Annotated in this window: 89 protein-coding genes and 1 tRNA gene; 30 read left to right on the plus strand and 60 right to left on the minus strand. The window is 56.9% G+C overall.

The features are described from left to right. The first annotated feature begins 21 nt into the window (after nt 1–21). Nucleotides 22–873: an arabinose operon transcriptional regulator AraC gene (araC, locus tag ABJT94_RS14990; protein WP_348477036.1), complete on the plus strand. Its 852-nt coding sequence runs from the start codon at nt 22–24 to the stop codon at nt 871–873. Nucleotides 874–925: 52 nt separating this feature from the next. On the opposite strand, the gene yjfF is transcribed toward araC, so the two are convergent. From yjfF to ABJT94_RS15010, 4 genes are all read right to left on the minus strand, one after another. Beyond that, entirely contained in the window at nt 926–1,960 is a 1,035-nt protein-coding gene (gene yjfF / locus ABJT94_RS14995; protein WP_348477037.1) for a galactofuranose ABC transporter, permease protein YjfF, read from the minus strand. Next, on the minus strand, nt 1,953–2,969 hold the full coding sequence (locus ABJT94_RS15000) for an ABC transporter permease (RefSeq protein ID WP_348477038.1): 1,017 nt from the start codon (nt 2,967–2,969) through the stop codon (nt 1,953–1,955). The genes yjfF and ABJT94_RS15000 overlap by 8 nt, the downstream gene beginning before the upstream one ends. 18 nt (nt 2,970–2,987) lie before the next feature. Further along, on the minus strand, nt 2,988–4,493 hold the full coding sequence (locus ABJT94_RS15005) for a sugar ABC transporter ATP-binding protein (protein WP_348477039.1): 1,506 nt from the start codon (nt 4,491–4,493) through the stop codon (nt 2,988–2,990). A 68-nt stretch (nt 4,494–4,561) separates the two neighbouring features. Next, nucleotides 4,562–5,512, minus strand: coding sequence for an ABC transporter substrate-binding protein (locus ABJT94_RS15010; protein ID WP_348477040.1), 951 nt, complete (start codon nt 5,510–5,512; stop codon nt 4,562–4,564). 301 nt (nt 5,513–5,813) lie between these two features. Between ABJT94_RS15010 and ABJT94_RS15015 the strand changes: the two genes are divergently transcribed. Next, the gene (locus tag ABJT94_RS15015) at nt 5,814–7,424 is read left to right on the plus strand and encodes a hypothetical protein (protein WP_348477041.1); all 1,611 of its coding nucleotides are present in this window, start codon (nt 5,814–5,816) and stop codon (nt 7,422–7,424) included. After that, the gene (locus ABJT94_RS15020) at nt 7,424–8,179 is read left to right on the plus strand and encodes an FkbM family methyltransferase (protein WP_348477042.1); all 756 of its coding nucleotides are present in this window, start codon (nt 7,424–7,426) and stop codon (nt 8,177–8,179) included. Before ABJT94_RS15015 ends, ABJT94_RS15020 begins: the two co-directional genes overlap by 1 nt. 231 nt (nt 8,180–8,410) lie before the next feature. On the opposite strand, the gene ABJT94_RS15025 is transcribed toward ABJT94_RS15020, so the two are convergent. Then, nucleotides 8,411–9,223 (minus strand): class I SAM-dependent methyltransferase, encoded by an 813-nt coding sequence (locus ABJT94_RS15025; RefSeq protein ID WP_348477044.1) that lies wholly within the window; start codon nt 9,221–9,223, stop codon nt 8,411–8,413. 15 nt (nt 9,224–9,238) lie between these two features. Next, nucleotides 9,239–10,288, minus strand: a complete 1,050-nt coding sequence (locus tag ABJT94_RS15030; RefSeq protein ID WP_348477046.1) for a glycosyltransferase family 4 protein — start codon at nt 10,286–10,288, stop codon at nt 9,239–9,241. Between the two features lie 139 nt (nt 10,289–10,427). Between ABJT94_RS15030 and ribA the strand changes: the two genes are divergently transcribed. From ribA to ABJT94_RS15050, 4 genes are read left to right on the plus strand one after another with little or no spacing between them, the layout of a single operon-like run. Next, a complete protein-coding gene (gene ribA, locus ABJT94_RS15035; protein ID WP_348477047.1) occupies nt 10,428–11,030 on the plus strand; it encodes a GTP cyclohydrolase II in 603 nt (200 codons plus the stop codon). Further along, nucleotides 11,027–11,770 (plus strand): RibD family protein, encoded by a 744-nt coding sequence (locus ABJT94_RS15040; RefSeq protein WP_348477048.1) that lies wholly within the window; start codon nt 11,027–11,029, stop codon nt 11,768–11,770. The genes ribA and ABJT94_RS15040 overlap by 4 nt, the downstream gene beginning before the upstream one ends. Next, entirely contained in the window at nt 11,767–12,813 is a 1,047-nt protein-coding gene (locus ABJT94_RS15045; RefSeq protein WP_348477050.1) for a zinc-binding alcohol dehydrogenase, read from the plus strand. The genes ABJT94_RS15040 and ABJT94_RS15045 overlap by 4 nt, the downstream gene beginning before the upstream one ends. Before the next feature lie 15 nt (nt 12,814–12,828). Then, the gene (locus ABJT94_RS15050; RefSeq protein WP_348477052.1) at nt 12,829–13,209 is read left to right on the plus strand and encodes a 6-carboxytetrahydropterin synthase; all 381 of its coding nucleotides are present in this window, start codon (nt 12,829–12,831) and stop codon (nt 13,207–13,209) included. Here ABJT94_RS15050 and ABJT94_RS15055 read toward each other — a convergent pair. Further along, a complete protein-coding gene (locus ABJT94_RS15055; protein WP_348477053.1) occupies nt 13,198–14,226 on the minus strand; it encodes a lysylphosphatidylglycerol synthase transmembrane domain-containing protein in 1,029 nt (342 codons plus the stop codon). The two genes, ABJT94_RS15050 and ABJT94_RS15055, sit on opposite strands and share 12 nt — an antisense overlap. Next, nucleotides 14,223–15,041, minus strand: coding sequence for a CDP-alcohol phosphatidyltransferase family protein (locus ABJT94_RS15060; protein ID WP_348477054.1), 819 nt, complete (start codon nt 15,039–15,041; stop codon nt 14,223–14,225). Before ABJT94_RS15060 ends, ABJT94_RS15055 begins: the two co-directional genes overlap by 4 nt. A gap of 201 nt (nt 15,042–15,242) precedes the next feature. Between ABJT94_RS15060 and ABJT94_RS15065 the strand changes: the two genes are divergently transcribed. Beyond that, nucleotides 15,243–16,793 (plus strand): glucan biosynthesis protein G, encoded by a 1,551-nt coding sequence (locus tag ABJT94_RS15065; RefSeq protein WP_348477055.1) that lies wholly within the window; start codon nt 15,243–15,245, stop codon nt 16,791–16,793. Then, nucleotides 16,790–18,676 carry a glucans biosynthesis glucosyltransferase MdoH gene (mdoH, locus tag ABJT94_RS15070; protein WP_348477056.1) on the plus strand — a complete coding sequence of 629 codons (1,887 nt, stop codon included), beginning with the start codon at nt 16,790–16,792 and terminating at the stop codon, nt 18,674–18,676. The genes ABJT94_RS15065 and mdoH overlap by 4 nt, the downstream gene beginning before the upstream one ends. 15 nt (nt 18,677–18,691) lie before the next feature. On the opposite strand, the gene ABJT94_RS15075 is transcribed toward mdoH, so the two are convergent. Next, complete coding sequence (locus ABJT94_RS15075) at nt 18,692–19,231, minus strand: cytochrome b/b6 domain-containing protein (RefSeq protein WP_348477058.1); 540 nt, start codon at nt 19,229–19,231, stop codon at nt 18,692–18,694. Between the two features lie 73 nt (nt 19,232–19,304). Between ABJT94_RS15075 and ABJT94_RS15080 the strand changes: the two genes are divergently transcribed. Together ABJT94_RS15080 and ABJT94_RS15085 are read left to right on the plus strand one after the other, a co-directional pair. Then, on the plus strand, nt 19,305–20,381 hold the full coding sequence (locus ABJT94_RS15080) for a metal-dependent hydrolase (protein WP_348477059.1): 1,077 nt from the start codon (nt 19,305–19,307) through the stop codon (nt 20,379–20,381). 397 nt (nt 20,382–20,778) lie between these two features. Further along, the gene (locus tag ABJT94_RS15085; protein WP_348477060.1) at nt 20,779–21,594 is read left to right on the plus strand and encodes a hypothetical protein; all 816 of its coding nucleotides are present in this window, start codon (nt 20,779–20,781) and stop codon (nt 21,592–21,594) included. Between the two features lie 290 nt (nt 21,595–21,884). On the opposite strand, the gene ABJT94_RS15090 is transcribed toward ABJT94_RS15085, so the two are convergent. The 10 genes from ABJT94_RS15090 to ABJT94_RS15135 form a co-directional block, all read right to left on the minus strand. Continuing rightward, the gene (locus ABJT94_RS15090) at nt 21,885–22,829 is read right to left on the minus strand and encodes a retron St85 family RNA-directed DNA polymerase (protein WP_348483109.1); all 945 of its coding nucleotides are present in this window, start codon (nt 22,827–22,829) and stop codon (nt 21,885–21,887) included. Then, nucleotides 22,819–23,739, minus strand: coding sequence for a retron St85 family effector protein (locus ABJT94_RS15095; protein WP_348483108.1), 921 nt, complete (start codon nt 23,737–23,739; stop codon nt 22,819–22,821). Before ABJT94_RS15095 ends, ABJT94_RS15090 begins: the two co-directional genes overlap by 11 nt. Nucleotides 23,740–24,429: 690 nt before the next feature. After that, nucleotides 24,430–24,506 (minus strand) — tRNA-Ile (locus tag ABJT94_RS15100). A gap of 121 nt (nt 24,507–24,627) precedes the next feature. Then, a complete protein-coding gene (locus ABJT94_RS15105) occupies nt 24,628–25,224 on the minus strand; it encodes a hypothetical protein (RefSeq protein WP_348477745.1) in 597 nt (198 codons plus the stop codon). Further along, entirely contained in the window at nt 25,221–27,755 is a 2,535-nt protein-coding gene (locus tag ABJT94_RS15110; protein ID WP_348477744.1) for a lamin tail domain-containing protein, read from the minus strand. Before ABJT94_RS15110 ends, ABJT94_RS15105 begins: the two co-directional genes overlap by 4 nt. A gap of 213 nt (nt 27,756–27,968) precedes the next feature. Next, nucleotides 27,969–28,370 (minus strand): OsmC family protein, encoded by a 402-nt coding sequence (locus tag ABJT94_RS15115; protein ID WP_348477743.1) that lies wholly within the window; start codon nt 28,368–28,370, stop codon nt 27,969–27,971. An 81-nt stretch (nt 28,371–28,451) separates the two neighbouring features. Then, nucleotides 28,452–29,069, minus strand: coding sequence for a TetR/AcrR family transcriptional regulator (locus ABJT94_RS15120; RefSeq protein ID WP_348477742.1), 618 nt, complete (start codon nt 29,067–29,069; stop codon nt 28,452–28,454). Between the two features lie 301 nt (nt 29,070–29,370). After that, complete coding sequence (locus ABJT94_RS15125; RefSeq protein ID WP_348477741.1) at nt 29,371–30,735, minus strand: hypothetical protein; 1,365 nt, start codon at nt 30,733–30,735, stop codon at nt 29,371–29,373. Continuing rightward, nucleotides 30,732–31,553: an outer membrane lipoprotein-sorting protein gene (locus tag ABJT94_RS15130; RefSeq protein ID WP_348477740.1), complete on the minus strand. Its 822-nt coding sequence runs from the start codon at nt 31,551–31,553 to the stop codon at nt 30,732–30,734. The genes ABJT94_RS15125 and ABJT94_RS15130 overlap by 4 nt, the downstream gene beginning before the upstream one ends. Beyond that, nucleotides 31,553–34,006, minus strand: a complete 2,454-nt coding sequence (locus ABJT94_RS15135) for an MMPL family transporter (RefSeq protein WP_348477739.1) — start codon at nt 34,004–34,006, stop codon at nt 31,553–31,555. The genes ABJT94_RS15130 and ABJT94_RS15135 overlap by 1 nt, the downstream gene beginning before the upstream one ends. A 400-nt stretch (nt 34,007–34,406) precedes the next feature. Here ABJT94_RS15135 and ptsP point away from each other — a divergent pair, with 400 nt between their 5' ends. Next, nucleotides 34,407–36,665 carry a phosphoenolpyruvate--protein phosphotransferase gene (gene ptsP, locus ABJT94_RS15140; RefSeq protein ID WP_348477738.1) on the plus strand — a complete coding sequence of 753 codons (2,259 nt, stop codon included), beginning with the start codon at nt 34,407–34,409 and terminating at the stop codon, nt 36,663–36,665. 204 nt (nt 36,666–36,869) lie between these two features. Here the strand turns inward: ptsP and ABJT94_RS15145 are convergent, their stop codons facing one another. Then, the gene (locus ABJT94_RS15145; protein ID WP_348477737.1) at nt 36,870–37,349 is read right to left on the minus strand and encodes a phosphatidylglycerophosphatase A; all 480 of its coding nucleotides are present in this window, start codon (nt 37,347–37,349) and stop codon (nt 36,870–36,872) included. A 29-nt stretch (nt 37,350–37,378) separates the two neighbouring features. Beyond that, nucleotides 37,379–38,323 (minus strand): thiamine-phosphate kinase, encoded by a 945-nt coding sequence (gene thiL / locus ABJT94_RS15150; RefSeq protein ID WP_348477736.1) that lies wholly within the window; start codon nt 38,321–38,323, stop codon nt 37,379–37,381. A gap of 285 nt (nt 38,324–38,608) precedes the next feature. Between thiL and chvE the strand changes: the two genes are divergently transcribed. The 7 genes from chvE (at nt 38,609) to ABJT94_RS15185 (ending at nt 47,745) form a co-directional block, all read left to right on the plus strand. Further along, nucleotides 38,609–39,667 (plus strand): multiple monosaccharide ABC transporter substrate-binding protein, encoded by a 1,059-nt coding sequence (gene chvE, locus ABJT94_RS15155; protein ID WP_348477735.1) that lies wholly within the window; start codon nt 38,609–38,611, stop codon nt 39,665–39,667. 127 nt (nt 39,668–39,794) lie between these two features. Then, nucleotides 39,795–41,324, plus strand: coding sequence for a multiple monosaccharide ABC transporter ATP-binding protein (gene mmsA, locus ABJT94_RS15160; protein ID WP_348477734.1), 1,530 nt, complete (start codon nt 39,795–39,797; stop codon nt 41,322–41,324). A gap of 2 nt (nt 41,325–41,326) precedes the next feature. Continuing rightward, nucleotides 41,327–42,532 (plus strand): multiple monosaccharide ABC transporter permease, encoded by a 1,206-nt coding sequence (mmsB, locus tag ABJT94_RS15165; RefSeq protein ID WP_348477733.1) that lies wholly within the window; start codon nt 41,327–41,329, stop codon nt 42,530–42,532. A gap of 94 nt (nt 42,533–42,626) precedes the next feature. Next, a complete protein-coding gene (locus ABJT94_RS15170; protein WP_348477732.1) occupies nt 42,627–44,390 on the plus strand; it encodes an IlvD/Edd family dehydratase in 1,764 nt (587 codons plus the stop codon). A gap of 21 nt (nt 44,391–44,411) precedes the next feature. Next, nucleotides 44,412–45,182: an SDR family oxidoreductase gene (locus ABJT94_RS15175; RefSeq protein ID WP_348477731.1), complete on the plus strand. Its 771-nt coding sequence runs from the start codon at nt 44,412–44,414 to the stop codon at nt 45,180–45,182. Between the two features lie 61 nt (nt 45,183–45,243). Beyond that, nucleotides 45,244–46,836: an aldehyde dehydrogenase (NADP(+)) gene (locus tag ABJT94_RS15180; protein WP_348477730.1), complete on the plus strand. Its 1,593-nt coding sequence runs from the start codon at nt 45,244–45,246 to the stop codon at nt 46,834–46,836. Nucleotides 46,837–46,848: 12 nt separating this feature from the next. Further along, nucleotides 46,849–47,745: an SMP-30/gluconolactonase/LRE family protein gene (locus ABJT94_RS15185; RefSeq protein ID WP_348477729.1), complete on the plus strand. Its 897-nt coding sequence runs from the start codon at nt 46,849–46,851 to the stop codon at nt 47,743–47,745. A gap of 142 nt (nt 47,746–47,887) precedes the next feature. On the opposite strand, the gene araD1 is transcribed toward ABJT94_RS15185, so the two are convergent. The 12 genes from araD1 to ABJT94_RS15245 form a co-directional block, all read right to left on the minus strand. Next, complete coding sequence (gene araD1, locus ABJT94_RS15190; RefSeq protein WP_348477728.1) at nt 47,888–48,883, minus strand: AraD1 family protein; 996 nt, start codon at nt 48,881–48,883, stop codon at nt 47,888–47,890. A gap of 248 nt (nt 48,884–49,131) precedes the next feature. Continuing rightward, on the minus strand, nt 49,132–50,088 hold the full coding sequence (locus ABJT94_RS15195; RefSeq protein WP_348477727.1) for a family 43 glycosylhydrolase: 957 nt from the start codon (nt 50,086–50,088) through the stop codon (nt 49,132–49,134). Between the two features lie 20 nt (nt 50,089–50,108). After that, nucleotides 50,109–51,617, minus strand: coding sequence for an alpha-N-arabinofuranosidase (locus tag ABJT94_RS15200; protein ID WP_348477726.1), 1,509 nt, complete (start codon nt 51,615–51,617; stop codon nt 50,109–50,111). Between the two features lie 106 nt (nt 51,618–51,723). Then, complete coding sequence (locus ABJT94_RS15205) at nt 51,724–52,347, minus strand: DUF624 domain-containing protein (protein ID WP_348477725.1); 624 nt, start codon at nt 52,345–52,347, stop codon at nt 51,724–51,726. Between the two features lie 23 nt (nt 52,348–52,370). Further along, entirely contained in the window at nt 52,371–53,219 is an 849-nt protein-coding gene (locus tag ABJT94_RS15210; RefSeq protein WP_348477724.1) for a carbohydrate ABC transporter permease, read from the minus strand. 1 nt (nt 53,220) lies between these two features. Next, nucleotides 53,221–54,156 (minus strand): sugar ABC transporter permease, encoded by a 936-nt coding sequence (locus tag ABJT94_RS15215; RefSeq protein ID WP_348477723.1) that lies wholly within the window; start codon nt 54,154–54,156, stop codon nt 53,221–53,223. Nucleotides 54,157–54,248: 92 nt separating this feature from the next. Next, nucleotides 54,249–55,532, minus strand: a complete 1,284-nt coding sequence (locus tag ABJT94_RS15220; protein WP_348477722.1) for an ABC transporter substrate-binding protein — start codon at nt 55,530–55,532, stop codon at nt 54,249–54,251. A gap of 318 nt (nt 55,533–55,850) precedes the next feature. After that, complete coding sequence (locus ABJT94_RS15225) at nt 55,851–56,570, minus strand: FadR/GntR family transcriptional regulator (RefSeq protein ID WP_348477721.1); 720 nt, start codon at nt 56,568–56,570, stop codon at nt 55,851–55,853. 295 nt (nt 56,571–56,865) lie between these two features. Continuing rightward, nucleotides 56,866–58,407, minus strand: coding sequence for a phosphoenolpyruvate carboxykinase (locus ABJT94_RS15230; RefSeq protein WP_348477720.1), 1,542 nt, complete (start codon nt 58,405–58,407; stop codon nt 56,866–56,868). Nucleotides 58,408–59,031: 624 nt separating this feature from the next. Continuing rightward, complete coding sequence (locus ABJT94_RS15235) at nt 59,032–59,241, minus strand: hypothetical protein (protein ID WP_348477719.1); 210 nt, start codon at nt 59,239–59,241, stop codon at nt 59,032–59,034. Nucleotides 59,242–59,412: 171 nt separating this feature from the next. Further along, complete coding sequence (locus ABJT94_RS15240) at nt 59,413–60,144, minus strand: LytTR family DNA-binding domain-containing protein (RefSeq protein WP_348477749.1); 732 nt, start codon at nt 60,142–60,144, stop codon at nt 59,413–59,415. 5 nt (nt 60,145–60,149) lie between these two features. Further along, complete coding sequence (locus tag ABJT94_RS15245) at nt 60,150–61,253, minus strand: histidine kinase (RefSeq protein WP_348477718.1); 1,104 nt, start codon at nt 61,251–61,253, stop codon at nt 60,150–60,152. 207 nt (nt 61,254–61,460) lie between these two features. Between ABJT94_RS15245 and argH the strand changes: the two genes are divergently transcribed. Then, entirely contained in the window at nt 61,461–62,864 is a 1,404-nt protein-coding gene (argH, locus tag ABJT94_RS15250; protein ID WP_348477717.1) for an argininosuccinate lyase, read from the plus strand. Between the two features lie 16 nt (nt 62,865–62,880). Here argH and ABJT94_RS15255 read toward each other — a convergent pair whose 3' ends face one another. The 10 genes from ABJT94_RS15255 to hemC form a co-directional block, all read right to left on the minus strand. After that, nucleotides 62,881–65,856 (minus strand): EAL domain-containing protein, encoded by a 2,976-nt coding sequence (locus tag ABJT94_RS15255; RefSeq protein ID WP_348477716.1) that lies wholly within the window; start codon nt 65,854–65,856, stop codon nt 62,881–62,883. 281 nt (nt 65,857–66,137) lie between these two features. Then, nucleotides 66,138–67,247 (minus strand): sn-glycerol-3-phosphate ABC transporter ATP-binding protein UgpC, encoded by a 1,110-nt coding sequence (gene ugpC / locus ABJT94_RS15260; protein ID WP_348477715.1) that lies wholly within the window; start codon nt 67,245–67,247, stop codon nt 66,138–66,140. Between the two features lie 14 nt (nt 67,248–67,261). Then, nucleotides 67,262–68,140 (minus strand): carbohydrate ABC transporter permease, encoded by an 879-nt coding sequence (locus ABJT94_RS15265; RefSeq protein ID WP_348477714.1) that lies wholly within the window; start codon nt 68,138–68,140, stop codon nt 67,262–67,264. Further along, entirely contained in the window at nt 68,133–69,020 is an 888-nt protein-coding gene (locus ABJT94_RS15270; RefSeq protein ID WP_348477713.1) for a sugar ABC transporter permease, read from the minus strand. Before ABJT94_RS15270 ends, ABJT94_RS15265 begins: the two co-directional genes overlap by 8 nt. 294 nt (nt 69,021–69,314) lie before the next feature. Then, entirely contained in the window at nt 69,315–70,562 is a 1,248-nt protein-coding gene (locus ABJT94_RS15275) for an ABC transporter substrate-binding protein (RefSeq protein WP_348477748.1), read from the minus strand. 450 nt (nt 70,563–71,012) lie between these two features. Continuing rightward, on the minus strand, nt 71,013–71,507 hold the full coding sequence (locus ABJT94_RS15280) for a GAF domain-containing protein (protein WP_348477712.1): 495 nt from the start codon (nt 71,505–71,507) through the stop codon (nt 71,013–71,015). Between the two features lie 3 nt (nt 71,508–71,510). Then, nucleotides 71,511–72,668: a heme biosynthesis HemY N-terminal domain-containing protein gene (locus ABJT94_RS15285; protein ID WP_348477711.1), complete on the minus strand. Its 1,158-nt coding sequence runs from the start codon at nt 72,666–72,668 to the stop codon at nt 71,511–71,513. Further along, entirely contained in the window at nt 72,665–73,954 is a 1,290-nt protein-coding gene (locus ABJT94_RS15290; RefSeq protein ID WP_348477710.1) for a uroporphyrinogen-III C-methyltransferase, read from the minus strand. Before ABJT94_RS15290 ends, ABJT94_RS15285 begins: the two co-directional genes overlap by 4 nt. Nucleotides 73,955–74,012: 58 nt before the next feature. After that, complete coding sequence (locus ABJT94_RS15295) at nt 74,013–74,780, minus strand: uroporphyrinogen-III synthase (RefSeq protein ID WP_348477709.1); 768 nt, start codon at nt 74,778–74,780, stop codon at nt 74,013–74,015. Continuing rightward, entirely contained in the window at nt 74,780–75,727 is a 948-nt protein-coding gene (gene hemC, locus ABJT94_RS15300) for a hydroxymethylbilane synthase (protein WP_348477708.1), read from the minus strand. Before hemC ends, ABJT94_RS15295 begins: the two co-directional genes overlap by 1 nt. Before the next feature lie 195 nt (nt 75,728–75,922). Here hemC and ABJT94_RS15305 point away from each other — a divergent pair, with 195 nt between their 5' ends. Beyond that, complete coding sequence (locus ABJT94_RS15305) at nt 75,923–77,191, plus strand: ABC transporter substrate-binding protein (RefSeq protein WP_348477707.1); 1,269 nt, start codon at nt 75,923–75,925, stop codon at nt 77,189–77,191. Between the two features lie 12 nt (nt 77,192–77,203). Here the strand turns inward: ABJT94_RS15305 and ABJT94_RS15310 are convergent, their stop codons facing one another. From ABJT94_RS15310 to parC, 3 genes are all read right to left on the minus strand, one after another. Further along, on the minus strand, nt 77,204–79,678 hold the full coding sequence (locus ABJT94_RS15310; RefSeq protein ID WP_348477706.1) for a glycogen/starch/alpha-glucan phosphorylase: 2,475 nt from the start codon (nt 79,676–79,678) through the stop codon (nt 77,204–77,206). After that, nucleotides 79,668–79,940, minus strand: coding sequence for a late competence development ComFB family protein (locus tag ABJT94_RS15315; RefSeq protein ID WP_348477705.1), 273 nt, complete (start codon nt 79,938–79,940; stop codon nt 79,668–79,670). Before ABJT94_RS15315 ends, ABJT94_RS15310 begins: the two co-directional genes overlap by 11 nt. A 68-nt stretch (nt 79,941–80,008) precedes the next feature. Next, complete coding sequence (gene parC / locus ABJT94_RS15320; protein ID WP_348477704.1) at nt 80,009–82,249, minus strand: DNA topoisomerase IV subunit A; 2,241 nt, start codon at nt 82,247–82,249, stop codon at nt 80,009–80,011. A 361-nt stretch (nt 82,250–82,610) separates the two neighbouring features. Between parC and ABJT94_RS15325 the strand changes: the two genes are divergently transcribed. Next, nucleotides 82,611–85,016: a penicillin acylase family protein gene (locus ABJT94_RS15325; RefSeq protein ID WP_348477703.1), complete on the plus strand. Its 2,406-nt coding sequence runs from the start codon at nt 82,611–82,613 to the stop codon at nt 85,014–85,016. Between the two features lie 214 nt (nt 85,017–85,230). On the opposite strand, the gene hemE is transcribed toward ABJT94_RS15325, so the two are convergent. Continuing rightward, the gene (hemE, locus tag ABJT94_RS15330; protein ID WP_348477702.1) at nt 85,231–86,295 is read right to left on the minus strand and encodes a uroporphyrinogen decarboxylase; all 1,065 of its coding nucleotides are present in this window, start codon (nt 86,293–86,295) and stop codon (nt 85,231–85,233) included. Nucleotides 86,296–86,421: 126 nt separating this feature from the next. Between hemE and ABJT94_RS15335 the strand changes: the two genes are divergently transcribed. Beyond that, nucleotides 86,422–86,994 (plus strand): ACP phosphodiesterase, encoded by a 573-nt coding sequence (locus ABJT94_RS15335; RefSeq protein WP_348477701.1) that lies wholly within the window; start codon nt 86,422–86,424, stop codon nt 86,992–86,994. Between the two features lie 76 nt (nt 86,995–87,070). Here ABJT94_RS15335 and ABJT94_RS15340 read toward each other — a convergent pair whose 3' ends face one another. From ABJT94_RS15340 to ABJT94_RS15390, 11 genes are all read right to left on the minus strand, one after another. Beyond that, on the minus strand, nt 87,071–88,765 hold the full coding sequence (locus tag ABJT94_RS15340) for a hypothetical protein (protein WP_348477700.1): 1,695 nt from the start codon (nt 88,763–88,765) through the stop codon (nt 87,071–87,073). Nucleotides 88,766–88,884: 119 nt separating this feature from the next. Further along, on the minus strand, nt 88,885–90,303 hold the full coding sequence (locus ABJT94_RS15345; protein WP_348477699.1) for an FAD-dependent oxidoreductase: 1,419 nt from the start codon (nt 90,301–90,303) through the stop codon (nt 88,885–88,887). Between the two features lie 17 nt (nt 90,304–90,320). Next, complete coding sequence (gene gltB / locus ABJT94_RS15350; RefSeq protein WP_348477698.1) at nt 90,321–94,820, minus strand: glutamate synthase large subunit; 4,500 nt, start codon at nt 94,818–94,820, stop codon at nt 90,321–90,323. 291 nt (nt 94,821–95,111) lie between these two features. Continuing rightward, entirely contained in the window at nt 95,112–96,620 is a 1,509-nt protein-coding gene (locus tag ABJT94_RS15355) for a hypothetical protein (RefSeq protein WP_348477697.1), read from the minus strand. A gap of 82 nt (nt 96,621–96,702) precedes the next feature. Further along, nucleotides 96,703–97,794 carry a 3-dehydroquinate synthase gene (gene aroB, locus ABJT94_RS15360; protein WP_348477696.1) on the minus strand — a complete coding sequence of 364 codons (1,092 nt, stop codon included), beginning with the start codon at nt 97,792–97,794 and terminating at the stop codon, nt 96,703–96,705. After that, complete coding sequence (gene aroK / locus ABJT94_RS15365) at nt 97,778–98,317, minus strand: shikimate kinase AroK (RefSeq protein ID WP_348477695.1); 540 nt, start codon at nt 98,315–98,317, stop codon at nt 97,778–97,780. Before aroK ends, aroB begins: the two co-directional genes overlap by 17 nt. A gap of 9 nt (nt 98,318–98,326) precedes the next feature. Further along, nucleotides 98,327–100,531 (minus strand): type IV pilus secretin PilQ, encoded by a 2,205-nt coding sequence (gene pilQ, locus ABJT94_RS15370; RefSeq protein ID WP_348477694.1) that lies wholly within the window; start codon nt 100,529–100,531, stop codon nt 98,327–98,329. Nucleotides 100,532–100,558: 27 nt separating this feature from the next. After that, the gene (locus ABJT94_RS15375) at nt 100,559–101,101 is read right to left on the minus strand and encodes a pilus assembly protein PilP (protein ID WP_348477693.1); all 543 of its coding nucleotides are present in this window, start codon (nt 101,099–101,101) and stop codon (nt 100,559–100,561) included. Continuing rightward, nucleotides 101,098–101,742: a type 4a pilus biogenesis protein PilO gene (locus ABJT94_RS15380; protein WP_348477692.1), complete on the minus strand. Its 645-nt coding sequence runs from the start codon at nt 101,740–101,742 to the stop codon at nt 101,098–101,100. The genes ABJT94_RS15375 and ABJT94_RS15380 overlap by 4 nt, the downstream gene beginning before the upstream one ends. Continuing rightward, on the minus strand, nt 101,739–102,302 hold the full coding sequence (locus ABJT94_RS15385) for a PilN domain-containing protein (protein WP_348477691.1): 564 nt from the start codon (nt 102,300–102,302) through the stop codon (nt 101,739–101,741). Before ABJT94_RS15385 ends, ABJT94_RS15380 begins: the two co-directional genes overlap by 4 nt. Further along, a complete protein-coding gene (locus ABJT94_RS15390; RefSeq protein ID WP_348477690.1) occupies nt 102,289–103,365 on the minus strand; it encodes a pilus assembly protein PilM in 1,077 nt (358 codons plus the stop codon). Before ABJT94_RS15390 ends, ABJT94_RS15385 begins: the two co-directional genes overlap by 14 nt. 168 nt (nt 103,366–103,533) lie before the next feature. On the opposite strand from ABJT94_RS15390, the gene ABJT94_RS15395 reads away from it, so the two are divergent. Further along, entirely contained in the window at nt 103,534–106,074 is a 2,541-nt protein-coding gene (locus ABJT94_RS15395; protein WP_348477689.1) for a penicillin-binding protein 1A, read from the plus strand. A gap of 81 nt (nt 106,075–106,155) precedes the next feature. Here ABJT94_RS15395 and ABJT94_RS15400 read toward each other — a convergent pair whose 3' ends face one another. Both ABJT94_RS15400 and rpmE read right to left on the minus strand, forming a co-directional pair. Then, the gene (locus ABJT94_RS15400) at nt 106,156–107,403 is read right to left on the minus strand and encodes a malic enzyme-like NAD(P)-binding protein (RefSeq protein ID WP_348477688.1); all 1,248 of its coding nucleotides are present in this window, start codon (nt 107,401–107,403) and stop codon (nt 106,156–106,158) included. Between the two features lie 219 nt (nt 107,404–107,622). Then, complete coding sequence (gene rpmE / locus ABJT94_RS15405; protein WP_028671161.1) at nt 107,623–107,838, minus strand: 50S ribosomal protein L31; 216 nt, start codon at nt 107,836–107,838, stop codon at nt 107,623–107,625. Nucleotides 107,839–108,016: 178 nt separating this feature from the next. On the opposite strand from rpmE, the gene ABJT94_RS15410 reads away from it, so the two are divergent. The 6 genes from ABJT94_RS15410 to ABJT94_RS15435 all read left to right on the plus strand — a co-directional run bounded on the left by ABJT94_RS15410 (nt 108,017) and on the right by ABJT94_RS15435 (nt 115,337). Then, nucleotides 108,017–110,221 carry a primosomal protein N' gene (locus ABJT94_RS15410; RefSeq protein ID WP_348477687.1) on the plus strand — a complete coding sequence of 735 codons (2,205 nt, stop codon included), beginning with the start codon at nt 108,017–108,019 and terminating at the stop codon, nt 110,219–110,221. Between the two features lie 337 nt (nt 110,222–110,558). Next, nucleotides 110,559–112,244, plus strand: a complete 1,686-nt coding sequence (gene argS, locus ABJT94_RS15415) for an arginine--tRNA ligase (RefSeq protein ID WP_348477686.1) — start codon at nt 110,559–110,561, stop codon at nt 112,242–112,244. Nucleotides 112,245–112,246: 2 nt separating this feature from the next. Continuing rightward, nucleotides 112,247–112,888, plus strand: coding sequence for an SPOR domain-containing protein (locus ABJT94_RS15420; RefSeq protein ID WP_348477685.1), 642 nt, complete (start codon nt 112,247–112,249; stop codon nt 112,886–112,888). A 149-nt stretch (nt 112,889–113,037) separates the two neighbouring features. After that, entirely contained in the window at nt 113,038–113,556 is a 519-nt protein-coding gene (gene hslV / locus ABJT94_RS15425) for an ATP-dependent protease subunit HslV (protein ID WP_348477684.1), read from the plus strand. Between the two features lie 11 nt (nt 113,557–113,567). Beyond that, nucleotides 113,568–114,911: an ATP-dependent protease ATPase subunit HslU gene (gene hslU, locus ABJT94_RS15430; protein WP_348477683.1), complete on the plus strand. Its 1,344-nt coding sequence runs from the start codon at nt 113,568–113,570 to the stop codon at nt 114,909–114,911. 45 nt (nt 114,912–114,956) lie between these two features. Then, nucleotides 114,957–115,337, plus strand: a complete 381-nt coding sequence (locus ABJT94_RS15435; RefSeq protein ID WP_348477682.1) for a DUF971 domain-containing protein — start codon at nt 114,957–114,959, stop codon at nt 115,335–115,337. Nucleotides 115,338–115,343 lie beyond the last annotated feature (6 nt).

Below are 115,343 nucleotides of genomic sequence, written 5' to 3' on the forward strand. Positions count from 1 at the left end.
AATAAAAATCAGAGCACTGCCATGACTGAAGCCATAAACCTCGATCCGCTGATGCCCGGCTACCCCTTCAACGCCCACCTGGTAGCAGGAATAACCCCTATCGACCAGGGGGGAGAACTCGATTTCTGGATTGAACGTCCCTCCGGATTGAAGGGCTACATTCTGAATCTCACCACCTCGGGTTCCGGGCTCGTCTTCCCGGGGTCAAAGCACGAAACCCGGGTGAACACCGGCGATATGATGCTGATTCCAGCGGGCGCCTGCCATGACTACGGCCGCCACCCCGATGCGTCTAACTGGCACCACCGCTGGGTCTATTTCCGCCCGAGAGCAACCTGGAGCGAATGGCTGAACTGGGCCCAGGTGACTCGCAATGTCGGATTCATGACCATCGAGTCGCGAGAACGTGTGCAACTGATCAGCCAGTTATTCAAAGACATCGACAGCAGCCGGAAAAACGGGAACATGTTGTCGGAAGAACTGGGGCTGAACTTACTGGAACAAATTCTCATTCGGTGCCGGGAATTCGACCAGCAACGGCCTCAGGCCCCGCTGGACAATCGCATTCACCGTGTGTGCCAGTTCATCAACGACAACCTGAGCAAGGAGCTTTCCATTGCCGAGCTATCCAGTGTTGCCTGCATGTCCAGCTCCCGGTTTTCCCATCTGTTCCGCAAGCAACTGGGCATCCCGATCCGCCAGTGGATCGAAGACCAGCGCATCAGCCTGGCCCGGCAACTGTTGCTGACCACCGACCTGGCGGTGAGCCAGGTGGCGCAGTATCTCGGTTATCAGGATGCGCTGTATTTCTCCCGGGTCTTTCGCAAAAACCTCGGTCTTAGCCCTCGTGAATTCAGAAAGAGCCACCAGTAAGGTGGCTCTTTTGTTCCGACTCTAACAACCTTTCTGCACCCGAGCGTTCTGCCTAGGTGGTTTCCACTTTTTGCATGGCAGGCTGTTCTTTCATGGCATGCTGGTCTGTGGGCGCCGGATCCTTCCCGGAGTATCGTCGGGTAAAATGAACAATCGCTTTCTGCATTAGAATAAACATCAGCAGCAACGCGCCAATGGCCACTTTTGTCCACCAGCTGTTCAAACTTCCATCGAAAATGATCAGCGTCTGAATAATGCCCTGAATCAGAGCTCCCAGGAACGCGCCAAAAACAAAGCCGACACCGCCAGTGAGCAAGGTCCCCCCGATCACCACGGCGGCAATAGCATCCAGCTCCACTCCCACAGCGGCTAGTGGATAAGCCGAGCCGGTGTAAATGGCAAAGATAACGCCAGCCGCGCCGCTGTATAACCCGCTTAACGCGTAAATCCTTACCAGCGTCGATTTGACCGGCACGCCCATTAACGCCGCCGATTGAGCATCACCACCCACGGCATAAACGTTAAGACCGAATCGTGTCCGCTTGGCAACCACAACCCCTATCGCCAGCAATGCCAGCATGGCCATGGCGATAAACGTCAGCCCGCCGCGACCAGGCAAAGGCACATAAATCTCCGACAAGGTCACCAGCAATTCATGGTCGATGGGGACCGAGTTAAGGTTGATCATGTAAGCCAGGCCCCTGAACAGAAACAACCCTGCCAGCGTGACGATAAACGGCTGAATCTCAAAGTAGGCAATGATCACCCCCATCACCATGCCAAAAAAGGTAGCCGTGCACAGCGCAATAATGGCTGCATACACCGGGTGAATCCCCAGACCGGTAATCAGATAGGCGAGCAGGACGCCCACAAAGGCGATCATCGACCCCACGGAAAGATCGATCCCGCCGGAGATAATCACAAAACTCATCCCGACGGCGGTCACAATCAGAAAGGCGTTGTCAGTCAGCAGGTTGGTAAACACCAGCGTATCCCGAAACCCCTTGTACTCAACCATGCCGTACCCGTAGAGGAGAATAAAAACCAGCAATGTCGCGATGACAGGCAAATACCGTTCATTAAGCATCGGACGCCCTCCTGAACGATTGCACCCGGGCTTTTATAAAGTCCTGGGTCACCTTCGATTGCAACAGCAGCACCAGCAAGATAATACTGGCCTTAACAATGAGGTTGTATTGGGCTGGCAAGCCACTGGTCAGTATCGCTGTGGTCAGGGTTTGAATGATCAGTGCACCGACGATGGTCAGCCCCAGGTAGATGCGGCCGCCACTGAGTGATGCACCGGCAATGACCACCGCCAGAATGGCATCCAGTTCAAGCCAGAGCCCTGCGTTATTGGCGTCGGCACCGCGAATATCGGCAGCGATTATCACACCTGCCAGGGCCGCGCAGAAACCAGAAAACACATAGACCATCAGTATCAGCAACTTCGAATCGATACCGACCAGGCGGCTGGCTTCTGAATTGCCGCCGACCGCCTCCAGGAACATGCCCAGCGCCGTCTTGCGCAACACCAGCACCGTAATCGCAATGATCACCGCCGCCAATACAACGCGGGCCGGCAGCCCCAAGAAAAACCCGTTGCCAATGCCGTTAATAAAGTCCGAATGGAAGGTCACAATCTGGCCGCCGGTGATCATCTGAGCGATGCCCCGGCCGGCGACCATCAGAATGAGCGTGGCGACAATCGGTTGAATCCCAAACACAGCCACTAAGGTTCCGTTCCACAACCCACACACCATGCCTGCCAACAGCGCGCACCCAAGAACAATTAACGGGTGCAGTTCGGTCGAGGCAGTCAGCACCGCCGTTACCGCGCCGCAGATGGCAATGATGGCCCCAACCGACAAATCGATGCCCTTGGTGCCGATAACGACAGCCATACCCAGCGCGATCAACGCCGTGGGTGTTGATCGATGCAGTATATCGATCAGACTGCCATAAATATGGCCGTCAACGATCGAGAGTTTCAGAAAGCCGGGAACCACCAGGGCTGTTCCGACAATCAACAAAAACAACGAGATAATTGGGGCCAGGGTTCTGGCTTCCCACCTCATACTACGCTTAAGACGCATGAAACCCACCTATTCCAGTCATTGCGCTATCGCCTGAATAATTGATTTCTGGCTGATCTGAGTACCAACAATTTCCGACACCTTCTCACGATCCCGCAAGACCACCACCCGGTGCGCAAAGGCGACAATTTCCTCCACTTCGGACGATGCCACCAGCAAAGACATGCCCTCTTCGCACAGCTCCCGGATAATGTTCAGGATGTCGTGGTGCGCCCCCACATCAATACCGCGGGTCGGCTCATCCAGTATCAGTAGTGTTGGGTTGGTTACCAGCCAGCGTGCCAGTATCACCTTCTGCTGGTTGCCGCCACTCAGTTCACCGATGGGTTTTTCCATATCAGAGGTTTTGATACTCAGGCGTTCAATGAATTCGCTAACCACCGCTTGTTGTTCGGCCATGGGAATGCGAGACCACCAGCCCCGGGTCGATTGCAGTGCAAGAATCAGGTTCTCGCGAACACTCAACTCGGCAATGATGCCACGGTGCTTTCGATCTTCAGGGCAATAGGCCATGCCTTGCACAATGGCCTGCTTCGGCGTATTGATCGGCAACGACTGGCCAAGCCAGGTTTTACTGCCCTGATCTGAACGCGCGGCGCCATAGGCAAGCTCACACAATTCGGTTCGGCCCGACCCCAGCAAACCTGCCAGACCAACGATTTCGCCTCGTCGCAGCTTCAGGTCAACCGGCTTCAGCATGTTGGTTTTACCCACCTGACTCAACGACAACACCACCGGCTTTTCTTCCGCTTCGGTAATGTCACGCTGTTCATGCTGCAGCATATCCAGATCTTTACCCAGCATGTGGCCAACCAGCTCGGTTTGGGTCAGAGCACTGGTTTTGAAGGTGCCAACGTGGCTGCCATTGCGCAGCACGCTGATGGTGTCTGAAATGGCGTATACCTGGTCCAGAAAATGGGTGACAAAAATAATGGCCATGCCCTGAGCTTTCAGCTGACGCATCAGACCGAACAGCCGGGCAATTTCATCGCTGTCGAGACTCGCAGTAGGCTCATCCAGAATCAGCAGCCGGGCTTTGGAGCCCAGAGCGCGGGCAATGGCGACCATTTGTTGTACCGCAATGGAATGCGACACCAGCAAACTGTTCGGGTCGATATCGAGCCCGACTCGGGCCAGCATCTCTCTGGCCTGGCTTTGTGCACTTCGCCAGCGAATCATTCCGAAACGCCGGGGTTGGTCGAGCAGAGTCAGGTTTTCAGCAACCGTCATGGTTGGAATCAGGTTAATCTCCTGATAGACGGTGCGAATACCGCTGTTCTGCGCATCCTGAGAGTTTTTGATGTGAACCTTGCGACAATCCAGTAACAGATCTCCGCTGTCTTTAGCGTAGATACCGGTCAACACTTTAATCAGGGTAGATTTTCCGGCGCCGTTTTCACCCAGCAACGCATGCACCTCACCCGCGTGAAAGGTCAGCGACACATCGTTCAGGGCTCGTACTCCGGGAAATCGTTTATTGATATGTGCGATGGACAACAAGGGCGGCTGATTGACGTCCGTCATAATAGTCTTCCGCTGATAACATGACGCCCCACCCCCGGAAGGGGGCGGGGCCAGGTAGTGAACAAGCCTTAGCGGCGTGCCTGGTACTCTTCTTCTGCGGTGTCTGGCAGATACAGCGGACCGTTCGCCTTGATCCACTTATCGACTTCTTCGCCCTGCTCATGCGCAGCGATGGCATCGAAAGCCGGACCACCCAGGTGCGGGTTCAGTTCGATAGTGGCGTTAGCTTCGCCGTCGGCCATCGCCCGGAAAATATCGGGAACCGCGTCGATCGACAACACCAGAATGTCTTCAGCCGGTTGCAGTTGCGCTTCCTTGATCGCCTGAATAGCGCCCAGGGCCATGTCATCATTGTGAGCAAACAGCGCACAGATGTTGTCGCCGCCGCCTTCCGCTTTCAGAAAGCTTTCCATCACTTCCTTGCCGCCCGCCCGGGTAAAGTCACCCGACTGCGAGCGAATAATGTTCATGTTCGGGAAGTTGGAAATCACCGAGTCGAAACCGGTTTTACGGTCAATGGCAGCGGAAGAACCGACGGTGCCCTGAAGCTCAACAATATCACAGACGCCATTGGTTTCAGCGGCCAGCCAGGAAGCCGCCAGAGCGCCTTCTTCGGTAAAGTCAGAGGCGACTTTGGTCAGATAGAGGCTGGGGTCGGCATCGACACCGCGGTCGATCAGGACCACCGGAATTTCCGCACGCTGGGCTTCGCGCAATACCTGATCCCAGCCGGTTTCAACCACCGGTGCGAGCAGAATGCCATCAACACCCTGAGCGATGAATGAACGAACTGCCTTAATCTGGTTTTCCTGTCGTTGCTGAGCATCGGAGAATTTCAGATCGATGCCACGCGCTTCGGCTTCGGCTTTAATGGAGTTGGTTTCGGAGGTCCGCCAGCCGCTTTCAGAGCCGATTTGTGAGAAGCCATAGGTTTCGGCGAACGCCGGGCTGCTGAGTAGAACCGCAGTGCTGGCAGCCAGTGCTGGCAGCATCGATGTAAACGTCTTGCTAAGTTTCATAATTCACCCCTTGTGAGATTGTTGTTAGCATGGGTACACGGTGATCGTGAGTCAGCGCCACTAAAACTTACGGCCATGGGGTGAACAAGTAAATCCGGTCACCCGGACTCTAGTCCTTTTGTCCATATTCACAGCCTAATTAGCGTAAGGTGTTCTCAAACTGCAATCCAGGGGGTCAACATTGCCCCTGTTACGGGCCGTCAGCCCGGTGTCGCTTTCGGGCGTTTAATAGACTGGGTTAGTCTGAGCGGTACGTCAGTGCGTACCCTTAAACCACCTGATAATCACATGAGACTTGTTCATGCCCCATCGCCCGGTCATCCGGCACCTTATCACTGTTGTGGCCTTTGTAGCGCTCTTTGTCGCACTCTCGCTGCCCAACCGGCTGGTCTGGATCGCGCCACCCGCTTTTGTCTTTTTCCCGCTGGAAATGCTGGTCATCGGTTTCCTATTACTGATTCCGGGCGTTGTCGGTAAAGGCGTGCATGGTTTGCTGGCAGCGATGCTGGGCCTGGGCATGCTGCTGCGCGGCGCTGATCTGGTCACCCACGAAATCTTTGCGCGACGCTTTAATCCGGTTTTCGACAGCCACCTGCTGGCGGATGCCAGCCGCCTGCTGAGCGGGGTACTGGGCAGCCTGGCGTCGGTATTGGTTGCGCTCGGGCTGGTGTTGATCGTCGCCCTGGTGTGCTGGCTGGCTTATGTCATGCTCGGGCGTATTCAACGCACCTTGCAAGCCGCGCCGCGTCTGGCCGGTGTAGCATTGCTGGCGCTGTTGCTGGCCTGGGGCGGGCTAAAAGCCACGGGCTGGTCACGCGCCGATACCTTCGCCTGGGATCAACTGGTCGCCCACGGGCGGGATACCGTTCACAGCCTTCAGGATATACAGGACTTTGCAGCAACGGTAGGTGATGATGCCGCCGCCGAGCTTCCTGCCGACTCGTTGTTTTCACGCCTGGAAGGAAAAGATGTCTACATCGTGTTTGCCGAATCTTACGGCCGGGTGCTGCTGGAGCGAGACCCCTTCAAGGAACCCATAGCCGACAAACTGGCCTGGGCGGAAGCCGCGCTCGATGCCGAAGGCCTGCAGATGCGCAGCGCCTTTCTGACGGCCCCCACCGTGGGCGGACTGAGCTGGCTGGCCCATGCCTCGGTGCTGTCCGGCGCCTGGATCGACAGCGAAACCCGCTACAAGAGCCTCATTCTCAGTGAACGGGTCACCCTGAACCGGCTGTTTCAGCAGGCTGGCTGGCGTACCGTAGCGGCAATGCCGGCGATCAGCCTGGCCTGGCCCGAAGGCGACTATTACGGGTACGACCAAATCTACCATGCCCATAATTTCGGCTACGAGGGCCTGCCCTTCAACTGGGTAACCATGCCCGACCAGTACGTCTGGTCGGCTCTGCAGGCGCGCGAGCGCAGCGGGCAAAACCGGCCGCCGATCATGGCGGAACTGGCCCTGATTTCCTCGCACGCCCCCTGGACACCCAACACCCGGCTGGTGCCATGGGATCAGGTCGGCGACGGCCAAATCTTTAACGACCAGGCCCAGGCCGGGCCCAGCCCGGAAGAAGTCTGGAGCGATGTGAATTCCATTCGCCAGTATTACCGCCAATCGATCGAATACATGCTGGAAACGCTGGTCTCCTATCTGCAGGAGTACGGCGACGACGATCTGGTGCTGCTGGTGCTGGGCGACCACCAGGCTGCACCCATGATTACCGGCGATGCCGACAACCGAGACGTACCCGTACATCTGATTGCCAGTGACCCGGCGGTCATCGACGCCATCGAAGACTGGCAATGGCAACCCGGTCTGCTACCGGATGCCGACGCTCCGGTCTGGCGCATGGACCTTGTACGCGACCGCTTTATAGAGGCGTTTTCCGAACCAAGCGAGGAAGCTAACTGATGGCACACACCGGATGGCGCGAACGCCTGGGGCTTTGGCGCTCACTGCTGATGTATTACGGCATTCCCGGGCGACAGTCGCGCATGCGCCGTTGTTACGGGCAATTTATCCGCCCCGGCGACCTGTGTTTCGAGATCGGTGCCCATGTTGGCAACCGGCTGATGGCCTGGCGCGATCTGGACGCCACCGTCGTGGCCGTGGAACCACAACCCTTATTAATGGACACCTTGCGCCGCCGTTATGGCAAAGACCCGAAAATTACCCTGGTCGAGGAAGCCATAGGTGCCAAACCGGGCGAAGCCACCCTGTTTATTAGCACGCGTACGCCCACGGTCACGACGATGTCGCGGGAGTGGATAACCAAGGTGCAACAGGATGCGTCATTTCAGTCGGTACGTTGGGACCGCGAAGTGACCGTCCCCGTCACCACGCTCGATGCCCTGATCGAACTACACGGCGAGCCCCGGTTTTGTAAAATCGATGTTGAAGGGTTTGAACTGGCGGTATTACAGGGGTTATCCCAACCGCTGGCAGCCCTGTCGTTCGAGTACATTCCGGCCAGCATCGACATCGCGCTGGCTTGCATCAACCGCCTTGAAGATCTGGGCAACTACGAATACAACCTCGCCCCCGGCGAAACTCACCGCCTGCAATTCGACCGCTGGCTCACCCCGGGTGAAATGACACGCAAGCTGGAAGTGACCCGCGAAGGCAGCGGCGATGTGTATGCCAGACGCCTTGGGTCTTTCTCTTAACCCTATATCGGTGGCATTGGTCCGCATCGGCGACCTGGGACGCTCCCATGGGGTCGGCGGTCAAATTGACTGCATTGCCATTAGGCCGCGACGGGTGACAGGGTTGCTCCTGCGGGGGCGCTGTAAATACATCCATGTAAGCTTAACTTCGGCATCCATGCCTCAGATACCCCCGCAGGAGCAACCCTGCCACCCGCCGCTAGCGCATCGCAAACACCTACCTGGCATTTTTTAGAATGGCAACGCCAGAACATCGGTATGTCCAACGGTACAGGTACCAGTGCTTACCTTGGATAGCCGAAACTGAACCCAGTCTTCCAGCGAACTGGGCTCGATATCCGGGTTATCGGCAACTGCCCCTGCAATGCCAGTGATCAGCTCCGTCACCATCGCCTGATCGGCGCCGTCCAATACCCAGGGGCTGCTGGCGGAATACACCCTGAAGCCGGCTTGAGTGAACAGACGCTGCAAAACGGCACCGGAGTCAGGCCCCAGCGCCGGGCCAAGGCCCTTGTCTGTGCGCTGATCCTGATTAAACGCCGCCAGTACGGCGTCATCCAGCGGGTGACGCGGTGTCCAGTGCGTGGTGCCATCGTAATTCAGGGCGGCATAAAGACCGACCGGGTGTTGCTGGTTTTGCGCCTTCAGCGCCGTTGCCAGCGCACCTATAAAATGCTCGGACACCAGATCGAACAGCGCCGAGGCGGTAATGAGGCGAGCGCCATCCAATGGCAAGGCACTCAACGATGCCAGGTCCGCTATGCACGGCTCTATGTGATGCGTTGCGCCATGCCTACGCTCAGCTTCGGCAAGCAAAGCCGCATCGTTATCGACCAGACGCCAGGTCGGCAAGTGCTGCGTCGGCGAAGTTAGCGCTCGCAAGGTGGAACCGGTACCCGCCCCCAGATCAACCACCACTGGGTTCTGGTGTGAGGAACCACTCACTTCAAGCCACCGCATTGCCTGATCCCGCAGGGCGTTATCGCGAGCACGCCCGTCTGCGGCCTCGCGCAGATCAAGCCAATCGATACTGAATCCACTCATCGTTGCTGAGATTCCTTAGGGGTGTATTGCTTCGGCAAGCCGCGCCACCCGAAGGGCAGTATCGGCCCAGGTGGGTAGGTTGGCGGCTGCGTTGCGGGCACCGGCCTGCAATTGGCGGCGCAGGTCATCCCGGGTAATTAAACTGCGCAGGGCTTCTGTTAACGCAACGGTGTCGTCGGGCGGCACCAGCACGCCGGCCGACTCGGGTACCACATCCGGAACAGCACCGGCCCGGGCGGCGATCACCGGCAAGCCTGCGGCCAGCGCTTCGGCGAAGACCATGCCATAGCCTTCGTACCGGGAAGGCAGAACGAACAGGTCCGCATTCTGAAACTCGGGCGCCAGGTCATCGACCGCGCCCACCAGTTCAATACGGTCTTGCAACTGCCGTCGGTTCACCTGTTGCTGCAGGGCGTCGCTCCAGGCGGGGTCGAACCCTTTGCCGCCAACAAAGCGAGCCTGCCAGGGCAAGTCGGCCAGGGGTGCCAGCGCATCGATGAGTACATCATGGGCCTTGCGTCGGGTCAGGGAGGCAACCGTCAGCAACCGCAGCGGCGACCCAATGCAAGGAGCGAAAGGGGCCGGGTCGGTACCGGGCTGCGCTACCGTTACCTTGGTTGGCGGCATAGCGAACTGATCGATCAGACTCTGCCGGGTGTGCTCGCTGGTCACCAGCACAGCGCAGGCGGCGTGCAAGGCCCGCTGTTCCGACGCCTGAAACCGCTGCTGCTGAACCGGGTCGAGGCCCGATTCCAGCGCCAGTGGGTGATGGCATAGGGCAATGATGCGCAGCCGTTCTGATTCGGCTTCAGCGAGTTGATCCAGCGTGCCAAAGGCGAGCCCATCGATGATCACCACGGCACCATCCGGCACCGCCGCCAACGCTTGGCGGGCGTCTTCCAGCGCCTGTTCATCGGGGAACGGAAACTGGCTGGAAAGCGCGATGGTTTCAACGCCCTGGCCCAGTTGCCGCAGCTCGTGAATCAACCGGGAATCGTAGTGATAGCCGCCCGTGGGCGTCGCCAGGTTACCGGGATAAACGAAGTACACAGTGGTGATGTTCAACAGGGTTCTGATCCGTTCCCAACAGGGGGTCGTAGCTTATTGAGTAGCGTCCGGGCATGAGACGGCAAGCCGCCCAGACATCCGTGAACCGTCATAACAGCATTCTGAGTACCTAATGTCCATGCCTGAAGTGACCCGTATGACCAGCACACGCATCCCCACCGAATACGGTGATTTCCAGTTGTGTTTCTACACCAATACGCTCGACAATAAAGAACACCTGGCGTTTTTTATGGGCGACATTGCCCACGCCGGGTCGGTTCTGGTTCGGGTTCATTCCGAATGCTTCACCGGCGATGTACTCGGCTCCCGGCGGTGTGATTGCGGTGAACAACTCGACCGTTCTATGGCCATGGTTGCGAACGCCGGGGTCGGCGTTGTGTTATACATGCGCCAGGAAGGCCGCGGCATCGGACTGCTCGATAAGTTGCGAGCCTATAATTTGCAAGACCAGGGGTACGACACCGTGGACGCCAACTTAATGCTGGGGCACGAAGCCGACGAACGCGACTATTCGCTCGCCGCGCTGATACTGGAAGACTTGGGGGTGGATTCAGTGCGACTGATCACCAACAACCCGGCCAAGATCAGTGCGCTGGAAGCCGAGGGCATTACCGTGTCGGAACGGGTATCACTGGCCGTTGCGGCCAACACCGATAACGCCGGATACTTGCTCACCAAGGCGCAGCGTATGGATCATTTTCTGCCGATCAAACCGGTCATCAAATCTGTGAGCTCATGACGCTTAATCAGGACATCGAACACTGGCTGCTGGCTGAACAGCAAGCCGTACAGAATTCACCCCAGGGTGCCGGCCGCAGGCGCCCTCACGTGACGCTCAGCTACGCCCAGAGCTGGGATGGCAGCATCACCACCGCACCCGGCGAAACCATGGCACTGAGCAGCGATGCCAGCATGCAGATGACGCACCAGTTGCGCAGCCTGCACGATGGCATTCTGGTCGGCATAGGCACCGTGCTGGCAGACAACCCTCGTCTCAACGTGCGCAAATGGACCGGTAAAGACCCGCAACCCATCGTACTCGACAGCCAACTGCGCATGCCGCCCAGCTGCAAACTGTGCCAGAGCGCCGAGCACGGCTGCTGGGTGCTGACCACCCCTGAGGCGGCGGCCGATCGTGATGACTGCGAACTGATTGTGGTGCCCGGCGATGCCGACGGGCACGTTAACCTGCATGAGGCCATGGCCGTCTTACACGAACGCGGCATTCGCAGCTTAATGGTCGAGGGCGGCGCCTCGGTGATTACCGCCTTCCTGCGGACCGGCCTGGCTGACGCCGTAATACTGACCGTCGCACCGGTGTTTGTGGGCGGGTACAACGCCGTAGGCCAGCTGGGCGATGCCGACCGCATGCCGTTCCCACAAATCGACTCCTTACACAGCCGGCAACTGGGCAACGAACTGATTGTCTGGGGTCGGCTACGCTACCAGGGTGAAGCCGAACCCGGACCCGACTCATGACAGACACCGCAAACCATACTCGCCACGGAGCCTTAACGGCCTCCCAACTCTGGTTTACCGCGCCGTTTCAGGTAGAAGTGCGCAACGTATCTCTCGCGCCACCGGCAGCCGACGAAGTTCAGGTGTGCAGCCTCTACTCGGCCGTCAGCCCCGGCTCTGAATTATTGCTCTACCGCGGGCAACTGCCAAATTCGATGGCACTCGACAGCTCGCTCGAAGCTCTGCAGGGCGCTTCACAGTACCCGGTGCAATACGGCTATGCCTGTGTCGGCGAGGTGGTAGAAACCGGCGCTGATGTTGACCCGGCCTGGCGGGGCAAAAAGGTATTTTCCTTCCAGCCGCACGCCAGCCATTTCAATGCCCGGCCAGACCAGCTCATGCCCGTACCGGACGACATTGCCGCCGAAGCCGCCGTGTTTCTGCCCAACATGGAAACCGCCGTGAACCTGGTGCAGGATGGCCAGCCAATGCTGGGAGAACGGGTCGTGGTGCTCGGTCAGGGCGTGGTGGGTTTGCTGTTATCGGGCGTGCTTGCCCACTACCCATTGGCCACCCTGAAAGCCGTTGAAGGCCAACCCAACCGCCAGGCCCTGGCCCGCGAACTGGGCGTGCAGGCCGTCTTCAATCCGGAAGAGGCCACTCCAAACCAACAACCCGACCTGGCCGATGCCGATTTGATCTACGAGATCAGCGGGCACCCCGACGCCCTGAACCTGGCCATTGGCCTGAGTGGCTATGCCAGCCGCATCGTCATCGGCAGCTGGTATGGCAACAAGCCGGTGTCGGTTGACCTGGGCGGCGAAGCGCACCGCAACCGCCTGCAACTGATTACCAGCCAGGTCAGTACCCTGGCCCCGGCCCTCGGTGGCCGCTGGAGCAAGCAACGCCGCTTTGATGTGGCGTGGGAGATGATTCGCCGCATCGACCCAACCCAATTGATCACCCACCGGGTGCCCTTGCGCGAAGCCGGCACCCTTTACCAGCAACTGCACGACGCCCAGTCCGGTATAGTGCAGCCGCTGTTTGATTACTCCGCTCACTAACCGAACAGGAAGCCTATGTATACCGTCGCCGTTACCCAGGATTTTATCGCCAACCATTATCTGATCGGAGGGGACTGGGGCGCCGAGAACAGCCCCCATGCCCACCACTACGTACTCGAAGTGCGGATCGAGAGTGACACACTCAACGAGCATGGTTACCTGGTCGACATCGTCGAAATCGAAGCCGCCCTGAACAAGGTGGTGGAGTATTACCGCGACAGCATGCTGAACGACAAACCGGAATTCGCCGGGCTGAACCCAAGCATTGAGCATTTCAGCCGCATTCTCAGTGAGCATTTGCTGGCCGACATCACGCCCCCCGGCACCGGCGCGCTCACGGTTAAGCTTTGGGAAAACGACAGCTGCTGGGCCGCCTATCGCCAATCATTCAGCTGACACCGCGTTGCCGGGCAGCCGGGGGCGGTGAAAGCTCCACAGACACCCCAACCCGACCAATAACACAACGGCATCGCGCAGGCGGGTCAGTGCAATCAGCCCCAGGGCCGCGCTGACCGGCAGCCCCAATAACTGAAACGACCACAGCAGTGACGCTTCTATGGTGCCGATGCCCCCCGGTACCGGCAGCAACATGGCCAGCCGCATGCCCACCATCATGGTCAGCAGATCGGTCGGCGATGGCGAGAGGCCGAGAAACCTCAACAGCAGCCACAACTCCAGCACCAACGCCACCCAACCCAGCAGCGACAACAGCAACGCCGCCCAGAGTCGCGCCCGGTGCAAGGTCAATGCGTTCTGCATCAACCGCACCAGTGCTTGCCAGCCGCCCTCCGGGTTTGAATCGTTTTCCGCACCACGCCAGCGTTGCGTCAACGGCCGAAACCGATTGGCCAGCCACACCGGGTGGCGCACCACCAGCGCTGCCGCCACGACTAACGCCGCCAACACCCCGCCCAGTATGGCCGAGACCTGAAGCCCGTCATCCAGCGGCACCATGGCCGTGCCCAGCAACATCAGCACACCCGCGAGCAAAACGGCAATATTGGTGCTGGTTTCCACAAAGCGGTCCAGCCCCAGCATGGCCACGGCGCGGTGCAGAGGCTGAGCAAAAACGCGGTGCAACCAGAACACTTGCAGAGGCTCTCCCCCAAAATGCGGCCCGGGGGTCAGAAAACTGACCGCACTGCCCGCCTGGCGCATCCGAAACAGACTGCCCAGCGACAACGGCGCCTGCAATGCCTGCCCAAGCAGTTGCCAGCGTTTTACCGCCATAAACAGTATGGCCCCGTTAACCAGCGTCCACAGCAGCCAGTTGTGCCAGGCAAGTTGCCCCAGTTGGGCGACAATGCTGCTCAGCGGCAATTGCCTGAGCGTCCAGCCTGCCAGCGCAAGCGCCAGTAGCCATAGCACCAGGGTGGTGAGGTTCCATCGGTTTAGGCTTCGGCGTTGCGTCATGCAGTTGGCTCCCGCCGAGCGCCAAGCTGGCCGCTGACGTGCAGCCAGTCGCGGCAGAAGCCCAGCAGCAGCGGGATCATCAGGGCAATGCCAAACCATTGGGTAACCACCCCCGGCAGGGGTGGCCACAAGGCAAGCGCGACCAGCACCATTTGCGCCCCGGCCAGATAACGCCGCATTTCGCTCGGGGGCAGCCCGTACACCGGCAAACCGCGCTGCTGGCGCCAGCGAATGCCCCACTGAAACAAGTAATAAGCGACACTGACCAGCAAATAAACCGCCGGGAGCTTGCCGGTAAACACCGCAAACAGAGGCGCGATGAGCAAGCCAAAGGCATCCAGTGCGGTATCGAGCTCGGTGCCCAGCCGCGTAGTCTGCTGCTGACGCCGGGCCACAAAGCCATCGAGCCCATCAAGCGCCGCCGCCACGGTGTAAAGCACGGCTGGGATGTAAAGCAACCCGGCGTTAGCCTGAAGGGGGAGCATTGCCGGAAACCCGGCCGTCGCGCTTATCAAAAAACCACGCAGCAGCGTAATGCGGTTGGCTGCACCCAGGCGGGTAAACGACCGGTTATCGACTGTACTGACATTCAAGTGCAGCCGCCCGTGGCACTGCCACAGCACAAACGCCCAGCCAGCCAGACCACCCACTAACCAGCGCCCCCCGGTGACCGGCCCTTCTACAACCCACAAAGCCAGCGCGCCGGCCAACAACGCACCGGCACCGAGCAGCGCGATTTGCACCAAATCACGATGCAATTGAGATGGCACACTGGCACCCGGTAACCCGGTAAATGGCTCAGTCGAATCTGGCATAAGCCTTCCGGGTAATGCGAAGCGGGCGGTTAATGATCATAATACCGAAACCTGAATGAGGTGTGCCCGGAGTATACGACCCAAGGCCGCGATGGGACCAGTGGCGGTGGCCGCGCTGATCCAGGCCCCGGCTGGCCCCGTACCCTTTTGGCATGCACACTCATCGCGCCCGATCCGCCCTTAACGGACAGGAAAGACACCATGGTTTTTAGAAGAGCCTGGCCCGGTTACTGGCCTTTGGCAGCCTTAGTGTTAGTGGCTTGCCTGCCGTTCAGCCAGCCGCTCATCGCACAGCCGGCGTTCGAGTCTGACCCGTTGCCGTTTAGCCACCGCTGGTTGCAAGGGTATGCCCGCGAGCTATCCACCCAGCCTTTTTCACCGGACACGATGGCCGACGACAACACGCTGCGCGCGCTGAACTACGACGATTACCGGCGCATCGTGTTTGATCCGAACGCCGCCGTTTGGGGCAACGAACCCCGGCCGTTTCAGCTGCAGCTGTTTCACCCCGGCTTCCTGCACACCACGCCGGTGGGCATTCATCTGGTGAAAAACGGCGTGGCCCGTCGCCTGGCTTTCGATACCGACCTGTTCAACTACCACGACAGCCCGGTTGATGTAAATGCCCTAACCGCCGGCGGCTATGCCGGCTTTCGGGTTCACCATCCCATCAACACCACTGAACGTTATGAAGAATTTCTGGTGTTCCTGGGCGCCAGCTACTTTCGGGCTGTGGGTAAAAACCAGTTCTACGGGCTTTCAGCACGCGGCCTGGCGGTGAACACCGTGGGCGAGGGCGACGAGGAATTCCCGCATTTTTCCGATTTCTGGATTGAACGGCCCGCCACGGGCGACGGCGAGATCATCATTCACGCCCTTCTCGACAGTCCCTCGGTCACCGGTGCCTACCGCTTTGCCGTAACGCCCGGCGACCAGACGATAATCGACGTCGACGCCAGCCTCTACCCGCGCCGGGACAGACCGCGCGTTGGCATTGCCCCACTGACCTCCATGTTTATGTTCAACAGCACCAACCGCGCCCGCTTCGACGACTTCCGCAACGCCGTGCACGATTCCGACGGTCTGCAGATTCGGCAGGCCAATGGCGAGCAGATCTGGCGACCGCTGGCCAACCCCGCACACTGGCAAGTCTCTTCCTTTGAAACCCCAAACTCGGCCACGCCCGCCGGTTTTGGCCTGATGCAGCGTCGACAAGCCTTCGAGCAATTCAACGACAACGAAGCCCGCTACGACAAACGGCCGTCACTCTGGGTGGAGCCGCTGGGCGATTGGGGCGAAGGCCACGTCGAACTGCTGGAAATTCCGACCGACGGCGAATACCACGACAACATCGTCGCCTACTGGCAACCGGCCGGCGGCCTGAAAACCGGCCAGACCTACCGTTACCAGTACCGCCTGCACTGGGGCACCGGCTCGCCGTTCGCGCCGGAACAGGGGCGCGTTATGAACACCGCCTCTGGCACAGCACTCGGCAGCGATGACCGCGTTTTCGTGATTGATTACAGCGGCGGGCAGTCACTGCCGAACAACCCCGGTGCCGTGCGCATCAATGCCATTACCAGTGCCGGCGAAATCACCGATGTGAGCGGCACCCTGGTGGAAGCCACCGGCCACTACCAGGCCTACATAAAACTCAACCCCAGCGAAGCCGACCTGGCCGAGTTGCGCGTAGCGCTTGAAGTAGACGGCCAACCCTGGGGTGAAACCTGGCTTTACCGGTGGACGCGATGAAAGCCACGCTCTCGCTAACGCCACCGGCATCGCCGCTGGCCATGCCTACTCAGTTACTAACACAGCGCCCGGCTGTACACAGGGTCAGTCAATCCACCACTCCCTGGTTGGCGCGTTACTTTACCTTCGGCGGCAGCCTGGCACTCACCGTGGCAGCCAGTAGCCAGATGTACCTGACACTGCCGCTCAGCGATGCAGTGACGGCCGCCGGGTCCGGTGACCTTTGGGTAATGGCATTGCTGTGGATGCTGCTCGGCCTGTTCACCCTGACCTTCGGGTGGGTTTCGCTTTCGGCCACCGCCGCCCTGGCCGGGCTGGTGTTCAACCGCACCCGGTCTGGCTCACTGCAAAGCCAGGCCAAGCCCAATGCCGCGCTGCGGGGCAAAACCGTACTGCTGATGCCTGTTTACAATGAAGACGCGGCCAGTGCCTGCGCTGCGCTAGCAGCGATGGCAGAAGACCTGAGCCGCCTGAACCTGAACCGGCATTTCGAGCTGTTCATTCTCTCAGACAGCACCGACCCCGACATCATTGCCGCCGAAACCGCCGCCGTGCAGTGCCTGCGCGACCGCCTGGGCACAACCATGCCGGTATGGTACCGGCGCCGGGCAAACAACACCGAACGCAAGGCCGGCAACATTCGCGACTTCATCAATGGCTGGGGCAGCGGTTACGACTACATGGTGGTGCTCGATGCCGACAGCCTGATCGCCGGTGACACCCTGGCCACCCTGGTGCGGGAAATGGATGCCAACCCCAAAACCGGCATTCTGCAAACCCTGCCCCGCCAATACGGCGGCGAAACCCTCTTTGCCCGGTTGCAACAGTTCGCGGGCATAGCCTACGGTCCGGTATTCGCACGGGGCCTGAGCGCCTGGCAAGGCGACTGCGGCAACTACTGGGGGCACAACGCCATTATTCGCATTCGCGCATTCGCAGCCGCCGCCGGTTTACCAGAACTGACCGGCCGGCGCCCCTTCGGTGGCGAAATTCGCTCACACGATTTTGTAGAAGCCGCGCTTATTCGGCGCGCTGGCTGGTCAGTACGCATGCTGCCCGACCTGGCGGGCTCCTGGGAGGAATGCCCACCCACCCTACTCGACGCCGCCATTCGCGACCGGCGCTGGGCGCAGGGCAACGTGCAACACCTGGCCGTGCTGCCCACCCGCGGCCTGCGCTGGCCAAGCCGGGCGCACATGATCATGGGCGTCATGAATTACCTGACATCCCTGCTGTGGCTGGCCATGGTGACGGTTGGTTTGGTACTGAGCACTCGCTTTGCGCTGCAAGAAAGCCAGGGCTTAGCAGGTAGCCTGCTGCCCCTGTTCGATTCAGACCGCATGGTCGGGCTGTTCGTGCTCACCATGGCCCTGCTCTTGCTGCCCAAAGGGCTTGGGCTGCTGGGCGGTTTACTAAGCAAAGCACGGCGCGGAGGGACCAGCCGACTGAGGTTTTTCGTGAGTGCCCTGCTGGAACTGCTGTTCTCGGTACTGCACGCCCCCATTTTCATGCTGGTGCACAGCCGCCACCTCTGGGAAATTGCCCGGGGGCAAGATTCAGGCTGGTCTGCCCAGCGGCGGCAAGGGAGTGGTGTAATCTGGCGGCCCCTGCTGGCCAGCCATGGCGTACAGACCGCGCTTGGCTTACTGGTGCTGGGGTTACTACTGTGGCTATCGTCGTCACTGCTGTACTGGATGCTGCCCACCGTCATCGGGCTGATACTGGCCATACCGCTTTCCGCCCTGAGTGGCAGCAAAACAGCGGGCCGCTGGCTGGCAAAATGGGGCCTGCTGGGCATACCCGAAGAGGCAACCCCACCCGGCATCATGCAACGCCGGCAGGGTTTTCTGGCCACCTATTCAGCAACCATACAGGCCCGGTAACTAGGGAGCCGGGCCTTACAGCATGCGCCGAAAGATTCCGTCTTTCTGAACCATATGCTTCACCGCCGCGCCAATGTGGCCGACGATCAAAACACCCAACGTCATCGCCAGGGCGCCGTGTATCGCAAACAACCGACCGGCCAATGCTTCATCCACCGGCACAAAGGGCATAGCCGGCAAGTGATAACCACCCACCGTAATCAACGCTGGAAACGCCGTAACTCCGGCCCAGCCAAACAACGGCGTCAGCACCAGCAAAACATAGAGCAAGTGATGCAAACTCTTGGCCGCCAATTGAAATTTACGGGGCAATTCATCCGGATACGGCGGGCCCTTAAGCCAAACCTTCATTACGATCCGCAACACCATCAGCAACAGAACACTAAAGCCGATCGCCTTGTGCCAGTTGTACAAAGTGTTCGTCAAAGCCCCCCATATCTCGGCTGCCGCACGCTCGGCCATGACAATGCCGATGGGAATCAATGCGAAGACCATCAGGGCCATTAGCCAGTGCAATACGCGCCAGGCTATTGGGTATTTTTGGATTTGGGGCATGGGTTTGTTCCCTTATCTGGATTCAAAGAGGCGTTTCGCTTCCTGAAAAATATCATAGAGGTTATCGTTACGGGTGACTATTTTAAGGCTCCCCAGCTATAACCCGCTGCGCAAGGCATTCTCACCTTTGGACATTCTGACACACGGCCTGCTAGGCGCCAGCCTGGCACAGACACTTGCCCGAAAAGACCACCTTCGCCTCGCCAGCCTGGCCGGTTTTGTGGGCGGCATACTGGCGGATGTGGACATTCTGGTGCGCTCCAGCAACGACCCGCTGCTGAACCTGGAAGTGCACCGGTCACTCACGCACTGGCTATTGTTCATACCCGTAGGCGGGCTGATGGCGGCCCTCTTGCTATGGCCGGTTTTACGCCGCCAGTGCGGTTTTCGGGAACTGCTTCTATTTGCCACAGCCGGTTATGCAACCCATGCGCTGCTGGACGCCTGCACCAGCTACGGCACACACCTATTCGGGCCCTTCTCCGACAACTCAGTCGCCTGGAACCTGATCTCGGTCGTGGACCCCATTGCGACGCTTATTCTATTGGTCGGCTTCGTTTTCGCCTTCACTCGCAAGCGGGCATTGGTTGCGGGGGTGAGCATTGCCCTACTGCTTGGCTACCTCGCCTTCGGCGGGTTTCAGCAAGACCGCGTTCGTACTCAGGTTCTGGAAATAGCCGCCGAGCAAGGGCATCAGCCAGAGCGACTGGTGATTAAACCAACATTAGGCAACATGCTGCTCTGGCGTACCCTTTACGAACACGAGGGCTACTATTACGTCAACGCCACAAGGGTTGGCCTGGAAACAGACATCATACCCGGCAACCGTATTCCCGCCCTGCGCTACCAGCAAGCCTTCGCGCAGCTGGACACCAACAGCCGCCTCTACCGGGATATTGAACGCTTCCACCGCTTTGCCAACGGCTACCTGGTCTGGCACCCCGAACAAACCGATGTTATTGGCGACATACGTTACGCCATGCTTCCAAATGAAACCGCACCACTCTGGGGGATACGCCTTCCGCAAAACTGGGGTGGCGGTGAAGAGCACATTAGCTTCGAGCATTTCCGACGCACCGATTTTGAAACACGCCAGAGGTTTATTGATATGGTGTTAGGGAAAGGGCTAAAAGGCGATTCGACAGAATAGAAAACGTAGTGGGTGCTAATGGATGGGCTTCAATGGATACTACACCTGAACTCTTGAGGCACGAAAGCGGGAAACCAATATCCGCTATAGATAAGACCAACTAACATTTCGATAGTAATAGTAGCTACTTGTGGATGTCCCGACTGCCTCCATCAAGTAAGCTAGAACAATCACTCAGAAATACACCAACCTCAAACGAGGCTTAGATCTGACAATGTCGTTCCAATATGTTTGGTTAAATACAGATCGTCCGATAGTATACGCTGATCTCTGCATATACAGGTATGTTGGAAATGGTGATCTCGAGATAATCAATCCAGAAGCTGTTTACTGGGCATTTTCTTCGAACCATTTTGATGAGATACGCAGAGGAGATAATCGGGACGCCTTAGCTGGCATGGAAAAGCTGAATGCTCGAGAAATATCTCCGATCGTAGACACATCCTTGCCTGAATGGCGCATCACCGGGAACTATCAATTTAAGGAGTATAGAAACATCAACGACTGTTTTTTTGAACACTGCTCTAACAGCAATTCACAACAGCACGAGAGTCTTTTAATATCCTTGTTGACCAATTTGTTTGATGCTGACAATCTTCATACACTTCAAGAAGCTATAATTGAAATGCCACAATCAATAGAGCGCCTGACAAATGGTATCAACAACGAAAAGGCTAATGAATTAGTGGCGAAATCCCAAGAAATTGCAGAGTCTCTTCTTGAACTGTCTAATACAGAGCTTGCCAACCTTCCAGCGCTTAAAGCACGCAGGAAAGCCATGGGAGTACCTTCAAATATCACCCAGCTTGCTGAGAATAAAAATGATCCAATTGAATTTATCTGGCAATTCATATCGAGTAATTACCCAAATCTCGAAAAAGATGCCTTTTTTGGATTTTCTCAGCCCACAGAGATGAAAGGAAGCCCTCACGCTTATGGACAGGACAACCGAATTTCTACTCCACACCTACTACTAAGCATGGTTGGGTTTAGACCTGACAAAAGAATGAATGATCCAGATAAATTCTTGAACGCGTTCTTCGATGCACAACATGCAGGACTTGCTTCGCTATGTCAATTTCTTATTAGTGCGGACAATAAGTTCATAAAGAAAGCCTCAGCCATTTATAGTCATAAACAACTTTCGACTATAGCCCTATACGCTCCTTATAAGCCAAAGAGTTACAAAATACAATTCAAACTGAATGACTAGTAAGCCCCTGAAAAGCTACTGACAAAGCTGGCTATGCCGTCTTTATGAGAGTTACCGGTGGCGCGTTCGTAAAACTCAGAATTTAATAGTCAGAGCTCTTCACATCATGAAGAAACAACTTTTGTTTTTTGGTGAAAAGCTAAAAAATCACTTTAAATACTAGCGGCCAAGCATTTTATCACCATTCAAATATGGTCCCAAGAGTGGCGATTAATATCTACCGTACTGTTTGCAAGTGAATAGCCCGCGAAACGGCTTCCATTGAAGTACTGTCAACAAGTGTAAAACATTCAATATTGATGATTTTCCTTTAAACTCCTGATATCAAGAAAAAACTTTGCTGAGACCTTCGAATAAAACTGAGGTGCAACGTGACGACAATAACTCAGGTGCCCAAGTAATGATCTTTGTTCATCTTCACTTAGCCGACCTTTGCTATTTAATGATAGCAGTAACCTAATGTGATCTTTTTGTTTCTTGGAAATAGTGATATGTCCATTTTCGCATACCTTGAGGCCAGTAACTCTCGCTGAACCTCCTAAACTACTCCCGTAGTGAGTTTTATCAAAATTTATCTTTAGTTCCGGACTCGAGAACTTCATAACTAAGTCTTTTATCATTTCTTCAACTTCGGCACACCTTCCAGTCACAGAAGTTGAAAACACTAAGTCATCTGCATAACGAGTGTATAGAGGGCATTCAGAGAAATCAGACCTTAACCTAGCATTTACTTCAAGATCAAAATTAAACATTACTATGTTGCTAATAATAGGTGAACTTGGATAGCCAATTGCTAATTTATCTTCCAGATAAAAACACGACTCTCGAATAAGGCGCAAGGATTCTTTATTATAATCCCATGATGGATTATTTTTTTCATGCCAAGCCTTTAAGTATGGCTGAAGGTCGTCAAACTTAATACTGGGGAAAAAATCCTTGAAATCTAACCTAAGAAAGTACTTGTTTCTGGAATGATAAGTTGCATTATCTAAGATAGAAACGCCCTCTTTGTATGCCATGGATGATTCGCTTACATCCATTTTTTCAAAGACATTACGAATGAGCCAATACTGAATCATCTTTAGTTTTTTAGAGGGATGATATATTTTTCTAGCGTCTCCATTTTTCTTGGGTATCTCAAAGATCTTCACCAAAGTTCGAGCGTTTGCTACTGCTTCTTCAATTATCGACTGGTCAATCCCCAAGTCTTTACATATTAGCTCATCAAGCTGCATTTAGTCGCTCCGGATAATTCCTTAATAAGCAATTCCGAAACGCAGCCTGGAACATCGAAACATCAAATTTATATTGAAAATAGACACTACTCATCTGACTACGATACAACTTATCGGGCCCACGATATATAGAACCAAAAGATACTAATATTGCAAGCAAATGAAGAACATTATTGAATCTCTCGTTTTCTCCAAAAATTTGCTTCAAGATCTCAATTATTTCGTTATGCCTTAGAGGCCCGGCAAGTCGCAGAAGGTCGTGAATAAACATAGCAGATATCTTATCAAATTTCTTTGATGGATCTACCTCTTCAATTTTCACTGCTCTTTTCTTGGTGGCGACTGGCTCTTTAAAAATATCATATATTTGGGCATATGTATCCCCAATCGCATCTCGTTTCTCAACTCCATCAGAGCGCATTTTATAATGAATTATCTTGTCTTTCCCTGCACTATCTGCAATAGCCTTCAGCGGGCCCAAGTTAACAAAAGAAGGTGCACTTTTGAATTTTGCATCGTTAATCACAATCAACTTATTTCTAAGAGCACTATGAGAAAATGCTCCAAGCTCTGTAAAAGCACTGGGACTTTCCAAAACAATCATTATATTATCTGAGAAATCAGAAATTAGATTCTCGACATCTAAAAGATTTTTTCTGTCACCTTCCTCTTTCAAAGTCGCGAACATTCTCTCTGCCAAGAAAAAATGCGTATGTGGAATATGGTTCTTAGAAAAATCAATTAGAGCAGCCCTCCTCTCGGAGATGTTATTAATATCTTTATTAGCACCACAAAGAAATACAAATCTTGATATGTCCTTTGGTAGGTAGAGTTTTGAGCTAGAAATTGACACTCGAAACTTTCCAAGCAAATCAAGGATTACTTGGCTGGACGTAATTTCCTTTAACATATACATGCCTACTTAGAGCAAGCGGGTCTTCCGAGTTCGGAAGTCGCTGACTAGCGGCTTCCGAACTCGGAAGACCCGCTAGAAAGTTAAAAATTCAAGGCAGAATGTGACTCACATCCCGACGGGGTTTCCCCCATTTCGCTAGGCAATAGCATCAGACTATATTTAGACATCAGATTTTTCAAGTCCCAACGGCTAATAACCCCAGTCCACAAAGCAATGAAGCATTCCGTTTACCATCTCGCGAAAGTACCGAAGTTGTGACCCATTCTGCAGGAGTATCGCTCCAGACCCGCTGTCAGTCCGTGCCTCCCTTCATGCTTAAAAGGTAAGCCAAATACCGTCGGACTCGTTAGTTGTTGTATCGTCGCACTTAGTTGCTGAAGTGTTAGAAAAGTAGCAAAGTGCGCTTAAATGAAGGGAGCTTGGGAGGTCGTTTTGAGGGTCTTAAAGGTCGAGAACCCTGTAACAAAGGGGTTTCAGGGCTTTCTGAATAAAGTGTCAGCACCACGAGTCGACCTCAGGGACTACTGATTATAACGCACTAATACGTAATTTTTACTAATGGGCAAGAAGGCCATTGCAGACAGAACGACTGGTTACAATTGGCTGATCTAATGCAGAATCAAATTCTGTTATGTGGAAACACCAGCTTACGATCTGAAAGCAATATGAATACTGGTCTTGTGATGGTGGGCCCTCCGGGACTTGAACCCAGGACCTGCCGATTATGAGTCGGATGCTCTAACCAACTGAGCTAAGGGCCCCGCTGAACGCACCGGGCGGTGTGTTCGAACAGAGCCCGCATTATACCGTCCAGAGGCGCCAAGTCTACCCAGGCTATTGATTCTCTTGGGGTTTTACTGAACCCCCCGGGCGGTGCTTTGGCTAGCTACACTGGCCTTGAATTTGGATCAGGCGGGTTGGGTCTTCCGCGATGACGGTTTGCTGGGGCACTGGCGCTACACCACCGGGTTGCTGGGCTGGCGCCGGTTCTGCGGTTCGGTTAGCGGGCGTTGACGGCTGGCTGTACCAGATTAGGTGGTAATGGCAGTTGTTCAGCCAAACGGCCTCTCCTGCGGTCAGCGTTGCCTGTTCGCCCTCTGCTTCCAGCCTTAGCCCGGAGCTGCCGGGCTGGGCTCTCAAAGTGGCGTTGCCGGGCAGGCTGGCGGGCAGCCGCAGGCGTTCTGCGAAGAACCAGGTGGGGGTATCTGCCCCCGGGGCGGTCAGTTGCAGGGTTCGGTCTGGCCCTACCGGGCTGAAGTCGCGCTCCAGGGTGAGGGTGCAGCCTGTGCAGTCGGGGGCGTCGAAGGGCCAGGGTTCCAGGCTGGTCTGGCCCAGGTGCAAGCCCTCTTTGCTGATAGAGATGGCTACATCAGTTTCAGTAGGGCCGGTGGTTAGACTGATTTTGGCGGCCAGCCCCGGCTCGGCTGTGGCCAGGGTGGCGCACAATAGGCCACCACCGAGCACCAGAGCCCGATTCATGGTGCCACCTTGTCGTGCGAACGGATGCGTTCGAACAGGGCAGCCGGTGGGCTTGGCTCGGCGATGTAGGGGCGGCGGTCGGTGTTGTCTGGCCCCACAAACCTGAGAATGGCGTTAGTCTGGCGCTGGCTGGTGGTTCTTTGCAGGCTGGCACCATTGTTGTTCCATTCATTGTAGCCCCCAAAATCAATCACCAGGTTGCCCCAGTCGTCGTGGTCGGTCATGGTCGTTGCGCCGGTGGTCAGAATATCGCTGAAGATGGTAGAGGCGTTCACGTTCGTCTCGGTGTCGTCGCCGTTGCAGTTAAAGTCGACCGGGTCTGAACCAACGCGGCCAAGGCCCAGGGTTTCATCCAGGTTGGCCGGGTCTAGCTCGACGGGGCTGCCATCGGAAAAGTCCATCCGGAAGTTTGCGGGGTCACCGTAGGGGCCATCGACTAACGGGCCTTCACAGCCTCCGGCGGGCCTGTAGTCGCTGAAATACCGATCGCCTTCGTTGTTGCCAATCTCCGGTAGGCCATTCAGCTGGTACAGGTAATTCATAATGCTCAGGTAGTTGGGTTTGGCGTTCACATTTTCATCGCCGCCGTGGAGCAGGCCAAGGTTATGCCCCAGCTCGTGCATCAGGGTGCTGGCCTGGTAGTTAATCAGCGCGTTGGTTCTGGCGGGGGTGGTGCTGTCGAGGCCCCAGCTTCCCAGCGAGACAATGAGGTCGTTACCAACCACTTCGGCAATACCGGATGAACCGTTAGACCCATCTTCGTTACGCGAGGTACTGAACAGAACGTAATGAAAGATCGGCAGCCGTTTGTAGTCGAAATAGGCGGCCTTGTAGTCAAAGAAGCTCACCTGGCTGCCCGTTGGGCTAAAGTCGATGCTCAATGCGTAGGGCACTTCCTGTCCGCCGCCCAGATCGAAATTGGCCGGATTTAGGCCGGGGCTTTCGTCGTACAAGTTGCCCGCGTCGATGTGCACGGCTATGTTTTTCGCGTCAAAGGCATCGATGACTTTCTGCAGAGCTTCGCGGCGGGGTTGCACCCCTTCGTCGAATGGCAGGTTACCTTCATCGGTTGAGTCGACATAATCGACTTCCAGAAAGATATCCGCCCGTCCGGCCCGGGCGCCCCACTCATAGAGTGGCATGCCGGCAAAGGTACTGCCGGGCTGTTCGTTGCAATCGGGAATGCCATCTTGGTCGAGGTCTTCCGTGCCGCACACGTCGTTGGGGCCACCTACCGTCGCCCAGCTGTAGGATGACCAGTCGGCGGCCGAGTCGGTGTCGGTCAGAAACGCATCGCGGCCGATGCTCTGGCCAAAGCTGTCGTTTGCGGTGGGCAGTGCTGCCACAGAACTGCCTGTCCAGGCGTCGGCTTCGCTAGGGTTAGGGGCAGACGCGAAGCTGACGTAGTCGATGGTTGCCCCATCGCTCAGGCGGTTAATTTCCAAAAACCCGCTGCCGTTCCAATGCGGGCGCCATTGTTCGTCATCTAGGTGGATCACCTGAGCGGTGTCTTCCGCCTCTGAATCCGAATAACTGCTTTGCGCCCGCACCACCAGGTACTGGCCCGGGGCAATTTGCGCATTGGGGAACGCAAAGGTACGGCTAGCTACAGTTGTAAAACTGTTCACAACATCGACACCAGGGCTGCGTAGTTCATAATCGGCCAGGTTCAGAGGTGTAGAACCGGCGTTATAGAGTTCGAACCAGCGCATGATGTTCACATAAGGGGATGCGCCCACTTCAGAGATAAACAGCGCTTGTGGAACAGTTTTAAATGTTGAGGCGTCTTCTTCTATTGGGATGCCGAAAACGGAAGCTACCGTGTCTGTTAAGCGCCAACTGTAGTCAGTATCGGGCTCCAGCGAGGTAGACAGTGTGAACTCAAGGCGATTGCCCGCTTCCACACTGTGGCTCGCTATGCCGTGGCAGCTGGTGAAGTTATCGCTGCTGATTTGCACGCTGCCGTCGCAGATGCCGTTGTCTGTGTAACTGAGGGTAGCCGGGTCGATCGGGACATCCGATAGGGCGCTTAACTGAGTTTCTTCGCTGACATTCTCTGCGCCATTACCAGGCATGAGCGTCAGGGTTGGCACGGTATCATCGGTAAACTCAAGCGTAATGGTGCGCACCTGGGATTGAAGGCCAACGTCGTCTACCTGCACGGTGAAGCTGTCGCCTGCCCAGGCATCTGAGCCAACCGGCTCGTATTCGAATTGGCCGGTGGCTGGGTCTAGCAGCTCAAGGTCTCCCCGCGCCGGGTCGGAGATGATGCTCAGTTGCGGATCGCTGTCGGGGTCGTCGCTTCCGCTGAAGGCAATGGTGCCCACTATGCTGGCCTGGTATTGGAGCACCAGGGTCTGGTCGTCGATCTGCGGAGGGATCGTGTCTGCGCTATCCGTTGTATCTTCCGAGTTGTCGCCGTCGGAGTTAGATGCTGAGTCGGTATCCTGAGAATCGGTCGACGAGTCGTCGAAGGCGCTAGAGTTATCGCTGCCACAGCCAGTCAGCACACCGCCGATGAGAATGATCAAAAAAAAGGCCCGCAACGGGCTTATGGTCTTCCTGGTTTGACTGGACACACCCCAGCTCCCTTCAGTCTGTTAACGGATCATTATCCCTTTTTATAACAGACCAAACGTTGTTTGAGGTCTCAAATATGGTGTGCTTTGGTGTCGCTTAGGGGCTGTTAGAACGGGCGTCTGACGCCAGGCGAGTCATTTCGCGCCAGAAACCCGTTCGAAGGTTTAGCTTTGGTGGGTCTCTACCGTTAGGGTCAGCCCTGCTTTCAGGGTATTCGCCACAATGCAGCCGCGCTCGGCCATGGTCACCAGCTTGGGCAGGCTTTCAACGCTGGCAGCACCGGTTACCGTCATCGCGATGCGCTCATAGACCGGGGGCGTGCCGGCCAGGGTGCCGGTGATGCTGACGTCGATGTCGCCAAGCTCAACGTCCCGCGCCTGGGCAGCGGCTACCAGGTTAGACATAAAACACCCGCCGAGGGCTGCGAGCAGGGCTTCGCCGCCCATGGGGCCGGCGTTTTCACCGCCTTTTTCGGTGGGGCGGTCCATTATAATCTGGTGCTCGCGAATCTGAGCCACGCTGGCGGTGTCGCCGGATCGAGTGAGGGAAACGGTAATGTCTGGCATGGCAGTAAACTCCGGTTGTGTTTTCCTCAGTGTAAGGCGGTTTCCAGGTTGGTGGTAGTGAAGGGGCGCTGCACTGATCGATCATTCATCCTGGTCGGTTAGTTGGAACGCCCGGTCGAGCAGAGTGCCGATGAAGTCGCCCAGTTCATCGAAATAGGCGTCGTCCATCGGTTTGCGGCTGACCGATTCGAGCACCGGCTGCAACAACAGCGGGGCGATCAGCAGGCTTTGCAGCACCAGTCTGGCCTGCTCGGGCCGGTGTATTCGGCCTTTGGGCAGGGAGTGGTCGAGCTGTTGCTCTACCTGCTGAATGAGGGGGCGCAATATGGTGTCGATCAGCCACTGGCGTTGTGAGTCTGGCGCGTAGAGGGCACTTTTTACCACCATATGAATCAGCTCGCGGGGCGCATAGCGGTAGAAGTATCGAAACAGATCCCCAAACGACATCTCGGGAAACCGTTTTATGTTTTCCAGCACATAGGTTTTAACCGGGTTCAGATAACTGAGCAACACCGCGCGGTACAGCCCGCTTTTATCGCCAAAATAGTAGGCGATCATCGCTGAATTCACGCCTGCGCGGTCGGCGATGCGGCGAATCGATACGCGCTGATAATCCTGATGCAAAAACAGGTGCCTGCCGGCTTCCAGTAACCGGTGGTGAGCGGTGTCTGATTCCGGAATGGGTTGTGGTTCTTGCATAACGCTTCCCTTTTTGGCAACTGACTGGTCACGGCTTGCACTTCGAAATACGGGGGCTAGTCATATTATTTTGCCCGGAGTTCGTATCAGCCACCGGGTATGTCTCTCCGGGGCCGGCGTGAACCCGTTCATGGCGCCTAGACCGCAGGATATGAATCCCTTCCTTGGGATTCACCCTCTGGGCTCGCTGCGCTCGTGCTAAAACGCTCCTGGCGTTTTAGTCCATGCTGCGGACTTCCCCGGATAGACACACCCGGCACCTGATACTTAGTTTAGTTAGTAGCAAACACTACACTTTGAATTAAAACAACCACTCAACTTGCCAGAACAGTCGGTCGTTGTCTTCGGCGGCTTGCAGGGCGGGTGCGTCGTCGCTGCGATAGCTTACCCAGCCCAGTTCGGAGCGCCACTGGTCGTTGATGGTCCAGTCGGCACCGAGTCGAATGGCTTGTCCGTTGTTGTCGGCAAGGCCAAAGCCCAGAATGGCCGCGGTCAGCGTTAGCCGTTCGCGGGCGGTGCTGTGTTCCAGGCCAACGGCCCAGCGGTGACTGAATTCTTCGCCCAGGGTGGCCACCATGCCCGGCTGATAATCCGGAAGATACCTTGTGCTGAGTTCCAGCACCAGTCGGCTGTTCGCGGGCAGTGTCAGGTCGCTGCCCAGTGCCCAGCCTAGCCGCTCGGTTGTGCGCACCGGGTTTTCCGTTTGCGGCGGGTTGCCGCTAACCGGTGCCCAGGCCAGGCCATCTTCGGCGGCCAGTTCGGCTTTCAGAATGGCTGGCCCTACGGGCAGGCTTAGCCCGGCGCCGAGGGTGGTTAGGCGTTCATAGTGTCGCTCGATGCCGCCGGGCCTGAATTCCAGATGGCCCGAGGGGTTGTAACCGCGCCAGAGAAACGCGGCTATATCCGCATTGCGCCACAAGCCGCTCAGGCGAACACCGCCGGAGTGGGCGCCCGGGTCTTCCCAGCCCTGGTCTGGGGTTTGGTCGTCGGTTTCGGCCGCTGCCGGATAATAGTCGCTGCCATACACCGGCAGCTCTGCCGTGCGGTTTTCGTGGGCGATAACCCCCTGGAGGGTCCAGTCGCCCAGGTAATAGCGGGCCTCGGTCAGCCAGCGCGAAAGCCGGGCTTCGTCGGCGTCGTACAAGCCGGGTTGCGAGAGCTGCGGCGGGTTCACCGGCTCCAGTATCGACAGCACATCGTTGAAGCCCCAGGTCAGCACCTGCCGGCCGCTGGTGAGCACCCAGCCTGGCGTTGTGTAGGCGAGCCGGGCTTCATTGAGTTCAAATTGGGTCTCGCGTTGGTCGCGGTAGGGGGTTTTCCAGTCTGCGTCTGACTTCAGCTCAAACACCCAATCCTGGCTCAGTTCGGCATCCACCAGAATGTTTAACCGCTCTGAAGGCCGCCATTCCAGCCGGGGGTTCCAGGCCGTTACCAGGCTGGCCAGACCGCGATGATCGGTCGAGCCCGGTTCCGGCGCGCTGTGCGCCGTGGCCCACTGACCCCGGTGAATCAAGCGGTTGGCAATATACAGCTCGTTGTTTGAGGCCTGAACGGCCGTTTCTACCTCGCTGAAGCCGCTGTCGAAAGCGTCGCCGAAGGGGTCATCTTCTGCTGCAACGCTGGCGCACAGGGCGGCCAGTGGCAGCAGCCATAAACGGGGTTTCATAAGCCCTGCTCCAGACGCTGAACGCTGAATTCAGACGCAGAAACCTCGGGGTTCAGGTTGATGTTGCTGAACGTCAGTTGTGTGCGATGCACCGTTTGGCCGCCTTCCTGGCTGACCACCTGCATCACCAGCGGTAACCAGAAGCCATCTCGCTGCTCCCACTCGGGCAGGTTCATCAGTTTGCGCTCATTGGCTTGCTCAAGCGTGTGAATGGCGCGGATGACCTGATGATTGCTTTGCTGAACATACACGACCGATTCGGTATAGCCGGTGCGGTCGACCACGCTCTGGTTGGCGGCGATTGCACGCACTCGCCAGACGGGCTCATCCCCTACCCGCTCTTCACCCAGCAGTTCGTAGGTCCACTCATCGAGATTGCGCGATGACATATCGGCATAGGATAAATCGGACCCCATGAAACTGCTGCTCTGGTCGCTGCCGGCAATGCGTTTCGATTTATTCATGCTGGGCAGGAAGAGCCACTGGTCGTCGCTGCGTTGCGGGTCGTCGTAATCGTGCACCAGAAAACCGGTGCCGCGCACATCGGACGGTTCCAGAAAAAACAGCAGACTGCGTTCGCTGTCGTCAAAGGTTCGGCTCAGTGACCGCAAGCGGCGCACGCGCTGGTTGCCGTTGCGGTCGATGAGTGTCATCGCCATATCAGCGGCCATCAGTTCGGGCGACGGTTGGGCGTTAACCTGCTCCATGATCTCGCGGCCGGTTTCAGCCTGGGCGGTGTTGCAGGCCAGCACCAGCATGGCAATAAGTATCGCGATGCCAGTGGTCAGGCTCGGGTGTGCTTGGGTGAAGCGTCTCATCAGTTAGTCTCCTGTTTCAGGCGTGGGGCATACCAGCGCAGCAGCACCGGTGTCAGCGTGAAATTCGACAGTGCAGCCAGCAGAAAGGCGGTTCCGCTGAGTAACCCAAAATGGAAAATGCTCGATACATCGCTGAACAAAAACACGTAAAAGCCAACAGTTAATACCACGGCCGTGGTCAGCAAGGCGGGGCCGGCATTGTCAAAGGCGATGTCGACGGCCTGTTCTGTATCGCCGGTTTCAGCAAAGGCGGTGCGGAAGTGGTGGGCAAAGTGCACGGTGTTATCGACGGTAATGCCAATGGCGACGGTCGCGACCAGCATGGTGAACAGGTCCAACGGAATGCCGAGCACCTTCATCAGGCCCATCACCACCAGAATGGGTGCCAGGTTGGGTAACATGGCCACCGCACCCAAACCCACTGAACGCAGCAGCGCCATCATCATCAGCGTGATGGCAATGGCGGCCAGGCCATAGCTCCAGGCGGTGGTGGTGATCACTTCATCGAGCGTATCGCTGAGCAGCGGCAGCAAGCCCGCTACCCGCACTTCAGCCCAGGGCGTCAGTGCCTGGCTGAGGGTTTGTTCGGTCACGTCAATAAAGCCCTGGTATTGCAGAATGTCGGCCCAGGGCATGATCAGCGTGATCTTCATTTCGCGGTAATCGGGGCTGACCAGGCGGCTCAGTTCATCAGCGCCGCTGTTTTCGAACAGTACCAGTTCTTCGGCGAGTAAACTGGCCGAATCGGGAATGGCGTAAAAGTCCGCATCTCCACTGTTCAGGGCCTGGTGGGTGCCTTTAATGATGTCGAGCAGTGAATTCACGTGCCCGATGCTGACGCCGCCGGGTCGGCCAGCCTGCAGTTGCGCCAGCACCTCATCCAGCCGCTGCAGCATTTGCGGATTTTTAAGGCCGTTTTCTTCGCCGGTGTCGATGATGACATCCATATTAATGGTGCCGCTCAACTTCGCATCGATGGTGTCGGTCGCGGCGCGGATCGGTAGCGATGCCGGCATCCAGTTCAGGGGGTCGAACGAGAACCGCAACTGCACCGCCAGCGTTAGCGCAATCGTCACCGCCAACAGCCACACACCAGCCAGCCAGGCACCACGGCGCAAGCTCAGGCCTACGAACCAGCGCAAAACAGCTCGCACCGGGCCGTGCCCAAAGGCCTGCTCTGATTCAGAAGCCTGCACTGTTCGGGGTGCCGACAGTGGCCAGAGCGACATCAACGCCGGCATCAGCAACACCGTCAGAGCGAAGGCCAGCATCACCCCCAGCGCCGCAAACAGGCCGAGGTTGGCAATGGGAATCAGGTCACCACTGGCCAGTGTCGCGAGCCCGGCCGCCGTGGTCAGCGAGGTCAGCAACATAGGCAGGGCCGTGCGGCGAATCGCCAGGCGCATAGCGTCGTAGCGGTCTTGGCCGGTGCTGTAGGCCCGGAAAAAGTGCGTCAGCACATGAATGGCATCGCCCACGGTAATGGCGAGCAGAAAAGACGGCACCAGAATCAGCGGCATCTGCACCGTCTGGCCCGCCAGCGACAGGCTGGCGAAGGTGGCCAGAATGGCCAGCAGCACCGCTGAAAGCGGAATTACCACGGCAGAAACGCGCCGGAAAAACACAATCAACACCGTGATGATCAGCGCGATGGTGAGGCCGATGAAGGTCTGCATTTCACTCTTCATAGTGGCTTCGAGTTGCTGGTTGATCACCGGCATACCGGCCAACACGGCATCCAGCCCTTCGGTGACGGCCATTTCTGCTTCGAGCGCGGTAATCAGCTCAAACATTTTCTCGATGGGCAAAAAGGTGTCGCCTTCCCCCGCGGGTGCGGGTGCTTCTGCAGTCGAGCTCGTCGCAAAGGCGTCACCAAAGGCATCGTCGAACGCGGTCGCGTCGTCGGTTACCGCCTGGGGGTCGAAGTCGTAGGTATAGGGTTCAATCACCAGGGTGGTGAAGGTGCGGTCGGCGTTGACCACCAGCCCTTCCAGCGCGGGCGTCGCGGCAATGCGGTCTTCAATGGTGGCCCGGCTCAATGTGCCCACTGGTTCTGGCACCAGGTCATCAACATTCAGGCTATCGGCCGTACCTTCCTGATAGGGAGCGTTCAACAAGCTGTCGACCCGCCGCACCCAGGGCACTTGTTGTTCAATGCGCCGATGAAGGTCGGCCAGTCGGGTCAGGCTCTCATCGCTGAGCACATCGGCCGCTTCAATACCGACCACGATTACGTCGTTGCGGCCATAGGTTTCCTTAACGGCGTTATACGCCTGGCGTGCGGGTTTGCTTTCATCGATAAAGTGCTCAAGGTCGGTATCGATTTGCAAATGCGGCAACTGGCTGGCAAGCGCCACCATAAACAGCAACAGGCTGGCCAGCACCGGCCAGGGGTGACGCATCACCCAATCGGTGTAGCGTTCCAGCCAGTTGGCCAGGCGGGTTGATTGCATTGTGGTTCTCCTTGGTAAAGGGTAAGACTCAAGTAACAGTGTTTGCACGGAAGACCAGCGGCGGGTGCCTGGGGTGCCTCTGTGGGGTAGTCCGCAGCATGGATGCTGCGGTCTAGGCTCCATGGATGGATCTACGCCGACCCCACAGAGGCACCCCAGGCATCCGGCGCGGACCAATACCATATGCCAAAGCAAACTCTGAAACCCGTGCATTAATCAGGTGATTAAACCTTAGCGCCGGAGCCTGTTGTGACGCGACTGATAGTGTTCATCAAAGTGCATGAAATGATCAGTCGCCCACACCCGGGTGCCACCAAGGACCAGTGGTGCTCAACCCAAAAACCAGCGACAATAGCGCCATGACTCACTTTCCGATTGAACACCTGGCCACTGGACACCCATGCTCAACCCGCTGATTACCGCCAAACGCATCCTGATCTCCGCCGCCCAGGCGCCGGACAGCGCATCGCTGATGCGTTTGATCGTGGAGCGCATTCGCACGGCCCTGAAGGTGGACGTGTGCAGCCTCTACGTGATGGATGAGCAGGGCGAACTGGTGTTGACGGCTACGCTGGGTTTGTCGGAAGAGTCCATCGGCACCACGCGCATGGCGCCTGGCCAGGGCCTGGTGGGCACCATTGCCCAGCGCCAGCACCCGCTGAACCTCGATAACGCCGAACACCACCCGCGCTTTCGCTATTTCGAGCAGACCGGTGAGGAGGATTTTCAGGGCTTTCTGGGTGTACCCATCATTCACCTGGGCCAGACGCTCGGCGTGCTGGTGGTGCAGGTGCAGGAGACCCGGCGTTTTACCGAGGAAGAAGAAGCCTTTCTGATCACCATGGCCGCGCACATGGCAGGGAGCCTTGCCGGCAACCTGAAGAAAGCCACTCGCCCGCTGGTGACGGACGATCACGTTCCGGTACTGCGTTTTCAGGGCATTAAAGGCGCTCCCGGCATTCAAATTGCGACCGCCTGGCTGGTGAAAGACGATGTGCGCCTCGACGACATTCCCGAGCGCGATGGCACCAGCGTTGAATACGAACAGCAGCGCATTGCCGAAGCCATGGCCGACACCCGGGATGAGCTCGACACCGGCCTGGATCAGCTTGGCAGTAACAGCAACGACACCCTGAACTCGCTGCTCGACGTCTATAAATTGTTGCTGCAAAGCCCGGAACTGAAACAGGCCATTGCCGATGAACTTCAGCTGGGCGTCAGTGCCAGCACGGCACTGAAACGGGCCATGCTCAGCCAGATTGCCGTTTTCGAAGCCATGGACGACCCCTACCTGAAAGCCCGGGCGGAAGATTTGCGGGTGCTGGGCGTTCGGGTTTACCGGCATTTGCACGAAGAGCTCAACGAGCGCATGCAGCCGGATAACCCGGTGATTCTGGTGGGCCGCGAGATCAACATCTCGCACTTTACTCGTATCGATCACGACAAGCTGGTGGGCATTGTCAGCCTGGAAGGGTCGGCGCTGTCGCACACCGCCGTGCTGGCCAATGCGCTGGGCATTCCCGCTGTGGTGGGTATTGGCGATGAAGACCTGAGCAGCCTCGATAAAACCGAAATCATCATCGATGGCTACCGTGGCCTGGTGATCGGCCATCCGCCGGTGGCGTTGCTGAATGAATTTCAACGCATGGCGCGCCAGGAAAAAGCCCTGCAGGCGGATCTGTCGCATTTGAAAAGTCTGCCGGCGGAAAGCAAAGACGGGCAACGCGTACGGTTGTACACCAACACCGGTCTGCTTGCCGACATTACGCCGGGACTGGAACGGGGCGCCGAGGGCATTGGTTTATACCGCTCGGAAATTCCGTTTATGGCGCACAATACCTTCCCGACCGAGGAAGAACAGGTGCGCATTTATCGCGGCGTGCTCAGTGCCTATTCGCCCAAACCGGTGGTGATGCGAACCCTCGACATCGGCGGCGACAAGGCCTTGCCCTATTTCCCGATCAAGGAGCAGAACCCGTTTCTCGGCTGGCGCGGTGTGCGCTTCACGCTCGATTACCGCAACATTCTGCTCGACCAGATTCGCGCCATGCTGATCGCAAATGTCGATAACGACAACCTGCAACTGATGATCCCGATGCTCAGTCGTGAAGACGAGCTGGAGCGCTTCCACGCCATCGTCGATGAGGCCGTTGCCCAATTGAAGGAAGAAGGCTACCCGGTCAGTAAACCGCCGGTCGGCATTATGGTCGAGGTGCCTGCGGTACTCTGGTTGTTGCCGCGCCTGCGCGACACCATCGATTTCGTCTCGATCGGCTCCAACGACCTCACCCAGTATCTGCTGGCGGTCGATCGCAACAACCCAAAGGTGGCGTCGCTTTACAGCCACCTGCACCCGGCGGTGATCAGCGCCTTGCGTGGCCTGGTACGCGAGTGCAAGCGGCTGAATCTGCCAGTGAGCATCTGCGGGGAAATGGCAACCGACCCGGTCGCGGTGGTACTGCTGCTGGGCATGGGTGTTCGCACCCTGAGCCTCTCGGCCTTCCACCTGCCCCGCATCAAATGGCTGATCCGCTATCTGCACATCAGCGACTGCGTCAGCCTGCTTGACCGCGCCCAAAACTGCCGCACCGAACAAGACCTGCGCGACATGATCAACGACCATATCCGCGAGCTTGGCTTGGGTGCCCTCATTCAGTAAGAGTTTGAAGGGACGCGGGACATTAACTGACGCAAAACATGCAGGTACGAAAGACACCAAGAGACGCGACACACGAAAAGACGCTAACCACTAAAAACGTCTCTTAATGTTTCGCGTCTTCCCATGTCTTGCGTCTTTCTATGTGTTACGTCTTTCGATGTCTTGCGTCACTCAATGTTCCGCGTCCCTTCATGTCCCTCGTCATTAAACCACCACCCAAACCACCAAATGCAATATCACGCCTGCAAAAATACCCGCAATGACGTCGTCTATCATGATGCCCAGCCCGCCTTCAACGCGCCGGTCTAGCCAGCCGATGGGCCAGGGTTTGATGATGTCGAATATGCGAAACAGGATGAAGCCCAGCACGACCGTCCATAGGCTGACCGGCACGGCGATCATGGTGATCCAGAAGCCGACGAATTCATCCCAGACAATGCCGCCATGGTCATGCACGCCCATGTCTCGGGATACCCGATCGCAGAGGTAACAGCCCAGAACAAACGACGCCACCACCACGACCAGGTAGAGCCAGAGCGGCAACAGGGAAAGCAGCAGGAACAAGGGAACAGCTGCCAGGGTGCCAAAGGTACCGGGCGCTTTTGGCGCGGCGCCACTGCCGAGGCCGAAGGCGAGGAAATGCGTCCAGTGGTTATGCCAGCGGCGGGCACTCGGTTCTATCATCCGTTACATCCTGTTGAAAAGCGGTCGGGTCAGAAGTGTTGAAAGCCTGTCTCACTCAGGGCGTGAGTCTTGCCATTATGCCGAATCAGCGCCTGGCCGTCGCCTGTCTGTGCCTGGCCGATTCGGGTTAGCGGCACATTGAGCGTTGCAGCCAGAGCAGCTATGGCTTCGCGCTGACTAGGAGCCGCGGTAAAAGCCAGTTCGTAGTCGTCACCCCCGGTCAGTATCCACGACAACACCTCCTCTTCGGGATAACCCCTGAAGCTGGGGGCTTGCGGCAGTGTGTCGGAATCGATCAGCAGGGTCAGGCCGCTGGCTTTGGCCAGATGCCCGCAGTCGGCGGCCAGGCCATCCGAGACATCGATGGCCGCACTGGCCAGGCCGACCAACCGTTGCCCCAGTTCAAGGCGCGGCTCGGGCGACCAGTAGGCCGCGAGCCAGTCTGCCGGCGCTGAAGCCCGGGCCGGGTTGAGCACCGCCGGCAGGGCGGCAGCCGCACGCCCGGGGAAGCCCGAGACCCAGAGGTCATCGTTCGGTTGCACGCCATTGCGCAGCAGCGGTGCATCGACCAGGCCGTGCATTTGCAAGCTGATCACCCGGGCCGGGCCCGAAGTGGTATCGCCACCGGCCAGAACCAGGCCATAAAACTCGCTGAGTTCACGCAAACGACTGGCGAACGCTTCAAGCCAGTTGTGGTCAATCGGGCTGGGCAGGGTGAGTGCAAGCGTGAAGAACGCCGGTTCAGCGCCCATGGCGGCCAGGTCGCTGAGCGCGGGCAGAAAGGCTCGCTGGGCAGCCTGGGCGCCGGTAGCCGCTTCGGGAAAGTGCCGGCCGGCGACGGCGGTATCGATCGACATCACCGTCGCCCGGCGCGGGTGCCAGATCAGGCAATCGTCGCCCTGCCCCAGTATCAGGTCCGGATGAGCGCCGCACCAGCCGCGAAAATAATGCTCTATGAGCTCGAATTCGTTCATGGCGGGAGTGTGGCGTCGCGACCCGGGAAAGGCAAGATGCGGCGGGGCAAGCTTCTAACGGTTCAGGGCGAATTCCAGCGCTTCGGTGGTTTGCGCTTATCATCTTATTATATTATATTACATTTCAAGCTAGCTGGTGATTGGTCAGCAGCTTGTCTGAGAGCGGTTTCAGCAAACAGACGGCCTTGACCAATCCGATTAGCTTACTCAAACAACAATAAACCAGGCGCTGAGGAACAGACCGGTACACGACCGGTTTAATCCGCATTGCCTAGGGAGACAACAATGAAAAACCCTACCACCGCGCTCGCGGCCGCTGTCATGTCCTGTTCCATTGCCTTCTCGGGCATCGCCTTCGCTGAAACGGTCGGCATATCCATGCCCACCAAGTCTTCGGCTCGCTGGATTTCCGATGGCGAAAGCATGGTGGCCCAGTTTGAAGAAGCCGGTTACGACACTGAGCTGCAGTACGCCGAAGACGACATTCCAACCCAGCTCTCGCAAATCGAAAACATGATTGTGAAAGGTGTGGACGTCCTGGTGATTGCCTCTATTGATGGCACCACGTTGTCGTCTGCGCTCGACCAGGCCGCCAGCATGGGCATTGAAGTGGTCGCCTACGACCGACTGATTCGAGGCTCTGAACACGTCGACTATTATGCCACCTTCGATAACTTCCAGGTCGGTGTGCTGCAGGCGGGATACATCGAACAGGCGCTGGGTCTGGAAAACGGCGATGGCCCCTTCAACATTGAACTGTTCGGTGGCTCACCCGACGACAACAACGCTTATTTCTTTTACAACGGCGCCATGTCGGTTCTGCAACCCTACATCGATAACGGCCAGCTCATCGTGCAAAGCGGCCAGACCGGTATGGACACCGTCTCTACCCTGCGTTGGGATGGCTCCGTCGCCCAGGCTCGTATGGATAATCTGCTGAGTGCTTACTACTCCGATGAAGAAGTCGACGCGGTGCTGTCTCCGTACGATGGTCTGAGCATCGGCATTATCTCTTCGCTGAAAGGTGTGGGTTACGGTTCTGATGATTTGCCCATGCCGGTTATTTCCGGACAGGATGCCGAAGTCCCTTCCGTTAAATCGATTCTTGCCGGTGAGCAAACCATGACGGTGTTCAAAGACACCCGCGAACTCGCCCGCGTGACTGTTGGCATGGTGGATTCCCTGTTCGAGGGCAGCGACCCGGAAATCAACGACACCTCAACCTACGACAATGGCATTAAAGTGGTGCCTTCCTACCTGCTGAAACCCGTCAGTGTGGACGCTTCCAACTGGGAAAGCGTTCTGATCGACAGCGGCTATTACGACATGGACGACATCCGCTAAGCGGGCTTTCTCGACCATCGACGCACCTTGCAGGGCGTGAGCCTTGCTGCAGTGATCTGGCCCTTTGTGCCGGGTCACTGCGGGTCGCGTCTGTTTTCGATTAACGCAGTTAGGACGAGGGCACTCTGTGGATACCATCCTCGAAATGCGCCACATCACCAAGACCTTTCCGGGTGTGAAGGCGTTGGACGACGTCAGCATTCAGGTCAGGGATGGCGAGATTCACGCCTTGGTTGGCGAGAACGGCGCCGGTAAATCGACGCTAATGAAAGTCGTAAGCGGTGTTTATCCGCACGGTACTTACGACGGCGACATTCTGTTTCAGGGCGAAAAGCGCGAGTTTAAAACCATTTCCGACAGCGAGTCGCTCGGTATTATTATTATTCACCAGGAGCTGGCACTGGTGCCGCTGCTGTCAATTGCCGAAAACATCTATCTCGGTAACGAACAAACGACCAACGGTGTTATCGACTGGCCCAAGACTTTTTCCCAAACCGAAGGCCTGCTGGCCAAAGTGGGCCTCACCGAATCACCGGGCACTTTGGTTGGCAACATCGGGGTGGGCAAGCAGCAATTGGTGGAGATCGCCAAGGCGCTGTCGAAAGACGTGAAACTGCTGATACTGGATGAACCCACCGCCAGCCTGAATGAAAAAGAAAGTGACGCTTTGCTCGACTTATTGCTCGAATTCAAACGCAACGGCATCACCTCCATTCTGATTTCCCACAAGCTCAACGAGATTCGAAAGGTAGCCGATACCGTCACGGTAATTCGCGATGGCGCTGCCGTCAGCCGACTCGATTGCTCGCAAGAGCCGATCAGTGAAAACCGCATCGTCGCCGATATGGTCGGCCGCGATTTATCGGACCGTTTTCCACCGCGAACACCCGACATCGGCGAGGTGATCTTCACCCTTCGCAACTGGAACGTTTACCACCCGCAACATGCCGACCGGCAGATGATCAGGAACGTCAGTCTTGATGTTCGGGCCGGAGAAATTGTCGGCATTGCCGGGTTGATGGGCTCTGGCCGCACCGAGCTGGCCATGAGCATTTTCGGCCGAACCTATGGCCAGAAAATATCCGGACAAGCCTGCCTGCGCGGGAAAGAAGTCGACCTTGGCACCGTGCAAAAGGCGGTTAACTGCGGCCTGGCATACGCAACGGAAGACCGCAAAACCTATGGCCTGGTGCTGGACGACACCATTTCGCGCAACATCTCAATGGCCAACCTGGGCGGCGTCAGCAAGGGCTTCATTATGGACGACAACCATGAACAGGCCGTCGCGGAAGACTACCGCCGAAAGATCAACATCAAAAGCCCCGATGTGAATCAGAAAACCGTCAACCTTTCCGGCGGCAACCAGCAAAAAGTGGTGCTGTCGAAGTGGTTGTTCACCGACCCCGATGTGCTGATTCTCGATGAACCGACACGGGGCATTGATGTCGGGGCCAAATACGAAATCTACAACATCATCAACGAACTGGCCGCGCAGCAAAAAGCCATCATCGTCATCTCATCGGAAATGCCGGAACTGCTGGGTATCAGCGACCGGATATACGTGATGAACGAAGGCGAACTGGTGGGCGAAATGCCGAAGGCAGACGCTTCGCAAGAAGCGATCATGACCATGATCATTCAATCCGGGAGACAATAACAATGTCGACACAAGCAACGTCCGTCGATAAGCCCCAACATGGCTCTGCTTCCATGGGCGGATTTTTCAAAACCCATCTGCGCGAATACGGCATACTCATTGCCCTGGTCGTCATTATGGCGCTGTTTCAATTTCTGACCGACGGCATTCTGATGAAGCCGATCAACCTGACCAACCTCTTTCTGCAGAACAGCTACATCATCATCATGGCGCTGGGCATGCTGATGGTGATTGTCTGTGGCCACATCGACCTTTCGGTGGGTTCGGTGCTCGGCTTTATTGGCGCCCTGGCGGCGGTGATGATGGTCAACTACGACATCAGTTACCCGGTCACCTTTGTTGCCTGCCTGCTGGTCGGCACAATAATCGGCGCCGCCCAAGGCTACTGGGTCGCCTACTATCGCATTCCTGCGTTTATTGTCACCCTCGCCGGCATGCTGGTGTTCAAGGGGCTGACGTTGTGGCTGCTGAACGGCCAATCGGTTGGCCCCTTCCCGGATCAGTTCCAGAAGCTGAGCACCGGCTTTCTGCCCGACCTGTTTCCGTCCAGTGATTTTCACGTGACGTCAATGCTGCTGGGTACTGCGACAGCGACCTTGCTGGTCTACTTCAACCTTCGCACTCGCCAGAAACAGGCAAGCTACGGTTCAACACTCGAACCGGCGCTGTTCTTCGTGGCACGCAACGCCCTAATCACGCTTGCCATTCTGTACATCACTTATCTGCTGTCTACCTATAAAGGGGCGCCCAATGTCCTGATTCTGATGGCGCTGCTGATTTCCGTTTATACCTTTGTGACCCAGCGCACGACTTTCGGGCGCCGCATCTACGCCATCGGTGGCAACGAGAAAGCGGCCATGCTCTCAGGCATTAACACCCAACGTCTCACCTTTCTGACCTTCGCCAATATGGGCATGCTCGCGGCGCTGGCCGGTATGGTGTTCGCCGCCCGGCTAAACATGGCCACGCCCAAGGCCGGCCTGGCGTTCGAGCTCGACGTAATTGCAGCGGTGTTTATCGGTGGCGCTTCGATGCGCGGTGGCTCGGGCAAGATTATTGGCGCGGTCATCGGCGCGCTGATCATGGGTGTGATGAACAACGGCATGTCGATCATGGGTGTCGGTATCGATTGGCAGCAGGTGATTAAAGGTCTGGTTCTGCTCGCGGCGGTTATTTTCGATGTTTACAACAAGAACAAGGCCGGTTAGCCGGCCCTTCAGGGCTATTCGCGAGTGACACGGGTTGACAGTGAACCCCGTTAATTGGACTATTATATTAATGTATTACAAATAAGGTTTCCTGATGACTCGTCGTAACGATAATGACAAGAAAAACAGCGATACGGGCGGAACCCGGCTGCGCTCTGCAGAGTGGTTCGGAACACGCGACAAGAACGGCTTCATGTACCGCAGCTGGATGAAAAACCAGGGCATTCCCGACCACCACTTTGAAGGCAAGCCGGTCATTGGCATCTGCAACACCTGGTCGGAGTTGACACCCTGCAACGCCCATTTTCGCACCATCGCCGAGCGCGTTAAAAACGGCATCCGTGAGGCGGGCGGCATTCCGGTCGAGTTCCCGGTATTCTCCAATGGCGAATCCAACCTGCGCCCTACAGCGATGCTGACCCGTAACCTGGCGTCGATGGACACTGAAGAAGCGATTCGCGGCAACCCAATCGATGGCGTCGTACTGCTGGTCGGCTGTGACAAAACCACGCCAGCGCTGTTGATGGGCGCCGCCAGTTGCGACCTGCCAACCATCGTGGTCACCGGCGGCCCGATGCTGAACGGCAAACACCAGGGCAAAGACGTGGGCTCCGGCACGCTGGTCTGGCGCCTGCATGAAGAGTACAAGGCTGGCAAGATCAGTCTGCATGAATTTCTCGATGCCGAAGCCGGGATGTCCCGTTCAGCCGGTACCTGCAACACCATGGGTACCGCCTCTACGATGGCCTGTATGGCGGAATCATTGGGTACCAGCCTGCCGCACAACGCTGCTATTCCCGCTGTGGATTCGCGCCGCTATGTGCTGGCACACATGTCTGGCATGCGCGCCGTGGAGATGGTGCATGAAGACCTGCGGCTGTCGAAAGTTTTGACCCGGAATGCCTTCATTAACGCCATTCGCACCAACGCGGCCATAGGCGGCTCCACCAATGCGGTCATTCACCTCAAGGCCATTGCCGGTCGCATCGGTGTGGATCTGAGTCTGGAAGACTGGAATCATGGCCGGGGTGTACCGACCATGGTCAACTTGCAACCTTCCGGTCAGTACCTCATGGAAGAATTCTATTACGCCGGTGGCCTGCCCGCGGTATTGCGTCAACTCGGCGAACACGATCTGCTGAACCGGGATGCCCTGACCGTGAATGGCAAAACGCTGTGGGAAAACAACCGCGATGCCCCCTGCCATAACGACGAAGTGATACTGCCGTACCACAGACCTCTGGTCAGCAATGGCGGCATCTGCGTGTTGCGGGGCAATCTGGCGCCACGCGGTGCTGTGCTCAAACCATCGGCCGCAACACCGGCGCTGATGAACCATCGTGGCCGGGCCGTGGTGTTTGAGAACATCGACCACTACAAGGCGCGCATCGACGATCCGGATCTGGACATCGATGAAACCTGCGTCATGGTTCTGAAAAACTGCGGGCCAAAAGGCTACCCGGGCATGGCGGAAGTCGGCAATATGGGGCTGCCCCCTAAGTTGCTGAAAAAAGGCATCACCGACATGGTGCGCATTTCCGATGCGCGCATGAGCGGCACCGCCTTTGGTACCGTGGTGCTGCACGTTGCACCCGAAGCCATGGATATGGGTCCACTGGCGGCGGTACAGGATGGCGACATGATCCGGCTCGATGCCGAAAACGGCGTGCTCGAACTGGAAGTATCCGATGCCGAGCTAAACAGCCGGTTGGCCGCCCTGAAATCAGACCAGGTAATCGCCCGTACCGGCGGCTATCAGGAACTGTATCGCGACCGGGTATTGCAAGCCGACGAAGGCTGCGACTTCGATTTTCTGGTGGGCTGTCGCGGCGCCGCCGTACCGCGCCACTCACACTGATCCGGTTTAACGGGAGACACTATGAACCTGAGCAATACATACCCCAGCCTGACGGGCAAGGTGGTCTTCATTACCGGCGGTGGTTCCGGCATTGGCGCCAGCCTCGTTGAAGCCTTTTGCCACCAGGAAGCGACGGTGGTGTTTGTCGATATTCTGGAGGAGGAATCCCGCGAGCTGGCCGACCGGGTTAACGGCGGGCTTGGTCGCGAAAGCGCCCACTTCTACCCCTGCGACCTGGTCGATGTCGAGCGCCTGCGGGCGATCATCAGCGAAGTGCGCGACCGGTTCGGCCCCATTGGCGTGTTGGTCAACAATGCCGCTCAGGATACCCGGCACGACTTTCGCGATGTCACACCCGACTACTGGAACGAACGCATCAACATCAATTTGCGACCGCAGTTTTTTGCAGCTCAGGCCGTGTATGACCACATGAAAGGATTGGGCGGCGGTTCCATCATCAATTTCGGTTCCATGAGCTGGCATGAATGCCAGGGCAACATGACCGGCTACACCACCTCCAAGGCCGCCGTATTGGGCCTCACCCGGGGCCTGGCACGCGACATGGGCCCAGACCGGATTCGGGTAAACACCCTGACCCCGGGCTGGGTAATGACCGAACGCCAGCTCAACAATTGGGTCAATGATGACACCAAAAAGGTAATCGACCAGAGCCAGTGCATTAAGGGGTCGCTGATGCCAGAGCATATTTGCGCCATGGCCCTGTTTCTGGCCTCAGACGACAGTTACATGTGCACAGCACAGGACTTCATCGTAGATGGCGGCTGGATTTAAAAGTTTTTAGAGGTTCTTTCAGCCACCCAGACATTCAACACAAGATTAAAAGGTGATTCGCATGAGCGTTACAGGCAAGCAACTGATCGGCGGAGAATGGCACACCGGAGACAGTGGAAGCTACCAAGCCATTAACCCGGCCACGGGTGAAAAACTCGCACCGGAACTCAGCTTCGCCAGCGAAGAACAACTCAGAGCAGCTACTGCGGCAGCCGCCGCAGCGGCGCCAATATTCGCGGCCATCAGCCCACAGGACCGCAGCCGCTTTCTGGAAACCTGCGCCGATGAAATTATGGCGCTGGGCGATGAACTGCTCGACCGCGTATCCGCTGAAACCGGCTACCCCCGTGCCCGCGCCGAAGGCGAACGCGGCCGCACCTGCGGCCAGTTACGGATGTTCGCCAAACACCTTGTTAAAGGCGATTACCTGGATGCCCGTATCGACATCGCCCTACCCGACCGCCAGCCCATGCCGCGTCCCGACATTAGGTTTTGCAAGCACCCAATAGGTCCGGTTGTCGTGTTCGGTTCATCCAACTTCCCTCTGGCCTTCTCGGCCGCTGGCGGCGACACCGCGTCGGCACTGGCGGCGGGTTGCCCGGTGATTGTGAAAAGCCACAACTCGCACCCGGGTAGTGGGGAACTGGTCGCCCAGGCACTCGCCCGTGCTGCTAAGCAATGCAATATGCCAGCCGGTGTCATCAGCTTTCTGGCCGGCAATCGCAATGAAATCGGCGTCAACCTGGTGACCGCACCCGAAGTAAAAGCCGTCGGCTTTACCGGCTCGACCCGTGGTGGCATGGCACTGTATAAACTGGCCAGCAATCGCCCGGACCCGATTCCGTTTTTCGGGGAGATGGGCAGTATCAACCCGCTCGTGGTTTTGCCCGAGGTACTCAAAACATCGGCCGCCGCGATCGCTGAAGGGTTTGTCGGTTCACTGACGCTTGGCACTGGCCAGTTCTGCGTTAACCCTGGACTGGTTCTCGGCCTCAAGGGCCCTGAACTGAACACCTTTATGGAAGCAACCGGCGCAGCACTGGCCGACAAACCGGCCGGCGTGATGCTGAACCAGGCCGTCGCCGAAGGGTATGCCTCGGGTGCCGCTCATTTGTCCGACCAACCCGGCGTACGTCAGGTCTCTACCGGTAAAGCGCAGGAAACTGACGCCGGATTTTGTGGCCGGGCTTATCTGTACGCGGTCAATGCCGAGGATTTCATCACCAACCCGGCCTTGCAGGAAGAAGTGTTCGGCCCCTGCTCTCTGGTGGTTGAATGCCGCGACACCGACGAACTCAGCCAGGTCATCAGTAGCCTGTCCGGACAGCTGACCGGAACACTGCACGGCACCGAAGCGGAACTGGCCGATGCTAAAGAACTGGTCCGATTGCTGGAACAGCGAGTTGGCCGGGTCGTGTTCAACAACTTTCCGACCGGTGTGGAAGTGACCGATGCCATGATGCATGGCGGCCCTTTCCCAGCCGCAACCGACAGCCGTTTTACGTCAGTCGGTACCGCCGCCATCGACCGCTTTATTCGTCCTGTCTGCTATCAGAACAGTCCGCAAGACCTGTTGCCGCCCGCACTGCGTAACGACAACCCCTGGGGGCTGAAACGCCTGGTCAACGGTGAATGGCAGGACGGCCAGATCTAGGAGGCAACCAATATGACAGATTCGCTTGAGTTTCTGTTCTCGATTGATGTTGCCAACACCCTGGGTGAGGGCGTGCAATGGCACGCCCAAAGCAACAGCCTGTGGTGGACCGACATTCACAACAGCCGGCTCTACCGTTTCGACTGGCAAAGCCGGTCGCTGCAACACTGGCCAACACCGGACCGGCTGACGGCCTTTGGCATCCTTTCAGCCGAGCCGGTTCGATTGCTGGCCAGTTTTGCCTCCGGCTTTGCACTGTATCAGCCCGAAACCGGCGACCTGAGCTGGATCGCCCAACCGGAAACCGGCAAACCGAGTAACCGGTTTAACGATGGCCGAGTCGACCGGCAGGGCCGTTTTTGGTCGGGCACCATGCAGGATCACGGTGACCGAGCCCCAACCGGTACCTTGTACCGGCTGGACGAAACCGGTGTGCATTCTGTGTTGCACGACCTGACCATCCCCAATGCGCTCTGCTGGAGCCCGGATGGCAAACGCATGTACAACGCCGATACCCCAACCGGTCAGATTCGAACCTTCGACTTTGACCCGGAACGCGGGGAACCCGGTGGCGCAAGGGTGTTTGCCGAGGTACCGCGCGGCAAGCCGGACGGCGCTGCAATCGACTCAGACGGTCATTTGCTGTGCGCACTTTTTGGTGGCAGTGGCGTGGCACGCTTCAGTCCCGGAGGGGCGCTAACTGCCTTGCACGATTTACCGGTGTCACAACCGACCTGTGTCGCTCTTGGTGGACCCAACCTGGATGTTCTGTTTGTGACCTCCGCGACGGAAGGCATGACCGAACAACAACGTAAGGATGAACCCATGGCCGGGCATGTGCTGGCGTATGCAACACCTTATCGCGGCTTGGCGGAATGCACGCCCGATGAAGCGCGAATACCGAAATAACGATAGTTGCCAGATGGCGTTGGACCGCCTTGGGTTCAATAAAAGACGTCTGGCGTGGACCTGAGTTATTAGCAGGATCACCTATCAATCAGTTAGTGTCTGCCTCGACATTCGCCCCCGAAATCGGGGGCTTTTTTTTGCCTTATAATACGTTCACGGGCCCACCTGCCGGCTCGGCAATGGCGATGGGGTTGCGCAGCGCCCGGCCAAACCCTTCAGCCGATATTTCGAATACGTCGCCCTCACGGGTTTCAATGCCATCTGCAAAGCTTAATGTGGCCGTGCCATAGAAATGCACATGGGCATCACCCGGCTGACGAAACAGGCTGTATTTGAAGTGGTGGTGTTCCAGGTTGGCAAGGCTGTGGCTCATGTTACTTTCGCCACTCAGGAAAGGCTTTTCCCAAATCACCTCGCCGTTACGAACGATGCGTGACTGCCCACGCACTTCGGCGGGCAAATCCCCAATCAGGATTTCCGGGCCAACGGAGCAGGGTCTGAGTTTCGAGTGCGCCAACAACAAATAGTTTTGACGTTCGGTTTTGTGGTCGGAAAATTCATTGCCGAGTGCAAAGCCAATGCGCCACGGCTGGCCTTTTTCATCGTTGATGTAGCAACCGGCGATTTCCGGTTCTTCGCCGGCATCGAGCCCAAAGTCCGGTGACTGCAGGGCCTTGCCTGGTGCGGCAACGATGCTGCCATTCCCTTTGTAGAACCATTCGGGCTGGGCACCGACTCTTCCGCCTCCCGGTTTGCCGCCCTGAACGCCTTGCTGAAACATTTTCATACTGTCCGTCAGTTCAGACTCGGCCTTGCCGCTGGTTTTGGCGTGCATGTTGGCTCGGGTGTCGGCGCTGCCCAGGTGGGTCAGGCCCGTACCCGTGACGAACAAGTGCGCGGGGTCCGGATGGGCAAAGGGCGCGAGCAACCGTTGTTCGTTTTCCAACTGGTCGTAGTCAACCCGTTCATCTGTGGCCAGTTGCTCAACCAGCTCGGTCAGCTGGGTAGACTCTGCCAGTGCGCGCTGCGCCAATGCATACAGCGTGCCCACGGTGCCCACTACCTGGATTTCAGATTCGGAAAGTACCCGACCGAGGGCGGGCTTGTTATCGGAAGTCAAAAACTGGATCAATCTCATCTTAGTTACCTTATTACGGTATTTTAGTTTTATTCTGTGGCTTAACCCGCAGCCAATGCCGTCAATGTTACTTCGGGGTCGCCGTAAACCCATCCATGGGGGCTAAGCCTCGGGATATGAATCCCATCCCTGGGATTCACCCTTCGGGTTCACTGCGCTCGTGCTAAAACGCTCCCGGCGTTTTAGTCCATGCCTCGGATTCCCCCGAAGCAACATTGCCATCACTGGCCGCTAGGCATTTACTGCAATTAACTATCCGGCACTGGCTCTCCAAACACTGGAAAGCCATTTTTATCCCAATCAATCACCTGAGCCCGGGTATGCCGGTTCGGGTCATAGAGAGGGTCGCCGTCGATCTCTTTGTAATTTCGGGCGTGGTAAATCAACACGTCCTGCTGGCCATCTTCACTGACGGTAAAGCTGTTATGGCCCGGGCCATATTGGCCGTTTGCTTCGCTGGTCTGGAAAACCGGCTTGGGTGATTTGTGCCAGGAGGCAGGGTCGAGCAGGTCTGCATTTTCGTCGGCATAGAGCAGACCCATGCAATAGTTGTGGTCGGTGGCGCTGGCGGAGTAGGTCATGAAAATCCGGCCATGACGGTGGATAACGGCAGCACCTTCGTTAACCAGAAAGCCGATGGTTTCCCAGTCGAATTCCGGTTTTGAAAGCATCACTTGTGGTTGGCCCAGGGTCCAGGGGTTGGTCAGCGGTGCGATGTAGAGGTTGGAATTACCCTCGATCGCCGGGTCGCGTTGCGCCCAGACATAATAGTGTTTGCCCTGGTGTTCGAACTGGGTGGCGTCGAGGCAGAAGCTTTCCCAGTTGCTGCACACCTGGCCTTTTTCTTCCCAGTCACCGGTCAGGGGGTTGTCGTCTTTGCACACGAGTGCGTACATGCGGTGGTCGAACAGGCCGTTGTCGGTTTCGGTGGTGCGCGCGGCGGCGAAATAGATGACCCAGACGCCGTCGATGTAATGCAGCTCGGGCGCCCAGATGTTCGCGCTGAGTGGTCCGGTTTCATATTTGTGCCAGACGGCGACCGGTTCGGCGTCGCCCAGTTCCTGAAGGGTGCGCGCGCGTCTCAGTTCGATGCGGTCGTACTCGGGCACCGAGCCGGTAAAGTAGTAATAGCCGTCACAGTGGCTCAGCACCCAAGGGTCAGCGCGCTGAGGAATGACGGGGTTTAGGTAGTGGTTGGTTCTCATCGTAATTCCTTAATGCCGGGTCAGGCCGGGCGGCGTTCAAGTCGCAACACGTTCCAGGAGGCTTTATTGAGTTGTGCTTGCAGAGTGCCTTCGCTGAAGTTGGAACGGCCGTTGCTGTGCGGGCGAACCTGCTGTGCGGTAGCAGTGTTGACGGCTTTTAGGTCGTCGTTTTCGAGCACGCTGTGCTCAACCAGTTGGTAACCTTCGAAACCGTGCAGTTGCAACTCCATGGTCAGCGATTCGCGCAGGTGCCTATTGAGGGCGAATACTGTCAGTCGGCCTGAGGCCTCGTCATGCACGGCGGCGCTTTCCAGCCAAGGTACGTCGTTGAACTCACGCGTATCCATTTTGGGTGAGGAGATTAGTGGCTGGAGCGACATACCCCGGCCGTGAACGGAGACGTCCTGATAGGGGTAGTAGATGGTTTGCTTCCAGGCCGCTCCGGCGTTCTCGGTCATGATTGGCGCGATGACGTTGACCAGTTGTGCCATGCAGGCCATGCGCACACGATCGGCATGCTTTAAGAAGGTGATCAGAATGCCACCAACCAACAGCGCGTCTTCGAAGTTATAGTGATCTTCGAGCAGCGGTGGCGCTATCGTCCAGGGGTCCATTTTCTGGTCGGCCTGTTTGGAGTGGTACCAAACGTTCCATTCGTCGAAGCTGAGCATCATGGTTTTCTGACTGCGCTTTTTGGCTTTTATATAGTCGCAGGTAGCGAGCACGGTTTTGATAAACCGGTCGAGTTCCATGGTATAAGCCAGGTAATTTTGCGAGTCGTTATCGTAATTGCCGAAATATTGATGCAGCGACAAATAGTCCACTTCGTCGTATGTATGATCCAGAGTCACCGATTCCCATTCAGGAAAGGTAGCCATGCTGGAGTTGGAGCTGCCACAAGCCACCAGCTCAATGGTCGGGTCAACCAGGCGCATGGCTTTGGCAGTTTCTTTGGCGATTCGGCCGTATTCGTGCGGAGTTTTCTGGCCGACCTGCCAAGGGCCATCCATTTCGTTACCCAGACACCAGGTCTTGATGGCGTGCGGTTCGGCATAACCGTGTTCCCGGCGTAAGTCGCTCCAGTAGGTACCGCCCGGGTGGTTGCAGTACTCCAGTAGATTGCGGGCGGCATCGATGCCGCGCGTGCCAAGGTTGACGGCCATCATCACTTCGCTGCCAGCCTTGCGTGCCCAGTCGGCGAATTCGTTGGTGCCTATCTGATTGGTTTCGATAGTGCGCCAGGCCAGTTCAAGTCGGCGTGGCCGGTCTTCAAGCGGGCCTACACCGTCTTCCCAGTTGTAGGCGGACACCATGTTGCCGCCTGGGTAGCGAACGATAGGGACATTCAGGTCGCGAACCAGTTTCAAGGTATCCTTGCGAAAGCCTTGTTCGTCAGCTTCCGGATGGCCGGGCTCATAAATACCACCGTAAACGGCGCGACCCAGATGCTCAATAAAAGAACCATACAGGCGCGGGTCAACTTCGGCGATTTTGTGGTCCTTATCCAGAACCATTCTTGCTCTATTCATACTGAGCCTCTAGTTAATTTGAATTCCGGTTTCTTGGGAAATGGCGGTTTTAACCCGCGACAGGTGCTGGTGTTAGCCTATTGCGGTCTCTCCGCCAGAATCATTGTTAACCCTGTGTCAGTGGTTGAGTGGCACTTAGCTTTTCGAACGACCGAACAAACAACCACATCAACGCATAAGCCGATACGCTACCGCTAAAAAACAGAAAGAAAGCGGGCAGCACCAGGCATAGCCAGACCACCGCCCAAATAACGGCAGGAAACAGCAGTGCAACGGGCAGTCTTCCGAGTACGAAAAACAGTGTCTTTTTCAGTGCATCGCGGGAGCCTTCGGCGCAATGCAGTGATACTGGCAGGATGGCACTCACAAGCAGCACAAAGAGTGTTGTCAGTGCGATGAATGGCAGCACCATGTACAACGGCACGGACCCCTCTGAGGCACGGATGACTTCGAAGTTCAGATACAGCAATACGCCGATGACGCTGAATGACCAGCCCGCGAGATTGGCGGAGAGAAAACGACGCTTGTACTGATACCAGAAGTCTTTCAGCATCGGCTCATCATATTCGCCCAGTACCCAAAGCCGGGCTCTGTGAAACAGGGCAGCCGTTGCCGGGAATAGCCCCATCACACCAAGACCAAGTACGACGAACAGCAGCCAGGTCAGGTTAAGACCTGCAAAGCGGGTGACAGTTCTCAGTGCTCCGTCGGTTCTTTCCATCAGGTTCATTGGGTGACCTCCTCGCTGTTGAATCAGCCTTTTACGCTGCCTGACGTAAGACCGGCAATGAAGAATCGCTGGAAGCACAGGAACAGGATGACGATGGGCACGATGCTGAGCAGGGCTCCGGCAAACAGGATCTGGTAGTTGTTGCCATAAGGCGTCAGCAGTGTGGCGAGACCAATCGGCAAGGTGAACATGTCGTTGGAGCGCAGCACCAGCAATGGCCAGAGAAAGTTGTTCCAGCTGATCAGCCCCTGGAAGATCGCCATGGCGGCGAACGAGGGCAGCATCAGCGGCACCATGATCCGAAAGAAGATGCCGAATTCGGTGCAGCCATCGACCCGCGCCGCTTCCATTACCTCTCTGGGCAGGCCCAGCGAATATTGCCGGAAGAAGAACACCGCGACCGGTGCGACCAGCAAGGGCAACACGGTACCGAAGTAGGTATCGACCAGCCCAAGAGTGATGACGAGCTGGAACAACGGCAGCATCATGATTTCAAACGGGATCATCATCACCAGCAGTACCAATATGAAAATAATCCGCTTACCGGGGAATTCATACATGGCCAGTGCATAACCGACCATGGAGGAAAACAGCAGGGACAGGGCGATGAGTATCGAGGAGACGATCACGCTGTTGAGGTACCAGTCCCAGTACCGGTCGCCGGCTTCGGTGGTGAAGATGGCCACATAGTTCTGGAAGTCGAACTTGGAAAAGAACAGTTCTGGGGACAAGCCGTGACGCATCAGGTCGGTGGCCGGGCTCAGCGAGGCAACGAGCAACGACAGCACAGGGAACAAGGCCAGGAATGCGAAGATACTCAGTACCGCAAGCATGCTCAGCGAAATCAGTTTTTCGTGTCTGTGATCAACCATCTCAGTCTTCTCTCTTGAAAGCGCCGGTGGCATACAGCTGGATCATGCTGACGATGAAGATAATCAGCAGCAAGATGATCCCGACGGCGGCACCGAAGCCCATGTCATTGTTGCGAATACCCTGCTGGTAGATGTAGCGCACGACGGTCAGGCCGATGTAACCGGGCGAACTGGTTTCCCACAGCACATAACTTTCCTCGAACATACGGAAGCCATTGATGATGGAAATGGTCACCAGGAAAACGATGATTGGTTTGATGGCGGGCAAGGTGACGTACCGGAAGCGCTGCCAGGCATTGGCACCGTCCATTTGCGAGGCTTCCTCCAGGTCTTTGTTAACGGTTTGCAGGGCAGCCAGAAAATAGATGATGTTTACACCCATCCAGCGCCAGGACGCCATGGCAACCATCAAGAACATGGCAGTGGCACTGCCATATCGCCAGTCGAGCGCTGATGCTCCGAACAGCGACAGGAATTGATTCGCCAGAGCCTGGTCGGATTCACCGAAGATCAGTCGGAACACTGTACCAGCAACCACGACGGACGTCAGTGCCGGAATGAAGATGGCCGCGCGGAAAAAGTTGCTGAACCGGGTCAGTCGATGGTTGAGCATCAGTGCGAGAATCAGGGGAATGACAGTCAAAATAACCACGGTCAGTAACACGTAGACAGAGGTATTCTGCAGTGCCCGGAAGAAGACCGGGTTGAAGACACGCTCGTAATTGTCGAGCCCGACAAAAAATACCTGCCCCGGCAAGACGCGCTCGAAACTCATTTTTACGGCGCTGATGAAGGGATACAGATACAGGATCAAAATCGAAATAATGAAGGGCGATATAAACAAGTAGGGCGCAATTTTCCGGGAATAGAGAAAACTGTAACGAACCTTGGTTTGCGGCTCGCGCTTAGCCTGCCCGGTTTGGGAAAAGAGGGTCATGGGACAGTTCTCCACACCTGAAGCCAAAAATACCTCCAGGCGGGTACCAAGAGTACCTGCCCGGAGCTTTTATCAAACACACATGACAGTGATTAACGCATCCGGTTGCGAATTTCGTCAGCGGCTTGCGTCAGCGCCTCTTCGGCCGACATGCTATCTGATCTCAGCGTGGAATAGAGCGTGTTGGTTTCAATAACCTGCTGTGCTGTTGGTGTCAGCTCGGTGATGTTAACCCCTGAAATCTCATCACGAATATCGAGCAGAATGTCGAAGATGTCGTCATGGAAATATTGGTAGTAGGCGTTGTCGGCCTGTACCGCTTCGGAGTCCCAAACATCGTGGCGCAACGGATCGAAGCCAAGCACGGTCCACAACCGGATATTGGCTTCTTCGGTCAGTTTGGCAAACGCCAGGAAGTCTTTCGACAGCTGCTCATCGACAGACTGGTTGGTGACCACAGTACCGGTTCCCCCCATGCCAGCAGAGCGGTTACCGCCCTCTTCCCAGCGCGGCAACGGACGAATCTGCATTTTGCCATCAAGATCCGGCATGTTGTCGAGGAAGCGACCCATGTACCACATCGGCATCATCACTGAGGCGGCACCGCCGTTGTTCATATAGCCAAAGAACTCTTCTGAGTGATGATCGCCACCGGGAGCGGGAACGGCGATTTCCTGCTCGTAGATCATGTCCTGCATAAATTGCAGCGTGTCGATGTTGGTCTGGTTATCGAGGGTGACACTGCCGTCTTCACCGAAAATGTCGGAACCCTGCTGACTGATCATGATCCAGAAGCTGAAGATGTCGCCCGACTCAAAGGTTGTCATGACGGCGTCGGTGTTTTCAACGACCTGCTCTCCGGCTGCGGCGTAATCATCCCAGGTTTCAATGCTGTCGATGTCGACACCCGCCTGGTCCATGATCTCTTCGTTGTAATACATGACCGACGCGCCGACGTGGTAGTCCACACCGTAGTAGCTGCCGTCTTTCGAATAGATATCGAACCGGGACTTGACCATGTCGTCGAGCACGGGCTCAACCACATCGTTCAGTGGCACCAGCGGGACATCGCCCTGTAGGTAGTTGGAGATCTGACGAATCTCGATATCAGCCAAATCTGGCGCACCCCGGCCCGATTGCAGTGCCAGCAACAAATTGCTGTGCATCTGATCGTATGGGTAAACCTCGGCGTTCATGTCGATGGCGCGGTTGGGGTTCGCTTCGTTCCAACGCTCGGTGGCGTCTTCAAAGAAGGTGGCGTGAGCTTGCTGGAAGGTCCAGAAAGTCAGAGTTGTCGGGTCGCTTTCTGCCATCACGATTTGTGGCGCTGTTAGTGCCACAGCACTGGCGGCAAAGGCCAGAATGGACTTGTTCATGGTCAGGCTTCCTGTCTTGTTATTGTGGAAATCGGAGAGTTGAACTCTCAAGCCATTTTATTTGTCCTATAATATTAAGATAGGATATTTAGAGACTAGACAGTCTCCAACTAGCTGTCAACTATTCTCGATTGGATAAAAACGGGCTGAACTTCCGGGTATTCAGACATCACACAGGAAGGCAGGCAGGCGGGACCGGCCGCTGCTAGGCGAGCATCGGCACGGTGCACATGTTGGAAAGACAGGAAAAGGATGGATGGCGACGGAGAACTGAACGCCTTTACGCTTCAGTCAGCGCAGGTCTGGTTACCGGGGATGTCAGTTAACCGACTTCTCCAGCTCCTGCTCAATAAAGGTAAGAGCTTCGTCGATCAGCAGATGCATGCGTTGCTTGGCCAACTCTGCATCGCCAGCGGCGATGGCGTCATAGACCAATGAGTGATCCTGCACTACGCCGCGCGGGTTGCTCTTGATCACGTTGGTGTGGCGGATACTGACGTTCAGTGCCGTGCGGGTGAAATCACGCATGCGAATGAAAAACCGGTTTTCGCTGGCATAAAGAATACTGATGTGAAAATCGATATCGGCTTCAAGTGCCTGCTCCGGGCTGCCGGATTTAGCCTGGTCCATCCGCTCCAGTGCTTCACGGATCGCCGCGAGTCGTTCCGGGCGAGCGTTTTGGGCCGCCAGCGCTGCAGCGGCTGGCTCAATGGCTATGCGCATTTGCAAAAATTCTTTCAGCACTCGCATAGACGGATTACTTTCAAGCGACCAGCGCAGCAGATCGGAATCCAGAATGTTCCATTCCTCTTCCGGAAGGATGCGAATGCCCTGTCGCTGTCGACTGGAGATAAGCCCCTTGGCCGACAGCATTTTAACCGCTTCACGCACCGCAGTCCGGCTGACACCAAAGCTTTCACACAGCACCGCTTCGCTGGGCAGGCTTTCATTGGCGTTAAACTCGCCGCAGACAATCGACCGGCCCAATTCCTGGGTCATGCGTTGGGAAAGACTAAGATTTCGCTCTAGAACGGCCATGCACTAAACTCTTCTCTAGCCCAGCTCGGTTACCGGGTCGATCATCGGTGAACGGGCATCAAAGCCCAACCATTTATGCTATTATATCATATAAACAGCAACGGCCTACAGTATCGCTCCATAATCAGGACTTTTCCAGTCGATGCCTGCTGTAATACGCACGACCGAGCCCGATCAGACCGGATCGATGTAACTGCGCTGACAATCAGGGTGTTTGGCGCGACGCCTAAAAAGACAGACACCCCGGGCCTGTAGCGGGTCCGGGGTGTATCAGGGGGAGGATTTTTGCAGGGTATCAGCCCTGGGGGCCTGCGGCTTTAATGGCGTCGGAGACGTCATACTTGGCAAAGTTCTGTGTGAACTCTTCAATCAACGCAGCGGCTTTGGCGTCGTAGGCGGCCGGATCAGCCCAGGTATTGCGTGGAACCAGCAGTTCGTCATCAACACCGGGGACAGCCACAGGCACATCGAGGTTCAGGCCATCGATATGCCGGGTTTCAACATTGGCCAGTTCACCATTGGTGATCGCCGTGATCACCGCCCGGGTGACCGGAATGCTGAACCGCTTGCCTTCGCCGTAGGCGCCACCGGTCCAGCCGGTATTGACCAGGTAGACATCCGTTCCGGCCGACTCGACCCGCTTCATCAGCAGCTCGGCGTAAACACCGGCCGGGCGTGGGAAGAAAGGCGCACCAAAGCAGGTGGAAAAGGTTGTCTTGATGCCCTTGCCTGCCCCCATTTCGGTTGAACCGACCAGTGCGGTATAGCCACTGAGAAAGTGGTAGGCAGCCGCTTCCTTGCTCAGTTTGGACACGGGCGGCAACACACCATTCAAATCACACGTCAGGAACACCACAGCATTGGGTTCATCGCCCTGGTTGCTCAACTGGCGTTTTTCGATGTGTTCCAGCGGGTAGGCGGCGCGGGAGTTCTGGGTCAGGCTGTCGTCGGTGTAATCCGGCGCGCGCTGATCGTCGAGCACCACGTTTTCCAGAATGGTACCGAAGCGAATCGCTTTCCAGATCAGTGGTTCGTTTTTCTCGGTCAGGTCGATGCACTTGGCATAGCAGCCGCCTTCAATGTTGAACACCACACCCGGGCCCCAGCCGTGTTCATCATCGCCGATAAGAAAGCGCTCCGGGTCGGCGCTGAGCGTGGTTTTACCGGTGCCGGACAAACCAAAGAACAGGGTGGTCTTGCCATCGTCACCGACGTTGGCCGAGCAGTGCATTGGCAGCACATCCTGAGCGGGCAACAAAAAGTTTTGCACCGAGAACATGGCTTTCTTCATTTCACCGGCGTAGTACAAACCGGCGATCAGCACCTTACGTTGCTCAAAATTGATGATGCAGGCAGAGTCACTGGCCGTGCCATCTCGCTCGGGGTTGCAGACGAAACTGGGGACGTTCAAGACCTGCCAGCTGTCTTTGCTCTGCGCGTTCCACTCGTCTGCCACAATAAAGAGGTTGCGGGCGAACACCTGATGCCAAGCCAGTTCGGTGGTTACGCTAATTGGCACGCTGTGCTTAGCGGCTGAACCGACTTCCAGATGACCCACGAAATGTTCACGATCGGCCAGGTGGTCGCTGACGCGTTGCCACAGGGCATCAAACCGGGCTGAATCAAAGGCGCGGTTGACCGCCCCCCATTCTATTTCATCCTGGCTACCAGCTTCTTTGACGATAAAGCGGTCTTTCGGAGAGCGGCCGGTGCGCTCACCGGTTCGGGCGACAAAGGCCCCGTTATTGGCAAACTCACCTTCTTCGCGGCGGACAGCAAACTCCAGCAACAGCGGGGTGCTCAGGTCCACGTGGGCGTGAGGGGAAAAAGCGGCCATTAGCGGTTATCTCCTTAATGGGGGGGGATTGTCCAGCGGATCGTTATAGTTGGTATGTGTTGATAGTTGCAGGGAGTGTACTGCCCACTGACACTGGCAAGAAACGTTATTTCGTCAATAATTTTCTGACAAGCGACACGGTCACAAATTCTGCTGAAAGAAAACGACATCCAGCCCATCCGGTCAGTTTTTGATATGCCCGTCGTATCCCTCAGCCATTGCGCCGCTCTGGCGCACGAACTGGCGCTTTGTGTGCATTGATTGAGCATTGATGCAGGAATCGATGGAAAGAATGATCAATAATCGGGCAATCAACCCGGTTTTCGGGCATCAGGACGAGGCGAAGTTTTGTCAGGCGAGACCGGCCAAATGTTGTTAAGTTACAAGATTACCCGGCATCTGAAGCTGTTTTGGTAATTCGATTTCATTGATGTTTTTTTTGAAACACTGTGTTCACTGGTATCGATCGGCACCCAATGGGGAGCACCGAAAAGAAACGGCCATCCACCCCGGTCGTGGCTAATGAGTTTTCCAGACCAGAATGTATATCCACATGCGTCCACAGACAGCGGCAGTTCATCCAGATGCGTGCTGACAACAGGTCCCAGCTCCGGTATGACCCTTTCAAATCGGGCGACTGCCATACTGGCTTTCGGGCTTGCGCGGCGGGTCTGCTCGCTTCCCGCGTTCGACCTGCTCTACCTTGCCGCCCGCCTTCAGAAAGGCTTCGACCTCACCGGCCATTTGCGACCGCAGTGCTTCCCGGTCGGCCAACTGGCGTTCTGCATCTGTCTGTTCCGGCACCAACTTGCCCGACTTGTTTTTATCACTCACCTTGCGTCCCCTTTTCGCACGGATTAGCAGGCGTTTCCGTCGTTAAGGCATCGCTTGATGACGCCTCCCGGCAACGACTCCCAAAATCACACACCGTTCTTTTATAAACCAATTTGGGTGTTTCGCAAACAAAATCGCACAAAGCGTAACCTATTTGGTTAGCCACAGCCGCTATGAATCCGACCAGTCCGTTGAATCATTGAACAGAGGCCTTAGCTCACGCGCAAAGCGCCGACTGACGGTGACCGGTTCGTCCAGCCCGCGTACGTTCAGCCAAATACCGCCCTGGGCATCCCGCGACAGCTTTTCCAGCCGGCTTTTGGGAACCAGGGTGGTCCGGTGCACACGCACCAGATGTTCGGGAAAGCGTTCTTCGAGCTGTTTCAGGCTGTAATCGCATAACCGCTCACCCTGACGGCACTGAGCAACAACGTACTTCTGGTCGGCACGAAAACAATAGACATCGTTCAACGGGATACGCTCTTTACCGCGACCGGTTTGTAAAGCTATTACCGGGCCGATATCCGCTCCGCTCAGGGCGGTCAGTTGTGCCCGGTTCAACTGACTGGCCTGGGCCAGCACCTGATGCAGATCGGCCGCCTTTACCGGCTTCATCAGGTAGGAGACGGCCTGAACCTGAAACGCTTCGAGAGCGTAATCATCGTAAGCGGTACAAAAGACGATGGCCGGCGGGTTCGGCTGCTGCGACCATTCAGCCGCCAACTCCAACCCACTGAGCCCTGGCATGCGAATGTCGAGCAGCACCAGGTCGGCCGGATCATCCGTTTGCCGACGCAAGGCCTCCTGACCATTAGCGGCGGTGACGCATTGCGTCACGCTGTCTTCCGACTGCAATAGCCTGAGCAGGCGCTCCCGGGCCAGTGGCTCATCGTCTACGATCATGACTTTCAAGGGTTGCTCCTGTCGTTCCCGCGTGCCAGCAAGGTGGCGGGCAAGGTTAAACGAACCCGATAGGTTCGCTCATCGGCCGCCGCATAGAGTTTGGCGGCATCCCCATATAAGGTGGCCAGACGATGGCGAATGTTTTCCAGCGCAACCTGATTTCCCCGGGGAGTTCGGCGTCGCTCCGCCCCCTGATCAACGTTGGGTTCCGGCACCGCCGGCGACCTGACCAGCGGGTTTTCAATCTCAATAATCAGTTGGCGGCTTTTCTCCCGGCACCGAATCAGTAACTGGCCACCGTTAACGCTCGGGGCTATGCCGTGCACTATGGCGTTTTCAATCAGTGGCTGCAGAATCAGCACCGGAACCGACCACCGCGCCGTCGGCCGCGGCGTCTGCCATACCACGGTCAGGCGGTCACCCAACCGCCACTGCTCCAGCGAGAGATAACCATCGACCAGCGTCAGTTCATCGCTCAGGCTCCAGAACGTGGTGGCTTCTTTCAGGCTGGCCCGAAACAGCCGGGATAAATCTTCGATCGCCTGTTCGGCCGCCTCGGGGCGGGTCGCAATCAATTCCGCAATGGTGTTCAGGCTATTAAACAAAAAATGCGGACGAATGCGGTTTTGCAACGCTTCAATGCGCGCCGAAAGCTCCGCCCGGGAGCGATCCACCACCGCCTGTTGCAGTTGAAAATAGCGCAGCAACAAGGCCGCAATGATGGCCGTCGCTGCGGTGTGGCGCAGCACCGACACCGGGTCGATCGCGGCCCATCCCCCCAAGACAACCACACTGCCAACCACACTGACCACAAACCCCACCCCCGATACCGTCGAGAATGCGACCAGCCACCCCAGCCACAGCGGGCTGCGGGCCAGCCAGCGGCGCAACCGGCACAACAGTGCCGCCGAGGGCAATACTATCCATTGCACGGTCAGGCTCATTGCACCCAGTTGAATCCAGTCGATGCCCGACTGCAGCAGCACCCACACCAGCACCAGCAATTCCGACACCAGTACCAGAAAAAATACCGAAGTGGCGGTACACAAGTCGGGCAGCACCAGGGAAGGCTGATGGGTTGTAAAAGCGGGGGGCTTCGCTGGCTTCAAGTACGCAACCTGCCTGTTAATCTGCTTGAGACGAGAGGCTCAGTGTCTCCCGTGCGGATGCAGGGATCAAGCCAGCAAGCCACCAGGGAGCCTCTGAGTAACTGCTCCTGGGTTCTGGAGGAGTTGTTCAAAGGCTCCCTAGACCATAGCCAACGCCTGCCAAGCCGATATAATGCCCCTTCACTGTGCCCAAGGAACCCTGTAATCATGTCTGATGACCACGCTCAAAGCACCAATGCCGCCTGGGGTGGCCGTTTTGCCGAAGCAACCGATGCGTTTGTGGCCGAGTTTACCGCCTCCATTCAATTCGATCAGCGTCTGTACCGACATGACATTCAGGGTTCCGTCGCTCATGCGACCATGCTGTCTGAAGTCGGAGTGCTGACTGCTGACGAATGCGAACAGATCGTGAATGGCCTTAAGGCCGTTCAGGCAGACATCGAATCCGGCCAGCAGGTCTGGTCGGTGGCGCTGGAAGACGTGCACATGAACGTCGAGTCGGCCCTGACCGCCAAGATCGGGCCGGTTGGCAAAAAGCTGCACACCGGCCGCAGCCGGAACGACCAGGTAGCCACCGATATCCGGCTGTACCTGCGCGAAGCCATCGATGGCCTGAGCGCCGAACTGACCCGGTTGCAGCTCGGTCTGGTCACCCTGGCCACGAACGAAGCCGATACCATCATGCCCGGCTTTACCCACCTGCAAACGGCTCAGCCGATCACCTTTGGTCACCACCTGCTGGCCTGGAATGAAATGCTGCAACGGGATTTCGAACGCCTGCAGGATTGCCGCAAACGGGTAAACATACTGCCACTCGGTGCCGCAGCGCTGGCGGGCACCACCTTTCCGATCAACCGTGAGCGCACCGCCGAGTTGCTGGGCTTTGATCGCGCCTCCGAGAACTCGCTCGATTCGGTCTCGGACCGTGACTTTGCCATCGAATTCACTCACTGGGCGTCGCTGACGATGATGCATCTGTCGCGCATGTCGGAAGAGCTGGTGTTATGGGCCTCGGCCCAGTTCGATTTCATCAACCTGCCAGACCGCTTCTGCACTGGCTCCAGCATCATGCCGCAGAAGAAGAACCCCGATGTACCGGAACTGGTGCGCGGTAAAACAGGCCGGGTTTATGGTCACCTGATGAGTCTGCTGACGCTGATGAAAAGCCAACCGCTGGCCTACAACAAAGACAATCAGGAAGACAAGGAACCGCTGTTCGATACCATCGATACCCTCGCGGGCAGCTTGCGTGCCTTCGCCGACATGGTGCCTCACATTGAAGCCAAGCCCGCTGTCATGAAAGCAGCGGCGCTGCGTGGGTACAGCACCGCGACAGACCTGGCGGATTATCTGGTGAAGAAAGGCATGGCGTTTCGCGATGCGCACGAGGTGGTTGGCAAGAGCGTGGCCTACGGCCTGGCGCAGGGTAAAGACCTGAGTGAAATGACGCTTGAAGAGCTGACCCCGTTCAGCGACACCATCACCGCCGACGTGTTCGATGTGCTGACGCTGGAAGGCTCGGTTGCGGCTCGCGACCACCTGGGTGGCACAGCGCCCAATCAGGTTCGGGCAGCGGCGGCACGGGCCGGTGTTCTGCTAGCCAACCGATAATGACGATGGACGACTATCACCACTCCAGGGAGCGGTGATAGTCGTCCAGCCATTCGGTCATATCAGCCGCGGCCAATGGTCTGGCAAAGTAGTACCCCTGCAATGAATCAATGCCCAGGCGCACCAGTTCGTGAAAGGTGGCCTCGTTCTCTACCCCTTCCCCGACGGTTTTCAGACCCAGGTTATGCGCCATGGTAATGGTCGACTCGACGATGACTCTGTCTTGCGAGTCCACCAGCAAATCATCGATGAAACTCTTGTCTATTTTCAGTGCCTGAATCGGCAGTGACTTCAAGTACGCCAACGATGAATAACCGGTGCCAAAGTCATCCACCTCAACCCCAACGCCCAGGCCAGCCAGCTGATTGATGATCGTTATGGCGCGCACCGGATCTGACAGCAGAGTGCTTTCGGTCAACTCCAGCACCAGCGCCGAGCCCGGTAGGTTGTACTTTGCCAGCAACTGCCCGATTTGCCCTGGTAATGCCTGATCGAGCAACACGCGTGCCGACAGGTTAACGGCCACATAACGGTCAGGATGCTTGCGACGCCAGTGAACAATTTGCGCCATGCATTGTTCCAGTACAAAGCGGGTAATCAGCCGAATGCCCTGCCCCATTTCGGCCAGCGGTATGAATTCCGCCGGAGACAGGGGCCCCAGTTCCGGATGCTGCCAGCGAACCAGCCCTTCAAAGCCGGCGACGCCACCCGTGGCCGCACTGATGATTGGCTGGTAGGCCACCCACAGTTGGCCCGCACCAATCGCCACTTCCAATTCAGACAATACCGCAATGCGCTGGGGGGTGTGGGCATCAAGGTGCGAATCAAACACCACCACCGACTCGTTGTTGGCTTTGGCCGCGTACATGGCCACATCGGCGCAGCGCAATAGTTCATGACCATCCTGACCCTGATCGGGGTAATGTGCCAGGCCGATGCTGGCCTCAACCTGCAGTTGCATGGCGTCGATCTGGTAGGGCTCACGCAAACACAGGGCCATGCGTTCGGCAACGGCCAGGGCTTCCTGCTGGCTGACATCGGGCAGCAACACCGCAAATTCATCGCCACCGAGCCGGGCGATGTTATGGCTGGTTCGCCATTCCAGCATGCGCTGAATGCGTGGCCCGATTTCACACAACAAGCGGTCGCCAAAATGGTGGCCCAGGGTATCGTTAATCTCCTTGAAGCGGTTCAGGTCGAACAATAACAGGCTAGCGCTCTGATCCGGCTGTTGTCCGAGTGTCTGGCTGATCCACTGGTGTAGCTGAGAGCGGTTCCCCAACCCGGTCAGGCTGTCGTGCATCGCCTGGTTGCGCAGATTCTTCCGCTGCATCAGGTTATCGAACGAAAGATTCAGGGTTTGAGCCAGCATCGACAGAAAATCGAGATCGTTCAAAATCAGGTCGTCACCGAGAATGGCCAGACCCGCGACAGCCTGGTTATCCACCACCAGCGGGACATAAAACCACTGGCTAGTGTCTGAGCCCCAACTGATGTGACGGGTAGCAAGCGCCTGCTGCAGGGGTTCACTGTGCTCCTGGAAGTGGGTGCGTAGTTCTGGCTTGAGGCTGCTCGCATACCAGAACTCGCTGTCCGGCTGGTAGCAGGCAACCTGGGACAAGCCAACCTTCTGAGTCAGAGCCGTGCAACTGGACACCAGAAAATCACGAACGCTGCTCTGGCGTTCCAGCCGCGTGGCAACATCAACCAGCCCCCGCAGACGCTGCTGCCGCCGGTTCATTAACTGGTGTTGTTCGCGCAGCGAGGCTTCAGCGCTCAACCGGTCGCTTATGTCATCGAAGGAGAGCATCACACCTTCAGTCAGGTTGCCGCTGACTCTGAATGAATGCACTACCATGGTGCGAACTGACCCACCGAGTGTTTGCAATTGCCACTGGCTTTGCCGCGCTTTCGCATCGCTGGCCTGTTCGATAAACGCCAGAAAGGCGGGCCAGGTCTCGTAGCCCTCGGGCTGGTGATCCGGCAGGATGGAAGGCAACTGCAGCCCATCCAATTCATCGCTCACCCCGAACAGGCTGGCAGCCGACCGGTTGATGTTGATCACCCGGCCTTGCAAGTCGACGATCATTGAGGCCTGAACGGCGGTCTCGAAAAATGCGCGGTAACGCGCCTCGCTTTCCTGCAACCGACCCTCAAGCCCGAGACGTTCAATCTCAGTCACTGCCCGCTCGGTATAAAGTTCGAGTACCCGGAACAACGCTGAATCGACCTCCAGCGGCTCGTCATGGTCGATGACCAGTATGCCCACCCAGCGGCCGCGCCGGTTGTCGAGCCGGAAGGCTTCGAGATGAACCATGGTATCGAGAATCGGCCATTGGTGACGGTCTGCCGCGGTGAGGCTTTTCACCAGGTGTGACTGACTGGCGAGCGGGGCCAGTAGACTGTCTGTTAGGCGCATGCTGTAGCAGGGCTGCATCAGGCCGTCCAAAATCGAAACCAGGCAATCCAGGTGCTGGTCGTCGTTAACCTGAAACAGGCTCACTTGCCGGCAATCGAGCAACAGAGCCAGACGCCGGCACAGATGCTCAATAAAATCCTGTCCGGTGGCAACAGCAACGTCGGCATTCAGCCGGGCCAGCACTTTGTCGAGCCGGGCGTTGTGCTTTTCGATGCGCACCGGGGCGTGGGTATCCACCAGAGACCCCAGGCAGACAATGTGTTCGCTATCCTGCCGGATGAAATTGGTGCGCTCTTCGACCCAGATGTAACCCTGCTCCCGGTGTTTGATTCGGTAAGTCATGAAGATAGGCGACAGCATGGCCCGACACCGGTCGTATTCGGCACCCACTCGCCGACGGTCGCTGGGGTGAATCATCTGATACAAGTAGCGCTTGGGGTTCTCACCCAGAAAATCGTTAGGCGGGTGACCCGTCAATTGTTCGACCGACTCGGACACATAATTCAGCGCCCAGAGGTCTTTTTGCTCACCCCGCGATTCCGCCTCATATAGCACCAGTGGTGCATGTTTCAACCAGGTTGAGGGATCTAAAAGGCGCGGGGCCGAGTCATTTCCGACCCTGGAATGTGCGGTTTTTCCCTTAAAAGGCATGGGTGACAGGCTTTTATGATCTGAATACTGCCAGTTTAGTCAGTCAACTCGGATTTGACGAACTCGAACGACAGATTTCATTGTATCCGGGAAGAAAGATGATAAGGCAGGCAGCGAAAAGGCTGAGAAACGAGAAGTGCATCACAAAAAACGCAGCCCGGAGGCTGCGCAAAGAGAACTCACCATGATTCGGTCGAATTGACTTACAGACGAGCCTCGGTCTGTTCGTCAAAAAACACCGCTTTACTCATATTGAACAGCAGCTCCATCGATTCACCGACTTTACCTGCCTCCTGGGGGTGTACCCGGCACTCACATTCCTGGTCATTAATCCGTGCCAGAACCAGGGTATCAGCACCGGTTGGCTCGGTGACTTCGATCTTCACCGGTACCTGAGTGATGTACTGTTCGGCCACCAGGTGCGGCATTACATGGGTGATTTGCTCGGGGCGAATGCCCAACACCACGGTCTTGCCCACATAACTGCTCAGATCGGCCTGCTTGGGGTCGACCGGCAACTGGAAGATCGTGCCCTGAGATTCGATTTGAACGGCGTAGTCTTTCTCCTGTTTGGTGACTTCACAGCGCAGGAAGTTCATCGACGGTGAGCCCATGAAACCGGCCACAAACATGTTGGCCGGGTCATCGTAGACTTCCTGAGGTGTACCGAACTGCTGCACGATACCGCCTTTCATAACCGCAATGCGGTCGGCCAGCGTCATCGCTTCGATCTGATCGTGGGTTACATACACAATGGTGGTGCCCAGACGCTGGTGCAGCTTTTTCATTTCGGTGCGCATTTCCACGCGCAATTTGGCATCCAGGTTCGACAGGGGCTCGTCAAACAGATAGATCTTGGGGCGGCGTGCCAGTGCCCGGCCCATCGCCACACGCTGGCGCTGACCACCGGATAACTGAGACGGCTTGCGGTCAAGCAGCGGCTCGATCTGCAGCAGCTTAGCAACCCGTGCCACTTCTTCGGCGATTTCAGCCTTGGGCATCTTACGAATTTCCAGGCCGAAGGCGATGTTCTTGCGCACATTCATGTTCGGATACAGCGCGTAACTCTGAAACACCATGGCGATGTCACGATCTTTCGGTGCTTCGTACGTTACGTTGGTGTCACCCAGCAGAATGTCACCGGTGGTGACGTCTTCCAAACCGGCAATGCAGTTCAGCAGTGTGGATTTACCGCAGCCGGATGGCCCGACCAGAATGATGAACTCACCATCAGTCACATCCAGGCTGATGCCCTTCAGGATGTGCTCTTCACCAAAACTTTTGTAGACGTTGTCAATTTTCAGCTCAGCCATGTTCAGAACTCCCGTTAACCTTTTACAGAACCGGCCGTCAGACCGCGTACAAAATATTTACCGGCAACCACATAGACCACAATGGTCGGCAGTGCCGCGATGATGGCACCGGCCATATCCACGTTATATTGTTTCTCGCCCGTGGAGCTGTTCACCATGTTGTTCAGACCCACCGTCACTGGCTGGGTACTTGGATCGGAGAACACCACCCCGAACAGGAAGTCGTTCCAGATCTGGGTAAACTGCCAGATAACCGTAACCACTAGAATCGGCGCCGATAACGGCAGAATAATGCGGAAGAAAATGACCCAGAACCCGGCCCCGTCCAACTTGGCCGCTTTGACCAGTTCGTGTGGCAAATTGACGTAGTAGTTGCGGAAAAACAGCGTAGTAAAACTCACCCCGTAAACGACGTGCGTTAGAATCAGCCCCACCAGACTGCCCGATAAACCCAGCCAGCCAAGCAACTGCGATTGTGGCAACAGAATCGCCTGAAAAGGCAGGAAACAGCCGATCAGCAGTGCAGCAAAGAACAGCTCACTGCCCCGGAATTTCCAGAAACTCAGCACATAGCCGTTCAAGGCACCCAGAATGGTTGAGATCGCAACCGATGGAATCACCATCAGAATTGAATTGATGAAGTAAGGACGCAGGCCGCGTTCTTCGCGGGCACCAATCTGCACTTCGCTCCAGGCCATGGTCCAGGCGTCGAACGAGAACGTCTTGGGCCACTCAATTAACTGACCCATTCGTATTTCATCCATAGAGCGAAACGAGGTCACGATCATCAGGATCAGTGGTAGCAAATAATAGGCTGCCACAATAATCAGCACCGCATAAAGGACGGCCCGACCATTGATGTTGGCATAACTCGGATTCTTTGACTTAGCCATTTTTCGGAGTCCTCAGTTCGGAGTACAAATAGGGAACCAGTATCGCCAGAACCGTCATCAGCATGATGACCGCTGAGGCCGCACCAATACCAAGCTGACCGCGCTGGAAGGAAAACTGATACATAAAAATCGCAGGAACATCGGTTGAATTACCCGGTCCGCCGCCGGTTAACGCGATGACCAGGTCAAAGCTCTTGATCGCGATGTGCGCCAGCATGATAAACGCTGAGAAGAAGACCGGGCGCATTGAAGGAATAATGATGCGGGTATAGACCGCGAACAAATTAGCACCGTCTAGCTGTGCTGCTTTGATGATCGACGTATCAATACCACGCAGGCCAGCCAGAAAAATAGCCATCACAAAGCCGCTGGCTTGCCAGACACCGGCAATAACAACCGTGTAGATCGCCATATCGGGGTCGATAATCCAGTCAAAAATAAAACTGTCCCAACCCAGACTGATTACAAATTTTTCAATGCCCACCGTGGGGTTGAGCAACCACTTCCATACCGTACCAGTCACAATGAACGACAACGCCATGGGGTACAGGTAAATGGTTCGGATCGCCCCTTCAGCCCGGATGTTCTGGTCTAGCAGGATAGCCATGACCAGGCCGACCACCATGCAAATACCAATGAACAACACACCAAAGACCACCAGGTTCCACATGGCGTTCAACCAGCGCGGGTTCATAAACAACCGCACGTACTGATCAAACCCCACCAGATCGTAACTGGGCAGGAAGCTGGAATTGGTAAATGAGATAAAGGTGGTCCACAGCACAAAGCCATAAAAGAACACCAGCGCAATAACCAGAGTTGGCGAAACAACGAGTTTCGGCAACCAGTAGTCAATGCCCTTCTTGCGTGATACCGACATAGGTTTTCCGTCCGTTCAGTAAGGAGACTCTGAATAGCTCAGCAGTGAGACTGGGCCATTAAGAGATTCCCTCAATACCTGTTTGCGTTTGAATGCCACCTGATACCTTGTGAGACAGGCACCACAAACCAACCCGGGGCCTCTTGTGGCATTGTTGTTCCCGGAGAAAGTGAGGGTCAGGCAGATTAACTGTATCTGTGATTTCGAGTTTTGCCAGAATCGGCCCGCTACCCGGAGGCGCGGGCCAAAAGTCGGTCAGCACGGCTGGAACGCCGTCCTGACCAGGCCATGCCCTTACTGGGCAGCGCGTACTGCGCGAGCCAGACGAGTCGCTCCGTCTTCGGCACTCATGTCAGAGTTAAAGAACTCGGTAACGGTGTCGTAGATAGCACCCTGAATGGTTGAGGTCGTTGACATGCCATGAGCCATGGAAGGCACCAGGCCTTCGCCAGACGCTGCGGTGCTTTTGAAGGTTTCCATAGAAGCCAGTGCGCAGTCGTCAAACTTGCCCATGTCGAGGTCGGTACGAGCCGGAATGGAACCCTTGTTCAGGTTAAAGGTTTCCTGGAAGCTCGGTGACAATACCAGTTCAGCCATCGTCATCTGGGCTTCTGCATTAGCGGCGGTGCGCTGCTTGAACATGGCCAGTGAGTCGATGTTGAAGGTAAAGGCATCAGCGGTACCCGGGAACGGCGCGCAGATGTAGTCTTCACCCGGGGTCATGTTGGCGGCGGTGAATTCACCTTTCGCCCAGTCGCCCATGAACTGCATGGCCGCTTCGCCACGGATAACCATGGAGGTTGCCACGTTCCAGTCACGACCCGGGGCACCTCGGTCGATGTAGTCGTTCACCTTACGGAACTCTTCAAAGGCTTCAACCATGGTGTCGGACTCGAGTGCAGCCTGATCCATCTCAACGAAGACGTCGTTGAAGAAGTCAGCGCCGCCAACAGCCAGCACGATGCTTTCGAACGTAGTTGCGTCCTGCCATGGCTGGCCACCGTGAGCAATCGGCGTTACACCAGCTGCCTGAAGCTCTTCAGCGGCGGCCCACAGTTCGTCCAGGTTAGTCGGGATATCAACGCCGGCATCGGCGAAAACGGCTGGGTTGGCCCACATCCAGTTTACGCGGTGTACGTTAACCGGTGCTGCAACGTAGTCACCATCGTGCTTCATGACGTCAGCGACAACAGAAGGCAGAACGGCGTCCCAGTTGTTTTCGTCTGCAACGTCATCAAGGCTGGCCAGGAAGCCGAGATCGCCCCACTCCTGAATTTCCAGACCCTTGATCTGTGCAGCCGCTGGCGGGTTGCCCGACACAGCGCGCGAACGCAGTACGGTATAAGCGTTTTCACCGCCACCACCGGCAACCGCGAAGTCAGTCCAGGTGTGACCTGCGTCTTCAACCATTTCTTTCAGAACCGCGATAGAGCGGGCTTCGCCACCGGAAGTCCACCAGTGCAATACTTCAACTTCGCCGGCCTGGGCTGAAACGGCCATTGTGCCGCCCATTGCCATCGCGATCAGAGATTTTTTGAACATCATGGTCTCAGTCCTTCTGTTTGTTGTTTTGGTCTTACTGTCTTCAGTTTTGATGATTCCATCGTTGCGCAGGTCTCGGCTTGAGCCCTGTCAAACATCGGGTTACCCGACTTCAACGGTGAATCAATGAACAAAGCTGTGAACTCGCACCTGCAACGATCATTGATCGGATTGCACAGTACGATTGCCACAGCCTTACTCTAGTCAGCCCGGTTGTCCGAGTAACGTCTCTAACAGCAACCTAGCGTAACAAAACCTAACAGCGGTCTGGCTAGGCGATGTGTTACCTCTGTTACCAGAGGTGACACCCAGAAAAGCACGCTTTAGAAAAGGCCAATTGTTCAGGGTGAAGAATGAAAGAGGTCGGCGGGAAAGTAACATTGGCCCGCTGAACGCGAGCCTGCGAATGTAACAAAGCTGTTACATTGGTGTCGTTGGAGACAGCCAGAGTCAGTGGGTTTCAGTCCAAAACTGCGCGCACAGCAGGGCAACCGACTGCAAACCTTCAATATCGGCTTCGGTAAAGGCATCCAGTTGATCGCTGTCAACGTCCAGTACCGCCACGACGTCATCGTCCACCATCACCGGCACGACAACTTCAGAGCGCGACAGACTGCTACAGGCAATGTGTCCGGGAAAGGCATCGACATCCGGCACCCACTGGCTGGTAGCTTCGGCCCATGCGGCGCCACAGACGCCCTGGCCATGCTCAATGCGGGTACAGGCGATATCGCCCTGGAAAGGCCCCAGCACCAGCTGATCATCTTTTACCAGGTAAAAGCCGACCCAGAAGAATCCGAAAGTCTGGCGTAGGGCCGCGGCGAGATTGGCCAGGTTTGCCGTGCGATCGGGCTCGCCCTGCACCAGGCCCTGAAGCTGAGGCATCAACTCGGCATATTGCGTTCGACGGTCGCCCGTCGGTGTCAGTGTGAGGGTGTCGGCCAAGTACTAATCTCCCAGTTGAGCCAGTTCGCGATACTGCGCAAGGGCGCGATCGGTTTGCTGGCGATGTTCAAAAAAACGAGCCAGAGCCAAGCCGGAATCACGATTCGGATCGGTCCGCCAGGCTTCGACCAGATAATCTTCCGCCTTGCCCCACAAGGCTTGTGCCTCACACAGTTGACCGAGTGTCAGCATCAGAGCCGGATTCGTACCGTGGCGTTTTTCCAGTTGCTCGGCCAGCGGCAGTACCCGGGTTTCAGGCAACCGAGAGTCCAGCAGGCAACGCAGCAGCACCGGGGCAGGCGCCTTTTCCAGTGCTTTTGATAACCGTTTGAAGGCATTTTCAGCCTGACCATGCACCAGCAGGCAGCGGCACTCTGCGGCCACAATCTCGGCTTTCTGGCGTATGGGCTTAGGCAGTGTCTTTAACGGTGCCAGGGCGTCAACGGAGGTCTGACAGCCCTGCTCAATCAGTTGCAAGGCGACTTGCTGTTGCCACCGCTCGCGATCAGAAGGGTTCAAATTGGGCGCCTTGTTCACGGCCTGCAGTGCAACCTCGGCCTGTCCCTGATCCATCAGCGCGCGCCAGTAATCTGGCTGCAAGGAGCGCACGCGCTGCAAGCCCGGCTGTTGCTGCCACAGTGCCAGTAAGGCGGCTGAATCACCGGAGTGCACCAGTCGTTCAGCCGTCAGGGCGTCAGCTACCAGCACGAGATCCGGGTCTGTCTGTTTAAACTGAGTGACCCGGGCGGGCCAGTCGCCACTGTCTTGCCCTGGAATCAGCGTCAACACGCGTGGCAGACGCTCCGAGCCACCGGCACTAACCACCTTGTGCAATGCCGACAGTGCTGCCTGGTGGTCTCCTTCCAGCCAGGCATTGACCGCCTGGCCAGTCGCGACCCGGGCGGTTTTACGGTCACGCCGGTCGCGGTATTGGCGAACCAGTCGCACCGGGTTAACGCCGCGCAGCAACTTTATGACCAGCCAGCTGGCCAACAATAGAACGAGGAACAGACCCAGGGCACTCCAAAGGGTGATCTCGACCATCCACTGACCCCAGGCGATCATCACATAGCCGGGGTGTCGCACCATGAAGTGGGCCAACAGGCCCGCAGCCAGAATCAGTACCAGCCACACCAGGGCTTTCAGCAGCAGCCGGCTCATGCGTCATCCTCCCCGTTGTCAGCCGATTCAGTCGACTCTTGATCAACCCGGGTCATGTATTGCTCCAGCGCCTCAACGCTGGCGTGGATGTCTGGAAAGTCCGGCGTCAGCGTCAGGCCTTGCAGGGCATCCAGCTCCGCCTCGATGGCGCTGAGTTCCAGTTCAGCCGACATGGCCGCGACGCGGCTCTGCAATTGTGCCAGGGCTTCGTTATAGAGCGGCTGGTTGCGTGCCAGCAGGGCCAACTGCACCTGCTCGGTCAGCAGCAGGCTGTGCTGCTGCCACTGGGCAAACTCAGACAACAACGGCGGCGCCTGATAGGGCACGTCCAGTCGACTGACCGTGACCAGGCTGCTCAGGCTGTCACGGAAGGTTTGCCAGCTCAGCGGTGTCTCACTGCTTTGCTCCCGGGGTTCAAGTCGTTCGGCCGGAGACCACTGGCGACTGGCAATGCGTTCGTTGATGGCTTCAAGGCGAAAGTAGGTGCCGTTCAGGTCGACACTGCCCACCGACTGCAGGGCGAGGCGGTCTGACGCGATCTGGCGGCGTACCGGCAACACCGCAGTTTCGGTCAGCCCGGCCAGCACCTGGTCGGCCGCGTTAAGCAGACTGATGGCGATGGTGGCATCACCATCAAGTTGCAGGCGCCGTTCAGCCAGGCGCAGCAGAGTCAGTGCCTCTTCCAAAGGCCAGCGATCGGCCTCCAAATCCTGACGCCGGCTAAGCCGCTGAGCGGTTTCAATCAGCATGGCTTCGAGTGCCTGCTGTTCCTGCTGAACCTGTTGCGCCAGACGTTCGCGCTCATTCTCCGAAGATTCCAGTCGAACACTCAAGCTCGACACCTGTTGGCGCAGCTCGCTCAATGAACTGACGACGGTGTCGGATTCCTGCTGCAGTACCCGGTATTGCTGCCAACCCCAATACACCAGCCAAGCCAGGCCAGCAACTATCAAGACTAGAACCAGCAGAGAGACCAGCAGTCGATTCGATCGGCCCGAGCCGCCGCCGGCAGCGCCTCGTCTGCGACGCGGAGGCGCACCGGCATTGCCAGTCGGTTTGGCCTTCGGCGTTGGCTTGGGCTGCGGCTTTTCCGGCTCGGGCGCGTCAGACGAGGCATCGGACACTCCGGCTTCTATGCGATCAGCTGGGGGGTCTGCTGCAACGGATGCCGACTTGTCGGTCTTCGCGTCTGCGGCAGGCTTGCCCTCGGCGGGCTCCGGCTGCTCCACGACGGGCTTGTCGTTATCCGGTGTTGGTGTCTTGTCTGACTCGGTGTCTTTATTCATGGGCAGTGCGGCCTTTGCTGTCACAGGGCGGCGGGCTAGGCCCGCGCTCCGGGTTCCATTAATGGGTATCAGTGTAAGGTGAACCGGGCCGTGCCGTCACGCCCTGTCCGGAAAGACATTGCGCAACCGCCTCCGGCGAAGCGCCTGGTGCCAGGCGGCAGTGAGCGATACCCCGCTCCCGCGCCCAGGCCATCAGGCGTGGGGAGGTCAGTAACCAGGTGCCCTGCCAACTGCGCCAGCGGCTGTTCTGGCCGTCCCACAGGGCGTCGCCCAGCAGCTGAGAACTGACCAGTATCGCATCTGTCTGGTCGCTCAGCCGAGCCATGTCTTCCAGTACAGAGGGGTCCAGTGCACGCTCATACACATCAACCGAATGCACTTCTGCACCCCGCTCCCGCAGCACCTGCGGGTAGAGTTCACGCCCGCCAGCTCCCTTCACTACCAGCCACTTGCGCTGGGCTACCGCCTGGGTTGAGGGCAAGGCGAGCACGGCTTCTGCGGTGTGGCCAGTGGCCGGGAATTGCGGTACCAGCCCGCCCTGGCTCAGAACGCGGGCCGTGGCCGGGCCATTGCACAACCAGTTAATTCCGAGCGGGGGTTGCGGCCAATAGTGATCGAGCGCCGCCGCCAGTTGGCTGGCTGCCGTGGGACTGACACAGATGACCCCCTGGTATTCATCGAGATTGAGCCATAGCGCCCGACGTTCAGGCGTTTCCGGGTGCAGCGTCAATCGCCAGGGGTCGTGCAACATCAAGTCGGCATGGGGTGCCAGCTGCGACTGCCAGCGAGCCCAGTCAGGCCTGGCCTTGGCCAGCAACAGGCGCATCAGTCAGACAGTTTGGCCAGAATGGCACCGGCCCCTTGTTCCAACAGTTGCTCGGCCAAGTCGAGCCCCAATGCCGAGGCCTGCGCCAGTTGCTCGGCCTCAGTGCCATGCAGTAAAACCTCGCCCCGGGCTTTCAGCAGGCGTTCGCCATTCACCTCACCCACCCGAGCCTCCATGCTCAGAGCATCGCCTTCCAATAGGGAGAAACCGGCGATGGGTACCTGACAGCCTCCCTCCAGGCGACGGTTCATGGCGCGTTCAGCGGTCACCCGGATATGGGTTTGCGGATGCATCAGGGGGGCCAGCAGACTGCGGGTGGCTTCGTCACCCGCCCGGATCTCAATGCCGACGGCGCCCTGCCCGACCGCAGGCAGGCACAGATTGGTATCAAGCGTGTGGCGAATACGGCTCTCCAGTTTCAAACGGCGCAATCCTGCTGACGCCAGGATAATAGCGTCGTATTCACCGGCATCCAGCTTGCCCAGGCGGGTGCCGACGTTACCACGCAGAAAACGAATGTGAAGATCCGGTCGTGCGGCCAGCAATTGCGCCTGCCGGCGTAATGAAGAGGTGCCGACGACAGCCGCTTCAGGTAAGTCGTTCACGTGAGCAAACTGGTTGGAGACAAAGGCATCTGTCGGGTCTTCACGCTCGCAGATGACGGCCAGTTCGAAACCCTCGGGCATCTCCATGGGCACATCCTTCATCGAATGAACTGCGATGTCGGCGTCACCGTCGGCAATGGCGACTTCCAGTTCCTTGATGAACAAGCCTTTACCACCCACTTTGGCCAGCGGAACATCCAGCATTTTGTCGCCTTTGGTGGCCATTTGGACCAGCTCAACCTGAAGCTCCGGGTGCAACTGGGTCAGGGCAGAACGAACATACTCCGCTTGCCACAGGGCCAGCGGGCTCTTTCGGGTTGCAATACGCAGAATCTGGGACATGAATCTCTTCGCCGTTAAATGAGGCGCAAAGTGTAACAAATAATCGCTGACAAGCGCGTTTGTGATCGACGTCCTAGCCACTGTCACAAACCCTTTGATACGGTTTGTTACGTTATGTCCAGGTCTTGTCACGGTATCCTGCGCTAGCCGATAGCGCCAACAACGATAAAAACACAGAACACGCTGGAGTACGCAATGATCCTATCCACACGCACGATGGCGTTCAGCGCCATGCTATGTCTGCTGCCTGGCTTGTCTCAGGCAGGTTCCGTTGAAGTATTGCACTATTGGACCAGCGGCGGCGAAGCCCGCTCTGTTCAGGTTCTTCAGCAAGCTATGCAGGAAGACGGCCACACCTGGGACGATTTTGTGGTGCAGGGCGGAGGCGGTGGCAATGCCATGGCCACCTTGCAAGACAGGGTGCTGCGCGGTAATCCACCCACAGCAGCCCAGATCAAAGGGCTGGATATTCAACGCTGGGCTCGTCTGGGCTTTCTAAGCAACATTAACGGCCTGGCGGACGAGCAACAGTGGGATGAACGCCTGCCGCCGGTCGTGGCGGCTGCCATGCAATACAATGGCGACTACGTTGCCGTGCCGGTGAACGTGCACCGCACTAACTGGCTGTGGGCCAATAAACGCATTCTCGATTCAGTGGGTGTGGCGGTTCCCACGACCTGGGCAGAATTTGACCAGGCAGCTGATCTGATTGCAGCGGCCGGTTACCGGGTCATCGCCCAGGGTCATCAGGACTGGCAGCACGCTACGCTGTTTGAAGCCGTTGCCTTGTCCGTCGGCGGTCCGGAGTTTTACCAGGCGGCGCTGGTCGAGCATGATTTTCGCGCCATGCGCAGCGACACCATGGATGCGGTGTTCGATCGCTACTACCGGTTGCTTGAGCACATGCCTCTCTCAGACGATCTGGGCGAGTGGAACCAGGCCACCAGTCTGGTCATCAACGGCGAGGCCGCCTTTCAATTTATGGGTGACTGGGCCAAGGGTGAATTCTCCGCAGAAGGAAAAGTCGCCAATACCGACTACGTTTGTGCGCCAGTTCCCGGCACCCAGAATCAATTCCTGTTCAATATCGACAGCTTTGCCATCTTCGACCTGCGCGGCGCAAGCCAGGCCGACCAGACAGCTCAGAATGACCTGGTTCGGAATATTATGGACGATTCATTCCAGCGCACCTTCAATCAAAACAAAGGCTCGATCCCTCCGCGCACCGACATGAGCATGAGCGCCTTTGACGACTGCGCCCGGGTGTCGATGAGCGAGTTCATTGCAGCAGCGGCCAATGATTCCCTGTTGCCCAGCATTGCCCATGGCATGGCGACTACCGGCACCGTTCAGGGCTATTTTTACGAGAAGATCGGCGAACTGACGGTCAACCCGATCTCACCGTCGGAATCATCTCGCGAGCTGGCCAAGGCCATTCGCTATGGCCAGTACGTCATCAAATAGGCCAACGCCCGTTCAGCCAGAGCCCTGGCTGCGCGGGTGCGCCTTCAGGTGCCAGATACGCTGCACGTAATCTTCTATCGAGCGGTCTGAATTGAACTTACCCATGGTCGCGGTATTGATGATGGCGCTGCGTGCCCAGGCTTGCTTGTTCTGGTAGCGCGCCTCAACCTGCTGCTGGGCGTCGCAGTAACTGCGAAAGTCCGCCAGCACCTTGTAGGGATCACCGCCTTTCAACAGGCTGTGCTTGATGGACGACAGGGCGCCGGGGTCATCCGGGGTCAAATAACCGTTATCCAGCCAGTCGAGTACAGCCCTGAGTTCTTCGTCCTGGTGGTACCAGTCAAAGGGGTTATAACCCCGTTCGTCGAGTTGGCGAACCTCCTCCACCGACAACCCAAAAATAAAAATATTCTCTCGCCCGGCCTCTTCGGCAATCTCGATGTTCGCTCCATCCATGGTACCAATGGTCAGGGCACCGTTCAGCGCCAGTTTCATATTGCCGGTGCCCGAGGCTTCCTTGCCCGCGGTTGAAATCTGCTCTGACAAATCAGCGGCTGGTATGATCTTCTCGGCCAGGCTGACCCGGTAGTTGGGCAGCATCACTACTTTTAATTTGCCCTGAATGCGCTCGTCTTTGTTGATGCGTTCCGCTGCGCAATTGATGCCATAAATAATGTCTTTGGCCAGCGCATAGGCCGGTGCTGCCTTGGCACCAAACAGAAACACGCGCGGTACCGTTATCGCATTCGGGTCTTCCAGCAGGCGCCGGTACAACGTCAGGATATGCAACAGGTTCAGATGCTGTCGTTTGTACTCATGCAGGCGTTTTATCTGCACATCAAAGAGGGCGTTCGGATCAATATCGACGCCCGTTAACTGCTTGACCTCTGCCGCCAGATCGACCTTGTTCTGGTGCTTGATCGCCATGAATTCGGTTTGAAAACGATCATCGTCGGCCAGCGCCGTCAGTTGCTCAAGTTTGCTCAGATGTCGTGGCCAGTCGGCCTCAATGTGTTTGTCGATCAGGGTGGATAACCGGGGGTTGCAGGCTTTCAGCCAGCGCCGGGGCGTCACACCATTGGTCACATTGGTGAATTTATCGGGCCAGAGCTTATCGAATTCGGGAAACAGGTCGGACTTGACCAGGTTCGAATGCACCTCGGCGACACCGTTGACGGTATGCGAACCCACCACCGACAGGTGCGCCATGCGCACTTTACGCTGATTCCCTTCTTCAATGATCGACAGCCGGGCCTTCATGCCATCATCACCGGGCCACTGGCGCTCCACTTCCTGACTCAGAAAGCGGTGGTTGATTTCAAAAATAATCTCCAGATGACGCGGCAACACCTTTGCAAAGAGTGGCAGGCTCCAGGTTTCCAGTGCTTCTGGCAGGAGCGTGTGGTTGGTGTAGGAAAACACCGGATGACAAATGGCCCATGCGGCATCCCACCCCAGTCGCTTTTCATCCATAAGTACGCGCATCAGTTCGGGAATGGCCACCGCCGGGTGGGTATCATTCAATTGCACGGCCACCCGCTCTGCGAATTGAGACCAGTCATCTCCGTGGGCTCGCTGATAACGGCGGATGATGTCTGCCAGCGACGCAGCGCTGAAAAAATACTGCTGAATCAGACGCAGTTCCTTGCCGGCGTCGGTTTCGTCGTTGGGGTACAACACCTTGGAAATGGTTTCTGCCTGGGCCTGTTCTACCTGAGCGTCCACATAGCCGCCCGCGTTGAACACATCCCAGTCAAAATAGTCGGTTGCCCGGCTCTCCCAGAGCCGGAGAATGTTCACATTGGAGCCGCTGTAACCGACGATGGGGATGTCCCAGGGTACGGCTTTGACGGTCCGTGCCGGTCTCCAGACCTTGTAGGCGCGCCCGCCTTCGCTCACAGTTTCCACGAAACCATAGAGTTTGATTTCCTGAACCGATTCCGGACGGCACACTTCCCAGGGGTTGCCGTATTCGCGCCAGTCATCCGGCCGCTCGACCTGCCGGCCCCGGCTAAAGCTTTGCTCGAACAGGCCATGCTCATAGTGAATGCCATAGCCTACAGCCGGGTAATTCAAGGTGGCGAGTGAATCCAGAAAACACGCGGCCAGTCGACCCAGGCCACCATTACCCAGAGCCATATCCGGTTCTTCTTCCAGAATATCCGACAGGTTCTGACCCAGATTGGCCAGTGCCTGGTCGGCGATGTCAAACAGTTGAAGATTATTCAGATTGTTGGACAGCAAGCGCCCCATCAGGAATTCCATGGACAGGTAATTCACCGCCCGGGTGTCCTTGGTGGAGTGGGTACGCTGGGTATCGGTCAGGCCGGCCATGACGGCTTCGTTAACAGCGCCAGCGGTCGCTTTCCACCAGCTTTGCGGACTGGCTTTCTCTTCGTAGGTACCCTGAGCAACATGCAGGTGATGGACAATGCTGGCCTGCATGGACTCAACGGTAAGCGGCGCTGGGGAGGTTTTATTCGTCATCGCGATGATGCCCGGATACAAAGGCCAGTGCGTGTGTCACGGCCTTTTCAACCTCGGTTTCCATGGCATGCTGCTCCTGCACCGACAGATAAAACGCCATGTCCACCGAAAACCGGTAATAGCGCGCCGGTAGCTGATTCAGTGCCACACAGGCGATGTCGGCCAGTTCGTTTTCCGGCTTGCCATCGGCTTCCAACCGGCCTTTCAAATCATCGATCACCAGCTTTTCGTAATAATTGGCGATTTGAGTGTCTATGGTCATGCGCGTGCCTCCGAATATCGTGCTTTGAAGACTAGACGAAAATACGCCAACCGACACGGACCGCTGTTTTATTCAACCTCAATACTGGCAACACTCTGGAACCCGCGAGGCAACTTGTTGCCCCGACGCCCGCGCTCACCCAGATAGTGCTCAAGGTCAGCGCCCTTGAGTTTCAGCTTGCGCTTGCCGGAGTGAATGACCAGGGTGTTGTCGCTACCCAGAACCACGGCGCCGATCATGTATTCTTCATGCTCAGACGCACGGGCGGCCGGAATGTTGATGATCTTGTTTCCCTTGCCTTTGGCCAGCTCCGGCAAATCGCGCACCGGGAACACGAGCAAGCGCCCTTCGTTGCTAACGGCTGCCAGGTAGTCGGTTTCCCGCTGATGCACGACCGCCGGGGCCAGTACCCGGGCGTTTTTCGGCAGGCTCAATACCGCCTTGCCCGCCTTGTTTTTGCTGACCATGTCTTCAAAGCGGCCAATAAACCCATAGCCGGCATCGGACGCCAGCAGGTATTGCTGGTTCGGTTCGTCGATCAGCAAGCCGCGCATTTCGGCACCCGGTGGCGGACTGACTCGACCGGAAATGGGTTCCCCCTGCCCTCTGGCTGACGGTAACGCATGAGTTGCCAGGGTGTAGGACCGGCCAGTCGAGTCGAGCAAGACCGTAGGCTGATTGCTCTTGCCCGGTGCGCTGAAGGCGAACGCATCGCCCGCCTTGTAGCTGAGGTTCACGCCATCAATGTCGTGCCCCTTGGCCGCCCGTATCCAGCCTTTTTGCGACAGCACGACAGTCACCGGTTCAGAGGGCAATACTTCTGTCTCACTGAACGCCTGGGCTTCTTCGCGCTGGACCCGTTGCGTGCGGCGCTCGTCGCCAAAGGTATCGGCATCGGCCATGATCTCTTTCTTGATCAGGGTGCGCATGCGCGTGGCTGAACCCAGGGTTTTCTCGATCTTGTCGCGTTCGGCGGCCAGTTCATCCTGTTCACCGCGAATTTTGAACTCTTCCAGCTTGGCCAGTTGCCGCAATTTCAGTTCGAGAATGGCTTCAGCCTGGACATCACTCAACTTGAACCGGTTCATCAGTTCTTGTTTGGGCTCGTCCTCGGTGCGAATGATGTGGATGACTTCATCGATGTTCAGATAAGCGATCAGCAAGCCATCGAGGATGTGCAGCCGGGCGATGACTTTGTCGAGTCGGTGCTGCAGACGACGGCGAACCGTTGTGGTTCTGAAGGTCAGCCATTCGCTGAGAATATGCGTCAGGGATTTAACCTGGGGCCGGCCATCGGTCCCAATCATGTTCAGGTTGATGCGGATGGTTTTTTCCAGATCGGTGGTCGCGAACAGGTGGTTCATGACCGCATCGACATCAACCCGATTGCTGCGCGGTTCTATCACCAGGCGCGTCGGGTTTTCGTGGTCGGATTCATCGCGCAGGTCGACCACCATGGGCAATTTCTTGACCTGCATCTGGTGGGCGATCTGCTCCAGTATTTTGGATCCCGAGACCTGGTAGGGCAGCTCGGTTATGACGATATCGCCACCTTCGGTGCCATACCGGGCCCGAACCTTTACCGTGCCCCGGCCGGTTTCGTAGATTTTTTGCAGGTCGGCCGTTGGGGTGATCAGTTCACCACCGGTCGGGAAATCTGGCCCCTTGATGTGCATCATCACATCCGCCAGCGAGGCATCCGGGGAGTCGAGCAGGTGAATGCAAGCAGCAGCGACTTCGCGGATGTTGTGCGGCGGTATGTCCGTTGCCATACCAACAGCAATACCGGTCGTGCCGTTCAGCAGGATGTGCGGCAAGCGCGCCGGCAACACCGAAGGTTCGTCCAGTGTGCCGTCGAAGTTGGGCACCCAGTCGACGGTGCCCTGGCCGAGTTCATCGAGCAGCAGGCCGGCATGGGCGTGCAGTCTCGATTCGGTATAGCGCATGGCGGCGAAGGATTTCGGGTCGTCCGGCGCGCCCCAGTTGCCCTGACCATCGACCAGCGGGTACCGGTAGGAGAAGGATTGCGCCATCAGCACCATGGCTTCGTAACAGGCGCTGTCACCGTGCGGGTGGTATTTACCCAGCACGTCACCCACGGTACGGGCGGATTTTTTGTATTTGGAGGTGCTTTTCAGCCCCAGTTCACTCATCGCATAGATGATGCGACGTTGCACGGGCTTGAGGCCATCGCCCAGGTGGGGCAAGGCCCGGTCCAGAATGACGTACATGGAATAGTCCAGATACGCCTTTTCGCTAAACTGGCTGAGCGACAGGTGCTCGATGTATTCGCCGGATTGTTCAGTCATTCGATGGGTTCGCCTTAACAGGGTACGCGGTTCTGGGAGGCACCCCGGGATCAGTAGGATCAGACCGGTGTCGGTTTAAACTGGCGCAAGTGTCGCAATTTCAACCGCTTATGACAATCAGGCATGGATTTGTGGGGAAACCGCAGAGCTGTCAACTAGTCGGCATAACCTGTTACCAGAGCCTTTGGGCTCTCATGTTTCTGTGGCAAACTGAAATCAAGTGCGACCGCTATGCCTTTTTTGCCAGAGATCCGTGCCAGCCGCCGGGTCCACCTATCCGGGGTCGGCGGCTGGCACTCGGCGTAGCGGTCAACCTGACCATTAAAACAACGTTTAAAATAACCATAAAAAGGAAACAGGCATGGCCGTATCGCGCCCTATTCGATGGATTCTCAGGACCTTGCTACTGCTGCTGGTCCTGGCGGCAGGCGGTATCGCCTGGCTCTGGTGGCAGTTAAACGGCAGCCTGGCACCGCTGGAAGGGACTCATCCGATGCCCGGGTTAAATGCCGAGGTACGGATCGAGCGCGATGCCCAGGGCATTCCAACGATTTATGCCCAGAACCGGCCCGACAGTGCCTATGCACTGGGCGTGTTACATGCCCAGGAACGCTTTTTCCAGATGGATCTGTTGCGTCGCAATTCAGCAGGTGAGCTGTCTGAACTGGTGGGCGATGCAGCGCTGAACTACGATCAGAGCATTCGTGTTCATCAGTTCCGTAAACGCGGCGAGCGGGCCGTTGCGGCTCTGAAACGCCCGGAATTACTGCGATTGAATGCCTATACCGCCGGTGTCAACGCTGGCCTCGCAGCACTCGATAGCCCGCCTTTTGAGTACCGCCTGTTGCAAACCCAGCCGCGCGAGTGGCAGCCCGCTGACAGCATGCTGGCGTTGTACAGCATGTATCTGGACCTTCAGCCGCAATGGAATGAACGCGAGCGTTCTCTGGCGGTGATGGAGGATCTATTGCCGACCGATTGGTTTGCGTTCCTGACACCCGCCGGCGGCGAGTGGGACTCCCCGGTGCACGGGGAGGCCTATCAGTGGGCGCCGTTCTTCCCTGAACAACCGCTGGCTGAGTTACAAACCCCACAGGAGCTGGCCGTACTGAACGATCTGTCACCCTGGCAATACCGGGACACCGTAGAGCTTGGTTCCAACAACTGGTCTGTCTCCGGTGAGCTGACCGGTTACGAGGCAGGTATGGTGGCCGATGACATGCATCTGGGCCTGAGTGTGCCCAACATCTGGTACCGGGCCAGTTGGACGGTTGCCGGGGCTGACCGTCGCATCACCGGCGCTACCCTGCCCGGTGCTCCGGCCATGGTGGTTGGCTCGAACGAGCACATTGCCTGGGGCTTTACCAATTCGAACGGCGATTTTCACGACACCATTGTGCTGCAAACCAATGCGGAAGAATCGGAATACCTGACACCGGATGGCTGGCAGCCTTTTACCATAGACAATGAGGTCGTTCAGGTAAAAGGCGGCGAATCAGTCACCGTGGCGGTTAAGTCAACGCGCTGGGGGCCGGTCATCGGCACCGATCATTTCGGTAATATGCTGGCCATGCGCTGGGTGGCCCATGATCCGGAAGGCGCCAATCTGGACCTGACCAAAATGGAAACCGCCGATACGGTTTATGATGCACTGATTGTCGCGGCAACCTCGGGAGTTCCCGGGCAAAACCTGAACGTGGTAGACGTGCGTGGCAACCAGGCCTGGACCATTATGGGCCGTCTGCCACGCCGCTTCGGGTTTACCGAGGCGGGCATTTCGCCGAGTGAACCCGCCGACTGGTCATCGGGCGAGCTGGGCTGGAACGGCTATTTAAGCCCGTCGGAGTTCCCGCAAATTGTGAACCCGGAAGATGGCAGAATCTGGACGGCCAACGCCCGCATTGTATCCGATGAGTTACTGGACCTGGTCGGCCGCAGTGATTACGCCCTCGGCGCGCGCCAGCAACAAATAGAGAAAGGGCTGTTTGCCCGGGAACAGTTCACCGAGCAGGATTTTCTGGACATTGCGCTGGATGACCGTGCGCTCTTCCTGCAACGCTGGCAGCGACTGCTGCTGGCTGTGCTTGAGAATGATGAGAGCCCGGGGTCGGCCGAACGCTCTGAATTAGCTGCGTACGTGGCCCAATGGGAAGGGCGGGCCAGCAAAACCTCGGTTGGGTATCTGGCCGTGAAGCGCTTCAGAGAACGCACGATTGATCACACCGTGGGGGCAATCTATCGCCAGCTCGACAGTGCCAGTAATGTGTTCTGGCCGGAGCGGGTGGACAACTTTCTGGAATACCCCGTCTGGGCGCTGGTGACGCAACAACCAGAGCAACACCTGCCACTGGGCTACGAGGACTGGGATGATTTCATGCTGTCGATGGTGGATGAAACCCTGGCGATTATGACCGCCGATGGCGAACCACTGGCTGACCAAACCTGGGGCAAGGCGAATACCCTGTCGATCCGGCACCCGCTGAGTGGTGCGGTGCCTCTGCTGTCTCGCTGGCTGGACATGCCGGAAGAGCCCATGGATGGCGATACCTACATGCCACGGGTTCAACGCACCGACAATGGTGCTTCGGAGCGCATGGTGGTCGCGCCGGGTCAGGAGGAAAACGGGATTTTTCACATGCCGGTCGGCCAGAGCGGCCACCCAATGTCACCCTACTACGATCGCGGTCATCGCGACTGGGTTGAAGGACGCCCAAGCCGGTTCATGCCCGGGCCAACCCAATGGCGCATGACGCTGGAGCCGATGTAACCACCCAAGAGCCGGAGTCTATTTAAACTGTCTTGCCATGAACCCGTGCCAGTCATCGGATTGGCTTATCCGGGGTCGGCATTAACCCATCCATGGGGCCTAGACCGCAGCATCCATGCTGCGGACTACCCCGGATAAGCCAACCCGACGCCCAGCACTGAGCTACTTCTCACCTCAATACTGGCGAATCCTCTGTTTGATGCCTGCCAGCTGCTTAACGATGATACTTAGGACTCAGCTCGACCACCGCCTCAACAAACGCCCCTGCATGTTCAGGATCAACAAACTGGTGAATGCCGTGGCCAAGGTTGAAAACATGGCCTGAGCCTTTGCCATATTCCGCCAGAATGCGTTCGACTTCGGTACGAATACCATCCGGTGCGGCATAGAGTACCGAGGGGTCCATATTGCCTTGTAAGGCGACCTGCTCTCCAACTCGTGCCCGGGCATCGGCCAGAGACGTGGTCCAGTCCAGACCCAGCGCATCGGCGCCAGACGCCGCCATCGACTCCAGCCACTGCCCCCCGCCTTTGGTGAAGAGAATAACCGGTACCTTCCGCCCCTGATGGGTCCGTTTCAGGCCTTTCACGATGCGGGTCATGTAATCCAGCGAGAAGGTCGGATAGACCGAGTGGCCGAGTGCGCCACCCCAGGTATCAAATATCTGCACGGCCTGAGCGCCCGCTTCGATCTGGGCATTCAGGTAGTCGGTGACGGAATCGGCCAGACGGGTCAGCAGCGCATGCAGGGTATCCGGGTCGTTGTACAGCATGGCTTTGATGTGACGGAAATCCTTGGAGCTGCCGCCTTCAATCATGTAGGTCGCCAGCGTCCAGGGACTGCCGGAAAAGCCGATCAATGGAACCCGACCGTTCAGAGCACCGCGAATGGTGCTGACGGCATTCATCACATACCCCAGATCACTGGCCATATCGGGCTTGTGCAAGGCTTCTACATCCGCCATTGAACGCACGGTGCGTTCGAAGCGTGGGCCTTCACCCGTCTCGAAATACAGCCCAAGACCCATGGCATCTGGGATCGTCAGGATGTCAGAAAACAGGATAGCGGCATCCAGCGGGTAGCGTTCTAGCGGTTGCATGGTGACTTCACAGGCGAAATCGGCGTTCTTGCACAGACTGAGGAAATCGCCCGCTTCGGCCCGCGAAGCCCGGTATTCCGGCAAATACCGCCCAGCCTGGCGCATCATCCAGACCGGCGTCCGGTCGGTGGGTTCGCGCATCAGGGCGCGTAGCAAGCGGTCGTTGGTCAGTTCAGCCATGGGGGTCAGATCCTGTAGAAAAAGTGGGCGCATTATACGCATAGCCATCGCCACTGACGAATTCAGCTGCTCAACTTTGGTGATACACTGGCGGCGTACTCTTAAGACATCGATGAAGGAGCCCGCGTGAATTTTCTGGGCCACTGGCTGTTTTCAGACCCTACCCCCGACGCCCTGATCGGCTCACTCTGGCCCGACTTCGCCCGAAGACCCGACCCGAACACCGTTTCAGAAGAATTTCTGATTCATTTCGACCGACACCAGGCCATCGACAAGCTAACTGATACCACTCCGTTGCTAGAACCACTGCGAGTCGCCTTGCGACCCAAACTGCGCAAGACCACGCCAATCGTTGTGGATATGTTGATTGATCATCATCTGGCGAAGCATTGGACCGATTATCACGATGAACCCTTGAGTGAGTTCACCCGGAAACGATACCTGATTGCCAATCAGTTCAGGGCACTGCCTCTACCCGAGAGAATGGAAAGAACTCTGTTTTTTATGGAACGAGATGACTGGCTGGCAGCTTATAAGGACCCTAAGCATGTGGTGAAAGCGCTGGGAGGGATGTCCAGGCGTATTCGGTTTGAGGATTCGATGTCCGAATGGGGAAACTGGGCTACACGACGTGCCAATGAGCACTTTGAGAACTTACAACAATACATATACTCGTTGCCTTCGATTGAATCGAATTAGGCAAACGAAGGCGACACTAACTGAATACAATAAGTCGGGGTGCCTTGCCAAAACAAGACACCCCTGTTCTTAAAGATTAATTGGAAACCGGAATAACAATCGCTGACTTAACGCCGCTCGGCGTTTCTACTTCTACAATCATATTGCCATTCCCTGGGTCCGTATCTGGCTCAAATAAAATGACCACTGTGTATCCTGTAGTTGATACACCATCCGGAACATCGCTTTCCCCGATGATGGTCGCAGTTCCATAGCTCGTTTGAACGGACACACTTGATCCCGCAGGTGGCTGATTACCATTCACATCTTCCAAGAAAATATTGAACGTCTGTTCACCAGTAGCACTTCCAGGAGTCGGAGTAATATTGATGGCGCTTCCCGCCATCAATATTTGAATATCATCCCAAACTTCAACACTGTCTGCACAATGTCCTGCAGTTTTGGCAGCCTCCGAACAACTGTATCCTCTAAAAAGTGGACTGCTGGCATTGTAGGTTCCATCTTCGTTGTAGTCGTAATAAGACTCAAAAGCAGCATCATAGGTACCGTTCTTATTTCGGTCATAAAACCTTTCTGGTGTGGACAAAAATGATTCGCCTGGATCAAACAATTGGTTTGCGGCTCCGGTTTCATAAAAGCTATCTTCACCGGCTGTCCACGCTGTGATTGTGGCAAGACCATCAGCAGGCAAAGGCGATGTTGACCGGTCACCACCTGACGTCCAAGTTACTGAGCATCGTCCTTCCGTTGTGGTACACGTGTCAGAAATCAGACCAAATTCAGTCCAGAAACTGATTTCAGTACCGTCAGGCACCGGATTGTTATGGTGATCTCCAGCCGTTACGGTGAAATTTATTTCTTCGCCATCACGATTCCATGCCTCGGGTGCGAAGAGATCAGCAGCAAGACTAAAACTGTCGATCTCCGCTGGTCCAGAGTTGACGGCTATTGGATATGAAACCGTCGAAATCTCTCTGCCATCATCAGCTGTAAAGGTAGCAATTACTCGAACACTAATGGCAATTGAACCAGCTTTGACACGGGTGGTTACAATGCCTGCTTCGTTAGACTCTGCTGTATTATTTGACAGTGTAGTTTCACCATCTTCACTCGTAAGGGCAAAAGTAACAGTCTGCCCAGAAACCGGTTTTCCTCGATCATCAAACAACGTGAATGTGACCGTTGCGATACTTGGCTGGCTCCCGCCCCAGTATGTATTGTATGCGATTGAAGTGACGTCTGTGCCGGAATAAGCGACAAAGCCGACATCGGCAGGACTAACATTTACAGTAGCTGTAGCTCGTGCATCGCCAATTGAAGCCAATATAACGTCATCGCCGACGCAACCTTCTGGCAAATATGTCGTTGTTGCGCTGCCTGTACCGGTAACCACACTACTGCTAGAAAACGTTGCTTTTCCATCCTGCAAACAAGCAGACGTGAATTCAACCGTAACAGGGGCACCGTTATAAAGTGCGTCGTTATCATTGCTATCGACGATATTGACGGTTACTGCTGTCTGCCCTTCGGCTCCGATGGACGCTGTCGCCAGTGTCAGAACTCCTGCGTCAAACGAACCGCCAGACCCTGAGCCCAGCACAATCTCAACACCTTCGTCCGTCGTAGTAGACCCCCCGGTGTCACCTCCTGTCTCACCACCAGTACCGCCGCCGGTATCACCGTCGCCATCATCACTTCCATATCCATCGCCATCACAGGCAACCAGGGCTAATGACAGCAACAAGGCCATCCCTACTTTTTTATCGAACATCAGACGAGCTCCCATTCGGGCTTTGTATAGTGACTGTAAGGTCTAAGATAATCTTACCGGGCGCTGCAATCAAAAAAAAACGGCGTAAAACGCCGTTTTTTCCAGATTTAAGACTCAGGTCACACTTCGAGGTAATCCAATATCCCCTCAGCAGCCTTACGGCCCTCGTATATAGCGGTGACCACCAGGTCTGAACCCCGCACCATGTCACCACCGGCGAAGATCTTCTCGTGGCTGGTCTGGAATGGGTACTCCTGGTGCTCAGCGGCGCTAACCCGCTGCCAGTCGTCCAGCGTGATGTTGTTGGGCTCGAACCAGTCGGCCGGGCTCGGCTGAAAGCCGAACGCGACGATCACGGCGTCTGCAGCGAGTATTTCTTCCGAGCCGGGAATCACTTCCGGACGCCGACGACCGTTTTCATCCGGCTCACCCAGCTGGGTGGTCACCAGTTTGATGCCCTCTACCTTGCCATCGCCGACAATTTCAACCGGCTGGCGGTTAAACAGGAACTCGACGCCCTCTTCTTTGGCGTTGGCGACTTCACGGCGCGAACCCGGCATGTTGGCTTCGTCACGACGGTAGGCGCAGATCACCTTGGCGGCCTGCTGGCGTATGGAAGTTCGGTTGCAATCCATGGCGGTGTCGCCACCGCCAAGCACCACGACCCGTTTGCCTTCCAGGTTGATGTAATCCGCCGGGTCTTTTTCCCAGCCTTTGGTGTGGTTGACGTTGGAGATCAGGAATGGCAAGGCTTCGTGCACGCCGTCGAGATCTTCACCCGGGAAGCCGCCTTTCATGTACTTGTAGGTGCCCATGCCCATGAATACAGCGTCGTAATCAGCCAACAGCTGTTCGAAGTCGATATCGACGCCGATTTCGGTGTTCAGGCGGAATTCGATACCCATGTCTTCGAAGACATCACGGCGCTTGGCCATGATGGACTTTTCCAGCTTGAATTCCGGAATGCCGAAAGTCAGCAGACCGCCGATTTCGGGGTATTTGTCGAATACCACGGCTTTTACGCCATTGCGTGCAAGAACGTCGGCGCAGCCAAGCCCGGCAGGGCCGGCGCCAATGACAGCCACCTTCTTGTTGGTCTGGGTCACTTTCGACAGGTCGGGCTTCCAGCCCATGGCGAAGGCGGTGTCGGTAATGTACTTCTCGGCATTGCCGATGGTCACCGCGCCAAAGCCGTCGTTCAGCGTGCAGGCGCCTTCGCAGAGACGATCCTGAGGGCAGACCCGGCCACACACTTCAGGCAGGGAATTCGTCTGGTGGCACATTTCGACCGCTTCGAGCACATTGCCCTCGCTGACCAGTTTCAGCCAGTTGGGAATGAAGTTATGTACCGGGCACTTCCACTCACAGTAGGGGTTACCGCATTCTAGGCAGCGGTGCGATTGCTCCGCCGCCTGCTTCTGGCCAAAAGGCTCGTAGATTTCCACAAACTCGTGTTTGCGGGTATGGATGTCTTTCTTGGCAGGCTCGCGACGGCCGACATCGACAAACTGAAAATCGTTGTTCAAACGCTGTGTCATAACCATTCTCCGTCGGATTACTCTGGGCGGGCCCGGGTGTTGGACAACAAATCGGACAGGCTGGCGGCCTTCGGCTTCACCAGCCAGAAGCGACTGACGTAGTCGTCGTAGTTATCCAGCAGCTCGGCGCCCCAGGCGCTCTTGGTGTCGTCAACGAAGCGACCGATCACACCAAAGAGGTGATCCCGGTAGGTTTCCATGCTTTCGGTGCCGATGCGGTGAATGTCCACCAGTTCACGGTTGTACTTGTCCGGGAATGTGTTCTCCAGATCCAGCACGTAGGCAAAGCCGCCGGTCATACCGGCACCGAAGTTACCACCCACATACCCCAGCACAGCGACCATACCGCCGGTCATGTATTCACAGCAGTGGTCGCCAGCACCTTCGATCACGGCCACACAACCGGAGTTGCGCACCGCGAAGCGTTCACCGGCTGAACCGGCGGCGAACAGGGTACCGCCGGTAGCGCCGTACAGGCAGGTGTTGCCCATGATCGAGGTTTTCTGCGTTTCAAAGGCACTGCCTTTGGGCGGCCGGATAACGATTTTGCCGCCGGTCATGCCCTTGCCGACGTAGTCGTTGGCATCGCCGTCGAGCACCAGGTTCAGACCGCCCGCGTTCCATACCCCGAAGCTTTGCCCGGCAATACCGGAAAGATTCAGAGTGATTGGCCGGTCACTCATGCCCTGGTTGCCGTAGCGCTTGGCGATCTCGCCCGAGGCCCGTGCGCCGATGGAGCGGTCGCAGTTGCCGATGGTGAAGTCAAATTCACCGCCGGTCTTATTCTCGATGGCCGGCAGAATGGCGTCGAAAATCTCGCGTTGCTTGGTGCCTTTATCGAACGGAACGTTGCGCTCAATTTCGCACTGCTGCGGCTTGTCGGCCGGCACCTGATCACTGAACAGGATGTTCGACAGGTCCAGGCAGTTCTGCTTGTCGGTCTGGCCCTTTTTAACAGTGATCAGATCGGTGCGACCAATCACCTCGCCCAGGCTGCGATAGCCGAGCATGGCCAGGTGCTCACGCACTTCCTCGGCCACGAAGCGAAAATAGTTTTTCACCATTTCAACCGTGCCGCGGAAGTGCTGGTCGCGCAGATGATCGTCCTGCGTCGCCACCCCGGTGGCACAGTTGTTCAGGTGGCAGATGCGCAGGTATTTGCAGCCCAGAGCGACCATGGGCGCAGTACCGAAGCCATAGCTTTCAGCACCGAGCATGGCGGCTTTGATCACGTCCAGCCCGGTTTTCAGGCCGCCATCAGTCTGAAGGCGAATCTTTCCACGCAGATCGTTGCCGCGCAGCGTCTGCTGTACTTCAGCCAGGCCCAGTTCCCACGGGGAGCCGGCATGTTTGATCGAGGTTAACGGACTGGCTGCAGTGCCGCCATCGTAACCAGAAATAGTGATCAGATCGGCATAGGCTTTGGCGACCCCGGCGGCAATGGTGCCGACACCGGGTTCCGACACCAGTTTGACGGAGACCAGGGCATCCGGGTTGATTTCTTTGAGGTCAAAAATCAGCTGCGCCAGGTCTTCAATGGAATAGATGTCGTGGTGCGGTGGTGGCGAGATCAGCGTCACACCGGGCACCGAAAAGCGCAGTTCGGCGATCAGTTTATTGACCTTACCACCGGGCAACTGGCCGCCCTCACCGGGCTTGGCGCCCTGGGCGACTTTGATTTGCAGCACATCGGCACTCATCAGATAAGCCGGGGTTACCCCAAACCGACCTGAGGCCACCTGCTTGATCTTGGAACGGCGATTGGTGCCATACCGCTTCGGGTCTTCACCGCCTTCGCCCGAGTTGCTGCGACCACCTAATTCATTCATGGCAATGGCCAGCGCTTCGTGCGCCTCCGGCGACAGGGCGCCGAGCGACATGGCGGCGGAGTCAAACCGCTTGAACAGGGCTTCGGCTGGCTCCACTTCCGACATGGGAATCGCTTTGCGATCTGACGTCAGTTCGAACAGGTCGCGAATGGTCGCGACCGGGCGGCTGTTCACGTAGTTGGCGTAGTCGCGGTAGCGGGATTCATCACCGTTCTGCACGGCATCCTGCAAACTGGTAACAACATCCGGGTTGTAACCATGATATTCGCCACCGTGAACATACTTGAGGTAACCACCTTGCTGGATCGACTTGCGCGGTTTCCAGGCGGTTTTGCCCAGCGCCTGCAGCTCTTCATGGAAGTGCCTGAAACCTGCGCCCTGAATGCGGCTGGGCACACCTTTGAAGCAAAGGTTGACCACTTCGTCCGCCAGGCCCACAGCTTCAAACAGCTGGGCGCCCCGGTAAGAGGCAATGGTGGAGATGCCCATCTTCGACATGATCTTGAACAGGCCCTTGTTAACGCCCTTGCGGTAGTTCTTGTGCAACTGGCGCGGGTCACCCTGCAGTTCGTTGGTGCGGATCATGTCATCCAGAACTTCATACACCAGATAGGGATAGACCGCCGTCGCACCGAAGCCAATGGCCACGGCAATCTGATGGGGGTCACGAATGGCGCCGGTATCCAGCACAATGTTGGTATCGCAACGCAAACCGTGATCAACCAGGTGATGATGCACAGCCCCGGTAGCCATAACGGCTGGAATGACCAGCTGACCTGCTTTCAGGTCACGGTCTGACAGCACAACAATCTTGACGCCTTCACGGCTGGCTTCTGCCGCCGTTTTGCACAAGCGGTCCAGTGCCTGCTCCAGGTCGCCATCGGCCGGGTACGCCAATGGCAATACCTGGTGACGGAACTCCGGTGCTTCCTGATGCAGAAAGTTCTGGAACTTCAGTGGCGACAACACCGGCGACGTCAGAATCAGACGCTTGGCATGGTCTGCCGTGGGTGCAAACAGATTCCGCTCCGGCCCCAGGCAGGTTTCCAGCGACATGACCACCGCTTCACGCAAGGGGTCGATCGGCGGGTTGGTAACCTGGGCAAATTGCTGGCGGAAATAATCGGTTACCGGACGAATGTGCTGTGACAGCACCGCCATCGGGGTATCGTCCCCCATGGAGCCTACCGCCTCTTGGCCACTTTCAGCCAGCGGACGCAGCACCTGGTCGCGCTCTTCAAAAGAGACCTGGAACATTTTCTGGTAGGCCAGCAGCTGTTCAGGCGACAGCGACGAACCGTCTACTTCTTCGGCCAGTTCCAGCTTGCTGCGCAGGCGCACTGCGTTGTTTTTCAGCCAGTCCTTATAGGGGTGGGTTTTCTTCAGCCGGTTATCAATTTCTTCGGTTTGCAGGAACTCACCGGTGTGAGTATCCACTGCGACGATGCGACCCGGACCAACCCGGCCCTTGGCCACAACATCTTCCGGCTTGTACTGGAAGGTACCAATTTCTGAGGCCAGGGTGATAAAGCCATTTTTAGTAATGACCCAGCGCGCTGGACGCAAGCCATTACGGTCGAGCATGCAGACGGCGTAGCGACCATCAGTCAGTACGATGCCGGCCGGGCCGTCCCAGGGCTCCATGTGCATGGAGTTAAATTCATAGAAAGCCTTCAGCTCGCCATCGATGTTCTCGACGTTGTGCCAGGCAGGTGGAATCATGGTGCGGCAGGCACGAAACAGGTCCATACCGCCGAGCAGCATCAGCTCGAGCATGTTGTCCATGCTGGAGGAATCCGAACCGGTCGTGTTGACCACTGGCTGCAGTTCTTCCAGGTTTGGCAGGTGCGGGGATTCAAACTTGCTCGCCCGAGCCCTTGCCCAGTTGCGGTTGCCCTGAATGGTGTTGATCTCACCGTTGTGTGCCAGCAGACGAAACGGCTGGGCCAGCGGCCACTTGGGCATGGTGTTGGTGGAAAAGCGCTGGTGGAATACGCAAATTCCGGTTTCCATGGATTCACTCGCCAGGTCCAGATAAAAACGCGGCAAGTCTTCCGGCATAACTAGGCCTTTATAAGACAGCACGGTGTCGGACAACGAGCAGATATAGAATTCGTCATCGTCTTGCATGGCTAGCTCCGCCTTGCGGCGGGCGCTGTAGAGCTTCACGGCAAGGCCGTCAGGCGATTCGGCTTTAACGAACACCTGCTCGATCACCGGCAGGCAATCGAGCGCCATGGGGCCGCAGACTCGGGTATCGGTCGGCACGGTACGCCAGCCAACCAGTTCCAGGCCTTCGTTGGCAAGCGCTGTCTCCAGCGCGGTACGGCCAGAGGCTGCCCGGGCTTCGTCGGCGTTCAGGAAGATCATGCCAACAGCATAGTGTTGACCCAGATCGGTCTGGAACAGGACGTCAGCCTGCTCACGCACAAAAGCATCAGGCATTTGCAGCAACAGACCACAGCCGTCGCCGGTTTTGCCGTCGGCGGCAATACCACCACGGTGCGTCATGCAGGTCAGAGACTCGATGGCGGTTTGCAGCAATTCATGGCTGGCCTGGCCCTGCATATGGGCGATCAGACCAAAGCCACAGTTATCACGGAATTCATCAGGCTGATAAAGACCGGTGGGGCGATCGAGGCGGTCAGACAGTGAATGATTGTCTGTTTGATGGAGACCCTGTTTCATAGTGACTCTCTTCTTATCGGGGAACACCAGCACCCAGAGGCGAGGAATCGCGAGGATTCCCACCTACACGGCTGGCTATGCCGGTGTTCATGCTGATCTGCTCAGGGAGGGTTGCCCGGCTTTGGCACGCGGCAGGTCACTTTATCGACCCCTGCCAGCCTTCAACCCGTCTTATGAACGACTGAATCTGCGGCTGAGTCTACTGAGCCAAAGCGACTTCACAAATTATAACGGTATAATAGGAGGGTAAATCAGTCGCTTCAGTGAAAGAAGCGACGTAAAGCTTGAAAATTAGTTGTTCTGATTAGCGGTTGCTTTTAAATCGGCCACATTTCTCGCCCAGGGAGACTGGCCGGAAAAATCGTCTGGGAGGTTGGGAATATCCGCTCTCGCGGTTGCTGAATCGGGGTATAACCCGTAAACCAACACGTGCCAGGGCCGGCTGTCCAGTTGGGTGGTTACAATACCGAACTGGTCGGGATCAGCCTGGTCTTCAATCAGGCGTACAATGGCGGCGCGGTCCCTAACACCCAGTAATTGCAATGAATACTGGGAGTCACTGGCCGCAGCCAGCCACTTGGGCAGTGCGTCTGCGGCAACCGCAGTGGTGGGTTCCGGTGCAGCTGGTTCCTGGGCTGGCTCAGGCGCCGGAGTGTTGTCCTCTGGTTCAGGTGCACTGTCCGGCTCAGCCGGAGGTTCTTCCGGGGTAGGGGCAGGGGCAGCCGGAGGCTCGGTCACGGGAGCAGGCGGCGCGTCGGCAGGCGTCGGTGCGTCATCTGCGTTTACGGTCGCGTCCTGCTGCCGCGCCTCAACTCGTGCAACGGCCTCTGCCAATCGCTGCTGCACCTCGGAGTTTGTCGCTGCAACTTGGGTGTCGGGCTCTCTTTGCGTCTCGGCCGGCACGGGTTCATCCCCTCCCCGACTATAAAGAAACACCAGCACCAGAAGCGTCACCACTGCCGAACCGGCAATCAGATGTGTCAATGGAAAGCCCTGTTGACGTTCCGTGGTCTTGAAAGTGCCTGCAATCAGGTAATCACTCACCACCTGGTTCAAGTGCCCTGGCAAGCCATGAGCCAGATCGTTCAGCCGGGCAATATCGCGGGTATCGATTGGAACGGCGTCTAGATGACCGGCGGCGGCAAAGCGGTCTCGCAAATACCCGGCGGCATCGGCTTCAGAAAACGCCTCAAGCACTAGCACAAACCAAAGTTCATCGTTTCCAGCCTGCTCTATAGCCGTTGCCGACTCAGCCAGCCACAGTTGACGCATGCGCAGATCGGGTTGTGTCGCCAGGGTGTGCAATGACTGCACCCAGGATTGCACTTCGCCACTCCAGCGATCAGCGTGTTCGACAATCATCAGAAAATTCTCGCCATCTGCGGTGCGCTGGGCGATGGCATCGGCAATATTACGAAACAGAGAGGCGGTATCGGAATCGACCCGCAAACCCAACCCAAGCTGACCAATCAATTCACGGCAGATAAGGTCTAACTGAGTGGCGCTGCCTGCATCCAGCCAGGCGACACGCCACTCATCATCAAAACGTCGCAGCACTTCACGCGCCAGATGCCGCTTACCGCCCTCGGCAGGCGCCATCATTAGGCAGTCCTGAGGGCTGAATGTCAGAAGGTGTTTGAGTTGTTCAACGGTATCGGAGCGTTCAGCGACACCGCTGAACACGGCTGCATCGACATCCTCGCCAAACGGATCTCGTGCCAACCCATAATAGTCGAGCATGCGTTGGGTTTGATCGGGCATATCCTGCATAAAGGGTACCGGTCCTGAACGTACATTCATTAAACCGACTCACTTCAGCACTGTCCAGCGACTTTGTAAAGCCTCAGCGAATGCGCTTTTCCGCAAGTCTGACCACGATCTTTCAGGCTACCCCGTCACAGGCTTCCTTCAAGGTTTCAGCAAGCGCTTCCGGGGCAAAATCGGCGGTTACCACAGCCTGGCCCAGGCCAGTCAGCAACACCAGACGAAGCTGTCCCGACTCGACTTTTTTATCGCGAGCCATATGTGTCATGAATGAGTCCGGGGTCATTTTTGCAGGCACCTCAACCGGCAGGCCGGCCTGGCCAATGAGTGCCAGCGCGCGCGTGAAGACATCGTCTTCGACCCAGCCCAGCCGCTTGCTCATCGAACAAGCCATGACCATACCCGTGCCCACTGCTTCACCGTGTAACCAGGTCCCATACCCCATCTCCGCTTCGATGGCATGACCAAACGTATGGCCAAGGTTCAGCGTCGCACGCAGCCCCTGTTCGGTCTCATCCGCAGCTACAATGCGTGCTTTTGCCGCGCAAGACCGAAAGATAGCTTCACTGATGGCTGCAGAATCATTGGCCATCAGTTCTGGCATGGACTGTTCGAGCCAGCCAAAGAAGTCGGCGTCGCCAATCAGCCCATACTTGATGACTTCAGCCAGACCGGCCGACAATTCCCGTCCCGGCAAGGTTGCAAGCACAGTCGGATCAATGAGAACGGCAACCGGCTGTTTAAAGGCACCGATCATGTTTTTTCCGAGCGGGTGATTAATGCCAGTCTTGCCGCCGACCGAAGAATCGACCTGAGACAACAGTGTGGTAGGTACCTGGACAAAATCAACACCACGCTGATAGGTCGCGGCAGCATACCCCGTCATATCACCGATCACCCCTCCTCCGAGTGCCACCAACACCGCTTTTCGACTGAGGTTGTTCTGTAGTAGGAAGTCATAGATCCGGGTCAGGGTCGCCTGGTTCTTGTGAGCTTCACCATCGGGTAAAACGAGGGTAAGCAGCCGTCGCCCTGGCTTGTCGAGGCCCGCTTTAACGGTTTCAAGATACAACGGCGCAACCACATCGTTGGTGACAATGACCACCTCAGCATGCGCAACGCACTCGTCCCATACCGAGCCTTCTTGCAGGCAACCAGGTTGAATCAGAATCGGGTAACTGCGATCACCCAGCTCAACGGTTAGTTTCATAGGCTGTATCCAGTGCTTTCAGTTGTCGAAGGATATCGCGCACGACTGAGCGTGTACTGTGCCCGTTGGTGTCGACCATAATGTGCGCTGTTGCTTCGTAGAGAGGATTGCGCAGCTGCGCCATCTGTTTGAGTACCTGACGGGGGTTGGCGTTTTGCAACAAAGGGCGATTTCGGTCTTTTGCAGTACGTACCAGTTGCTGGGCTACCGATGTTTTTAAATAGACCACAATACCGGCCGAGCGCAACAATGACCGGTTCTTTTCTCTGAGGATTGCACCACCACCGGTTGCCAGAACCTGAGGTGGCTCTGCAACCAGATCGGCCAGAACCTGGCTTTCCCGATCGCGAAAGCCAGCCTCTCCCTCCAGATCAAATATCCAGGGAATATTGGCTCCGGAGCGCTCTTCAATTTCTTTGTCGGAATCGACAAAGGCCAGGCCCAGTTGCTCAGACAGCAAACGGCCGATGGTGCTCTTTCCAGCGCCCATCGGCCCGATAAGAATGACTCTTCCAGATGACATCAATTCACATCAGTTAGCGGCCAATCCTTCTTGCACCAACTTCGGCGTAATAAAGATCAACAATTCGGTTTTTTCCTCAGACGAACTGGTGCGTCTGAACAAGGTTCCCAGAACCGGCAAGTCGCCCAGCAGGGGAGTCTTGTCGATTGTCGTAACACTCTCTGTCCGGTAGACGCCACCCAGCACAAGCGTATCCCCATTATTGACCAGAACCTGTGTCGTAACCGAGTTGGTGTCAATGGCATTACCACCCGCTGCCAGGGAGTCCTGCGTAACCACCAGATCCAGCACAACGCGGTTATCCGGTGTGATTTGCGGCGTCACTCGCAATGACAGGCCGGCATCCCGGAATATGGTTTCACCCTCGGCACCCTGAAACGGAATGGATTGACCGGAGATGATGTAGGCTTCCTGTCCGTCCGAGGTCACAATTTTCGGCTGTGACACAACCTCTGCCGAACCCCGGGTTTCCAGTGCCGACAACTCAAGATCGAGTGCATAGTCAAAGGCGGCCACACCGATGGCGAATGAGCTGGCGTTACCACCGGCTGGAAGATTAACTGCCAACGCGTCCGGATACGACTGGGTATAGGACGTGCCATCAGAGTTAAACAAATCTTCACTGATGCTGCTGGTTGAATCGAGTGATCCGGAAGCAACCACGGGAGGGAAGTTGCCACCCGAATTCACGTTACCACCCCAGCGAATACCCAATTCCTTACCAACCGAGGTTCGGGCAGCTACCACTCGCGCCTCGATCAGCACCTGCCGTACTGGACGGTCAAAAATCTCTATGGCTTCGCGCATGCGGTCGAGATTGCTGGCGGTATCACGAATGATCAGCGTATTCGTACGCGTATCGGCGGATGCAGAACCCCTGCTTGATAGGAACCCGGAAGAAGACCCCGACCCACTTTGAGAACTACCCGTATCGCCTTCCTCGGTGGTGTCTACGGAATCAGCTCCGGCGCCACCGGCACCGGTTCGCAGAACTTCAAGAATATCAGCTGCCCGGGCGTAATTGATTTGAACGAACTCGGTTACCAGCGGCGCCAGTTGTTCAGCCTGCTGCTGTGACTCAAGCTCAAGCCGTTCGCGCTCGGCGATTTCTTGCGCAGGGCCCACCAGCAGTACATTTCCTGTCTGACGTTTGTCGAGGCCTTTGGTTTTCAATACCAGATCGAGCGCCTGGTCCCAGGGCACATTTTGCAATCGCAGTGTAATGTTTCCGGAGATGGAGTCAGAAGCGACCAGGTTCAGGCCAACGTAGTCGGCAATAAGCTGCAGAACGTTTCGAACTTCAATATCCTGAAAGCTCAGCGACAGACGATCACCACTGTAAGGGAACTGTGCTTCCTGTCGTGCCTGCGCCTCAGCCGGGGTTACCGTTTGAACATCTATCGTCATACGGTTATCGGTCTGGTAGGCCAGATAATCAAAGGCACCATCCAACTCCAGCTCCACGATGCCGTTTTCATCGTCACGATAGACGTTGATATAGTGAACCGATGTCGCAAAATCGACCACATCAAGGCGACGGCGCAACTCACGGGGAACTTCGAAGTCTTCAAGCTCTACGACAATAGACCCACCGCGTTCAATAATATCGGTGCGCGCATTGTTGTTTGAAAACTCAAGAATAACCTGTCCTGTACCCTCTTCCGACCGGCGAAAATCCACGTTTACCAGTTCGGACTGCTCGCTGTCAGTGGTACGGGTAGCTTGGGTTGCAGAAGCGCTATTCGTATTTAACGCAGGCTGAGCGCTTGCTACCGGCTGCACAGAACTGTTGCTCGACTGACTTGGAGTAGACCCAAGCACACTTTCAGCACCTTCACCCACAACAATCTGTACCGTATTGCCCGATACAGCAGTAGCGTAAGGCACCAGAGAAGACAGGCTAAGCACAATACGCGTGCGGCCCCCTGAGGAAACAATGGCAGCATTGCGAGTATTGCCGGTACCTATCTGAACATAACGACTGTCCAGCAAACTGTCTGTATCCCGGAAATCCAGCGAGATCCTTGCGGGATTCTCAATACTATAGCCAACCGGCGTCGGTGCAGGGCCATCGAATGTCAACTCCAGCTGCGTTCGGTCTCCCGACAGTGCCAGAGCCTGAAAATCTGTAAGTGATACAGCCAGAGCGCTGCTGCACCAGGCCATCAGGACCAGCGGTAATGTGCACTTCTTAATAATATTTTTCAAATTCATTGGTTTCACCTTATCGCTCTCCCAGCCTTAATTGTCGAGACCCGAGAGAACTATAGCCCTGGGTCGCTCAACCCAGTTGTCCTGACCCGACGGTACGATTTCGATTAAATCTATCTGCGTCTCGCTGATGCTGATAATTTCGCCATGGTTTCGACCCATGTAATTTCCAACCTGAACCCGGTGAATTTCACCGTCACCATCGCGAATCAGCCCCCAAAGATCGCCCTCTTGAAGGCCGGCCAGCGTGCCCACCATAGTTAGATTCTCGACCCGGTAAGACTCCAGAAATTCAGGAACCCTGTCCGGATCGGGGCGCACGTTGCTGCGTGGTGCTTCTGCTTCTTCCGTTTCCAGTTCAACCGGTCGTGGAGCCTCAAAAGGAGAGCGCTCACCACTGGCCGTGTAGGATACGAATTCAAAGGTTGCAAATTCGGGGGGTGGCGGAATGCTGCCACTTGGCCGGGAGTCAATTTCCGCCACATAGTCTCTCAGGTCGACCAAAGGGTCTTCCTGAACACACCCAACCAAAACCAACCCCAACAAAGCTGTCAGGAATGCACTATTTCTCACTGCGCACCTCCTGGGTTATAGCGGTAGGTTCGTGCATTGATGGTCATGCTCAAAGGCGATTCCATTTCAGCATCGGATTCAGCACCACGCTGGCGGTTCGCAGCGGTCATATTGAAATCATGCAGCGTAACGATACGCGGAATTGCCGACATCGCACTCACGAACGTACCCATCTCATGGTAAGTGCCACGAACCTGAATGGCGATGGGTGTTTCTATGTAGAACTCTTTGACAACGTCGTTGTTTGGCGTAATTCGATCGATCTCCAAACCACTCTGTGTGCCGGTCGTACTGATATCGTCCAATAAGCCCGGCATTTCCGTTTCGTCCGGCAACTGATTCAACAAAGCGCCAAAAGACTCTTCCATTTCAGCCAACTGGGCTTTAAAAGAGTCCAGATTAGCTACCCGAAACGCCTTTGACTGATATTCTTGCTTCAGGTTTGGCTCCCGGGCAGTCGCCCGTTCCAGTTCGGCGTATGAATCCTTGATTGCAAACCAGTAAAACCCAAAAACGATCGCACCCGACAGTATCAGCAGCATTATCAGCTTAATACCGAATGGCCAGGACCCCATGTTCTCAAAATCGGGATTGTTATAGTCAAATCGGCGAAAGCCGTCAGCAAACTCCTGGAAAGTCATGATTCAGACTCCTCATTCGGGTTCGCCCGCTCAACCCGAATACTAAAAGTATTACCCACGACTTCCGCTCCGTCTGTCACTGACTGAACGTTGATCAGGAAGGCGTTCTGAAACCAGGCCGATCGGTCCAGATTCCGCAAAAAGTCCGAAATACTCAGCGGGCGATCAGCATTACCCGTAATGTTGATCGTCGTACCCTGGCTGGTCATGGAGTTGAAGTACACACCCTCAGGGGTCGCTTTAACCATTTCATCAAACACATGCACGATGATCGGCCGATCACCCTGCAGGCTCTGAATCACTTCCATCCGCTCGACCAGCTGTTCACGTTGCTCGCGCAATGATTGGATTTCGACAATCTTCTGATCAAGGTCGCTAATGCGACGCTCCAGAAAGGTATTGCGCTGGTCCTGGTAAGCAATCTGGCTGGCAACTTGCTGGTCCCAGCTCCAGCCAGCGGCACCGGCGGCAACCACAACCAGCATCAGAATCAGAATAAACTGCTTCTGACGCTCCTTGCGGCGCTCCTCGCGCCAGGGCCTTAAATCAATATTTGCCACGTTCGAAACTCCTCAATGCCAGACCGCAGGCAATCATAAGGGCCGGTGCGTCATTGGTCAGATTGCTGGCATTTACCTTATTCGACAGCGTCATGCTGGCAAAGGGGTTCGCAACCATGGTGTTAGTCCCGATCTTTTCCTTGACCATTTGCGCCAGCCCGGGGATCGACGCTGTCCCACCTGCCAACAGAATATAGTCGACATCGTTGTAAGGGGACGCAGCAAAGAAGAACTGCAGTGAGCGGGTAACTTGCTGGACAACCGCTTCCTTGAAGGGCTCAAGTACTTCACTGGCGTAGTCATCCGGTAACCCGCCCTGCTTTTTGGCAAGCCCGGCTTCTGCCTGGGTCATGCCATAGCGGCGCATGATTTCTTCAGTCAGTTGTTTGCCGCCGAACAGCTGCTCGCGAGTGTAAATGGTTTTACCATCGTTAAGCACGCTGAGCGTTGTCATAGTGTGACCTATGTCCACCACAGCGACGGTCAGACCCTCTTCGGAAGGCTCCAGCTCAGGTATCAGCAACTGAAAGGCCCGTTCCAGAGAGAAGGCTTCCACATCCACTGCACGGGATTCCAAACCACCCAACTCGAGTGCGTCTTCCCGTAATTCGACGTTTTCACGCCGGCAGGCCGCCAGCAGTACATCCACCAGACCATCGCCTTTCTCGGACGGGCCGATGACGTCGAAGTCGATCGCGACCTCATCAAGCGGGTAAGGGATGTACTGGTCTGCTTCCACCTGGATCTGGTTCTCCATCTCCTCATCCGACAACCCGGCCGTCATTTGAATCGACTTGGTGATCACAGAAGAGCCGGACACCGCCACCGCAGCCTGTTTCAGCTTGGAGCGCGACTTTGTAACAAGCTTGCTGATGGCTTCCCCCACCCCTTCAATGTCGTTGATGTTTTTTTCAACAACGGCATTTTCAGGCAGAGGCTCAACAGCGTAAGCTTCTACTCGGTAACCGTTGGACAACTGACTCAGTTCCATCAACTTGACAGATGTGGAACTGATGTCGATACCCAACAGCCTTTTTTGCTTCTTTTTGAATAGCGAGGCCACGAATGTTTCCCTTGAACGACACGCACTTACGAACGTTTTATAGGTTTTACATTAAGTATTACATAACACAATAGACCAATCCGCAATGTATAAAAAGCATCATTTCTGCCTATAATGGCGGCCTTTTACGGCGGTTTTCAGCTAACCCCTTCATTTAATTGGGAAAACATGAAGTATTTGGTCAAATCAGCAAGCGTTATTCTGTGGGCAATCTTCTCTTTGATTTGTGCCCTGGTTCTCATTTCAGCCAGTGTCTATCTGTATCTTAGCCCGTCTTTACCCGACGTACAGACTTTAAGAGACATTCAGCTGCAAACCCCAATGCGCGTCGTCAGCGCCGACAATGAGCTGATTGCCGAGTTTGGTGAACAGCGTCGCAACCCGATTCAGTTCGATGAGATTCCACCCTTGTTCGTCAAGGCGCTCATCGCGATTGAAGATCAGCACTTTGAGGATCACCTGGGCGTGGATCCGTCCGGTTTTACTCGCGCGGTACTGACGGTACTGATGACCGGTGAAACCGATGGCCCCGGGGGCTCGACCCTGACACAACAGGTGGCCCGTAACTTCTTCCTGACCCGCGACAAGACCATTACCCGGAAATTTACAGAAATTCTGCTCGCGTTCCAGATGGAACGGGAACTTAGCAAGCAGGAGATTTTCGAGCTCTATGCGAACAAGCACTTTCTGGGCTACCGCGCCTACGGCATCCAGGCCGCCGCCGATGTGTACTACGACCGTGATGTCAACGACCTGACCCTGCCGGAGCTGGCAATGATTGCTGGCCTCCACCAGGCCCCGTCGGCCGCCAACCCCCTGATCAACCCCGACCGGGCCAAGCGCCGTCGTGACATGGTTTTGGGCCGCATGGCGGAACTGAATTTCATCCCACAGGCAACCTATGAAGCAGCCGTTCAGTCTCCGCTCACAGCAGGCTTCAGTGGAAGCCGTCCGCAGATCGAAGCCTCCTACCTGGCCGAGATGGTGCGAGACTATATGGTTCAACAGTATGGTGAGGCTGCCTATACCGATGGCTACACCGTGCACACCACACTGAATACCCGCCTGCAGGCTGCGGCCAATCACGGGATTCGCCAGGCGCTGACCGACTACAGCCGCCGCCACGGCTATCACGGCCCTGAAGATCACTATGATGTGGAAGGCCTGTCAGAAGAAGAAGCCATGACGCGCTGGCGCGAACTGATCGATCGCACACCGCGTTACGGTGGCCTTACGCCAGCGGTGGTCATCGCCGCTACCGATGAAGCGTTGCGCGTCATGCCACGCGGCAGTGAACCGGTTGATATTCCTCTGACGGAACTGCAATGGGCACGTCCCTACATCACTGAGGACAGCATGGGCCCGGCGCCCGAAACGGCTACAGACATCGCCGAACCCGGCGATCTGGTGCGCGTTGTTCAAACAGACGGCCAGTGGCAACTGACCCAGGTACCCTGGGCCCAGGGCGCCCTGGTATCACTGGATCCAGGCGATGGCAGTGTGAACGCTCTGGTCGGCGGCTTCGACTTTCTATTGTCAAAATACAACCGGGCCGTCCAGTCCAGCCGACAACCCGGGTCTGTCTTCAAGCCTTTCGTTTATGCCGCCGCACTGGATAAAGGCTTTACGCCAGCGACGATTGTGAACGATGCCCCCATCGTACGATCCGACTCACTGCTAGAAGACGTCTGGCGACCGCGCAATTCCGGTGACCGGTACCTGGGCCCGATCCCACTGCGTCAGGCTCTCTATCAGTCGCGTAATTTGTCCGGAATCCGCATCCTCGAGGACATCGGGGTCGATTATGCCCGTCGCTATGCCGAACGGTTCGGTTTCGATCAGAACAATCTGGCACGGGACATGACGCTCGTCCTGGGCAGTACTGCCGCGTCACCCATGGACATAGCCCGAGCCTATGCGGTCTTCGCCAACGGGGGCTATTTGATTGAGCCTTACTTTATCGACAGCATTACCGACTCGAATGGCAACATCATTTTTGATGCCAACCCGGCTGTTGTGTGTAAGAACTGCCCGGAAACACCTCGTCCATTCCAACTGGAGACCGATGACGAATCCACCTCTACCCAGGCCGAGACAGAAGCGGTCGATATCGCCCCGGTTGCACTGAATCTCGAAGACGATCCGACAGCCGAGACCACCGCCGGGCCAGCCCAGCCACGATATGCACCCCAAGTCATGTCGGAGCAAACCGCTTATCTGATGGATTCCATGCTGAAAGATGTGGTACGCCGCGGTACCGGGCGCGTTGCCTATTCGTCCATGGGTCGTGATGACCTGGCCGGCAAAACAGGGACAACCAACAATGCTGTCGATGCATGGTTCAGTGGTTACAACGGAGATGTTGTGACGGCTGCCTGGATCGGCTTTGACGACAACCGGGGTCTGGGGCAGGCCGAGTTTGGTGGTAAAGCTGCCTTGCCCGCCTGGATTACCTTCATGCAAGCCGCCCTGGAAGGTCAAAGCAGTAACTCCCTGTCGCAACCGGTTGGGATAGAACGCATTCGCATCGATCCAGCGACGGGCTTGCTGGCCAGGCCCAATCAGTCAAATGCCGTGTTCGAGATATTCAGGGAAGGAACGGCACCTACTGAAGTCAGTCGCGAAGATGTAACGATCGACTTTTCCTCGGACGGCAACGGCGACAGCAGCAATGGCAATGATGCCATTTCGCCTGAAATGCTGTTCTGACAAGCCCCTAGTCGAGGCTCATCAAACGCAAAAAAGGCCCTGTCAGGGCCTTTTTTATTGATAGTCCGGTAAAGAGACCGCTCAGAGCTTGTATTCATCCGGTAATGGCAGCCGGGCGACACCCGTTTCCACCGCTGCACGCGCTACCGCACCAGCAACCCGGTTCAACAAGCGCGAATCCAGTGCCTTGGGAATAATGTAGTTGCGTCCGAAAGACCATTGTTCGCCGCCATAGGCCGCCACCACTTCCGGCAGAACCTCTTCGCGGGCAAGTTCCTTGATCGCGTAGGCAGCGGCAAGCTTCATTTCTTCATTGATGGCCGTTGCGCGCACATCAAGCGCGCCCCGGAATACAAAGGGGAAGCCAAGCACGTTATTGACCTGATTTGGGTAGTCGGACCGGCCGGTGGCCATGATCAGGTCATCGCGGGTAGCCAGGGCCAGCTCTGGCTTGATTTCCGGGTCCGGGTTGGCACAGGCAAAAACAATGGGGTTGGGTGCCATTTTCTTTAATTGCTCGGCGCTGAGCATGTCTGGCCCTGAAAGCCCCAGGAACATATCCGCGCCATCGATGGCGTCGTCCAGCGTGCGGGCGCTGGTCACCGGATTGGCAAATTCGCGTTTGTACTCGTTCAGATCATCCCGACCGGCGTGAATGACACCCTTACGGTCGATCATCAACAGGTTTTCCAGCGGCAGGCCAGCCGAAACCAGCAGGCGCGAACAGGAAATAGCTGCTGCACCGGCACCCAGGACGACCAGCTTGGCAGACGCCAGCGATTTACCCTGAATTTCAAGGGCATTGAGCATGCCTGCGACCGTCACAATGGCCGTGCCGTGCTGGTCATCGTGGAAAATCGGTACCTTGCACTTTTCAATCAGCCGGCGCTCAACTTCAAAACACTCAGGCGCTTTGATGTCTTCAAGATTGATGCCGCCAAAGGTTTCCGCCATCAGCGAGACGGCCAGAACGATTTCATCAACGTTTTCGGTATCGAGTTCAATGTCGATGGAGTCGATATTGGCAAAACGCTTGAACAACAGAGCCTTGCCTTCCATCACCGGTTTGCTGGCCAGTGAACCCAGGTTTCCGAGGCCCAGAATGGCGGTCCCGTTGGAGATAACAGCGACCAGATTGCCTTTCATGGTGTATTTGAAGGCATTTTCCGGATCTTCGGCAATGGCGCGCACCGGCTCTGCAACACCCGGGCTATAAGCCAGGGAGAGGTGTCGTGAGGTTTCGGCGGGCGTGGTGATTTCGATACTGAGCTTACCCGGGCGGGGCATGGCGTGGTATTCAAGCGCGTCGCGCTTTAACTCGTCTGACATGATCGGTGTCCATTATTATTGTGCAGATAGGTAGGAAAGCCCGCAAAGCATAACGAAGCGCTTCGGGTCGCTCAAGCAATCGAGCTAGAGGATAGTGCACGACAGTCTTGCTGACTACGCAAGAAATCTTCGAATGCCGTGTTCACAGCGGCCAGATACAAAAAAGCCCGGCGGAGCCGGGCTTTTTCATTGCACTGCGTATAGAGGGGCAAACAGACTTTATTTGCCGATCTTGCGTGCAGAGAAACGTGACTTGAAGCGATCAATACGGCCGCCTGAGTCAACAATCTTCTGCTTGCCAGTATAGAAAGGGTGGCAAGCGGAGCAAACGTCGAGGTGCATTTCACCGCCACGGGTAGAGCGAGTCTTGATGACGTTACCGCAGGAGCAGTTGGCCGTCAGTTCCAGATAGTTCGGATGTATATCAGCTTTCATGGGTCACCTCTGTTGCGCCGCCACCCGGTCATTATTGCCGGGCACCGCACTTTGACGAAAGAAACAGGTTCAGGGCACAATGCCTGTTCGTTGCCGTCTCCAGTAGTAACTGTGGACGAGCCGCTAGCAAGACCAATGCCCCAAAAATGGGAGCGCAATCATACCAGAGTCTGATCGATTGACAACCACTTCCAAAGACCCGCTGCGCATCGCTGATATCGCCGTACCAGGCCCTTTCGCAGGCCCGCTAAGCTACCGGATCGAGCCCGGCCAGACGCCGGTTCCCGGCAGTCGGTGCAAGGTTCCGCTACGCTCGCGCCAGGTGGTCGGCGTGGTGACCGGTGTTCGCCCGGCAAAGCCTGGCGACGGTAACACCCTGAAGAGCATTGTTGACGTACTCGATGACGCCCCACTGCTGAGCCCCGATGTGCTGCAACTGGCACAGTGGGTCAGCCGTTATTACTTATACGACGCCTACCCGGCCTACATGCTGGCCTTTCCATCCGCGCTCCGGTCTGGCGAAACGGCAGACTTGAATGATGAGCCACAGCTTGAATTGACCGTCTCCGGTGAGCACCTAGACTCCGACAAACTCAAAGGTCGTCGTCAGCGTGAGGCACTGGCCTTGCTGCAGTCGCTCACCAAAGCCGGCCAGGTCTGTACGCCTGCACTACTGAGACGTCAGGATATCGAACGCACTCACTGGAAGGGCCTCATCGACAAGCGTTTGCTCAGGCAACGCCCGGCCCAACTGTTCCCGGCCAGTCCCACCGGGGCGCTGCGCCAACAAGCCCTGGCACTGAACCCGGATCAGACAGCCGCACTTGCGACACTGCCGGTCGAAGGTTTTGCCGTACAACTGCTCGAAGGGGTCACCGGCAGTGGTAAGACCGAAGTCTATTTGCAAGCCATGCAACGCGCGCTCGAACGCGGCAAGCGCGTCCTGGTACTGGTTCCGGAAATAGGCCTGACACCGCAGACGCTGGCCCGGTTCCAGCAACGCTTTCAGGACAGCCTGGTGGCCCTGCACAGCGGCATGACCGACAAACAGCGGAACAATGCCTGGTTGCGGGCCCAGGCGGGTGAGGCCAGCATCATTCTTGGCACCCGTTCTGCCATCCTGACACCCATACCGGATTTGGGGCTGATCGTCGTCGATGAAGAGCACGATGCCTCCTACAAACAACAGGACACGCTGCGCTACCACGCCCGGGACCTGGCCATTTACCGGGCCCGCCTGCTGAACATACCGGTTGTGCTGGGCTCCGCGACGCCGTCACTGGAATCCCTGCACAACGCCCAACAAGGCCGCTATCAACACCAGCAACTGCAGCAACGGGCCCAGGGTCAGACGCGAGCCCGGCTTGAAACCATCGACATGCGCAAGCAGCGCCAGGAACACGGTGTCTCGGAACGCCTGCTGCACCGGGTTCGCCAGCACCTTGAAGGCGGCAACCAGGTATTGTTGTTTCTAAACCGGCGTGGCTATGCGCCTTCCTGGTTCTGTCGTCAGTGCGGCTGGATGTCGGATTGCCCGTTTTGCGATGCCCGCCTCACCTATCATCGCGGCCGTCACCAGATGCTGTGTCATCACTGCGGCCATCAGGAACGACCGCATCAGCAATGCCCAGAGTGTGGCTCAACCGACCTGACACCCCTGGGCGCCGGCACCGAACGGGCCGAAGAAGCATTGGCAGCCTGGTTCCCGGACACCCCCATTATTCGTTTTGATCGCGACTCTGTCGCCAATGCGCGTGACCTCGAGCAACAACTGAACCGCGCCCAGGCAGATGGGCCCGCCATACTGGTCGGCACTCAGATGCTGGCCAAGGGTCACCATTTCGAACGCGTCACTCTGGTCGGCATCATTGATATGGACGCAGGGCTGTTCAGTGCCGACTTCCGCGCCCGCGAACGCATGGGCCAACTACTGGTTCAGGTATCCGGCCGCTCTGGCCGTGGCGACCTGGCGGGCGAAGTGGTGCTGCAAACCTTTCACCCGGACCACCCCTTCTTTACACCGCTGCTGGAGCAAGACTACCCGGCCTTTGCCGCCCAGCTACTGGAGGAACGTCAGCGCTCCGGCCTGCCGCCCTTTGGCTTTCTGGCCTGCCTGCGCAGCGACAGCGCCTATCCGCAACGGGCAGAACAACTATTAAAAGAAATGGCCGGGCGGCTCCTTGCCGAACCCGGCATCCGGGTATTTGGCCCATTGCCTGCCCTGCTGTCACGACGCGCCGGGAAGCACCGTTTTACCCTGCTGGTGCAGAGCGATCAGCGCAGCCGCCTGCACACCGCACTGCAACCGCTGGCAGCCGACTACCCACGCCAGCAACGCCATGTCAGCTGGCATTTGGACATCGACCCGATCGATCTGATGTAACTCAAGTTTCGGAGTTCGAGTCCGGTTAGGTGGTGGTGGTCCGCGCCGGATACCGGGTGTGCCTCTGTGGGGTCGGCGTAGATCCGTCCATGGAGCCTAGGCCGCAGCATCCCTGCTGCGGACTACCCCACAGAGGCACACCCGACACCCGCCGCTAGTCAACTCAGCGAACTCCGAAACTGGGATTTGTAACCTGCGGCCCTTACTCAAGCCGCCCTAAGCGGTGGAGTCCAGCAGGGGTTTCATGGATAATGCCCAGCATTCAAACTGCCTCCACCGCCCAGCCGGGTGAGCGCCCTCTTTACCGCCTACGATATAAACGGGAGTTTCGCACACAATGAAAGATCAGGTTGCCGAGTTACTGAACCAGGCTGTCAGCCAGTTGAAGTCCAGAGGTGTTATCCCCGAGCAACACCCGGTGCGCATCATGGTCGACAACACGCGCGACAAGTCTCACGGCGACCTGGCCAGCAACATTGCTCTGACTCTGGCCAAACCTTGCGGGCAACCACCGCGCGCCATGGCCGAACAGATCATTGCCGCATTGCCTGAAAACTCCTTGATTAGCAAAGTCGAAATTGCCGGACCCGGATTTATCAACGTGTTTCTGGCAGGCGCTTCCAGTGCGGAAATTGTTGCCGACATTCTCAGTCAGGGTGCCGCCTTTGGTCACAATGCCAGTGGCCAAAGAGAGAAAGTCCAGGTCGAATTTGTGTCCGCCAACCCGACCGGCCCATTGCACGTCGGTCACGGTCGCGGTGCCGCCGTGGGTGATTCATTATGCCGGCTACTGGCGGCCAATGGCTGGGACGTGACCCGGGAGTTCTATTACAACGACGCGGGCGCTCAAATCAAGAATCTCACTCTGTCTGTCCAGGCCCGCGCCAAGGGTCTGGGTCCGGAAGACAGCGGCTGGCCTGCCGATGGTTACCGGGGTAACTACATCAGCGATGTCGCCAATAGCTACATGAACGGTGACACCGTTGATGCCGATGACCGACACGTAACCGGTGTTGCCGATGCCGACAACCTCGATGCCATTCAAGAGTTCGCCGTCGCCTACCTTCGCCGCGAACAGGACCTGGATCTGAAAGCTTTCGGCGTGCGGTTCGATGTCTTCTTTCTGGAATCCTCGCTGTACGACGATGGCAAGGTGGAAGCGACGGTGCAGCGCCTGATCGAGCAAGGCTTTACCTATGAATCGGATGACGCCCTCTGGCTGAAAACCACCGAGTTTGGCGACGATAAAGACCGTGTCATGCGCAAGCGAGACGGTGGCTATACTTACTTCCTACCGGACGTTGCCTACCACAAAGACAAGTTCGACCGCGGCTTCAAGCGTGTGATCAACGAACAAGGGGCAGACCATCACAGCACCGTCACCCGGGTTCGTGCCGGTCTGCAGGCACTTCAGCTGGGAATTCCGGAGGGCTATCCGGACTATGTACTGCACCAGATGGTGATGGTTACCAAAGGCGGTGAAGAAGTTAAAATTTCCAAGCGCGCTGGCGACTATGTCACCCTGCGCGACCTCATCGACGAAGTCGGCAGCGACGCCACCCGGTACTTCCTGGTCTCCCGCCGAGCCGATTCGCAGCTGACGTTCGATATTGACCTGGCGCGCAGCCAGAGCAACGACAACCCGGTCTATTACATACAGTATGCACATGCCCGGGTACATGCTTTGCTGCGTAAGCTCGAACAGGAAGGCCACCGCTACGATCAACAACAGGGCATCGACGCTCTGGGCAAGCTGGAGCTCGACGACGAACGAGCACTGATGACTCAGTTGCGCCGTTACCCGGAGGCCGTGGCCCATGCTGGCCAGTCGCTCGAACCGGCTGGCATCGCCACCTTCCTGAAAGACCTGGCCAGCCAGTTCCATGCCTATTACAACAACAACCGCATGCTGGTTGATGATGCCGAATTGCGCAATGGCCGAGTCGCCCTGGCTGTCGCGGTTGGCCAGGTACTGGCCAATGGCCTCGACCTGCTGGGCGTCAGTGCACCGGAGAGCATGTAACCATGGCGCGCGATTTCGCCAACAAACCACCACCGCCCCCGCCGGAACGCAGCCGCATTCCGCGCTGGGTGTGGGTTTTTACCACCCTCGCGTCGGTGGCTTTCGTCGGGTTTCTAACCTACCTCAGCCAGATTCCGGCTGATGGTCAGGGTGCTCAGGCGGTGCGCGACCAGGTGCAGCAAATTCAGATTCCCTCGCGCTCTTCAGCGGAAACAGCCCCTGAGCCGAGTGCAGAACCCGAAAAAGAAGCATCGACCACACCGTCGCTGGAGCAGGCGTTCGAGTTCTATCGGCTGCTGCGTGACGATGAGGTACCCATTCAACTGACCCGGCCAGAAACGGATACTCCGGCTGGAACCGCCGATGCACCGACGGGTACCCGGACGCCGGCAACACCGGCCACGGCTGAGCGCTGGATCATTCAGGTTGCCTCGTTCAGCCGGGTTGCCGATGCCGACCGGTTGCGCGCCGAGCTGATCATCAACGGCCTGACTGAAGCGCACCTGAGCAGCGTCGACCTCGGCGACCGGGGTACCTTCCACCGCGTGATGGTTGGCCCCTTCGACAATCGTTCGCGCCTCAATCGGGCCCAGGATGTTCTGGCCGAACTCGACCATCAGGTGATGGTACGTAACGCAGACTGACGTTCCCGAGTTAGAACAAAGACCCCGATGTCGTCGGGGTCGACGATCTCTCTGGCATCGACCTGCCCTACTCGCCTTTACGCCCCGCCAACACTTTGAAATTTGCCGCCCGCCCCCACATACCCGACAAAGCCTCAATGGATGTAGAGATGACGACGATTGTTTCCGTGCGTCGCGACAACACCGTAGTGATCGGTGGCGACGGCCAGGTTTCCCTGGGCAACACCGTAATGAAAGGCAACGCCCGCAAAGTTCGCCGCCTGTATCACGAAAAAGTGATCGCCGGCTTTGCCGGTGGCACCGCCGATGCCTTCACCCTTTTTGAAAAATTCGAAGGCCACCTGCAACAGCACAGTGGCCACCTGACTCGTTCAGCGGTTGAACTGGCCAAAGAATGGCGCAGCGACCGTGCCCTGCGCCGGCTCGAAGCCATGCTGGTGGTAGCCGACAAAGAAACCACCCTGGTGATTTCCGGCACCGGTGATGTGGTTGAACCGGAGCATGGCATTGTCGCCATTGGTTCCGGCGGTAACTATGCCCTGGCGGCGGCGCGAGCCCTGCACGAAAATACCGAACTGGACGCTGACGCCATCGCGCGGCGGGCGCTGGATATCGCAGCCGATATCTGCGTGTTCACCAACCACAACGCCGTTTTCGAAGCGCTGTAACGAGGTACCTGATGTCAACCATGACCCCGCGCGAAATCGTCCATGAACTGGACAAATACATCATCGGCCAGGACCAGGCAAAGCGTTCCGTGGCCATTGCCCTGCGCAACCGCTGGCGCCGGATGCAGCTCGACGAGCGCATGCGCGAAGAGATTTCCCCGAAAAACATTCTGATGATCGGCCCCACCGGTGTCGGTAAAACCGAGATCGCCCGCCGTCTGGCCAAACTGGCCAATGCACCCTTCATTAAAGTCGAAGCCACCAAGTTCACCGAAGTCGGTTACGTTGGCCGCGATGTAGAGAGCATCGTCCGCGACCTGGCCGAGACCGGCATAAAGATGTTCCGCGAACAGGCCATGCTCAGTGCCCGCCCGCGCGCTGAAGACGCCGCAGAAGATCGCATTCTCGACATTCTTCTGCCACCCGCCCGGGGCGGTTACAGCGAGGAAAACGAAGAGAAGGACGCCCCGAAATCCGATTCCAGCACCCGCCAGATCTTCCGTAAGAAGATTCGCCAGGGCGAACTGGACGACAAGGAAATTGAGCTGGAAGTCGCCGAGCAATCCGGCGGCGTGGAAATCATGGCGCCTCCGGGCATGGAAGAGATGACCAGTCAGCTGCAGAACATGTTCTCCAACATGGGCAAGCAACGCACCAAGAAGCGCAAGATGAAGCTGAAAGACGCCATGCGGGTGCTGACGGATGAAGAGGCCGCCAAACTGGTTAACGAAGACGAACTGCGCCAGCAAGCGGTACAGGCCGTTGAACAGAACGGCATCGTCTTCCTCGATGAAATCGACAAAATCGCCAAAACTGAAAACCGGGGCGGCGGTGATGTTAGCCGCGAAGGTGTGCAGCGCGATTTGCTGCCGCTGATCGAAGGCAGCACCGTCACCACCAAGTACGGCATGATTCGCACCGATCACATCCTGTTCATCGGCAGCGGTGCTTTTCACTTCGCCAAACCCAGCGATCTGATTCCGGAACTCCAGGGCCGGTTGCCGATTCGGGTCGAACTGAATGCGCTGACACCTGAAGACTTCAAACGCATTCTGACTGAGCCGGACTACTGCATCACCGAGCAATACAAGGAGCTGATGCAGGCCGAAGGCCTGAACATTGAGTTCACCGACGATGCCATTGAAGCCCTGGCCAACACGGCGTTCCAGGTCAACGAGAACACCGAAAACATCGGAGCCCGTCGCCTGCACACCATTATGGAGCGCTTGTTCGAGGACCTATCCTATCGCGCCAGTGAAATGGGTGGCGAAAAGGTCACCATTGACGCCGCCTATGTCGACAAGTACCTGGGCGAGCTATCGAAAAACGAAGACCTGAGCCGCTTCATCCTCTAACCGGCCGGCGGCGGAGCCCCACTCCGCCGCCATGGAGACCCCGCCATGAGTACGGCCCCCAAACGCATCACCTACCACAAAGAAGCTGGCGAACTGGAGCTTGTCTGGGCCGACGGCACCGAGCACCGACTCAGTGCCGAATTCCTGCGAGTTCACTCACCCTCAGCCGAGGTTCGCGGCCACGGCGTTGGTCAGGACGTACTGCAAGTGGGCAAACGTTACGTCACCATCACCGGCATCGAACCCACTGGCCGCTACGCCATCAAAATCACCTTCGACGACAGCCACGACTCCGGCCTCTACGACTGGGCCTATCTGCGAAAACTGGGCGACGACCATGAAACCTACTGGCAAACCTACCTCGACAGACTTAGTAAGGCTGGTGCCAGTCGCGAGCCACAGTTCATTCAGGCCAAGCAGCTCTAGTTATCC

This window comes from Saccharospirillum sp. (genome assembly GCF_039982735.1).
Classification (GTDB): domain Bacteria; phylum Pseudomonadota; class Gammaproteobacteria; order Pseudomonadales; family Natronospirillaceae; genus Saccharospirillum.

Bases quoted from the DNA above. Each gene is read 5' to 3' on its own strand.
- ABJT94_RS15095 (WP_348483108.1), bottom strand. From the start codon at position 23,739: ATGTTAAAGGAAATTACGTCCAGCCAAGTAATCCTTGATTTGCTTGGA.
- ABJT94_RS15145 (WP_348477737.1), bottom strand. From the start codon at position 37,349: ATGATAGAACCGAGTGCCCGCCGCTGGCATAACCACTGGACGCATTTC.
- ABJT94_RS15205 (WP_348477725.1), bottom strand. From the start codon at position 52,347: ATGAACCTGATGGAAAGAACCGACGGAGCACTGAGAACTGTCACCCGC.
- ABJT94_RS15025 (WP_348477044.1), bottom strand. From the start codon at position 9,223: ATGAGTGGATTCAGTATCGATTGGCTTGATCTGCGCGAGGCCGCAGAC.
- pilQ (WP_348477694.1), bottom strand. From the start codon at position 100,531: ATGAATTTGAAAAATATTATTAAGAAGTGCACATTACCGCTGGTCCTG.
- araD1 (WP_348477728.1), bottom strand. From the start codon at position 48,883: ATGAGATTGATCCAGTTTTTGACTTCCGATAACAAGCCCGCCCTCGGT.
- ABJT94_RS15355 (WP_348477697.1), bottom strand. From the start codon at position 96,620: ATGAATGTACGTTCAGGACCGGTACCCTTTATGCAGGATATGCCCGAT.
- ABJT94_RS15315 (WP_348477705.1), bottom strand. From the start codon at position 79,940: ATGACCATAGACACTCAAATCGCCAATTATTACGAAAAGCTGGTGATC.
- ABJT94_RS15050 (WP_348477052.1), top strand. From the start codon at position 12,829: ATGTATACCGTCGCCGTTACCCAGGATTTTATCGCCAACCATTATCTG.
- ABJT94_RS15290 (WP_348477710.1), bottom strand. From the start codon at position 73,954: ATGAATAAAGACACCGAGTCAGACAAGACACCAACACCGGATAACGAC.
- ABJT94_RS15340 (WP_348477700.1), bottom strand. From the start codon at position 88,765: ATGTTCGATAAAAAAGTAGGGATGGCCTTGTTGCTGTCATTAGCCCTG.
- ABJT94_RS15015 (WP_348477041.1), top strand. From the start codon at position 5,814: ATGCCCCATCGCCCGGTCATCCGGCACCTTATCACTGTTGTGGCCTTT.
- ABJT94_RS15040 (WP_348477048.1), top strand. From the start codon at position 11,027: ATGACGCTTAATCAGGACATCGAACACTGGCTGCTGGCTGAACAGCAA.
- ABJT94_RS15400 (WP_348477688.1), bottom strand. From the start codon at position 107,403: ATGTCAGACGAGTTAAAGCGCGACGCGCTTGAATACCACGCCATGCCC.
- ABJT94_RS15225 (WP_348477721.1), bottom strand. From the start codon at position 56,570: ATGGCCGTTCTAGAGCGAAATCTTAGTCTTTCCCAACGCATGACCCAG.
- ribA (WP_348477047.1), top strand. From the start codon at position 10,428: ATGACCAGCACACGCATCCCCACCGAATACGGTGATTTCCAGTTGTGT.
- ABJT94_RS15020 (WP_348477042.1), top strand. From the start codon at position 7,424: ATGGCACACACCGGATGGCGCGAACGCCTGGGGCTTTGGCGCTCACTG.
- ABJT94_RS15075 (WP_348477058.1), bottom strand. From the start codon at position 19,231: ATGCCCCAAATCCAAAAATACCCAATAGCCTGGCGCGTATTGCACTGG.
- ABJT94_RS15045 (WP_348477050.1), top strand. From the start codon at position 11,767: ATGACAGACACCGCAAACCATACTCGCCACGGAGCCTTAACGGCCTCC.
- ABJT94_RS15295 (WP_348477709.1), bottom strand. From the start codon at position 74,780: ATGCGCCTGTTGCTGGCCAAGGCCAGGCCTGACTGGGCTCGCTGGCAG.
- ABJT94_RS15105 (WP_348477745.1), bottom strand. From the start codon at position 25,224: ATGAATCGGGCTCTGGTGCTCGGTGGTGGCCTATTGTGCGCCACCCTG.
- ABJT94_RS15305 (WP_348477707.1), top strand. From the start codon at position 75,923: ATGATCCTATCCACACGCACGATGGCGTTCAGCGCCATGCTATGTCTG.
- argS (WP_348477686.1), top strand. From the start codon at position 110,559: ATGAAAGATCAGGTTGCCGAGTTACTGAACCAGGCTGTCAGCCAGTTG.
- hemE (WP_348477702.1), bottom strand. From the start codon at position 86,295: ATGGCTGAACTGACCAACGACCGCTTGCTACGCGCCCTGATGCGCGAA.
- rpmE (WP_028671161.1), bottom strand. From the start codon at position 107,838: ATGAAAGCTGATATACATCCGAACTATCTGGAACTGACGGCCAACTGC.
- ABJT94_RS15125 (WP_348477741.1), bottom strand. From the start codon at position 30,735: ATGAAACCCCGTTTATGGCTGCTGCCACTGGCCGCCCTGTGCGCCAGC.
- ABJT94_RS15380 (WP_348477692.1), bottom strand. From the start codon at position 101,742: ATGACTTTCCAGGAGTTTGCTGACGGCTTTCGCCGATTTGACTATAAC.
- ABJT94_RS15000 (WP_348477038.1), bottom strand. From the start codon at position 2,969: ATGCGTCTTAAGCGTAGTATGAGGTGGGAAGCCAGAACCCTGGCCCCA.
- ABJT94_RS15185 (WP_348477729.1), top strand. From the start codon at position 46,849: ATGACAGATTCGCTTGAGTTTCTGTTCTCGATTGATGTTGCCAACACC.
- ABJT94_RS15310 (WP_348477706.1), bottom strand. From the start codon at position 79,678: ATGACGAATAAAACCTCCCCAGCGCCGCTTACCGTTGAGTCCATGCAG.
- ABJT94_RS15285 (WP_348477711.1), bottom strand. From the start codon at position 72,668: ATGAGCCGGCTGCTGCTGAAAGCCCTGGTGTGGCTGGTACTGATTCTG.
- ABJT94_RS15345 (WP_348477699.1), bottom strand. From the start codon at position 90,303: ATGACACAGCGTTTGAACAACGATTTTCAGTTTGTCGATGTCGGCCGT.
- ABJT94_RS15395 (WP_348477689.1), top strand. From the start codon at position 103,534: ATGAAGTATTTGGTCAAATCAGCAAGCGTTATTCTGTGGGCAATCTTC.
- argH (WP_348477717.1), top strand. From the start codon at position 61,461: ATGTCTGATGACCACGCTCAAAGCACCAATGCCGCCTGGGGTGGCCGT.
- aroK (WP_348477695.1), bottom strand. From the start codon at position 98,317: ATGTCATCTGGAAGAGTCATTCTTATCGGGCCGATGGGCGCTGGAAAG.
- hslV (WP_348477684.1), top strand. From the start codon at position 113,038: ATGACGACGATTGTTTCCGTGCGTCGCGACAACACCGTAGTGATCGGT.
- hslU (WP_348477683.1), top strand. From the start codon at position 113,568: ATGTCAACCATGACCCCGCGCGAAATCGTCCATGAACTGGACAAATAC.
- ABJT94_RS15005 (WP_348477039.1), bottom strand. From the start codon at position 4,493: ATGACGGACGTCAATCAGCCGCCCTTGTTGTCCATCGCACATATCAAT.
- ABJT94_RS15435 (WP_348477682.1), top strand. From the start codon at position 114,957: ATGAGTACGGCCCCCAAACGCATCACCTACCACAAAGAAGCTGGCGAA.
- ABJT94_RS15090 (WP_348483109.1), bottom strand. From the start codon at position 22,829: ATGCAGCTTGATGAGCTAATATGTAAAGACTTGGGGATTGACCAGTCG.
- ABJT94_RS15220 (WP_348477722.1), bottom strand. From the start codon at position 55,532: ATGAACAAGTCCATTCTGGCCTTTGCCGCCAGTGCTGTGGCACTAACA.
- ABJT94_RS15325 (WP_348477703.1), top strand. From the start codon at position 82,611: ATGGCCGTATCGCGCCCTATTCGATGGATTCTCAGGACCTTGCTACTG.
- hemC (WP_348477708.1), bottom strand. From the start codon at position 75,727: ATGTCCCAGATTCTGCGTATTGCAACCCGAAAGAGCCCGCTGGCCCTG.
- ABJT94_RS15230 (WP_348477720.1), bottom strand. From the start codon at position 58,407: ATGGCCGCTTTTTCCCCTCACGCCCACGTGGACCTGAGCACCCCGCTG.
- ABJT94_RS15120 (WP_348477742.1), bottom strand. From the start codon at position 29,069: ATGCAAGAACCACAACCCATTCCGGAATCAGACACCGCTCACCACCGG.
- gltB (WP_348477698.1), bottom strand. From the start codon at position 94,820: ATGAAACAGGGTCTCCATCAAACAGACAATCATTCACTGTCTGACCGC.
- ABJT94_RS15180 (WP_348477730.1), top strand. From the start codon at position 45,244: ATGAGCGTTACAGGCAAGCAACTGATCGGCGGAGAATGGCACACCGGA.
- parC (WP_348477704.1), bottom strand. From the start codon at position 82,249: ATGACTGAACAATCCGGCGAATACATCGAGCACCTGTCGCTCAGCCAG.
- ABJT94_RS15175 (WP_348477731.1), top strand. From the start codon at position 44,412: ATGAACCTGAGCAATACATACCCCAGCCTGACGGGCAAGGTGGTCTTC.
- ABJT94_RS15275 (WP_348477748.1), bottom strand. From the start codon at position 70,562: ATGTTCAAAAAATCTCTGATCGCGATGGCAATGGGCGGCACAATGGCC.
- thiL (WP_348477736.1), bottom strand. From the start codon at position 38,323: ATGAACGAATTCGAGCTCATAGAGCATTATTTTCGCGGCTGGTGCGGC.
- ABJT94_RS15010 (WP_348477040.1), bottom strand. From the start codon at position 5,512: ATGAAACTTAGCAAGACGTTTACATCGATGCTGCCAGCACTGGCTGCC.
- ABJT94_RS15195 (WP_348477727.1), bottom strand. From the start codon at position 50,088: ATGAGAACCAACCACTACCTAAACCCCGTCATTCCTCAGCGCGCTGAC.
- ABJT94_RS15060 (WP_348477054.1), bottom strand. From the start codon at position 15,041: ATGCCAGATTCGACTGAGCCATTTACCGGGTTACCGGGTGCCAGTGTG.
- ABJT94_RS15270 (WP_348477713.1), bottom strand. From the start codon at position 69,020: ATGTCGGTATCACGCAAGAAGGGCATTGACTACTGGTTGCCGAAACTC.
- ABJT94_RS15420 (WP_348477685.1), top strand. From the start codon at position 112,247: ATGGCGCGCGATTTCGCCAACAAACCACCACCGCCCCCGCCGGAACGC.
- mdoH (WP_348477056.1), top strand. From the start codon at position 16,790: ATGAAAGCCACGCTCTCGCTAACGCCACCGGCATCGCCGCTGGCCATG.
- araC (WP_348477036.1), top strand. From the start codon at position 22: ATGACTGAAGCCATAAACCTCGATCCGCTGATGCCCGGCTACCCCTTC.
- ABJT94_RS15135 (WP_348477739.1), bottom strand. From the start codon at position 34,006: ATGCAATCAACCCGCCTGGCCAACTGGCTGGAACGCTACACCGATTGG.
- ABJT94_RS15210 (WP_348477724.1), bottom strand. From the start codon at position 53,219: ATGGTTGATCACAGACACGAAAAACTGATTTCGCTGAGCATGCTTGCG.
- mmsB (WP_348477733.1), top strand. From the start codon at position 41,327: ATGTCGACACAAGCAACGTCCGTCGATAAGCCCCAACATGGCTCTGCT.
- ABJT94_RS15200 (WP_348477726.1), bottom strand. From the start codon at position 51,617: ATGAATAGAGCAAGAATGGTTCTGGATAAGGACCACAAAATCGCCGAA.
- ABJT94_RS15130 (WP_348477740.1), bottom strand. From the start codon at position 31,553: ATGAGACGCTTCACCCAAGCACACCCGAGCCTGACCACTGGCATCGCG.
- ugpC (WP_348477715.1), bottom strand. From the start codon at position 67,247: ATGGCTGAGCTGAAAATTGACAACGTCTACAAAAGTTTTGGTGAAGAG.
- ptsP (WP_348477738.1), top strand. From the start codon at position 34,407: ATGCTCAACCCGCTGATTACCGCCAAACGCATCCTGATCTCCGCCGCC.
- ABJT94_RS15055 (WP_348477053.1), bottom strand. From the start codon at position 14,226: ATGACGCAACGCCGAAGCCTAAACCGATGGAACCTCACCACCCTGGTG.
- yjfF (WP_348477037.1), bottom strand. From the start codon at position 1,960: ATGCTTAATGAACGGTATTTGCCTGTCATCGCGACATTGCTGGTTTTT.
- ABJT94_RS15115 (WP_348477743.1), bottom strand. From the start codon at position 28,370: ATGCCAGACATTACCGTTTCCCTCACTCGATCCGGCGACACCGCCAGC.
- ABJT94_RS15170 (WP_348477732.1), top strand. From the start codon at position 42,627: ATGACTCGTCGTAACGATAATGACAAGAAAAACAGCGATACGGGCGGA.
- ABJT94_RS15265 (WP_348477714.1), bottom strand. From the start codon at position 68,140: ATGGCTAAGTCAAAGAATCCGAGTTATGCCAACATCAATGGTCGGGCC.
- aroB (WP_348477696.1), bottom strand. From the start codon at position 97,794: ATGAAACTAACCGTTGAGCTGGGTGATCGCAGTTACCCGATTCTGATT.
- ABJT94_RS15240 (WP_348477749.1), bottom strand. From the start codon at position 60,144: ATGATCGTAGACGATGAGCCACTGGCCCGGGAGCGCCTGCTCAGGCTA.
- ABJT94_RS15085 (WP_348477060.1), top strand. From the start codon at position 20,779: ATGGAAAAGCTGAATGCTCGAGAAATATCTCCGATCGTAGACACATCC.
- ABJT94_RS15215 (WP_348477723.1), bottom strand. From the start codon at position 54,156: ATGACCCTCTTTTCCCAAACCGGGCAGGCTAAGCGCGAGCCGCAAACC.
- chvE (WP_348477735.1), top strand. From the start codon at position 38,609: ATGAAAAACCCTACCACCGCGCTCGCGGCCGCTGTCATGTCCTGTTCC.
- ABJT94_RS15065 (WP_348477055.1), top strand. From the start codon at position 15,243: ATGGTTTTTAGAAGAGCCTGGCCCGGTTACTGGCCTTTGGCAGCCTTA.